104 protein-coding genes, 4 tRNA genes and 1 other RNA gene (2 of these 109 running past the window's edge) are annotated in these 113849 nt (G+C 67.5%); 38 read left to right on the top strand and 71 right to left on the bottom strand.

Features of this window, described 5'->3' with window-relative positions; translation table 11 throughout:
• The 14 genes from ACLKOY_RS02595 to ACLKOY_RS02530 form a co-directional block, all read right to left on the bottom strand.
• Nucleotides 1-451: the start of an SNF2-related protein gene (locus ACLKOY_RS02595; protein WP_436452300.1), read on the bottom strand. Its footprint begins 2849 nt before the window's first position; 451 of the gene's 3300 nt are visible here — the first part of the coding sequence; its start codon is at nucleotides 449-451; the stop codon falls past the left edge of the window.
• Between the two features lie 56 nt (nucleotides 452-507).
• On the bottom strand, nucleotides 508-918 hold the full coding sequence (nusB, locus tag ACLKOY_RS02590) for a transcription antitermination factor NusB (RefSeq protein ID WP_042536620.1): 411 nt from the start codon (nucleotides 916-918) through the stop codon (nucleotides 508-510).
• A 3-nt stretch (nucleotides 919-921) separates the two neighbouring features.
• On the bottom strand, nucleotides 922-1482 hold the full coding sequence (gene efp / locus ACLKOY_RS02585) for an elongation factor P (RefSeq protein ID WP_140037127.1): 561 nt from the start codon (nucleotides 1480-1482) through the stop codon (nucleotides 922-924).
• Nucleotides 1483-1557: 75 nt separating this feature from the next.
• Nucleotides 1558-1995: a type II 3-dehydroquinate dehydratase gene (gene aroQ, locus ACLKOY_RS02580; RefSeq protein WP_436452299.1), complete on the bottom strand. Its 438-nt coding sequence runs from the start codon at nucleotides 1993-1995 to the stop codon at nucleotides 1558-1560.
• A complete protein-coding gene (aroB, locus tag ACLKOY_RS02575) occupies nucleotides 1992-3080 on the bottom strand; it encodes a 3-dehydroquinate synthase (RefSeq protein ID WP_436452298.1) in 1089 nt (362 codons plus the stop codon). Before aroB ends, aroQ begins: the two co-directional genes overlap by 4 nt.
• Entirely contained in the window at nucleotides 3077-3595 is a 519-nt protein-coding gene (locus ACLKOY_RS02570; protein WP_436452297.1) for a shikimate kinase, read from the bottom strand. Before ACLKOY_RS02570 ends, aroB begins: the two co-directional genes overlap by 4 nt.
• A complete protein-coding gene (aroC, locus tag ACLKOY_RS02565; protein ID WP_436452296.1) occupies nucleotides 3579-4808 on the bottom strand; it encodes a chorismate synthase in 1230 nt (409 codons plus the stop codon). Before aroC ends, ACLKOY_RS02570 begins: the two co-directional genes overlap by 17 nt.
• A 54-nt stretch (nucleotides 4809-4862) precedes the next feature.
• Nucleotides 4863-5675, bottom strand: coding sequence for a shikimate dehydrogenase (locus ACLKOY_RS02560; protein ID WP_436452295.1), 813 nt, complete (start codon nucleotides 5673-5675; stop codon nucleotides 4863-4865).
• A complete protein-coding gene (gene mltG / locus ACLKOY_RS02555; RefSeq protein WP_436452294.1) occupies nucleotides 5672-7207 on the bottom strand; it encodes an endolytic transglycosylase MltG in 1536 nt (511 codons plus the stop codon). The genes ACLKOY_RS02560 and mltG overlap by 4 nt, the downstream gene beginning before the upstream one ends.
• Nucleotides 7207-7683, bottom strand: coding sequence for a Holliday junction resolvase RuvX (ruvX, locus tag ACLKOY_RS02550; protein ID WP_140037133.1), 477 nt, complete (start codon nucleotides 7681-7683; stop codon nucleotides 7207-7209). The genes mltG and ruvX overlap by 1 nt, the downstream gene beginning before the upstream one ends.
• Nucleotides 7680-10340, bottom strand: a complete 2661-nt coding sequence (gene alaS, locus ACLKOY_RS02545) for an alanine--tRNA ligase (RefSeq protein ID WP_436452293.1) — start codon at nucleotides 10338-10340, stop codon at nucleotides 7680-7682. The genes ruvX and alaS overlap by 4 nt, the downstream gene beginning before the upstream one ends.
• An 80-nt stretch (nucleotides 10341-10420) precedes the next feature.
• Complete coding sequence (locus ACLKOY_RS02540) at nucleotides 10421-10609, bottom strand: hypothetical protein (protein WP_140037135.1); 189 nt, start codon at nucleotides 10607-10609, stop codon at nucleotides 10421-10423.
• 105 nt (nucleotides 10610-10714) lie between these two features.
• Nucleotides 10715-11344, bottom strand: coding sequence for a 30S ribosomal protein S4 (gene rpsD / locus ACLKOY_RS02535; RefSeq protein WP_052677824.1), 630 nt, complete (start codon nucleotides 11342-11344; stop codon nucleotides 10715-10717).
• Nucleotides 11345-11505: 161 nt separating this feature from the next.
• Nucleotides 11506-12837, bottom strand: a complete 1332-nt coding sequence (locus tag ACLKOY_RS02530) for a replication-associated recombination protein A (protein WP_436452292.1) — start codon at nucleotides 12835-12837, stop codon at nucleotides 11506-11508.
• A 111-nt stretch (nucleotides 12838-12948) separates the two neighbouring features.
• Between ACLKOY_RS02530 and ACLKOY_RS02525 the strand changes: the two genes are divergently transcribed.
• Entirely contained in the window at nucleotides 12949-13248 is a 300-nt protein-coding gene (locus ACLKOY_RS02525) for a hypothetical protein (protein WP_436452291.1), read from the top strand.
• 78 nt (nucleotides 13249-13326) lie between these two features.
• On the opposite strand, the gene ACLKOY_RS02520 is transcribed toward ACLKOY_RS02525, so the two are convergent.
• The gene (locus tag ACLKOY_RS02520; protein WP_436452290.1) at nucleotides 13327-14049 is read right to left on the bottom strand and encodes a winged helix-turn-helix domain-containing protein; all 723 of its coding nucleotides are present in this window, start codon (nucleotides 14047-14049) and stop codon (nucleotides 13327-13329) included.
• A 31-nt stretch (nucleotides 14050-14080) separates the two neighbouring features.
• Nucleotides 14081-15151: an NAD(P)/FAD-dependent oxidoreductase gene (locus ACLKOY_RS02515; protein WP_436452289.1), complete on the bottom strand. Its 1071-nt coding sequence runs from the start codon at nucleotides 15149-15151 to the stop codon at nucleotides 14081-14083.
• Between the two features lie 214 nt (nucleotides 15152-15365).
• Between ACLKOY_RS02515 and ACLKOY_RS02510 the strand changes: the two genes are divergently transcribed.
• Both ACLKOY_RS02510 and ACLKOY_RS02505 read left to right on the top strand, forming a co-directional pair.
• Nucleotides 15366-16727, top strand: coding sequence for a DUF349 domain-containing protein (locus ACLKOY_RS02510; RefSeq protein WP_436452288.1), 1362 nt, complete (start codon nucleotides 15366-15368; stop codon nucleotides 16725-16727).
• A 61-nt stretch (nucleotides 16728-16788) separates the two neighbouring features.
• Nucleotides 16789-17340, top strand: coding sequence for a type IV toxin-antitoxin system AbiEi family antitoxin (locus ACLKOY_RS02505; RefSeq protein WP_436452287.1), 552 nt, complete (start codon nucleotides 16789-16791; stop codon nucleotides 17338-17340).
• Here the strand turns inward: ACLKOY_RS02505 and ACLKOY_RS02500 are convergent.
• The 8 genes from ACLKOY_RS02500 to ACLKOY_RS02465 form a co-directional block, all read right to left on the bottom strand.
• Nucleotides 17327-19576 (bottom strand): RelA/SpoT family protein, encoded by a 2250-nt coding sequence (locus ACLKOY_RS02500; protein ID WP_436452286.1) that lies wholly within the window; start codon nucleotides 19574-19576, stop codon nucleotides 17327-17329. The genes ACLKOY_RS02505 and ACLKOY_RS02500 overlap by 14 nt on opposite strands.
• 68 nt (nucleotides 19577-19644) lie before the next feature.
• Complete coding sequence (gene secF / locus ACLKOY_RS02495; protein ID WP_363570394.1) at nucleotides 19645-20634, bottom strand: protein translocase subunit SecF; 990 nt, start codon at nucleotides 20632-20634, stop codon at nucleotides 19645-19647.
• Complete coding sequence (gene secD, locus ACLKOY_RS02490; protein WP_436452285.1) at nucleotides 20634-22382, bottom strand: protein translocase subunit SecD; 1749 nt, start codon at nucleotides 22380-22382, stop codon at nucleotides 20634-20636. Before secD ends, secF begins: the two co-directional genes overlap by 1 nt.
• A gap of 52 nt (nucleotides 22383-22434) precedes the next feature.
• The gene (locus ACLKOY_RS02485; RefSeq protein ID WP_436452284.1) at nucleotides 22435-22842 is read right to left on the bottom strand and encodes a preprotein translocase subunit YajC; all 408 of its coding nucleotides are present in this window, start codon (nucleotides 22840-22842) and stop codon (nucleotides 22435-22437) included.
• A 74-nt stretch (nucleotides 22843-22916) separates the two neighbouring features.
• Complete coding sequence (gene ruvB, locus ACLKOY_RS02480) at nucleotides 22917-23942, bottom strand: Holliday junction branch migration DNA helicase RuvB (protein WP_436452283.1); 1026 nt, start codon at nucleotides 23940-23942, stop codon at nucleotides 22917-22919.
• The gene (gene ruvA / locus ACLKOY_RS02475) at nucleotides 23935-24540 is read right to left on the bottom strand and encodes a Holliday junction branch migration protein RuvA (RefSeq protein WP_363570388.1); all 606 of its coding nucleotides are present in this window, start codon (nucleotides 24538-24540) and stop codon (nucleotides 23935-23937) included. The genes ruvB and ruvA overlap by 8 nt, the downstream gene beginning before the upstream one ends.
• Before the next feature lie 9 nt (nucleotides 24541-24549).
• Nucleotides 24550-25134 carry a crossover junction endodeoxyribonuclease RuvC gene (ruvC, locus tag ACLKOY_RS02470; protein WP_363570386.1) on the bottom strand — a complete coding sequence of 195 codons (585 nt, stop codon included), beginning with the start codon at nucleotides 25132-25134 and terminating at the stop codon, nucleotides 24550-24552.
• Nucleotides 25135-25179: 45 nt separating this feature from the next.
• Entirely contained in the window at nucleotides 25180-25941 is a 762-nt protein-coding gene (locus tag ACLKOY_RS02465; protein ID WP_363570384.1) for a YebC/PmpR family DNA-binding transcriptional regulator, read from the bottom strand.
• A 176-nt stretch (nucleotides 25942-26117) separates the two neighbouring features.
• Here ACLKOY_RS02465 and ACLKOY_RS02460 point away from each other — a divergent pair, with 176 nt between their 5' ends.
• Nucleotides 26118-27497: a pyridoxal phosphate-dependent decarboxylase family protein gene (locus tag ACLKOY_RS02460; RefSeq protein WP_436452282.1), complete on the top strand. Its 1380-nt coding sequence runs from the start codon at nucleotides 26118-26120 to the stop codon at nucleotides 27495-27497.
• A gap of 15 nt (nucleotides 27498-27512) precedes the next feature.
• Here ACLKOY_RS02460 and ACLKOY_RS02455 read toward each other — a convergent pair whose 3' ends face one another.
• The 5 genes from ACLKOY_RS02455 to pdxS all read right to left on the bottom strand — a co-directional run bounded on the left by ACLKOY_RS02455 (nucleotide 27513) and on the right by pdxS (nucleotide 34544).
• Entirely contained in the window at nucleotides 27513-30872 is a 3360-nt protein-coding gene (locus ACLKOY_RS02455; protein WP_436454077.1) for an ATP-binding protein, read from the bottom strand.
• On the bottom strand, nucleotides 30869-31528 hold the full coding sequence (locus ACLKOY_RS02450) for a DUF4194 domain-containing protein (RefSeq protein WP_140037149.1): 660 nt from the start codon (nucleotides 31526-31528) through the stop codon (nucleotides 30869-30871). Before ACLKOY_RS02450 ends, ACLKOY_RS02455 begins: the two co-directional genes overlap by 4 nt.
• Entirely contained in the window at nucleotides 31521-32984 is a 1464-nt protein-coding gene (locus ACLKOY_RS02445; RefSeq protein WP_436452280.1) for a DUF3375 domain-containing protein, read from the bottom strand. Before ACLKOY_RS02445 ends, ACLKOY_RS02450 begins: the two co-directional genes overlap by 8 nt.
• A gap of 74 nt (nucleotides 32985-33058) precedes the next feature.
• Complete coding sequence (gene pdxT / locus ACLKOY_RS02440; RefSeq protein ID WP_436452278.1) at nucleotides 33059-33661, bottom strand: pyridoxal 5'-phosphate synthase glutaminase subunit PdxT; 603 nt, start codon at nucleotides 33659-33661, stop codon at nucleotides 33059-33061.
• Nucleotides 33651-34544: a pyridoxal 5'-phosphate synthase lyase subunit PdxS gene (gene pdxS / locus ACLKOY_RS02435; RefSeq protein WP_140037152.1), complete on the bottom strand. Its 894-nt coding sequence runs from the start codon at nucleotides 34542-34544 to the stop codon at nucleotides 33651-33653. Before pdxS ends, pdxT begins: the two co-directional genes overlap by 11 nt.
• Before the next feature lie 112 nt (nucleotides 34545-34656).
• On the opposite strand from pdxS, the gene ACLKOY_RS02430 reads away from it, so the two are divergent.
• Both ACLKOY_RS02430 and pdxY read left to right on the top strand, forming a co-directional pair.
• Nucleotides 34657-35964: an aminotransferase class I/II-fold pyridoxal phosphate-dependent enzyme gene (locus ACLKOY_RS02430; RefSeq protein WP_436452277.1), complete on the top strand. Its 1308-nt coding sequence runs from the start codon at nucleotides 34657-34659 to the stop codon at nucleotides 35962-35964.
• A 46-nt stretch (nucleotides 35965-36010) separates the two neighbouring features.
• Nucleotides 36011-36862 (top strand): pyridoxal kinase PdxY, encoded by an 852-nt coding sequence (gene pdxY, locus ACLKOY_RS02425; RefSeq protein ID WP_436452276.1) that lies wholly within the window; start codon nucleotides 36011-36013, stop codon nucleotides 36860-36862.
• Nucleotides 36863-36868: 6 nt separating this feature from the next.
• On the opposite strand, the gene ACLKOY_RS02420 is transcribed toward pdxY, so the two are convergent.
• Genes ACLKOY_RS02420 through ACLKOY_RS02400 form a run of 5 tightly spaced genes read right to left on the bottom strand, consistent with a single transcriptional unit; the run spans nucleotide 36869 to nucleotide 41688 of the window.
• Nucleotides 36869-37417 (bottom strand): HIT family protein, encoded by a 549-nt coding sequence (locus ACLKOY_RS02420; RefSeq protein ID WP_436452275.1) that lies wholly within the window; start codon nucleotides 37415-37417, stop codon nucleotides 36869-36871.
• Entirely contained in the window at nucleotides 37414-39414 is a 2001-nt protein-coding gene (gene thrS / locus ACLKOY_RS02415; RefSeq protein ID WP_436452274.1) for a threonine--tRNA ligase, read from the bottom strand. The genes ACLKOY_RS02420 and thrS overlap by 4 nt, the downstream gene beginning before the upstream one ends.
• A gap of 45 nt (nucleotides 39415-39459) precedes the next feature.
• Nucleotides 39460-39819: a YnfA family protein gene (locus ACLKOY_RS02410; RefSeq protein ID WP_436452272.1), complete on the bottom strand. Its 360-nt coding sequence runs from the start codon at nucleotides 39817-39819 to the stop codon at nucleotides 39460-39462.
• Between the two features lie 43 nt (nucleotides 39820-39862).
• Nucleotides 39863-40534 carry a response regulator gene (locus tag ACLKOY_RS02405; protein WP_436452271.1) on the bottom strand — a complete coding sequence of 224 codons (672 nt, stop codon included), beginning with the start codon at nucleotides 40532-40534 and terminating at the stop codon, nucleotides 39863-39865.
• Complete coding sequence (locus ACLKOY_RS02400; protein WP_436452270.1) at nucleotides 40531-41688, bottom strand: sensor histidine kinase; 1158 nt, start codon at nucleotides 41686-41688, stop codon at nucleotides 40531-40533. The genes ACLKOY_RS02405 and ACLKOY_RS02400 overlap by 4 nt, the downstream gene beginning before the upstream one ends.
• 206 nt (nucleotides 41689-41894) lie before the next feature.
• On the opposite strand from ACLKOY_RS02400, the gene ACLKOY_RS02395 reads away from it, so the two are divergent.
• From ACLKOY_RS02395 to ACLKOY_RS02385, 3 genes are all read left to right on the top strand, one after another.
• Nucleotides 41895-42815, top strand: a complete 921-nt coding sequence (locus ACLKOY_RS02395; protein WP_436452269.1) for an alpha/beta fold hydrolase — start codon at nucleotides 41895-41897, stop codon at nucleotides 42813-42815.
• Between the two features lie 62 nt (nucleotides 42816-42877).
• Nucleotides 42878-43297 (top strand): DoxX family protein, encoded by a 420-nt coding sequence (locus ACLKOY_RS02390; protein ID WP_436452267.1) that lies wholly within the window; start codon nucleotides 42878-42880, stop codon nucleotides 43295-43297.
• 56 nt (nucleotides 43298-43353) lie between these two features.
• Nucleotides 43354-44700 (top strand): cryptochrome/photolyase family protein, encoded by a 1347-nt coding sequence (locus tag ACLKOY_RS02385; RefSeq protein ID WP_436452266.1) that lies wholly within the window; start codon nucleotides 43354-43356, stop codon nucleotides 44698-44700.
• Between the two features lie 83 nt (nucleotides 44701-44783).
• Here the strand turns inward: ACLKOY_RS02385 and ACLKOY_RS02380 are convergent.
• From ACLKOY_RS02380 to ACLKOY_RS02370, 3 genes are all read right to left on the bottom strand, one after another.
• Nucleotides 44784-44855 (bottom strand) — tRNA-Val (locus ACLKOY_RS02380).
• Nucleotides 44856-44878: 23 nt separating this feature from the next.
• A tRNA-Cys gene (locus ACLKOY_RS02375) sits at nucleotides 44879-44949 on the bottom strand.
• 53 nt (nucleotides 44950-45002) lie between these two features.
• Nucleotides 45003-45075: transfer RNA gene (locus tag ACLKOY_RS02370), tRNA-Gly, on the bottom strand.
• A 152-nt stretch (nucleotides 45076-45227) separates the two neighbouring features.
• Here ACLKOY_RS02370 and ACLKOY_RS02365 point away from each other — a divergent pair.
• Both ACLKOY_RS02365 and ACLKOY_RS02360 read left to right on the top strand, forming a co-directional pair.
• Nucleotides 45228-45303 (top strand) — tRNA-Val (locus ACLKOY_RS02365).
• Nucleotides 45304-45518: 215 nt separating this feature from the next.
• Nucleotides 45519-46382, top strand: coding sequence for a hypothetical protein (locus ACLKOY_RS02360; RefSeq protein ID WP_436452265.1), 864 nt, complete (start codon nucleotides 45519-45521; stop codon nucleotides 46380-46382).
• A gap of 50 nt (nucleotides 46383-46432) precedes the next feature.
• Here ACLKOY_RS02360 and ACLKOY_RS02355 read toward each other — a convergent pair whose 3' ends face one another.
• Nucleotides 46433-46816: an SPW repeat domain-containing protein gene (locus ACLKOY_RS02355; protein ID WP_436452264.1), complete on the bottom strand. Its 384-nt coding sequence runs from the start codon at nucleotides 46814-46816 to the stop codon at nucleotides 46433-46435.
• A gap of 96 nt (nucleotides 46817-46912) precedes the next feature.
• Here ACLKOY_RS02355 and ACLKOY_RS02350 point away from each other — a divergent pair, with 96 nt between their 5' ends.
• On the top strand, nucleotides 46913-47611 hold the full coding sequence (locus tag ACLKOY_RS02350) for a Pr6Pr family membrane protein (RefSeq protein WP_436452263.1): 699 nt from the start codon (nucleotides 46913-46915) through the stop codon (nucleotides 47609-47611).
• Here ACLKOY_RS02350 and ACLKOY_RS02345 read toward each other — a convergent pair.
• From ACLKOY_RS02345 to zapE, 3 genes are all read right to left on the bottom strand, one after another.
• A complete protein-coding gene (locus ACLKOY_RS02345; protein WP_436452262.1) occupies nucleotides 47557-48132 on the bottom strand; it encodes a type II toxin-antitoxin system PemK/MazF family toxin in 576 nt (191 codons plus the stop codon). The genes ACLKOY_RS02350 and ACLKOY_RS02345 overlap by 55 nt on opposite strands.
• A 20-nt stretch (nucleotides 48133-48152) precedes the next feature.
• Nucleotides 48153-49391 (bottom strand): ammonium transporter, encoded by a 1239-nt coding sequence (locus ACLKOY_RS02340; RefSeq protein ID WP_290160611.1) that lies wholly within the window; start codon nucleotides 49389-49391, stop codon nucleotides 48153-48155.
• A gap of 115 nt (nucleotides 49392-49506) precedes the next feature.
• A complete protein-coding gene (gene zapE / locus ACLKOY_RS02335; RefSeq protein ID WP_436452261.1) occupies nucleotides 49507-50559 on the bottom strand; it encodes a cell division protein ZapE in 1053 nt (350 codons plus the stop codon).
• 148 nt (nucleotides 50560-50707) lie between these two features.
• Here zapE and ACLKOY_RS02330 point away from each other — a divergent pair, with 148 nt between their 5' ends.
• Nucleotides 50708-51601, top strand: coding sequence for a sulfurtransferase (locus ACLKOY_RS02330; protein WP_436452260.1), 894 nt, complete (start codon nucleotides 50708-50710; stop codon nucleotides 51599-51601).
• A gap of 19 nt (nucleotides 51602-51620) precedes the next feature.
• A complete protein-coding gene (locus tag ACLKOY_RS02325; protein ID WP_363570331.1) occupies nucleotides 51621-52052 on the top strand; it encodes a SufE family protein in 432 nt (143 codons plus the stop codon).
• Here the strand turns inward: ACLKOY_RS02325 and ACLKOY_RS02320 are convergent.
• Entirely contained in the window at nucleotides 52036-53190 is a 1155-nt protein-coding gene (locus ACLKOY_RS02320) for an alpha/beta hydrolase (protein ID WP_436452259.1), read from the bottom strand. The genes ACLKOY_RS02325 and ACLKOY_RS02320 overlap by 17 nt on opposite strands.
• 25 nt (nucleotides 53191-53215) lie before the next feature.
• On the opposite strand from ACLKOY_RS02320, the gene ACLKOY_RS02315 reads away from it, so the two are divergent.
• The 4 genes from ACLKOY_RS02315 (at nucleotide 53216) to ACLKOY_RS02300 (ending at nucleotide 58428) form a co-directional block, all read left to right on the top strand.
• Nucleotides 53216-53797 carry a DUF3000 domain-containing protein gene (locus ACLKOY_RS02315; RefSeq protein ID WP_140037174.1) on the top strand — a complete coding sequence of 194 codons (582 nt, stop codon included), beginning with the start codon at nucleotides 53216-53218 and terminating at the stop codon, nucleotides 53795-53797.
• Nucleotides 53790-54983: a ribonuclease D gene (locus ACLKOY_RS02310; RefSeq protein WP_436452258.1), complete on the top strand. Its 1194-nt coding sequence runs from the start codon at nucleotides 53790-53792 to the stop codon at nucleotides 54981-54983. Before ACLKOY_RS02315 ends, ACLKOY_RS02310 begins: the two co-directional genes overlap by 8 nt.
• A 73-nt stretch (nucleotides 54984-55056) precedes the next feature.
• Nucleotides 55057-56262 (top strand): thiolase family protein, encoded by a 1206-nt coding sequence (locus tag ACLKOY_RS02305; RefSeq protein WP_140037176.1) that lies wholly within the window; start codon nucleotides 55057-55059, stop codon nucleotides 56260-56262.
• A gap of 6 nt (nucleotides 56263-56268) precedes the next feature.
• Nucleotides 56269-58428: a 3-hydroxyacyl-CoA dehydrogenase NAD-binding domain-containing protein gene (locus ACLKOY_RS02300; protein ID WP_436452257.1), complete on the top strand. Its 2160-nt coding sequence runs from the start codon at nucleotides 56269-56271 to the stop codon at nucleotides 58426-58428.
• Between the two features lie 47 nt (nucleotides 58429-58475).
• Here ACLKOY_RS02300 and ACLKOY_RS02295 read toward each other — a convergent pair whose 3' ends face one another.
• Genes ACLKOY_RS02295 through ACLKOY_RS02285 form a run of 3 tightly spaced genes read right to left on the bottom strand, consistent with a single transcriptional unit; the run spans nucleotide 58476 to nucleotide 62660 of the window.
• Complete coding sequence (locus ACLKOY_RS02295) at nucleotides 58476-60128, bottom strand: GMC oxidoreductase (protein WP_436452256.1); 1653 nt, start codon at nucleotides 60126-60128, stop codon at nucleotides 58476-58478.
• Nucleotides 60125-61036, bottom strand: coding sequence for a YegS/Rv2252/BmrU family lipid kinase (locus tag ACLKOY_RS02290; RefSeq protein WP_436452255.1), 912 nt, complete (start codon nucleotides 61034-61036; stop codon nucleotides 60125-60127). The genes ACLKOY_RS02295 and ACLKOY_RS02290 overlap by 4 nt, the downstream gene beginning before the upstream one ends.
• On the bottom strand, nucleotides 61029-62660 hold the full coding sequence (locus ACLKOY_RS02285) for an FAD-binding oxidoreductase (protein WP_436452254.1): 1632 nt from the start codon (nucleotides 62658-62660) through the stop codon (nucleotides 61029-61031). Before ACLKOY_RS02285 ends, ACLKOY_RS02290 begins: the two co-directional genes overlap by 8 nt.
• 20 nt (nucleotides 62661-62680) lie before the next feature.
• Here ACLKOY_RS02285 and ACLKOY_RS02280 point away from each other — a divergent pair, with 20 nt between their 5' ends.
• The 3 genes from ACLKOY_RS02280 (at nucleotide 62681) to ACLKOY_RS02270 (ending at nucleotide 65567) form a co-directional block, all read left to right on the top strand.
• Entirely contained in the window at nucleotides 62681-63289 is a 609-nt protein-coding gene (locus tag ACLKOY_RS02280; protein WP_436452253.1) for a TetR/AcrR family transcriptional regulator, read from the top strand.
• A complete protein-coding gene (locus ACLKOY_RS02275; RefSeq protein ID WP_436452251.1) occupies nucleotides 63286-64731 on the top strand; it encodes a glycerol-3-phosphate dehydrogenase/oxidase in 1446 nt (481 codons plus the stop codon). Before ACLKOY_RS02280 ends, ACLKOY_RS02275 begins: the two co-directional genes overlap by 4 nt.
• Nucleotides 64732-64871: 140 nt before the next feature.
• A complete protein-coding gene (locus tag ACLKOY_RS02270) occupies nucleotides 64872-65567 on the top strand; it encodes an SPFH domain-containing protein (RefSeq protein WP_436452250.1) in 696 nt (231 codons plus the stop codon).
• Nucleotides 65568-65622: 55 nt separating this feature from the next.
• On the opposite strand, the gene dxs is transcribed toward ACLKOY_RS02270, so the two are convergent.
• The 5 genes from dxs to dut form a co-directional block, all read right to left on the bottom strand.
• On the bottom strand, nucleotides 65623-67563 hold the full coding sequence (gene dxs, locus ACLKOY_RS02265) for a 1-deoxy-D-xylulose-5-phosphate synthase (RefSeq protein WP_436452249.1): 1941 nt from the start codon (nucleotides 67561-67563) through the stop codon (nucleotides 65623-65625).
• Between the two features lie 169 nt (nucleotides 67564-67732).
• Nucleotides 67733-70570: an aconitate hydratase gene (locus tag ACLKOY_RS02260; RefSeq protein WP_436452248.1), complete on the bottom strand. Its 2838-nt coding sequence runs from the start codon at nucleotides 70568-70570 to the stop codon at nucleotides 67733-67735.
• A 153-nt stretch (nucleotides 70571-70723) separates the two neighbouring features.
• Nucleotides 70724-71458 carry a DUF3159 domain-containing protein gene (locus tag ACLKOY_RS02255; RefSeq protein WP_140037185.1) on the bottom strand — a complete coding sequence of 245 codons (735 nt, stop codon included), beginning with the start codon at nucleotides 71456-71458 and terminating at the stop codon, nucleotides 70724-70726.
• Nucleotides 71455-72042 carry a DUF3710 domain-containing protein gene (locus ACLKOY_RS02250; RefSeq protein WP_140037186.1) on the bottom strand — a complete coding sequence of 196 codons (588 nt, stop codon included), beginning with the start codon at nucleotides 72040-72042 and terminating at the stop codon, nucleotides 71455-71457. The genes ACLKOY_RS02255 and ACLKOY_RS02250 overlap by 4 nt, the downstream gene beginning before the upstream one ends.
• Nucleotides 72035-72508 carry a dUTP diphosphatase gene (dut, locus tag ACLKOY_RS02245; protein WP_140037187.1) on the bottom strand — a complete coding sequence of 158 codons (474 nt, stop codon included), beginning with the start codon at nucleotides 72506-72508 and terminating at the stop codon, nucleotides 72035-72037. Before dut ends, ACLKOY_RS02250 begins: the two co-directional genes overlap by 8 nt.
• Nucleotides 72509-72520: 12 nt before the next feature.
• Here dut and ACLKOY_RS02240 point away from each other — a divergent pair, with 12 nt between their 5' ends.
• Entirely contained in the window at nucleotides 72521-72985 is a 465-nt protein-coding gene (locus tag ACLKOY_RS02240; protein ID WP_436452247.1) for a DUF3093 family protein, read from the top strand.
• A gap of 69 nt (nucleotides 72986-73054) precedes the next feature.
• Here ACLKOY_RS02240 and ACLKOY_RS02235 read toward each other — a convergent pair whose 3' ends face one another.
• A complete protein-coding gene (locus ACLKOY_RS02235; protein WP_042540214.1) occupies nucleotides 73055-73348 on the bottom strand; it encodes a DUF4193 domain-containing protein in 294 nt (97 codons plus the stop codon).
• Nucleotides 73349-73544: 196 nt separating this feature from the next.
• Here ACLKOY_RS02235 and sepH point away from each other — a divergent pair, with 196 nt between their 5' ends.
• A complete protein-coding gene (gene sepH / locus ACLKOY_RS02230; RefSeq protein ID WP_436452246.1) occupies nucleotides 73545-74579 on the top strand; it encodes a septation protein SepH in 1035 nt (344 codons plus the stop codon).
• Nucleotides 74580-74594: 15 nt separating this feature from the next.
• On the opposite strand, the gene ACLKOY_RS02225 is transcribed toward sepH, so the two are convergent.
• Nucleotides 74595-75716 (bottom strand): alkaline phosphatase family protein, encoded by a 1122-nt coding sequence (locus ACLKOY_RS02225; RefSeq protein WP_436452245.1) that lies wholly within the window; start codon nucleotides 75714-75716, stop codon nucleotides 74595-74597.
• Nucleotides 75717-75775: 59 nt separating this feature from the next.
• Here ACLKOY_RS02225 and ACLKOY_RS02220 point away from each other — a divergent pair, with 59 nt between their 5' ends.
• Nucleotides 75776-78217 carry a DNA gyrase/topoisomerase IV subunit A gene (locus ACLKOY_RS02220; RefSeq protein ID WP_436452244.1) on the top strand — a complete coding sequence of 814 codons (2442 nt, stop codon included), beginning with the start codon at nucleotides 75776-75778 and terminating at the stop codon, nucleotides 78215-78217.
• 56 nt (nucleotides 78218-78273) lie between these two features.
• On the opposite strand, the gene ACLKOY_RS02215 is transcribed toward ACLKOY_RS02220, so the two are convergent.
• Genes ACLKOY_RS02215 through ACLKOY_RS02200 form a run of 4 tightly spaced genes read right to left on the bottom strand, consistent with a single transcriptional unit; the run spans nucleotide 78274 to nucleotide 82278 of the window.
• Nucleotides 78274-79209, bottom strand: coding sequence for a 3-oxoacyl-ACP synthase III family protein (locus ACLKOY_RS02215; RefSeq protein ID WP_436452243.1), 936 nt, complete (start codon nucleotides 79207-79209; stop codon nucleotides 78274-78276).
• The gene (locus ACLKOY_RS02210) at nucleotides 79203-80495 is read right to left on the bottom strand and encodes a F390 synthetase-related protein (protein ID WP_436452242.1); all 1293 of its coding nucleotides are present in this window, start codon (nucleotides 80493-80495) and stop codon (nucleotides 79203-79205) included. Before ACLKOY_RS02210 ends, ACLKOY_RS02215 begins: the two co-directional genes overlap by 7 nt.
• A complete protein-coding gene (locus ACLKOY_RS02205; RefSeq protein WP_436452241.1) occupies nucleotides 80495-81292 on the bottom strand; it encodes an MBL fold metallo-hydrolase in 798 nt (265 codons plus the stop codon). Before ACLKOY_RS02205 ends, ACLKOY_RS02210 begins: the two co-directional genes overlap by 1 nt.
• A complete protein-coding gene (locus ACLKOY_RS02200; protein ID WP_436452240.1) occupies nucleotides 81289-82278 on the bottom strand; it encodes an NAD-dependent epimerase/dehydratase family protein in 990 nt (329 codons plus the stop codon). The genes ACLKOY_RS02205 and ACLKOY_RS02200 overlap by 4 nt, the downstream gene beginning before the upstream one ends.
• A 32-nt stretch (nucleotides 82279-82310) precedes the next feature.
• Here ACLKOY_RS02200 and ACLKOY_RS02195 point away from each other — a divergent pair, with 32 nt between their 5' ends.
• Complete coding sequence (locus ACLKOY_RS02195; protein WP_436452239.1) at nucleotides 82311-83528, top strand: glycosyltransferase; 1218 nt, start codon at nucleotides 82311-82313, stop codon at nucleotides 83526-83528.
• Between the two features lie 3 nt (nucleotides 83529-83531).
• Here the strand turns inward: ACLKOY_RS02195 and ACLKOY_RS02190 are convergent, their stop codons facing one another.
• Nucleotides 83532-85634 carry a DNA gyrase/topoisomerase IV subunit B gene (locus ACLKOY_RS02190; protein WP_436452238.1) on the bottom strand — a complete coding sequence of 701 codons (2103 nt, stop codon included), beginning with the start codon at nucleotides 85632-85634 and terminating at the stop codon, nucleotides 83532-83534.
• 182 nt (nucleotides 85635-85816) lie between these two features.
• Between ACLKOY_RS02190 and ACLKOY_RS02185 the strand changes: the two genes are divergently transcribed.
• The gene (locus ACLKOY_RS02185) at nucleotides 85817-86029 is read left to right on the top strand and encodes a DUF7455 domain-containing protein (RefSeq protein ID WP_042540282.1); all 213 of its coding nucleotides are present in this window, start codon (nucleotides 85817-85819) and stop codon (nucleotides 86027-86029) included.
• A gap of 54 nt (nucleotides 86030-86083) precedes the next feature.
• Here the strand turns inward: ACLKOY_RS02185 and ACLKOY_RS02180 are convergent, their stop codons facing one another.
• Together ACLKOY_RS02180 and ACLKOY_RS02175 are read right to left on the bottom strand one after the other, a co-directional pair.
• Nucleotides 86084-87124 (bottom strand): alanine racemase, encoded by a 1041-nt coding sequence (locus tag ACLKOY_RS02180; RefSeq protein ID WP_436452237.1) that lies wholly within the window; start codon nucleotides 87122-87124, stop codon nucleotides 86084-86086.
• Nucleotides 87121-87828, bottom strand: a complete 708-nt coding sequence (locus ACLKOY_RS02175; RefSeq protein WP_436452236.1) for an alanine racemase — start codon at nucleotides 87826-87828, stop codon at nucleotides 87121-87123. The genes ACLKOY_RS02180 and ACLKOY_RS02175 overlap by 4 nt, the downstream gene beginning before the upstream one ends.
• 79 nt (nucleotides 87829-87907) lie before the next feature.
• On the opposite strand from ACLKOY_RS02175, the gene ACLKOY_RS02170 reads away from it, so the two are divergent.
• A complete protein-coding gene (locus tag ACLKOY_RS02170; protein WP_363570279.1) occupies nucleotides 87908-88924 on the top strand; it encodes a sugar-transfer associated ATP-grasp domain-containing protein in 1017 nt (338 codons plus the stop codon).
• A 102-nt stretch (nucleotides 88925-89026) separates the two neighbouring features.
• On the opposite strand, the gene ACLKOY_RS02165 is transcribed toward ACLKOY_RS02170, so the two are convergent.
• From ACLKOY_RS02165 to ACLKOY_RS02155, 3 genes are all read right to left on the bottom strand, one after another.
• The gene (locus ACLKOY_RS02165; protein ID WP_363570277.1) at nucleotides 89027-89719 is read right to left on the bottom strand and encodes a coenzyme F420-0:L-glutamate ligase; all 693 of its coding nucleotides are present in this window, start codon (nucleotides 89717-89719) and stop codon (nucleotides 89027-89029) included.
• Nucleotides 89719-90951: an RNA polymerase sigma factor gene (locus ACLKOY_RS02160; protein ID WP_042540194.1), complete on the bottom strand. Its 1233-nt coding sequence runs from the start codon at nucleotides 90949-90951 to the stop codon at nucleotides 89719-89721. The genes ACLKOY_RS02165 and ACLKOY_RS02160 overlap by 1 nt, the downstream gene beginning before the upstream one ends.
• A gap of 167 nt (nucleotides 90952-91118) precedes the next feature.
• A complete protein-coding gene (locus ACLKOY_RS02155) occupies nucleotides 91119-92060 on the bottom strand; it encodes a proteasome assembly chaperone family protein (protein WP_290160577.1) in 942 nt (313 codons plus the stop codon).
• A gap of 103 nt (nucleotides 92061-92163) precedes the next feature.
• Between ACLKOY_RS02155 and ACLKOY_RS02150 the strand changes: the two genes are divergently transcribed.
• The 3 genes from ACLKOY_RS02150 (at nucleotide 92164) to sucB (ending at nucleotide 96864) form a co-directional block, all read left to right on the top strand.
• Nucleotides 92164-93639, top strand: a complete 1476-nt coding sequence (locus tag ACLKOY_RS02150) for a leucyl aminopeptidase (protein WP_436452235.1) — start codon at nucleotides 92164-92166, stop codon at nucleotides 93637-93639.
• A 2-nt stretch (nucleotides 93640-93641) separates the two neighbouring features.
• Nucleotides 93642-95015 carry a dihydrolipoyl dehydrogenase gene (gene lpdA / locus ACLKOY_RS02145; RefSeq protein ID WP_436452234.1) on the top strand — a complete coding sequence of 458 codons (1374 nt, stop codon included), beginning with the start codon at nucleotides 93642-93644 and terminating at the stop codon, nucleotides 95013-95015.
• 67 nt (nucleotides 95016-95082) lie between these two features.
• On the top strand, nucleotides 95083-96864 hold the full coding sequence (gene sucB / locus ACLKOY_RS02140; RefSeq protein ID WP_436452233.1) for a 2-oxoglutarate dehydrogenase, E2 component, dihydrolipoamide succinyltransferase: 1782 nt from the start codon (nucleotides 95083-95085) through the stop codon (nucleotides 96862-96864).
• 8 nt (nucleotides 96865-96872) lie between these two features.
• Here sucB and ACLKOY_RS02135 read toward each other — a convergent pair whose 3' ends face one another.
• Nucleotides 96873-98387: a hypothetical protein gene (locus tag ACLKOY_RS02135; protein WP_436452232.1), complete on the bottom strand. Its 1515-nt coding sequence runs from the start codon at nucleotides 98385-98387 to the stop codon at nucleotides 96873-96875.
• A gap of 161 nt (nucleotides 98388-98548) precedes the next feature.
• Between ACLKOY_RS02135 and ACLKOY_RS02130 the strand changes: the two genes are divergently transcribed.
• Complete coding sequence (locus tag ACLKOY_RS02130) at nucleotides 98549-99259, top strand: DUF4191 family protein (RefSeq protein ID WP_436452231.1); 711 nt, start codon at nucleotides 98549-98551, stop codon at nucleotides 99257-99259.
• 65 nt (nucleotides 99260-99324) lie between these two features.
• Here ACLKOY_RS02130 and ACLKOY_RS02125 read toward each other — a convergent pair whose 3' ends face one another.
• Complete coding sequence (locus ACLKOY_RS02125) at nucleotides 99325-100512, bottom strand: RimK family alpha-L-glutamate ligase (RefSeq protein WP_363570265.1); 1188 nt, start codon at nucleotides 100510-100512, stop codon at nucleotides 99325-99327.
• A 26-nt stretch (nucleotides 100513-100538) separates the two neighbouring features.
• Here ACLKOY_RS02125 and ACLKOY_RS02120 point away from each other — a divergent pair, with 26 nt between their 5' ends.
• Complete coding sequence (locus tag ACLKOY_RS02120; RefSeq protein WP_436452230.1) at nucleotides 100539-101018, top strand: ATP-dependent zinc protease family protein; 480 nt, start codon at nucleotides 100539-100541, stop codon at nucleotides 101016-101018.
• Between the two features lie 6 nt (nucleotides 101019-101024).
• On the opposite strand, the gene ACLKOY_RS02115 is transcribed toward ACLKOY_RS02120, so the two are convergent.
• On the bottom strand, nucleotides 101025-101411 hold the full coding sequence (locus ACLKOY_RS02115) for an RDD family protein (RefSeq protein WP_140038711.1): 387 nt from the start codon (nucleotides 101409-101411) through the stop codon (nucleotides 101025-101027).
• 160 nt (nucleotides 101412-101571) lie between these two features.
• Between ACLKOY_RS02115 and glnA (ACLKOY_RS02110) the strand changes: the two genes are divergently transcribed.
• The gene (gene glnA / locus ACLKOY_RS02110) at nucleotides 101572-102996 is read left to right on the top strand and encodes a type I glutamate--ammonia ligase (protein ID WP_140037208.1); all 1425 of its coding nucleotides are present in this window, start codon (nucleotides 101572-101574) and stop codon (nucleotides 102994-102996) included.
• Between the two features lie 132 nt (nucleotides 102997-103128).
• On the top strand, nucleotides 103129-103347 hold the full coding sequence (locus tag ACLKOY_RS02105) for a hypothetical protein (protein WP_436452229.1): 219 nt from the start codon (nucleotides 103129-103131) through the stop codon (nucleotides 103345-103347).
• Nucleotides 103348-103365: 18 nt separating this feature from the next.
• Here the strand turns inward: ACLKOY_RS02105 and ACLKOY_RS02100 are convergent, their stop codons facing one another.
• Nucleotides 103366-103866: a GNAT family N-acetyltransferase gene (locus ACLKOY_RS02100; RefSeq protein ID WP_436452228.1), complete on the bottom strand. Its 501-nt coding sequence runs from the start codon at nucleotides 103864-103866 to the stop codon at nucleotides 103366-103368.
• Nucleotides 103867-103998: 132 nt separating this feature from the next.
• On the opposite strand from ACLKOY_RS02100, the gene ACLKOY_RS02095 reads away from it, so the two are divergent.
• Nucleotides 103999-105153, top strand: a complete 1155-nt coding sequence (locus ACLKOY_RS02095) for an AI-2E family transporter (RefSeq protein ID WP_436452227.1) — start codon at nucleotides 103999-104001, stop codon at nucleotides 105151-105153.
• Here the strand turns inward: ACLKOY_RS02095 and ACLKOY_RS02090 are convergent.
• From ACLKOY_RS02090 to ACLKOY_RS02075, 4 genes are read right to left on the bottom strand one after another with little or no spacing between them, the layout of a single operon-like run.
• Nucleotides 105140-106069 (bottom strand): diacylglycerol/lipid kinase family protein, encoded by a 930-nt coding sequence (locus ACLKOY_RS02090; protein WP_436452226.1) that lies wholly within the window; start codon nucleotides 106067-106069, stop codon nucleotides 105140-105142. The genes ACLKOY_RS02095 and ACLKOY_RS02090 overlap by 14 nt on opposite strands.
• Nucleotides 106070-106078: 9 nt before the next feature.
• Nucleotides 106079-109054 carry a bifunctional [glutamine synthetase] adenylyltransferase/[glutamine synthetase]-adenylyl-L-tyrosine phosphorylase gene (locus ACLKOY_RS02085; protein ID WP_436452225.1) on the bottom strand — a complete coding sequence of 992 codons (2976 nt, stop codon included), beginning with the start codon at nucleotides 109052-109054 and terminating at the stop codon, nucleotides 106079-106081.
• A gap of 9 nt (nucleotides 109055-109063) precedes the next feature.
• A complete protein-coding gene (gene glnA, locus ACLKOY_RS02080; RefSeq protein ID WP_042541155.1) occupies nucleotides 109064-110401 on the bottom strand; it encodes a type I glutamate--ammonia ligase in 1338 nt (445 codons plus the stop codon).
• Between the two features lie 2 nt (nucleotides 110402-110403).
• On the bottom strand, nucleotides 110404-110619 hold the full coding sequence (locus ACLKOY_RS02075; protein WP_436452224.1) for an SPOR domain-containing protein: 216 nt from the start codon (nucleotides 110617-110619) through the stop codon (nucleotides 110404-110406).
• A 70-nt stretch (nucleotides 110620-110689) separates the two neighbouring features.
• On the opposite strand from ACLKOY_RS02075, the gene ppgK reads away from it, so the two are divergent.
• The 3 genes from ppgK (at nucleotide 110690) to ACLKOY_RS02060 (ending at nucleotide 113544) form a co-directional block, all read left to right on the top strand.
• Entirely contained in the window at nucleotides 110690-111436 is a 747-nt protein-coding gene (gene ppgK, locus ACLKOY_RS02070) for a polyphosphate--glucose phosphotransferase (RefSeq protein ID WP_436452223.1), read from the top strand.
• A 212-nt stretch (nucleotides 111437-111648) separates the two neighbouring features.
• The gene (locus ACLKOY_RS02065; RefSeq protein WP_436452222.1) at nucleotides 111649-113133 is read left to right on the top strand and encodes an amino acid permease; all 1485 of its coding nucleotides are present in this window, start codon (nucleotides 111649-111651) and stop codon (nucleotides 113131-113133) included.
• 9 nt (nucleotides 113134-113142) lie between these two features.
• The gene (locus ACLKOY_RS02060; RefSeq protein WP_436452221.1) at nucleotides 113143-113544 is read left to right on the top strand and encodes a hypothetical protein; all 402 of its coding nucleotides are present in this window, start codon (nucleotides 113143-113145) and stop codon (nucleotides 113542-113544) included.
• Nucleotides 113545-113591: 47 nt separating this feature from the next.
• Here the strand turns inward: ACLKOY_RS02060 and rnpB are convergent.
• Nucleotides 113592-113849, bottom strand: an RNA gene (gene rnpB, locus ACLKOY_RS02055) — RNase P RNA component class A; it runs 99 nt beyond the window's last position.

The raw sequence follows: 113849 nt of genomic DNA, 5'->3' as shown, positions 1-113849 counted from the left end.
GGTGTCGCAGCTCGATTCCCAGCGCGAGGCGCTGCGGATGCCGGGCCACAGACGGGGCGAGCAAGCTGCGCCACGACGGTGCGGCACTGCTGCGAGGCGCGGCCGACTCCGGCTGGACTTCGGGCTGCCGCTGAAGGGCAGCAGCCTGCTGCGAGTACTCGTGCACGTTGGAGGCGAGCAGCGTGGCGACGACGTGCTTGCACCCGCTGCGCACCGGGCACGAGCAGCGGGTCGTCCGCGGGCGCCTCGTGCCGTTCGACGAGTGGAAGAGAATCTCGGTCACATACTGCGCGTCCGAGCTGCCGCGCACATGCCCCTCGATCTCGAGGAGATCCTCATGCCAGACCACGTCGAGCACGTTGCCCGCGCGGAAGTAGGCGAGACCGCGTTGATAGCCACCCGCATCGGTGATCTGCATGAGATCTCGAAGATCGACGTGCGGCGCGGGCATGACCCCATCCTTCCGGCGGCCTCCGACATCTCGGAGACCGCGTCCTGAGTCGTCGCTCAGGCCGCGCGAGATACGCGGGCGAGCACACCGTGCACGAACGCGCCCGAGTCGTCGGTGGAGAACTCCTTGGCGAGCTCGACCGCCTCATCGATGGCGACGGCCGTCGGCACCTCTGCGTTGAAAAGGATCTCCCAGACGCCGATGCGCAACAGTGCACGGTCGACCGCGGGCATCCGCTCGAGCTTCCAGTCGCGGCTGTGCGTCGTGATGAGCTCGTCGATCTCGTCACGGTGGTCGATGATGCCGTCCACGACCTCGCGGGCGTACAGCCAGGAGGCCTCACGGGCGGGTTCGCTCGCGGCTCGCTTCGCCTCTGCGGCAAGAGCCACGGCGACCTCGTCGCCACGGACGTCGGCGGAGAACAGGATGTCGAGTGCGCGCTTGCGCGCCTTCGTACGGGCGCTCACGCCTTACTTCTCGCGACCGAGGTAGTCGCCTGTGCGCGTGTCGACCTTGACCTTGGTGCCGGTCTCGACGAACAGCGGCACCTGGATCTCGTAGCCGGTCTCGAGCGTGGCCGGCTTGGTGCCCGCCGACGAACGGTCGCCCTGCACGCCGGGCTCGGAGTAGGTGATCTCGAGGATCACGGATGCCGGCAGATCGATGTACAGAGGGTTGCCGTTGTTGAGCGCGATCGTGACCTGCTGGTTCTCGAGCAGGAAGTTCTTCGCGTCACCGACGGTCGCAGCGGGGACCGTGATCTGGTCGTAGTCGGTCTGGTCCATGAACACGTATCCGTCACCGTCGGTGTAGAGGTACGTGTAGTCACGGCGATCGACGTTCTCGATCTCGATCTTCGCGCCGGCGTTGAAGGTCTTGTCGACGACCTTGCCGCTCATGACGTTCTTGAGCTTGGTGCGGACGAACGCGCCGCCCTTGCCGGGCTTGACGTGCTGGAACTCGACGACGCTCCAGAGCTGCCGCTCGATGCTGAGGACGACGCCGTTCTTGATGTCTGCGGTAGATGCCATGAGCTGGACTTTCCGTTTCTAGAGTCTGGGGGCCGCTCGCGTCCGAGGTGGACTGGGGTGGGCCGAGAGTCGATTCTACGCGATGAGCGCTGCGAGCTGCCGCACAGCGCTCGCGTAGCCGTCGACGCCCTCGCCGATCACGCGCACCGCTGCGACGTCGTGGAGGTAGGAATGGTGCCGGAAGTCCTCGCGCGCGTACACATCGGAGATGTGCACCTCGGCGAATGGAAGAGCGACGCCGGTCAGGGCGTCACGCAGCGACACGCTCGTGTGCGTGAGCCCGCCCGGGTTGATGATGATCGCCGCGCAGTCCTCCCTGGCGGCGTGGATGGCATCGATCAGCACCCCCTCGTGGTTGCTCTGCAGCGCCCTGATCTCGAACCCCGCGGCCTCGGCAGCCGCAGCGGTGAGCTTCTCGACATCGGCCAGCGTCGCGGTGCCGTAGACCTCGGGCTCGCGGCTGCCGAGCAGGTTGAGGTTCGGTCCGTTGACGAGCAGGATGCGACGGGTCACTCGCCGATCTCCTGGTACGCGGCGAAGAGCAGCGACTCGTCCGGGGCCTGCAGCACCGTGGGCTTGGCGATGTCGTCGAGGAGGATGAATCGCAGCATGCCGCCACGGCTCTTCTTGTCGCGCTGCATCGTCGCGAGCAGCTGCGGCCATGCGCCGGCACGATATCCCGTCGGCAGTCCGAGAGAGTCGAGGATCGTGCGGTGACGCTCGGCGGCGGAGTCCGACAGCCGCCCGGCGAGTCGCGACAGCTCCGCCGCGTACAGCATGCCGATCGAGACCGCCGCCCCGTGGCGCCACCGGTAGCGCTCGGCGTGCTCGATCGCATGGCCGAGGGTGTGACCGTAGTTGAGGATCTCGCGCTGTCCGGCCTCGCGGAAGTCGTCGGAGACGACCTGGGCCTTCATGTCGATCGCGAGTTCGATCGCCCGGCGGAACTCGGGTGTCGTCGAATCGACGGCGCGCGCGGGGTCCGCCTCGATGATGTCGAGGATCTCGGGAGCCCAGATGAATCCGGCCTTCACGACCTCGGCGAAGCCCGCGGTCGCCTCGTTGGGGCTGAGGCTGGCGAGCTCGTCGAGGTCGCCGATCACCGCACGAGGCGCCCAGAAGGCGCCGACGAGGTTCTTGCCCTCGGCGGTGTTGATCCCGGTCTTGCCGCCCACCGATGCGTCGACGAGGCCGAGCACGGTGGTCGGCACCTGGACGAGCTGGACTCCCCGCAGCCAGGTCGCCGCGACGAAGCCGGCGAGATCGGTCACCGCGCCGCCGCCGTATCCGACCACTGCGTCCGAGCGGGTGAAGTCGGCCTGCCCCATGACCTGCCAGCAGAAGGCGGCCACCTCGATGCGCTTGCCCTGCTCGGCATCCGGCACCTCGGCGAGCAGAACCTCCCGCTGACCGTTCTCGACGTCGGCGAGCAGCCGATCCCGCAGCTCCGCCGCGCGTGCGGCGAGCGTGGGCGGGTGGACGACGAGCACCTTGCGCACTCCGGCGTCGAGGGCCGCTGACACCCGATCGAGGATGCCGCGTCCGATGGCGATGTCGTAAGGGTTCTCCCCCGTCACGCTGATGGTTGTCGTACTCATCCCAGTTCTCTCCTCCATGCCACGATGTCGTCGGCGATGCGCTGCATGGGGCGTCGCGACGTGTCGAACGTCACGGATGCCACCTCGTCATACCAGTCTCGACGTTCTTCGAAGATCTTCGTCCATCGCCCGACGGGGTCATCGCCCGCAAGCAGGGGGCGCCCGCCGCTGTGGATGCGATCGGCCACCGCCGCAGGAGTGACGGTCAGGAACACGACCGGGTGCTCGAGCAGCAATGTTCGGGTGCCCGCGTCGGTCACGGCCCCTCCACCGAGGGAGATCACACCGCCCGCGCGCAGCGCCTCTGCGACTTCCGCGCGCTCGAGCGAGCGGAAGTGCGCCTCTCCGTGCTCCTCGAAGATCTGGGGGATGGGGCCGTGCGCTGCGACCACCCGTTTGTCGGTGTCCACGAACGGCACGTTGAGCTTGCGTGCGACACGACGCCCGACGCTGGTCTTGCCGGCGGCCATCGGACCGACCAGCACCAGCGTCAGCCGATCAGTCTCGCTCGTCATGCGCGATGAGCGCCGCCTCGGACGCCGGCGTCGTGCGCAGCTCGGCCGGAATCGCCGCGAGGTAGCCGTCGAGGTTGCGGCGTGTCTCACCGATGCTGTCGCCTCCGAACTTCTCGAGCACGGCGTTGGCGAGTTCGACGGCGACCATGGCTTCGGCCACGACCCCGGCAGCCGGCACGGCACACACGTCGGATCGCTGATGATGTGCCGTGGCATCCTCGCCGGATGCGACGTCGATCGTTCGGAGAGCGTGCGGCACGGTGGCGATCGGCTTCATCCCCGCGCGCACTCGGAGCACGGTTCCCGTCGACATGCCGCCTTCGGTGCCTCCCGCGCGGTCCGAGCCGCGAGAGATCCCCTCGGCGGTCGCGAACAGCTCGTCATGGGCGGCGGAACCGCGTCGGCGCGTGGTCTCGAAGCCGTCGCCGACCTCGACGCCCTTGATCGCCTGGATGCTCATGAGGGCCTGTGCGAGACGCGCGTCGAGACGGCGATCCCAGTGAACGTGCGACCCGAGCCCGGGCGGAAGACCGTAGGCGAGCACCTCGACGATTCCACCGAGGGTGTCGCCGTCCTTCTTCGCGTCATCGACCTCGGCCACCATGAGCGCGGAGGTCGCCGCGTCGAAGCAGCGCAGCGGATCGGCGTCGAGCCGGTCGACGTCGTCGGGGGTCGGGAGTGCGGCGTCGGCCGGCACGCGGACCGGACCGATCGACAGCGTGTGGCTGACGAGGCGGATGCCCAGTTCGCCGAGGAACGAGCGAGCGATGGCGCCGAGGGCGACTCTGGCCGCCGTCTCTCGCGCGCTGGCACGCTCGAGGATGGGGCGCGCCTCATCGAAGTCGTACTTCTGCATGCCCACGAGATCGGCGTGCCCCGGCCGCGGGCGGGTCAGCGGTGCGCTCCGGCCACGCGATCTGTCGGTCAGCTCGACGGGTTCGGGGTTCATGACCTCGATCCACTTCGGCCACTCCGTGTTGCCGATGCGCAGAGCGATGGGGCTGCCGAGGGTCTTGCCGTGGCGGACGCCACCTGAGATCGTCAGCTCGTCCTGCTCGAACTTCATGCGCGAGCCGCGCCCATAGCCGAGCTTGCGACGTGCGAGATCGGCCTGGATCGCCTCGGAGGACACCGGGACGCCCGAGGGCAGACCCTCCATGACGGCAATGAGTTCTGGGCCGTGCGATTCGCCGGCAGTGAGCACGCGGAGCATTGGTCTAGTCTCCCACGCGTTTCGACTCGGATCGTGCCGCGTGACGACCGATGACTACAGAGCGGCCTTCATCGCGTCGACCACGGCCTCTTCCGAAGGAAGCGGAACAGTCTGGTCACCGTGCACGAAGACCCTGACCTGGCGGACGGCCTGACGCAGCAGCATCCCCTCACCGGAGACGGCTCGGTCGTCTCTCCACGCGGATGCGAGCGCCGACGGCCACGGGGAGTAGGCGACATCGAACAGTACTCCCCCGCTGGCACCCAGGCGCGCAGCTGTCAGAGCGTCGAGAGCGGTGCCACCGGGCAGCGTCGCCACGGTGAGGCCGACGTCCTCGGCGTCTGCATCGAACGGCGAGACCGAGACGGAGACGCCGAGCCGCTGTCCCAGGGCCACGAGGTCGACGGCGCGTTCAGGTCGGCGAGCACGCACATCGATCGAGCGGGCTCCTGCCTCGACGCACGCCACCAGAGCGGATGAGGCCGTCGCCCCGGCGCCGAGGATACGAACCCTCTCGATATCGAGCAGACCCTGCTCGCCCAGGGCGTCGACGATGCCGCCGACGTCCGTGTTGAATCCGTGGATGCCGTCGGTCAGCAGCAGCGTGTTGGCAGCTCCCGTGAGGTCCGCGTAGCGATCGCGCGTGCTCGCGACGCGGTGCGCCGTCTCTTTGAGGGGCATCGTGAGCGAGAGACCCCGCCACGATTCATCGAGAGCACCCAGAGCGTCGGCGAACGCCCGCTCGTCGACCTGGCGGCGGGTGTACTCCCAGTCGAGGCCGAGAGCTGCGTATGCCGCGGCGTGCAGCTGGGGGGACTTGGAGTGCGCGATCGGGTCTCCCCACACCGCGAGGCGCCGCCGGGTCATCCGGCCGAGCATCCCCCGTCTGGGTTCTCCTGGCACCATTGATCCCACTTCTCCACTCCCTGCAGGTGCTCCTCGTAGGTCTCCGAGAACTGGGTCTCTCCGGTGGCGAGGTTCGTCGTCACGAAATAGAGCCACGGCCCGTCAGCGGGGTGCATCGCGGCGTCGATCGCCGCGTAGCTCGGGCTGGCGATCGGAGTGACAGGCAGACCGGTGTGCACGTAGGTGTTCCACGGGTTGTCGTCCTCGAGGGCCTCGGCCGAGCTCGAGACGACGCCCTCGTGAAGCGAGCCGTAGCCGTACTGCGCCGTCGAGTCCATCTGCAGCTTCATGTCGATGTCGAGTCGGTTCTCGATCACGCGGGACACCTTGGGGAAGTCAGCAGTGAGGCCCTCGCGCTGGATGATCGACGCGATCGTCAGCACGCGCTGCGCATCCTCTGCGGGCACCCCGGCATCTGTCAGCGCTTCGTTCGTGCGATCGACCATGCGCTGGATGACCTGCGTGGCGGTCACCTCCGGATCGAACGTGTAGACGGCTGGGAAGAGCCACCCCTCGAGGTTCTGCGCGGTCACACCGTAGGTCGCAGGATCCGCATCGACCGCCGCCTGGAGCTCCTCGATCGGCATCCCGAGCGACTCGGCCATGCCGGGCAGCGAGGATTCGATCGTCGCGCCCTCGCCGACACTGGCGGAGTTCTCGCGCTTGTTCTCGGGGTTCTGAAGCGCCTCGAGAGCTGCTTCAGCCGTCATCTTCTCCTGCAGCGAATAGATGCCCGGATAGAAGGTGACGGCGATATTCTCGGTGACCAGGTAGTCGTAGAAGACATCCTCCGTGCGGGTGACGCCGGCTTCGTAGAGGGCCGTCGACACCGGTGCGCCCGTGTCGCCCTCCGAGATCGTGACGAGCACCTCACCGGTGGCCAGCCCCGGCTCCCAGTCCTCGGGCTCGCCCCAGCCGAGGGCGTTGCTGATCTTGTCGCCGTAGGCGTTCCATGCCCAGACACCGGCGCCGACGATGCCGCCGATCACCGCGAGGACGATGACGAGGGCGACCAGGCACCCTGTGCGACGCTTCTTCTTCGCCGGCGGTCGAGGGCCGCTGGGCTCCTCCGGGTGTCCGTGGAAGAGGTCCTCGAGGCGGCCGCCTGCTGCGGAGCCACCGGCGGCCCCGGTCGAGGCCGCGTGGCCCGTGGACTCGGCCGATGTGGTGCCGGAGGCACGTTCTGCAGAGGTCCCCGCATCAGCTGTCGGAGTGGGGGCGGCCGAGGGCCGGTCGCCCGCGTCGCCCGTGGCGGCTGTCGGCATCGCGCGGGTCGTCACGTCCTCACCCGTCGACGTGTCCGCGGACTCGCGTTCCGGATCGCCGGACGACCTCACGGCTGCCGCTTCGCGAGCAGCTCTACGGGACCCGGGCGCGGGTGGCGTGTTGTCGACCGTTGGGATCTGCTGCGACGGGTCGGGAAGGTTCTCGAACAGGTCACCCAGGCGGGCGTCCGGATCGTGCTGGGGCGAAGCACTCTCACGTTCGGGCATTATCGGGGGGACTCCTCGTCGAGCGGAATCGTGGCACCGGTCGGGTTTCCGGTGCTCTTCTCCGTGTCGATCGCCTGCTGCAGCAGGACCACCGCGGCGATCTGATCAACAATGCTACGAGACTTCTTCTGTGATCTGCCCGAAGAACGCAACGCGGCGTGTGCAGTGACGGTACTGAGCCGCTCGTCGACGAGCCGGACCGGAGTTCCGGTGCGAGCGTGCAGGGCGGCCGCGAACTCTCGGGAATCCGTCGTCGATGCCGTGTCAGCCCCCATCAGGTTGACGGGCAGTCCGACCACGAACTCGAGCACGTCGAAGTCCGCCGCGATCGCAGCGATCCGGTCGATCGCCTGATCATCCCGCTGCACGGTCTCGACAGGCACCGCGAGCATGCCATCCGGATCGCATCGAGCGACGCCGACTCGCGCTCGCCCGACGTCGACGCCGATGCGCACGCCGCGGCGAAAGCCGCTCACGCTGACTGCAGCTCCTGCGTCACGGCCTCGAGGGCCGACTGCAGGGCTGAGACATCTGTGCCACCGCCCTGAGCGACGTCGTCACGACCGCCGCCTCCTCCTCCGAGCACCGAAGCCGCACGCTTCGCGAGCGCTCCGGCCTTGGCGCCAGCCGCACGCGCCGCGTCGTTCGTCGCGACGACCACCACCGGGCGACCGTTGACCGAGGCCCCGAGAGCGACGACCGCCGCGTCGGAACCCAGGCGGTCCCGGACACCGAGGACGAGCTCTCGCACATCGTCTGCCGAAGCCACCTCGCCGAGCGACTGCGCAGCGACGCGGAAGGCGCCCACGCGGCTGGCCGCATCGGCGATGGCGGGAACACGCCCCGCGCGCTCCTTGGATTCGAACTGCGCGATGCGCTTCTCAGCAGCCTTGAGGCTCGCGGACAGATCGGCGATCCGCTCGGCGAGCTGGTCGCGCGGGGTCTTGAGCGAGGTCGTCAGCTGCGACACGAGCGCGCGCTCTGCCGCGAGCTCGCGGAACGCATCCTGACCGACCAGCGCCTCGATGCGGCGGTTCGATGCGCCGACGGACGATTCGCCGACCACGCTGACGAGACCGATCTCGGCGCTCGTGCTGACGTGGGTTCCCGCGCACAGCTCGCGCGACCACGGCCCTCCGATGTCGACCATGCGCACGACATCGCCGTACTTCTCGCCGAACAGCGCCATGGCTCCGGCGTCCTTCGCCTCGTCGAGCGTGACGATGCGGGTCGTGACCTCGAGAGCGTCGTTGACGGCCCGGTTGGTGATCTCCTCGATCTCGGCGCGCGTGTCGGCGGAGAGCGCCTGCGACCACGAGAAGTCGAATCGCATGTAGCCCGCACGGTTGAGCGACCCGGCCTGCGTCGCGGTGGGGCCGAGCGTGTCGCGGAGCGCGGCGTGCACGAGGTGCGTCGCAGAGTGCGCCTGGCGCGCAGCACGGCGATTCGCCGCATCGACGATGGACGTGGCCGCGTCGTCGATGGCGACGACTCCGCGAGTGACCTCGACGGTGTGACTGATGAGTCCGGGCACCGGGCGCTGCACGTCGAGCACCTCGAGTTCATACCCCGGGCCGACGATCACACCCTTGTCGGCGACCTGACCACCGGATTCGGCATACAGCGTGGTCTCGGCGAGCACGACCTCGGCGATCTGCCCCTCCGCAGCACTGCGAACCGTCTGACCGTCGACGAGGATCCCGAGGATTCGCGAGTCGACCTCGAGCTCGGAGTATCCGTCGAAGCCCGTCTCGCCCAGAGCGCGGAGATCACGGTACACAGAGACATCAGCGAGCTGACGCTTGCGATTGCGCGCGTCGGCCTTGGCGCGCGAGCGCTGCTCCTGCATCAGGCTGTCGAACGCCTCGCGGTCGACGGCCAGGCCCGCTTCCTCTGCGACCTCGAGAGTGAGATCGATCGGGAAGCCGTAGGTGTCGTGCAGCAGGAACGCCTCGGAGCCGCTCAGCGAGGCTCCCCCGCCCTTCTTCGTCTCATCCAGAGCGAGGTCGAGGATCGTCGATCCCGATGCCAGCGTGCGTCGGAAGGTCTCCTCCTCCGCGATCGCAGAGGCCGAGAGCGTCGACCACTCCTTCTCGAGCACCGGGTAGGCCGACTTCATCGCATCGCGCGAGGTGGCGAAGAGCTCGGGGAACACCGGCTCGTCGACACCGAGCAGGCGCATCGAGCGCACCGTGCGACGCATGAGGCGTCGGAGGATGTAGCCGCGGCCCTCGTTGGACGGGCGGACGCCGTCTGACAGCAGCATGAGCGACGAGCGCACGTGGTCGGCGACCACCCGGAAGCGGACGTCGTCTTCGTGCACCGCGCCATAGCGGCGGCCGGAGAGCTCGACAGCGCGGTCGAGCACCGGTCGCACCTGGTCGGTCTCGTACATGTTCTCGACGCCCTGCTTGAGGAACGCGACACGCTCGAGTCCCATGCCGGTGTCGATGTTCTTCTGGGGAAGCTCCCCCACGATGTCGAACTCGGTCTTGCCCCGGATGTTCTCGATGAAGTCCTGCATGAACACGAGGTTCCAGATCTCCAGGAACCTCGAGTCGTCGACGGCCGGACCGCCGTCTCTGCCGTGTGCGGGGCCCCGATCGAAGAAGATCTCGGAGTCAGGTCCACCGGGGCCGGGCTGGCCGGTGTTCCAGTAGTTGTCTGCGCGCCCCAGACGCTGGATGCGCTCGGGCTTGAGGCCGATGATGTCGCGCCAGATGGCCTCAGCCTCGTCATCCGTCTCGTACACGGTGACCCAGAGGTCCTTCTCATCGAAACCGAGGCCGCCATCGGCCTCGGAGCTCGTGAGCAGCTCCCACGCATAGCGGATAGCGCCCTCTTTGAAGTAGTCCCCGAACGACCAGTTGCCCATCATCTGGAAGAAGGTGCCGTGACGGGCGGTCTTGCCGACCTCTTCGATGTCGTTCGTGCGGATGCACTTCTGCAGGTCGGCGATGCGCGGATGCGGTGCCGGAACGACCCCGGTGAGGTACGGGATCATCGGCACCATTCCGGCGACCGTGAACAGCAGCGACGGGTCGTCACTGACCAGCGAGGCCGAAGGGACGATGAGGTGGTCGTTCTTCTCGAAGAAGTCGAGATACCGCTCCGCGATCTCCGCAGTTTTCATAGGGGTGCCAGGTGTCCTTGCGTACAGGTGTGGAAGGGCGTGCCGACTGACGTGACGTCGCGGCGAGGGTGCCGTGACGGTCAGTCGCCAGCGGGGTCTGTGAGACGAGCCTGCTCCTCGCGGAAGGCGTCGCCGACGATTCCCGTGAACTCGTTGAAGCGGGCGTCGACCTCGGCGAGGATTTCATGACCGCGCGGGTCGTTGTTCATGAGATGCGCCGCGATGAAGCCGCCGATCACACCGATCAGGAACCACTGCACGTTCTTCATGTCGCCATCCTTGCCTCTGGCCCGCGTGGGCGCGGTGCTTCCATCGTATGCGGAAACGACAGAAGGCGTCGGGTGACCCCGACGCCTTCTGCGGAAAAGCTGAACTCAGCGAGCTGCGTAGTACTCGACGACGAGCTGCACTTCACAGGTCACAGGGACCTCGGCGCGCTTCGGGCGACGAACCAGGCGAGCCTGGAGCTTGTCGAGCTCGACCTCGAGGTAGCCGGGAACGGGAGGCAGGACCTCGGCGTGACCGCCGGCTGCTGCGACCTGGAAGGGCTCGGTGCCCTCGCTCTTGGCCTTGACGTGGATGAGCTGACCCGGCTTCACGCGGAAGGACGGGCGGTCGACGAGCTGGCCGTCGACGAGGATGTGACGGTGCACGACGAGCTGACGAGCCTGTGCGGTGGTGCGGGCGAAGCCCGAACGCACGACGAGGGCGTCGAGACGCATCTCGAGCAGCTCGACCAGGTTCTCACCGGTCAGGCCGTCCTGACGGCGAGCCTCGTTGAACGTGTTGCGCATCTGCTTCTCACGGATGCCGTACTGCTCGCGCAGACGCTGCTTCTCGCGCAGACGGACGGCGTAGTCGCTGTCAGCCTTGCGCTTGGTGCGGCCGTGCTCACCCGGAGCGTAGGGACGCTTCTCGAGGTAGCGGGCGGCCTTCGGGGTGAGCGGGATGCCGAGTGCGCGGCTGAGGCGCACCTTGCGGCGGTCCTGGGACTTCGTGGTCACGAAGTTATCCTTCCGATGACGTGGTCGCGTCTTTCACGACTCACGGACGTATCGTCCGCGTTCTGCCTTGGAGCGCACGCCGGGGCGCCAGCAAGGTGGGGTGTGAACGAGGAGATGCCCGAAAACACGGTTTCGAGCCGATCCAGTCTAACAGATCCGCGTCAGCGCCCGTCGAGGATGCGGCGGATGCGCTCGAGGCGAGCCGAGATGTCACGCTCGGCGCCGAGGTTCTTGGGCTCGTAGTACCGCTTGCCCCTCAGTTCGTCGGGCAGATACTGCTGCGGAAGGATGCCGAACTCGCTGTCGTGGGGGTAGACGTAGCCTCGACCGTGGCCGAGCCGCTTGGCACCCGGATAGTGCGCATCGCGAAGATGCAACGGCACCCGCCCGAAGCCTCCGGATCGGATGTCGGCGATCGCCTGGTCGATGCCCACATAGGCGGCGTTCGACTTGGCGGTCGTGGCGAGGTAGACGGTCGCCTCGGCGAGCGGTATCCGCCCCTCCGGCATGCCGATGAACGCGACCGCATCGGCAGCGGCCACCGCGATCGACAGCGCCTGGGGGTCGGCGAGTCCCACGTCCTCGGAAGCCGAGATCACCAGACGTCGTGCGATGAAACGGGGGTCCTCCCCCGCTTCGATCATCCTGGCGAGGTAGTGCAGCGCGGCGTCCGGGTCGGATCCGCGGATCGACTTGATGAACGCGCTGATGACGTCGTAGTGCTCGTCGCCCTGCCGGTCGTACCGCAGCAGCGCCTTGTCGACGGCCTGAGCGACGTCGTCGGCGGTCGCGGCCGGCACCGTGCCATCTTCGCCCTTCGACAGTGCGACGGCAGCGGCCGCCTCGAGTCCCGTGAGCGCACGCCGCGCATCGCCGGAAGCCAGTCGGATCAGGGCGGCGCGCGCGTCATCGGCCAAGGTGACGGCGCCGTTGAGTCCGCGCGCGTCAGTCACCGCCCGATCGACGAGCAGTCCGATGTCGTCGTCCGTCAGCGGCTGGAGGGTGAGGAGCAGCGACCGCGACATCAACGGCGAGATCACCGAGAACGAGGGGTTCTCGGTGGTCGCGGCGATCAGCAGGACCCATCCGTTCTCGACGCCGGGCAGCAGCGCGTCCTGTTGGGCCTTGGTGAATCGATGGATCTCGTCGAGGAACAGGATCGTGGTCTGGCCGTACAGGTCGCGCTGGGTGATGGCCTCCTGCATGACCTCGCGCACGTCCTTGACACCGGCGGTGATCGCCGAGAGCTCGACGAATCTGCGACCGGATGATCGTGCGATCGCCTGCGCGAGGGTGGTCTTGCCGGTTCCCGGCGGCCCCCACAGGATGATCGAGACCGCGCCCGGCGAGGTGGCAGCGGGGTCGGCCAGGGCGACGATCGGGGAGCCGGCGCGCAGCAGGTGCTTCTGACCGGCCACCTCAGCGAGCGACACGGGGCGCATGCGCACGGCGAGGGGCGTCTGCCCGGAGAGCAGTGCGGCTGCGGAGGTCATCGCACCAGGCTAACGCGGGGCACCGACACTTCGGGCGCGCCAGCACAGCGCGATCACGACGGTAGGCTCTCAGGCGACGTTGCACATTCACGTCCAGTAAGGGAGCACGCAATGGCCGGACGCGGGAAGAGCACGCAGCAGTCGCGCACCGAGGCGGAGCGCGCACGCCTGCACACCGCCCGCAAGACGTGGCACGAGGGGCAGATCCGACGCCGCGTCCGTGACAACGCGGTGGCCTCCGTCGTCGCCGCACTGGTCATCGCCGGCTCGATCACCAGCCAGGTCGTGCTCGCGCAGACGAGGCCCCCGGAAGAACCCGCTCCCACGCCCACGGTCGAGCCGACAGTCGCACCGGTGCCGACAGAGACTCCGCTGCCCGAGCCTCTCCCGTCCGACGCTCCGACCGAATGACTCTCAGTCCCGTGTCGAGCCGGCGCCGTCCGCGCTGCCGCACTCGTATGGAACTCACCAGCGCTGCTCCGCGCTCGGTCAGGTCTCGGTGACGGCGAGTCGGTAGCCGCGCTTGACCACCGTGTGCACGAGCACCCTCTGCCCGAGCGCCTCACGGAGACGCGCCACCGCCGCCTCCACCGCATGCGGTGTGCGCTGCGGTCCGGGAAGCGCTGCGCCGAGTTCCGCCCTTGAGATGACGCGACCCCCTGCGGTGGCCAGGGCGTCGATCAGCGCGACGGCAGACCGCGAGAGCGGGACGAACACTCCGTCGACGACGACGCCGCCGCTGCGGACCTCGACCGGTCCGGCATCGGTGGGGAGAGACAGTGCACCACCTCGCCCGAAATGCTCGATCACCCGGTCGACCGACGACGTGGGGTGTTCGTGCTCTGAGACGGCGGTCCGGAGCTCGGCGTCACGCAGCCTGTCCGCAACCCCGGCCCCCACGGATACGAGGAGCAGACGGCCCGAACCGGCACGGCGCCGGATGCTCTCGAGCGCATCTGCCCGATCTGCTGCGTCGATCCAGGAACCCGCTGCCGACGCGGAGACGATGATCACCGCGTCCACTTCACCGCGAGCGGCGCGGATCGCGGCAGGGCCCAGCTCGTGCGCCGCGCCCTGGCGCGGAACGACCGCACGCCGAACGGTCGCTCCCCTACTGCTCAGCATCGCGTCGAGGTCGCCTGCGGAGCAGTCGTCCGCGATGACGATCGCGCATCCCGCCAGCGTCGAATCGAGAGTTCGTGCGGGCGTCATGGCCGCACCCTGCGCATCGTCACGACCGACATCAGACAGCCTGGAGTGCACGCGCTCGTCGTGATCCTGCGGCTGCAGGCGCGCTCGGCCGCTGTGACCCCCTCGCCGCCGCGAGGGCGTCTCGCGGTGCACTCATCGCGCTGACATCGAGGATCCGGGCTGCCGTGACTTCCGCCATGGCGTAGCCGCGAGTGAGTGCTTCGGCACGTCGGCCCTCGAAGCTCGCGACATCGCCGATCGCGAAGACACGCGGGTCGGAGGTCGTGCATCGTTCGTCGACCACGATGCCGCCCCGAGGGCCGACACCTATCGACGCGTTGCGGGCGAGCTCGTCCCGAGGGCGCACGCCGACTGCGAGAACGACCAGATCGACGGGCTCGACGCCGTCCCCGAGTTCGACGGCACCCACGGCACCCGACGAGTCGCCGGCCAGACGCACGACGTGCGACTCAGTGCGGACGGCAACGCCTCTCGCCCCGAGGAGACCTGCGAACGAGAAGCCTCGAGCCTCCGAGACCAGCGTCGAGGAGGTCAGGAGACCGGAGTGCTGCACGACGACGGGCGCGACATCCAAGAGCTGGAGAGCGCCGGCGGCGTCGATCGCGAGCGATCCGTCGCCGATGACAGCACCGCGGAGCGGACGACCGAGCTCATTCCTGCGGCGATACGCGAAGCGCTCGAGACGCTGCACGTCTTCGAGAGTGCGATAGCCGAAGCATCCGCGCAGGTCCGAGCCGGCGATGTCGCCGCTCGCGGCATGCGAACCGGTCGCGAGCACGAGCGAGTCGTAACGGACGATCCGACGTGATCGGGTCATCACGGTCCGCGCGCCGCGGTCGATGCGAAGCACCCTGTCGTCTGCCATGAAACGCACGCGGAAGTCGTCGAAGACCGAGTGGTCCAGCTCGAGAGTCTCGGGTGTCGCTCCGGAGAACAGTCCGGAGATACCCGTCCGGTCGTAGGGGCGTCGAGCCTCGTCGCCGATCACGGTGACGTGGATCGGCGTCTCGGCGGTGCTGATCAGATTCTCGACGAATCGGTGCGCGACCATGCCGGCTCCGACCACCACGATCTCCGCGGGGGTGAGGACGGCCTCGCTCATACTGCTCCAATCGCCGGGGACGTCGTGAAGGCGACGATAGGAGCACGATGTTTCTCGCATATGACGCGCGATGTTTCGTGCGTCGAACGATTCGCTCACAGATCGGTAACGGCCATTGTGAGCAATGGCGACCACATTGCAACCTCGCTCTCGTACTAGGCTGAAGCTCGTCCTTTCCGCCTCCCGCGGGCCCTACCGCGCAAGGAGAATCACCGTGTCTGCCACAGAGCCGTCGAAGCCGACTCCCCCCGTTCCCGCTCCCCCCGCCGCGCCCCTGCCGCGAAAGGTGCCGACGCCCGCTGCTGTCGCTCCGGCGGCCGCAGCTACCGCAGCCGGCACCGCGTCGTCCGACGCCGCGAAGTGGGGTCGCGTCGCCGATGACGGCACCGTGGAGGTTCGCGAGGGTGAGGAATGGCGCGTCGTCGGTCAATACCCTGACGGCACCCCCGACGAAGCACTCGCCTACTTCGTGCGCAAGTACGACGACATCGCCTTCAAGGTGCGCACGCTCGAACAGCGTCACCAGGCCGGTGGCGCCTCGGCCGGTGACCTCGTCAAGCAGGCGGGCCACCTTCTCGCCGAGGCGACGGATGCAGCCGCCGTCGGCGACCTCGCCGGACTGCGTGAACGACTGAACACTCTGACCTCCTCGCTCTCCGAGGCGACGGCTCAGGAGGCCCAGCAGGCGAAGGAACTGGTCGACAAGGCCATCGCCGAGCGCACGGCCCTCGTCGAGCGCGCCGAGGAGATCGCCGCCCGCGACCTGTCGAAGGTGCAGTGGAAGCAGGTGACTGCGGAACTCGGCGAGCTCTTCGATGCCTGGCAGGCACAGCAGCAGAACGGACCGCGCCTGTCGAAGGGTGTCTCGCAGCAGCTCTGGAAGCGGTTCCGCGACGCACGCGGCACGGTCGACAAGGCACGTCGCGCCTTCTACTCCGAGCTCGACGACACGCACAAGAGCGCCCGCGATGCGAAGACCCGTCTGGTCGAGCGCGCCGAGGCCCTCGCACCTCGCGGCGTCGACGGCATCCCGGCGTATCGCACCCTGCTCGACGAGTGGAAGGCTGCCGGCCGCGCCGGCCGCAAGGCCGACGATGCGCTGTGGGCGCGGTTCAAGGCGGCCGGTGACGCACTGTACTCGGCACGTGCCGAGCAGTCGGCTGCCGAAGAGGCGGACTCCGCTCCGAAGATCGAGGCTCGCCAGGCCCTGCTCGAAGAGGCGAAGGCCGTGGCCGACGAACCCAACATCAAGCGCGCCCGCGCACTGCTCACCGGCATCCAGCGTCAGTGGGACGAGATCGGTCGCATCTTCCCCCGAGACAAGGAGCGCGCGCTCGACGATCGCCTGCGCGTGATCGAGCAGGCGCTCAAGGCCCGCGAAGAGGTCGACTGGAAGAAGAACAACCCCGAGACCAAGGCGCGCGCCAACGACATGAGCTCGCAGCTCCTCGAGGCCATCGAGAAGCTCGAGGCCGAGCTCGCCGCCGCAGAGAAGTCAGGCGACAAGAAGGCCGCCAAGGCTGCAGCCGATGCTCTCGAAGCGCGACGCACCTGGCTCAGCGCACTCGGCGGCTGACCTTCTCCACAGATCTCCGGAACGACTCGGAACGCGGGATGCTCCGCGCCAGACTGGCGTGATGCATCCCGCGTTCCTGTATCTGCCCGGTGACCGACTCACCGTCCCCGAGCTCAGCGCGGCGAGGATCGACGGGCTTGTGGTCGATCTCGGCGAGGGGTACATCCCGGCCGATCTCGTCGAGAGCCCGAGTGCCAGGGCGGCCGCGATCGCGTCTCTCGTGCCCGTCGACACCGCGGCCTCAGGGCCATCCGCCGCGTGGATCCATGGGGCCGGCGACGCTCCACCGGCCCGCCACCACGTCCGGCGAGCGGTCAGTCATCGCATTCGACCCGCACTGCCCTCTCGGGTGATCCTGCACGACACTGCGCTGCCTCGAGCGCACGTCGTGATGATCGGCGGGGTGCCGGTCATGACGCCCGAGCGCACGATGGTCGATCTCGCCCTCGGCCTGCACCGCGACGAGTCGCTGCGGCGATGGATGCTGCTCCTGGCGCACGCCGAGCCGAGGCTCGTCCCAGCCGCGCTTGTCGCACTCGGCACCATGATCCGCGTGCCGGGCAAGCGCGCCGGACGAGGTGCTCTCGAGAGGCTGCTCGTCAGGACGAGGTGACGCGGTAGACGTCGTACACCGCGTCGATGCGACGCACGGCGTTCAGCACGCGGTCGAGGTGGACGGCGTCGCCCATCTCGAAGACGAAGCGGCTGATCGCGAGACGCTCGTCCGTGGTGCTGACCGTCGCCGACAGGATGTTGACGTGGTGCTCGCTCAGCACACGGGTGACATCCGAGAGGAGCCCCGAGCGGTCGAGAGCCTCGACCTGGATCTGCACTCGGAACACGCTCTTCGTCGTCGGCGCCCAGGACACCTCGACGAACCGGTCTTCGTCGCTCTGGAGAGCCTTGACGTTCGGGCAGTCCGTGCGGTGCACCGAGACGCCGCTGCCGCGGGTGACGAATCCGACGATCGCATCGCCGGGCACGGGGGTGCAGCACTTCGCGACCTTGACCAGGATGTCGGATGCACCACGCACCAGCACCCCGGAATCGCCGGAGCGGGGCTCTCGCGAGGGCATGCTGCCGGGAAGCTCGATCGGACCGGTGGCGGGATCGGTCGCTGCGACCAGCGCAGTGACCTTCTCGAGCACCGACTGCGTCGACACATGACCCTCGCCCACGGCGGCGTACAGCGCGGAAACGTCTTCGTACCGGAGCTGATGGGCGACCTCGGCGAACGAGTCCTGGCTCATCAGCCGCTGCAACGGCATGTTCTGGCGGCGCATCGCGCGGGCGATGGCCTCCTTGCCCTGCTCGATGGCCTCTTCGCGACGTTCCTTCGTGAACCAACCGCGGATCTTGTTGCGTGCTCTGGTGCTCTTGACGAAACCGAGCCAATCCTGGCTGGGGCCCGCGTCGGGGTTCTTCGAGGTGAAGACCTCGACCACATCGCCGCTCTTGAGCTCGGACTCCAACGGCACGAGACGCCCGTTGACCTTCGACCCCATGGTGCGATGGCCGATCTCGGTGTGCACGGCGTACGCGAAGTCGACGGGAGTCGCCCCCGCCGGGAGCCCGACGACACGCCCCTTGGGAGTGAAGACGTAGACCTCCTTGGCGCCGATCTCGAAGCGGAGGGAGTCGAGGAACTCCCCCGGGTCGGCCGTCTCGGCCTGCCAGTCCGAGATATGCGCGAGCCAGGCCATATCGCTGTCGGAGGCACGGACTTCGGCCTTGCCGCCGTTCATCCGCTCCTTGTACATCCAGTGGGCGGCGACACCGTACTCCGCCTGCTGGTGCATCTCATGCGTGCGGATCTGGATCTCGACCGTGCGCCCGGACGGACCGATCACGGTGGTGTGCAGCGACTGATAGAGATTGAACTTCGGGGTCGCGATGTAGTCCTTGAAGCGACCAGGAAGCGGGGTCCACCGAGCGTGGATCGCCCCGAGCACCGCATAGCAGTCACGAACCGAGGCGACGAGCACTCGGATGCCGATCAGGTCGTAGATGTCGTCGAACTCGCGACCTCGCACCACCATCTTCTGGTACACCGAGTAGAGCTGCTTCGGGCGTCCGACGACCTTGCCGCGGATGCGCAGATCGCGCAGATCCTCATCGATCTCTTCGACCACCTGCGCGAGGTACTTCTCGCGTTGCGGGGTGCGCTGCGCGATGAGGTTGTGGATCTCGTTGTAGATCTTCGGATGCAGCACGGCGAACGAGAGGTCTTCGAGCTCCGACTTGATCGCCTGAATACCGAGGCGGTTGGCCAGAGGCGCGTAGATCTCGAGCGTCTCCTTCGCCTTCTTCGCGGCTTTCTCGGGCGGCACGAAGCCCCAGGTGCGGGCATTGTGCAGCCGATCGGCGAGCTTGATCAGCAGCACGCGGATGTCCTTCGACATCGCGACGATCATCTTGCGGACGGTCTCGGCCTGCGCGCTCTCGCCGTACTTGACCTTGTCGAGCTTGGTGACGCCGTCGACGAGCATCGCGACCTCGTCGCCGAACTCGGCCGTGAGATCGGTGAGGGCGTAACCGGTGTCCTCGACGGTGTCGTGCAGCAGAGCCGCGGCGATCGCACGAGGGCCGAGGCCCATCTCGGCGAGGATCTGCGCGACGGCGAGCGGGTGCGTGATGTACGGCTCACCGCTCTGACGCTGCTGCCCCGCGTGCTTGTCCTTCGCGACGGCGTAGGCGCGTTCGATGACAGCGAAATCGCCCTTGGGATGATTCGCACGCACCGTGCGGATCAGATTGTCGAGGTCGTTGATCCTGGGCGCGCGGGAGAAGATGCGGGGAACCAGTCGTCTCAGGCTGGATCCCTGCGACGCCGTCTGCGGTTCCGCCATCCGCTCACCTCCGAATCACAACAGCTTACGCGTGCTCTGCGGGGTGCGGCCCCGCAGAGCGGGGACTATCAGGCCTCTGCGGCTGCGAGGCTTCGCGCCTCGCGGATCTTCGCGTCTCGCGCGGCGATCTGCGGCTCGTTCTCGCGGAAGAACGAGTACAGCGGAGCCGCCACGAACAGGGTCGAATACGTCGCGACCAGGATGCCGACGAAGATCGAGAGCGAGATGTCGGTCAGAGACTCCGCGCCGAGCCAGAAGGCACCGATGAAGAGCACAGCTCCGACGGGCAGAGCGGCCACGACCGAGGTGTTGATCGATCGGATGAGCGTCTGGTTGACCGCGAGGTTGACCGATTCGCCGAACGTCCGAGAGGAGTTCTCGCCGTCTTCGGTCGTGTTCTCCCTGATCTTGTCGAACACCACCGTGGTGTCGTACAGCGAGTAGGCGAGGATCGTCAGGAAACCGATCACCGCCGGAGGCGAGATCTCGAAACCGGCAAGCGCGTAGACGCCGACCGTGATCACGAGCACGTCGAGAAGGCCGACGATCGCAGCGGCCGACATCTTCCAGGTGCGGAAGTAGATGGCGAGGATGAGGAAGGTCAGTGCGAGGAAGATCGCAAGGCCCCACAACGACTGCTTGGTGACGTTCTCGCCCCAGGCCGGGCCGATGAACGACGACGTCACACTGTCGGGTTCCACTCCGAACGCATCGGCCAGGGCATTGGAGACCTGCTGGGTCTCGTCTGCGCCCATCTGGTCGGTCTGCACGCGGATGTCGCTGCCGTTGATGACGACGACTTTGGTCGCCGCACCCGGCACGACGGACTGCACGGCGTCGGTCGCGGTCTGCTGGTCGGTGCTGTCAGGCGCCTGCACGGTGAACTGCGACCCACCGGTGAACTCGATCGAGAACTGGATCGGGCGGAAGAGGGGCACCAGCGCCGAGCCGACGACCAGCACGATCGCGATGATGAACCACAGGCGACGCTTGGCGACGAACGGGAAGGACGTCTTTCCCGTGTAGAGGTTGTTGCCGAACTCATTCATGGAAGCCATCAGGCGTCCCCCTCGCTTCCGGTGCGGCTGGATCTGTCACCGGCTAGTGCTTCGGCGCGCTTGCGCTCTGCGATGGTCTGACGGCGCTCGGCTTCGCCCTTGGCCCTGGAGTTCTTCGCGCCTCGGCCCGCCGTCACGGTCGACACCTGACGGAACTGCGATCGGCTGCGGTACACCGCTCCCAACGATTCGGGGTCGAGACCCGAGAGCTTGTGCCCGCCGCCGAAGAACTTCGTGCGGGCGAGCAGCTGCATCACCGGGTGGGTGAAGATCACGAAGATGAACACGTCGATGAGGGTCGTCAGCCCCAGCGTGAACGCGAAGCCCTTCACCGTGGAGTCCGCGAGGATGTACAGCACGACGGCGGCAAGGATGTTGATGGACTTCGAGATGTAGATGGTCCGCTTGGCTCTGCCCCAGCCGTCTTCGACAGCCGAGGTGATCGACTTGCCGTCGCGGAGCTCGTCTCGAATTCTCTCGAAGTAGACGATGAACGAGTCGGCGGTGAAGCCGATCGAGACGATGAGACCTGCGACACCGGCGAGCGACAGGCGGAACCCGAGACGCCACGCCAGGATGCAGATGATGACGTAGGTCAGCACCGCCATCACGGCGATGGATGCGATGATCACGGTTCCGAGTGCTCGATACACGATCAGCGAGTAGATGGCGACGAGGGCGAGACCGATGAGTCCCGCGATGAGGCCGATCTGGAGCTGCTGGGTACCCAGGGTCGCCGAGATCGTGTCGGAGCTCTGCACCTCGAAGCTCAGCGGCAGCGCGCCGAACTTCAGCTGGTCGGCCAGGGCGGTCGCCGACTCCTGATCGAAGTCGCCCGAGATGCTGGGGCGACCGTCGAGGATCTGCCCGTTCATCCGCGGTGCGCTGATGACGGACCCGTCGAGGACGAAGGCGAACTGATCACGCGGCGAGAGCTCGGCCAGGCGGTTCTGGTTGAGACGAGTGCTGACCTCGCCGAACGCCTCGGCTCCGTCGCCGTTCATCGTGAGCTGCACGTTCCACGCGCCGGACTGCGGATCGCGGCCCGCGGTGGCGTCGGTGATCGCGTCGCCGGTCAGCTCGGTCGGGCCGAGCAGGTACTTCGCCTGGCCGGTGGGATCGCACGCGATCAGAGGCTCGTCCTGGGGCGCGTTCGAAGGGTCGTTCTCGGGGTTCGCGCAGTCGTAGGCCTGGAACTCCGCGGCCAGCCGGTCTGTCACCCACGCGAGGTCGCTCGCGTCGGTCGGCTCGACCGTCGGCGTCGCGTTCAGCGAGTCGTCCGGGGTCGGGTACGGTGTCTCATTGCCATCTTCACCGACGTACTGATTCGTCCCGGCGGTGGTGGCGAGCACCGGACGGAACTCGAGCTGCGCGCTCGACTGGATGCGCGCACGCGTCTGCTCGTCGGCCACACCCGGGATCTGCACCACGATGTTGCGGCCACCCTCGGTGGTGATGTCGGCCTCGGCCACGCCCGACGCATCGACGCGCTGGCGGATGATCGACGCCGCCTGGTCGAGCTGCTCCGACGAGGGTGCAGCTCCGTCTTCGGTCTCCGCGCTCAGCACGATCTGCGTGCCGCCCTGCAGGTCGAGTGCGAGCTCAGGACTCCACGAGCTTGCCGCCTCCCCGTTGCTGTCCTTGAAGACGTGGACACCGAGGGCGTTGATGCCGAAGAGGACGCCCGTCACCAGGAGCAGGCCCATGAGGACCCGCCAGGCATGACGGACCGGGGAAGAAGTGGCCACGTGTGATCAGCTTTCTAAGTTGCCGGAGTGCCGAAGTGGTGCAGCGCGAAGGCTACTTGTCGTCGGCGTCGCGCTCGAGACGACGACGGGTCTCCTCGGTGGTCTCGATGCCAGGAGCATCGTCGACGATGGGAGCCTCATCGATCACGACGACCGAGTCGTCAGCATCCTCGAGGACGGCGTCCTTGGGCTCCACGATGCGCAGAATCGCCTGGCTGTGCACCTCGATGACCGTGCCGGGCGCGATCTCGACGAGCGCGGGCGAGTCGAGGTCGTCATGGTCGTAGGCCACGATCGTGCCGTAGATGCCGCCCTGCATGAGCACCTTGACGCCGGGAACGGTCTTGGACGCCTTCTCCTCCTGCTCCGCCTTCATCTGCTTCTGGCGCTTGCGTCCGTTGACGAACATGAAGACGACGAGCACGGCGAGAAGGCCGAAGAGGAGGATTTCCATGGGCATGGTGGCGAAGGGCCTTTCTCAGGTACGCGCACGAAAAACGGGCGCGCAGTTCTATCGGGGGAAGTCTTCAGTGATTATAGGTCATCAAGACGAAGCGCCCCGTCGGGGTGCGCGATGCCGAGGTGGGCGTAGGCCTCCGGCATGGCCACCCGACCACGCGGTGTGCGGCCGAGGAATCCGATGCGCACGAGGTACGGCTCGACCACGCTCTCGACGGTCTCGGCCTCTTCGCCGACCGCGACGGCGAGCGTGCTGAGTCCGACAGGACCGCCGCGGAAGCGACGCACGAGTGCCTCGAGCACGGCCCGGTCGAGGCGGTCGAGGCCGATCGGGTCGACGTCGTAGAGTTCGAGCGCGGCCTGGACGCCGTGCAGCGAGGCCTCCCCGCCGCCATGGACGAGCGCATAGTCGCGCACTCGTCGGAGCAGGCGGTTCGCGATTCGAGGTGTACCCCGCGATCTGCGGGCGATCTCAGAGAGCGAGTCGTGTGGCAGATCGACGCGCAGCATCAGAGCGGAGCGAGCGATGACGCGCTCGAGCTCCGGCTCGTCGTAGAACTCGAGGTGGCCGGTGAAGCCGAAGCGGTCTCGGAGCGGGTTCGGGAGCAGGCCGGAGCGAGTGGTCGCGCCGACGAGCGTGAACGGGGCCAGGTCCAGCGGGATGCTGGTCGCACCCGCGCCCTTGCCGACCATGATGTCGATGCGGAAGTCCTCCATCGCGAGGTACAGCATCTCCTCCGCCGACCGTGCCATGCGATGGATCTCGTCGATGAAAAGCACCTCACCCGGCACGAGACTCGAGAGCAGCGCGGCGAGGTCGCCCGCGTGCTGGATCGCCGGTCCGCTCGAGAGTCGCAGAGGGCGTTCGCTCTCGTGCGCCACGATCATCGCCAGCGTGGTCTTGCCGAGTCCTGGAGGACCCGCGAGCAGAATGTGGTCGGGTGGGCGGTTCTGGATGCGAGCGGCATCGAGCAGAAGCTGGAGCTGGCCACGCACTTTCTGCTGACCGACGAACTCGCCCAGGCTCGTGGGGCGTAGAGCGCCCTCGATGGCGAGCTCTGTGTCGTCCGACGGTTCGCCGGCGTCGCGGACGTCAGACACGTGCAGGCCCCAGGAGAGCGAGGGTGCGGCGCAGCAGCGGCGCTACGGCCGCTCGCTCTGCCTCCGAGGCCTCGGCGGCCGTCTGCGCGGCGGCATCGGCGGCGACCTTCTCCGACCAGCCGAGCCCCACGAGCGCGGCGGTGACCTGATCGACGACATCGACCGGCCCGGCCTTCGTCGGCTTCGACCCGGCGCCGACAGGGTGCACCTTGCCTGCGAGCTGGAGGACGATGAGCTTGGCCGTCTTCGGTCCGATCCCGGAGACACGTCGGAACGGCGCGTCGTCCTCACCGGTCACAGCCTCCGCGATCTGGTCGACAGTGAGGTGCGAGAGCACACCGAGCGCCGACTTCGGCCCGACGCCGGTGACGCTGATGAGCAGTCCGAAGATCTCGAGCTCGCTGCGATCGGCGAAGCCGAACAGCGACAGGGAGTCTTCGCGGACGATCAGGCTCGTGTGCAGCAGCAGCTTCTCGCCGACGGTCGCAGTGTGTGCGACGTCGGCCGGGACGGCGACCGAGAATCCGACGCCGCCGACGTCGATGATGACCTGATCGGCGGTCGAGTGGAGGACAGCGCCGTGCAGCGAGGAGATCATCCGACCAGCCTACGCACCGGATCGTAGATATGTTCGAGCGACACGCTCCGCGTCAGCCCACGCCTTCTGTGCCGGCGTCAGCGCGTCCTGCCCTGGCGCGCCGGCGGCTCCGCGTCGCCATGCGTGGCACAGCGCGATCGCCAGGGCGTCGGCGGCATCGGGCGGTTGGGGAGGCGCGTCCAGCCGCAGGATGCGCGCGATCATCGCCTGCACCTGGCGCTTGTCGGCGGAGCCGTAGCCGGTCACGGCCGCCTTCACCTCGCTCGGAGTGTGCGTCGCCGCAGGAAGACCGGCCTCGGCCGCGAGCAGGAGCGCCACCCCGCTCGCCTGTGCGGTGCCCATGACGGTGTGGGTGTTCTGCTGTGCGAACACACGCTCGACCGCGACGGCATCCGGGCGATGGGTCTCGATCACCTCGCGGATGCCGGCGGCGACCAGCGCGAGCCTCTCACCGATCGGCAGATCGGGCGCAGAGCGGATGACTCCGACGTGCACCAGCGTGCCGCGACGGGCTCGATCCACGTCGACCACACCGACGCCGCATCGGGTGAGACCCGGGTCGATGCCGAGCACGCGAAGCGAGGAGGAGGTCACTCCCCCAGGCTAAGCGTCGCATCGAAGGGTGAGCAGTCGGCGCGCCTAGGCGTCGTCGTTCTCGAGCTCGGCCTGCACCTCGGCGGTGAGGTCGAAGTTCGTGAAGACGTTCTGGACGTCCTCGCTGTCTTCGAGCGCATCGATGAGGCGGAAGATCTTGCGTGCGGTGTCGGCGTCGATCTCGACCTTCAGGTTCGGAACGAACTCGACGTCGGCGGACTCGTAGTCGATTCCCGCCTCCTGAAGGGCGGTGCGCACGGTGACGAGATCGGTGGCCTCGGTGATGATCTCGAAGCCTTCGGCGTGCGGCTCGATCTCCTCTGCGCCCGCCTCGAGAGCGGCCATCATCACGTCGTCTTCGGTGGTGCCCTCCGAGCCGACCACGATGACGCCCTTGCGGCTGAAGTTGTATGCGACGCTGCCGGGGTCTGCCAGCGTTCCACCGTTGCGGCTGAGTGCGGTGCGCACCTCAGCCGCTGCCCGGTTCTTGTTGTCGGTCAGACACTCGATCATCATGGCGACGCCGTTGGGGCCGTAGCCCTCGTACATGATCGAGGTGTACTCGACAGCCTCGCCACCGATGCCCGCTCCGCGCTTCACCGCGCGGTCGATGTTGTCCTTCGGGACCGAGGTCTTCTTCGCCTTCTGAACGGCGTCGAAGAGGGTCGGGTTGCCCTGCAGGTCGGCTCCGCCGAGCTTGGCGGCGACCTCGATGTTCTTGATGAGCTTGGCCCAGGACTTCGCGCGCCTGGAGTCGATGATGGCCTTCTTGTGCTTCGTGGTGGCCCACTTGGAATGCCCGGACATAATTCTCCGCTCGTCGTATCCGCCGTGGGCACTGCCCAGGGCATCGTCCATTCTATCGAACCACGCCCTCGCCGCGTGGCTGCACAAGCGCCGACGGGCTCCAGTCGCCCACTCGTGGCGTCGCGCCGCACGGCATCCCTCTGGTGTGAGGACAGGCGCGGGTGTAGTCCTGACTCATGGACCACAGTGTCGACGATGACAGGATCCGCGGATTGGACGCCGCCCACCGCGCGGCACTCGAGTTCCTCGGAACGCTCGAAGAGAGACCGGTATGGCCGCGCGCGACCCTCGCCGACATGCTCGATGCGTTCGGCGGGCCGTTGCCCGCAGAGGGCATGGACGCGGAGGATGTCATCGACGAGATCGTCTCGCGCGCCGATCCGGGTCTCGTCGCGATCCCCGGCGGGCGCTTCTTCGGGTTCGTGATCGGCGGCACGCACCCCGCCGCCCTCGCCGCCGACTGGCTCGTATCGGCGTGGGACCAGAACTCCGGTTCTGCTCTGCTCACTCCGACGACCGTCGCGTTGGAGCGCATAGCCGGACGATGGATGCTCGACGTTCTCGGCCTGCCCGAATCCGCGAGCGTCGGATTCGTCACGGGCGGTCAGATGGCGAACTTCACCTGCCTCGCGACCGCACGCAACGCCGTGCTCGCCCGAGCCGACTGGGACCTCAGCGAAAAGGGTCTTCGCGGGTCTCCTCCGCTCCGCTTCGTCGTGGGCGCCGACCGTCACGGGTCGATCGATCGAGCAGCACGCTTCCTCGGAATCGGCCGCAGCGAGATCACCGTCGTCGAATCCGACGGGCAGGGCCGCATGCGCCCCGAAGAGTTGAGCAGAGCCCTCGCGGACGGCGCAGGACCGACCGTCGTCTGTCTTCAAGCCGGTGAAGTGCACACCGGAGCGTTCGACGATTTCGCCTCACTCGTGCCGATCGCTCACGAACACGGCGCCTGGGTGCACATCGACGGGGCGTTCGGGCTGTGGGCCGCGGCCTCCGAATCGCTGCGACCGCTCACGGCGGGCATGTCCGGTGCCGACTCCTGGGCGACCGATGCGCACAAGACCCTCAACGTGCCGTACGACTGCGGCATGGCGATCGTCCGCGACCCGGCCGACTCGATCGCCGCGTTCCGCACCGGGGGCGACTATCTCATCTACACGAGCCTGGATCCGTGGGATGTCACCCCCGAGCTGTCACGTCGAGCGCGCGGTGTTCCCGCCTGGGCGGCGATGCGCAGCCTCGGGCGAGACGGCATCGCGCGTCTGCTCGACGGACTGCACGAGAACGCGGTGGCGATGGCCGAGGGGCTCGCCTCGATCGACGGCATCCGCATCCTCAACGACGTCGACTACACGCAGGTCATGTTCCGGCTCGAACAGGACGATGCGACGCGGGCGCTGGGTGACGCCGTGCTCGCCGAGGGGACAGCCGCTCTGACCGGCGCCGAGTGGCGAGGTCGCGCTGCGCTGCGCTGTTCGATGTCGTCGTGGGCTACCACCCGCGACGACATCGACCGCACTGTCGGCGCGATCCGAACGCTCGTGTCGGGCTGATCGGCCTCGCCCCGATCACTCGCCCCCGGTCGGGAGCCCCACTTTCGGCCGGGCCCATGAGCGACCGCGGGTGTCCTTCAGGATGTCGTACTCCACATCGACGTGCGGTTCGATCGCGCTGTACTTGTCGTTCGGCGCACCGATCACGAGCTGGAACCCGAGACCCCGCCACGCTCCGATCGCACGCTTCGTGAAATGCGCGTCCGCCTTGATCAGTGCCTCGTCCATGAAGACCGGCGCGTACCGCGGACGCTCCGCGCCCGCATCGCCGAGCTGATATCGCAGCGCCGCACCCACGATGAACGCGACGAGCTCCTGCGACTCTCCACCCGACTTCTCGCCGATGTGATCGTAGAGCGCGACGTGCTCGCGCGTCGTGGCATGGATCCGCTCCGCACTCACCCGCACATGGTTGCGCACGTCGATGAGCTCGGCGAAGTCCGGCGCCGTCCGCCGCATCCGACCGATGAGGCGGCTCATCCTCCGGTAGACGCTCTCGCGATCGGCGTCCGTCTCGGCGGCGTCGATGAGGCTGCGCACCTCGCGCAGCTCCTTGCGGAATCGCCTGCGCGCTTCCGACTGGTTCTCGCGTGGCGTGATCTGAAGGCGGTGTTCATCGTCGTAGAACGGCAGCTCCTCCATGATCCTGTTGATCGGGTCGATGCGGTTCTTGATCTCGCGCAGCGAGCGGCCGAGCGTCGAGTCCAGACTCGTCAGATCGTTTCCGGAGAGCTTGAGAAGGCTGTCCCGCCACTCGGACTCCAGCTCGTGCAGGCCGTTGGTCTCCAGCGCATCGAGAATCCCCTCGAACTCGGCGACCGACTCGTCGGGGTCGGGCAGGATCGTGAGGGTGTCCCAGCGCTCGAGGAACCCGGTCATCAGGCGTCGCATCTGCTCGCGCTGATCCGCGTGCGCCGTGGCCGCCGACGTGCGGTCCTCGAGCAGCCTGGTCGCCGCGGTGCGCAATGCGGAGTCGAGGTGGGCGAGCCGTTCTGACGCGGTGACGCTGACGGCCGCGTCGGCACCGAGGAAGCGCGCGTCGAGGAACGAACGATGCCGCTCCTCGAGTGCGATCTCCGCCGCCTCGGCCGCATCGACGATCCTCTGACAGTCGTCGACCTGGTCGGTCACCTCCACCCAACGGTCCTGGGCGAGCGTGAGGTCGCCCCCGAGACGGGAGCTCTCGTCCCGCAGACGGCTCGCTCGCTTCCTCAGCTCGTCAGCCTGAGAACGCAGTTCGGCGATCTTCGGGTTCTCCTCGGTGACCTCCGCCTCGACCGCGAGCCATCGTTCGCGCTCCGCCGAGACGGCCTCGACATCGATCTGCTCCCAGGTGAGGTCCTCGATCTTCGCATGCGCCTTCGCGGTGGCCTCGATGCGGTCCAGGGCCGACTCCGCTGACTCGGCCACCGCGGCCGCCGCATCCCGTCGCATCTCGAGCTCGGCGATTTGCTCGTCGAGCTCCCGCAGACGGCGCGCGTTCGAGAATCCGAGCATGTTCGCGCGGCCATGCCCGCCGTGGGACCCACGGTCTCCCTGCGACACCTGCCCGGTGAGCGTCAGAGCGCGGGGATGCTCGGCGAGCTCGGCCGTCGAGTCGACGCACACGTACTCGAACCGCTCGCGGAGTCGCTGCTGAAGCCATCCGGTGAACGGCGTCGACCTGTGATCGAGACGACCGGGAAGAGTTCGAGGGTCGGCCGTCCGAGACTCGGCGAGACCGGTGTGCACACCCTCGTAGCTGATCCGCTCCGCGGTGCGCACCGAGTCGATGGCGGTGCGGAACCGAGGGAGGTTCGAGACGTCGATCAGCAACGTACGCGCGAACCCGCCGAGTGCCAGGTTGAACGCGTCCCGCCACGGCTCGAACTCGGTGCGCACCTCGATCAGCTCCCCGACGAAGGGCAGATCCGTCGGGGCGAGCCCGGCGGCCTGCGCGAGCAGGGCTCTCGACTCGTGCAGATGTGCGGGGATGCTCCCCCGCAGGTCTCGGGTGCGGTCGCGCTCGACACGCACCTGCGCGAGTTCGGTCTCCGCCGCTCTGCGTGCGGACTCGGCGTCGGCGAAGTCGGCGCGGGCGCCTCGGATCCCGGCCTGCGGCAGTTCCTGACCGATACGGGTGAGCAGGCTCTCAAACGCGGCCGCGTCGTGCACCTCGGCGCCGAGCTCGCCGGCGACCGCGTCGAAACGTGCCCGCTCGCGCTGAACGTCTTCGAGGCGGCGCTCGACGCCCCGCAGCTCTCGCTGAGCGGTCTCGAGACGATCGCCTCCGGACTGTCGCAGGACATCGAGAAGCCCTTCGCGCTCGACCTCCGCGGCGGTGATGAGGGCGTTCTTCTCGCGCACGGCCAGCCGGAGCGCCTGGGTCCGGTCGCGCAGTTCCGTCTCCACCTCACGCAGCAGGTCGAGACGACGCTCGGCGCTCCACAGCGCCGCGAGCGAGGTCGGCTCGGAGAAGACTCCGACCTCATCCACGACCCGCATCCGCTCCGACGCCTCTTCGATCCGCTGCGAGATCCCGCGGATCGGCTCGAGAGCCACCACCTGCTGCTTGGCGACCAGCATCCGCGTGCGCGTGCTCTCCAGCTCGTCGAAGTGAGCGACCACCGCGTCCGCGGTCGCCATCGTCTCGGGCTCTTCGAGCACGAGCTTCTTGTACAAGTCATCCACCGTGGTGATCTGCTGACCCGCCTGAATGCGGGCGAGAAGACTGATCGCCTTCGCCCCTGAGCCGGCGGCGCCGATGCCGAGCACGGCGTGCAGCCGTGCCGAGAACTCGCGATCGGTCGCGACCGGATCCAACCCGACGGCGCGCACCGACGTGTCGCTGAGGCGGTGAACCGCAGCGCGCTCGAGCTGCGACAGGTCGAACGCGCCGTCGACCGTCGCTCGCAGTCTCGTCGTGTCCTCGAGCGTTCGGGCATCCGCAGGGATGTACCACCCGCGCACCGCCGTGAAGCGCGATCCGTCGTGGTCCAACCAGGTCATCGAGACGGCGCTCCACGTGTCCTCGCCGTCGCCGCGCAGCACACGGAGCTTCGTGCCCTCGTCGGTGCGGGACTCGTCGATCTTGCCGCGCCCGTACGACAGGATGTTCCGCTGCTCCTCCCCGCGCGGACGCCCGGTGACGCCGCCGTTGGAGGCACCGTTGAACGGAGTGGTGTGCGGCATCATCAGGGCGATGTAGCCGTCCATCAGCGTCGACTTGCCCGAGCCCGATCCGCCGCACAGCAGGGTGGCATCCGGTGAGAACCGCACGCGGTGCGGCCCGCCGTCGTATCCGCCCCAGTTGATGAGCTGCAGCTCCTCGGCGACCCACTGCTGGCCGCGAGAGCTCGCGGGGATCATCCCGAAGAGCGTGTCCATCATCGTCATCGCGCCACCGCCGACTGGGCTCGCAGCCACTCCCGCAGCTCCTTGAGGGTCTCGGCGCTGAGCACCACCTCGACGAGCGCGGTGATCCGATACCGTCCGCTGGTCTCCTCCTGCACGATGCCCTCTCTGTCCAGCCTGTCCAATGCGCTGCGAATCGCCCTCTGCTGCTTCGCGGTTCCCCCGTCGGCATCGGCGAAGTAGCTCAGGACGGTCTGCTCGACGTCCTCGATGTCGATCCGCACCGAGCCCTCGCCGGATGCGGACTCGCGCTGGTAGACGGTTCGCAGGTGCACCAGCACGAGCGTCTCGGCACGCGAGTACGGCGAGTCCTTCAGCAGCACGGGCATCTCGACCTCGTCGGAGCGCAGCTGCTGCTTGTACGCGAACCCTCGTGCGTGATCGATGATCAGCCGCAGGTAGATGTCATTGAGCCGCGACTCGATGACGTGCTGGTGCTCGATCAGCAGCGTCCATTCGCGCCGGTTGCGCTCCATCGAGATGAAGCGTCGCTGGAGGAGGTGCACGAGCACACGCCTGATCTCCGGGTCGAGCGTGCCGCGGTCGCCGGGGAAGTGCGCCTCGAGGTCGTCCTCCATCGCGGTGGGGGCGATGAAGCCCTCGTCAGCGACGGCCGTCGTGAGGTCGTCGTCACTCATCTGCATCCTCTTTCGTGCTGCGGGCGGTCACGGCGCCGAAGGCGAAACGGCGAGTCGTCCCGTCAGGCCTCAGCGCTTCGACCGTCGAGATGCCGTCGCCGTCGGTGAGACCGTTGCGGTGCGCGATCTCGAGCAGGCCGAGGAGGTCGACCGGGCGTCGGGCCGCGTCAGGGACAGCCCTGAATGCCTCGGCGAGATCGAACTCCGCACCGAGCCCGGCGACGTACTCCTCGAGCTCGGCGTACCTCGGACCACCCCAGGCACGCGTGTCGTGGTCGAGGAAGTCGACGTCGTCGGCATCCGTGAGCGGGGCGGGAGCTCGCGGCGGGCGGATGTCGCTGGTCGTCTGACGGAGATGCCCGAAGTCGACGAGCGGCATGCTGCGCACCGGGTCGACGACCGTGGCCGGCCCCGACCAGCCGTGGAGCCCTGCGATGACGTCTCGCAGAAGGTCGTCGATCTGACGATCCCGCAGCGGATCGTGGGTCTTCACCTGTCCGGTGATCACGTGCGAGGCGCGGCGCTGAGCGGCCAGCACCTCTTCCACTCCCAGTTCGACGCGGCGGGCGATCGCATCGAGCTCGGCACGCTGCGAGCCGTCGAGCATGCGCGCGAAAGGCTGGTCGAGGAGCTCACGAAGCTGCTCCGTGAGGGCGTCGATGCGCTCGGGGTCGCCGATCAGGCGCAGGGCTCCTGCGAAGGCACGCCCCTCCGGGGTCGACTGCATCACGTCCTGGGCGCGTTGGAGATACTCGCGCAGCACCTCGCTCGTCGGCCGCTCATCCCTCCGAAGGTGGGCGACCACATCGCGTTGCATGGCCCGGAGCGATTCCGCCACTCGGGTGAAATCGGCCGGCAGCTCGCGCGCCAGATGAAGGACGTTCTCCGCCTCCTCGAGGAGCTCTTCGTCATCTACCGGCTCCGCGCGGCCGGATACCTGGATTCGCGCGATCTCGGCGTCGATGATGTCGCGCTCCGCCTGCAGCCGGGAGAGGCGACGAACCGGATCGACCTCCGCACTGACCGAGAGATGCTCCACCGCTTCCAGCAGAGTGCGCACACGGGAATTCGACACCCGCGTTCGCCCGCCGCCGGTGCGGCCCGATATCTCGAGCGCGGCGACGGCGTGCGCCGACAGCCGATAGACCTCGACGTCGTCGTCGATCTGCTGAATCAGCCACCCGAGCCGCACCCAGCTGCGGCATACGTCGCGTCCACTGCCGGATGGCAGCCGCCTGTCGTCCTCGTCGTACCCCGCCGCGCGGAGCTCGTCGAGCACCTCGGCCATTTCGGCGTGCGCATCCGCCACCGCCACCGACGCCCGGTCGGCGTTGAACAGAAGGGTGAGCGACGCCACGACGAACGGGGCGAATCGGCCGTGCAGAAGATCGAGGGTCGGGGTGCTGAATGCGGTGATGGCACGCGCGTACGCGGCCTCAGCCCTGGATCCAGTCACTCGAAAGAGAATAGTCCGACCCGGGACCCCGGTTCGTCATGCTCCGGTGCATGGCGGGTCGCCCTGGATAGACGTCATCGACCGCTGCGGTCTCCGACACGCTGGAGGAACATCTCATGGAAGCGCGTCTCGCCGTCGACCTCGGGGTGGAAGCTGGTTCCGAGGAGCGCCCCGTGCCGCACTGCGACGATCCCGCCGTCGGGCAGCGTCGCGAGCACCTCGACGTCGGGACCGACCCGCTCGACGATCGGAGCGCGGATGAACGTCGCGTGCACAGGGAGCTCGCCCAGCGCCGGAACGTCGAGCGGAATCTCGAAGGACTCCGTCTGACGCCCGAAGGCATTGCGGCGCACCGCGATGTCCATGCCGCCGAACGACTGCTGGCCCTCAATGCCGTCGAGGACCTCGTCCGCGAGCAGGATCAGCCCGGCGCACGTGCCGTACACCGGAAGCCCCGCGGCGATCGCGGCACGGATCGGCTCCTGCATCCCGAAGGTGCGAGACAGCTTGTCGATCACGCTGGACTCGCCGCCGGGGATCACGAGCCCGTCGACGACCGCGAGCTCTTCGGGGCGACGCACCAGCACCGTCTCGGCGCCGAGCCCGGCCAGCAGGGCGGCGTGCTCGCGCACATCGCCCTGCAGCGCGAGCACCCCGACCCGTGGACTACCAGCCACGCTCGGCCAGGCGGTGCGGTGCGGGGAGGTCGGAGACGTTGATGCCCACCATCGCCTCGCCGAGACCGCGTGAGACCTCGGCGATGACCTTCGCGTCATCGAAGAACGTGGTCGCCTTGACGATCGCCTTGGCGCGCTCTGCAGGGTTTCCAGACTTGAAGATGCCGGATCCGACGAACACGCCGTCCGCACCGAGCTGCATCATCATGGCGGCATCCGCCGGCGTGGCAACACCGCCGGCGACGAACAGCACGACGGGCAGCTTGCCGGTCTCGGCGATCTCGGCCACGAGCTCGTAGGGTGCCTGCAGCTCCTTCGCAGCGACGAACAGCTCATCCTTCGGCAGCGCGGTGAGCGCTGCGATCTCGCCGCGGATCTTGCGGATGTGCTTCATCGCCTCGGAGACATCGCCGGTGCCGGCCTCGCCCTTGGAACGGATCATGGCCGCACCCTCGTTGATCCGGCGGAGCGCCTCACCGAGGTTCGTCGCACCGCAGACGAACGGCACGTTGAAGCCCTGCTTGTCGATGTGGTTCACGTAGTCGGCGGGCGACAGCACCTCGGACTCGTCGATGTAGTCGACACCGAGCTCCTGCAGCACCTGCGCCTCGACGAAGTGGCCGATGCGCGCCTTGGCCATCACAGGAATCGACACCGAGGCGATGATGCTGTCGATCATGTCTGGGTCGCTCATTCGCGAGACGCCGCCCTGGGCGCGGATGTCAGCAGGAACCCGTTCGAGGGCCATCACGGCGACAGCGCCGGCATCCTCGGCGATCTTCGCCTGGTCGGCGGTGACGACGTCCATGATCACCCCGCCCTTGAGCATCTCGGCGAGACCGCGCTTGACGCGCGAGGATCCGGTGGTGGTCTGTTCGGTCATGAGAGCTCCTGTCGGGAAGCACGATGTGCATGGCTGTCGAAACGATGTCTCGTTTGATCTAGGCCAAACAGTAGCACTGTCCGGGACGACCTAGAATCGGAGGTGAGGACTCATGAGCGACCAGATCACCGGAACGACCGCAGCGGACATCGCCGACAGCGTGCGAGGGCTGCGGGATCGCGGAGTCCTGCGCGCAGGGAGCCCTCTTCCGCCTGTTCGTGAGCTCGCCGCGACGCTCGGTGTGAATCGCAACACCGCCGTCGCCGCCTACCGGCAGCTCGCCCAGGCGGGCATCGTCATCTCGCGCGGTCGTGCGGGCACCGTCATCACGGGTCTCGAGGCCGTCGCCCAGGAGGGCTACGCGTCCGACACGGTGCTGCGCGACGTCGGCACCGGCAATCCCGACCCCCGGCTGATCCCCGATCCGTCACAGGCGCTCGCCACGGTCGCCGGGCGACCCGTGCTCTACGGGGAACCCGTGATCGACCGCGGGCTCGAGCAGTGGGCGCAGCAGTGGATCGCGAACGACATCGGACACCTCGACTTCCGCATCACCGTGACCAGCGGCGCAGTCGATGCGGTCGAGCGTCTTCTCGCGCAGGCCCTGATGCGCGACGACGCCGTCGCGCTCGAAGACCCCTGCTTCCTGGCCAGCATCCACACAGTGCGTCTCGGCGGGTACCGCGCAGTGCCCGTGCCCGTCGACGACGAGGGCATGACGGTTCAGGGCCTCCGCGAGGCGTTGGATGCCGGCATCCGCGCCGTGATCTGCACCCCGCGCGCCCAGAATCCGACCGGCGCGAGCCTCACTGCCACGCGCGCTGCCGAGCTGCGCGCCGTGCTCGCCGACCACCCCTACGTCCTGATCATCGAGGACGACCACTTCTCTATGCTGTCCCATCGGCCGTACGAGTCGCTGATCGGCCCGGAGCACCGACGGTTCGCCCTCGTGCGCTCGGTCTCGAAGTTCCTCGGACCCGACATGTGCCTCGCGATCGCCGCGACGGACGCGACCACGGCCGAGCGCCTCGCGATGCGGCTCAGTCCCGGCACCACCTGGGTCAGCCACCTGCTGCAGCGCCTCACTCTGACCCAGCTGACCGATGATTCGGTCGTCTCACGGATCGCCGAGGCCCGCGAGCACTACGCCGCGAGGAACACCGCGTTCGCCACCCGTCTGCGTGAGGAGGGACTCGACTCCCCCGCCACCGACGGGCTCAGCCTGTGGGTGCAGCTTCCGAAACCGGCGAGGGTCGTCGCCGAACGACTGATGCGACGCGGATGGCTGGCGCGCACGGGAGACGATTTCGCCCTCGACGAGCGGGCCGAACCCTCACACCACCTGCGCCTCACCGTGCACGACCTGTCGGACGACGACGCGGAGACGCTCGTCGCCGACCTCGTCGCGGCCGTGCGATGATCACCCGCCGCGGGATCCTTCCCGCCCTCACTGAAAGGATCGGAGAATGAAGATCCTCTCCATCCAGTCCGCCGTCGCGTACGGCCATGTCGGAAACTCCGCCGCAGTCTTCCCGCTGCAGCGCATCGGCGTCGAGGTTCTCCCGGTCTACACGGTGAACTTCTCGAACCACACCGGCTACGGCGCCTGGCGCGGACCGCTGATCGATCCGAACGACGTGCGTGAGGTCATCACGGGCATCGAGGAGCGCGGCGTCTTCGGCGAGATCGACGCGGTGCTCAGCGGCTATCAGGGCGGCGAGGGCATCGGCGACGTGATCATCGATGCCGTCGCACGGGTCAAAGCGGCCAACCCCGAAGCCGTGTACGCGTGCGACCCGGTGATGGGCAACGCGAAGTCCGGATGCTTCGTCGCACCGGCCATCCCGGTCCTCCTGCGCGAGAAGGTCGTGCCGGCCGCCGACATCATCACTCCGAACCAGTTCGAGCTCGGCTTCCTCACCGACACCGAGCCCGACACGCTCGAGTCCACGCTGGCTTCGGTCGACCTCGCGATGGCGATGGGACCGCGCACGGTGCTCGTCACGAGTGTCGAGCGCCCCGACCGCGAAGAGGGCACCATCGAGATGCTCGTCGCCGACCCGAACGGCGCTTGGATCGTGCAGACGCCGCGCCTGCCGATGAAGGCCAACGGCTCGGGTGACGTCACCGCGGCCCTCTTCACGGCGCACTATGTCGAGACGGGCGACGCCAAGACGGCGCTCGAGCGCACGGCATCCAGCGTCTTCGATCTGCTGGCGGCGACCCTCGAGTCCGGTGCACGCGAACTGCAGCTCGTCGAGGCGCAGGAGTTCTACGCGAACCCGCGCATGCAGTTCACCGCACGCCAGGTGCGCTGACCCGCGCTAGGCCTTCGGCCACGCGTTCGCCACAGCCTCGCGGACCTCGCCGAGCAGCTGCGGCAGCGCTTTGGTCTTCGCGATGATCGGGAAGAAGTTGGCGTCCGACGTCCACCTCGGCACGATGTGCTGGTGCAGGTGGCCGTCGACGCCCGCTCCCGCGACGGCGCCCTGGTTCATCCCGAGGTTGAAGCCGTCACAGCGCGACACCTCCCGGAGCACCCGCATGCCGATCTGGGTCAGCTCACCGATCTCGGCGACCTCTTCAGGCGTCGCCTGGTCGTAGGTCGCGATGTGGCGATACGGGCAGACCAGCAGATGTCCCGAGTTGTAGGGGAACAGGTTGAGCAGCACGTAAGCCGTCTCGCCCCGCGCGACGATAAGTCGCTCGGCATCCGGGAACTTCGGAGCCTCGCAGAACGGGCACTCCTCGCGCAACGGCTCCGGCCCGGCCTGGATATAGGCCATGCGGTGCGGGGTCCACAGACGCTGGAACTCGTCGGGGACGCCGGCGAACTCGCCGGCGTCCTCCCACGGCTCGGAGGGCGTCGTCACGCCAGGTCCCCTGCTGTCTGCACGAGCGTGTGCGCATCGATCGCGGCGCGGATGCGAGAGAGGGCGTCGGTGATCGGCACGCCGTTCTCCTGCGTGCCGTCGCGGTAGCGGAACGAGACGGTGCCTGCATCGCGGTCCTTCTCCCCCGCGATCAGCAGCAGCGGAACCTTGCCGGTCGTGTGGGTGCGGATCTTCTTCTGCATCCGGTCGTCCGAGGAATCGAGCTCGGCGCGCACACCCGAGTCACGCAGCGTGGTGATGACGTCGCCGAGGTAGTCGGCGAATTCGTCTGCGACGGGGATGCCGACGACCTGCACCGGCGACAGCCACACCGGGAAGTCCCCGGCGTAGTGCTCGAGCAGGATCGCGAAGAACCGCTCGATCGAGCCGAACAGCGCACGGTGGATCATGATCGGACGCTTCTTCTGGCCGTCCTTGTCCATGTACTCGAGTTCGAAGCGCTCAGGAAGGTTCGGGTCGACCTGCACCGTCGACAGCTGCCAGGTGCGGCCAATCGCGTCGCGCGTCTTCAGGTCGATCTTGGGGCCGTAGAACGCAGCCTCGCCCGGCACCTCGGTGAGCTTGAGGCCGGATGCCACGGCGACGCGCCGCAGAGCATCGGTCGAGGACTCCCAGAACTCGTCGGATCCGATCCACTTCGACTTCTCGTCGTCCTTCATCGACAGCTCGAGCTCGAAGTCGGTCAGGCCGAAGTCGCGCAGCATCGACAGGATGAACTCGAGGACCTTGGAGACCTCGCCCTCGAGCTGATCGGGCGTCACGAAGAGGTGCGAGTCGTCCTGCGTGAAGCCGCGCACGCGAGTGAGACCGTGCAGCGCTCCGGACAGCTCGTTGCGGTACACGGTGCCGTTCTCGGCGAAGCGCAACGGCAGGTCGCGGTAGCTGCGTGCACGCTCCTTGTAGATCAGGATGTGCATCGGGCAGTTCATGGGCTTCAGGTAGTAGTCCTGACCCTGCTTGGTGATGTTGCCCTCGTCGTCGCGCTCCTCGTCCATGACGATCGGCGGGTACATGCCCTCCTTGTACGTGACGAGGTGGTTCGAGGTGAGGAAGAGGTCTTCTTTCGAGATGTGCGGGGTGTAGACGTAGGTGTAGCCGCCCTCGATGTGGCGCTTGCGCGCGTGCTGCTCCATCTCGCCGCGCACGATGCCGCCGCGGGGGTGCCAGACAGAGAGACCCGAGCCGATCTCCTCGGGGAACGAGAACAGATCGAGTTCCTTGCCCAGTCGACGGTGGTCGCGCTTGGCGGCCTCCTCGAGGCGGTGCTGGTACTCGCGCAGCTCGTCCTTCGACGGCCATGCCGTGCCGTAGATGCGCTGCAGCTGCGGGTTCTTCTCGCTGCCTCGCCAGTAGGCGGCGGCGATGCGGGTGAGATCCCAGCCGTTGCCGATCATGCGCGTGTTGGGCAGGTGCGGCCCGCGGCAGAGGTCCTTCCAGACCACCTCACCGTCGCGGGTCGTGTTGTCGTAGATCGTGAGTTCGCCCTCGCCGACCTCGACCGATGCACCCTCGGCTGCTTCCTTACCGCCCTTGAGACCGATGAGCTCGAGCTTGAACGGCTCGTCGGCGAGCTCAGCTCGTGCCTCGTCGTCGGTGACGACGCGGCGCACGAAGCGCTGGCCCTCACGCACGATGCGCTGCATCTCTTTCGTGATGGCCTTGATGTCTTCCGGGGTGAACGGCGTCTCGACACCGAAGTCGTAGTAGAAGCCGTCGGTGATGGGGGGGCCGATGCCGAGGTTCGCCTGCGGGTTGATACGCTGCACCGCCTGCGCGAGCACGTGCGCAGCCGAGTGGCGGAGGATGTTCAGCCCGTCGGGGCTGTCGATCGTCACCGGCTCGACCTCGTCGGCATCCGTCACTGTCGCGGCGAGGTCCTTGAGGGTTCCGTTGACGCGCATCGCGACGACTGAACGGTCAGAGAACAGGGCGAAGCCGTCTTTCGGCTGGGCATTTTCAGGCACTGCACACTCCATCTGGTCTGGATCTAGGCTACTCGCATGCCCGGGGGCGATTGACCGCTACAGCGTCGCCTCCGACGCCGTGTTCGCCGCCGTCGGAGCGAGGATGATGATCGCGGCTCCGACCAGTGCGATCGCCGAGCCGACCCAGTCCCACACCGTCGGCTTGAAGCCGTCGACGATGATCCCCCAGGCCAGGGAACCCGCGATGAAGACGCCGCCGTACGAGGCCAGCACGCGACCGAAGTTCGCGTCGGGTTGCAGCGCCGCGAGGAATCCGTATGCCCCCAGGGCCATGACTCCGAGGACCGCGAACACCCAGCCCCTGTTCTCTTTGACGGCCTGCCAGATGAGCCAGGCCCCGCCGATCTCGGCGACGGCGGCGAGCACGAACAGGATGCTGATGCGCACGACGGTCATGGTGTCCAGTGTGGCGCAGGACCGGCGCTCCTGACGGCCCGGATCAGGCTCCGGCCACGACCAGCCCCGTCTCGTAGGCGAGGATCACGAGCTGTGCCCTGTCGCGGGCACCGACCTTCGCCATGATCCGGTTGACATGTGTCTTCGCGGTGTGCGGCGAGATCGTGAGTCCCGCGGCGATCTCCGCGTTGGCGAACCCCTCGGCGACGAGAACCAGCACCTCGCGCTCGCGCGGAGTCAGGAGAGCGAGGGCGCTGGTCCACCGCGCGGCGGGGTCTGATCCACCGCGACGGATCGAACGCTCGATCAGTGCGCGCGTCGCCGTCGATGAGAGCAGAGCTTCTCCGCTGTGGATGGTGCGCACCGCGCGGACGATCTCGTCGGGTTCTGCACCTTTGCCGATGAACCCGCTGGCACCCGCGCGTAGCGCCGCGACGACGTTCTCGTCCTCTTCGAAGGTGGTCAGGATGAGCACTCGCGGCTGAGCGGCTGAGTCGTTCGGAGCACAGATGAGCGCGGTGGCGGCGATTCCGTCGAGCTCCGGCATCCTGAGGTCCATCAAGACGACGTCTGGTTCGGCTGTCTTCGCCAGTCTCACCGCGTCGAGTCCGTTCGCCGCCTCCCCTGCGACCGTGAGCCCACCGGCGATGAGGATGTCCCGCACAGCGTGTCGCACGAGCGGCTGGTCGTCGACCACGAGCACCGAGACGGTCATGGCGTATCGACGCCGTCTACGGGAATCCAGGCCTCGAGCGAGAACACCCCTCGGTCGCTGCCGAAATGCACAGCCCCACGCACGGCTCCGAGTCGCTCCTGTATGCCGCGGAGCCCGTTGCCGGGGCTCGGCGACGCAGGTGAGACGTTTCTGGTCGGATTCACGATCGTCAGGTGCAGTGCCGCGCTCTCGATGCGCAGCGCCACCGTCACGGTGCCTCCGAGACCGTGCTTGTGGGCGTTGGTGAGCGCCTCCTGCAGCACGAGATACGCGACGTGGTCACTCGCCGGTGAGAGTGCGAATCCGTCATCGTTCCGACGCAGATCGACGCGGAGCCCACCTCGACGGAACCCGTCGACCAGAGCGTCAAGCTGTGCCAGCCCGTTCTGCGGTCGCAGTTCGTCGTGGTCGTCGAGAGCGTCGGAGCGGAGCAGCGACATGAGGCCACCGATATCACTGAGCACCGAGCGAGATGCGCTGCGCACTGTGGTCAGTGCCGCTCTGGCGCGCTCCGGCCTGTCGTCGAGCGCCGAGGAGGCGACGCCCGCATTCAGGCTGATCACTGCGATCTGGTGTGCCACGACATCGTGAAGGTCTCGGGCGATGCGCACCCTGTCTTCGGCGACGCGTCTGCGCGCCTCGTCATCGCGATTCCGCTCGGCGCGCTCTGCGCGCTCGATCATCGCCGCGGCGAACTCACGACGTGATCTGGCGGCGTCTCCGAGTGCACCGCCGAGTACGACGAAGAGGACGAACTGCAGCGCGGTCGAGTCGAGAAAGTCCCCCGCGAGTGCCCAGCCGTTCGAGAAGAACACCACGACGCCTGCGACTCCGACCGCGATCAGTCCGATGCCGCGACCACGTCGATCGACCACCGAGTAGCAGCCGAAAGCCGCGGCGAGGAGCGCGCTCGGAGAGATCGTGCCCGCCGCCGCAGCTGCGACGGCGCAGAGCAGACTGATCCCCAGTGCCACGAGCGGCCAGCGACGACGGAAGGGCATGGCCGCCGCAGGGAGGAGCGCCGGCACCAGGAGAAGCCCCCGCGCGCGGAAGATCTCGTCGGGGAAAGGCAGCACCGCGAAGATCACGATCAGTGCGACGATGACGACATCGTTCATCCGAACCCCGTCACGGGGTTCCCTGGTCGCCGACATGTTTCCAGTATTTCGCGTCTTCGCGTCGCCCGGATCCTCCCGCCGGATGACATCCCTGTACCGCGGACGCGGTATGCGGGTGTCTGCCGAGGACTGACGCGCGGCCGCCCCGCGTTCGTCAGGCTGAAGAGCAGGCGCGCTCCCCTCCCGATCTCACGCGCGCCGGGAAGGCCACTGTGCGCAGATCAATCAAGAGGAGCCTCGTCGTGCTGACTGCGATCGGCGGCGTTCTCGCGGTCGGCCTCACGAGCACGACGATCGTGAACGCGGTCGCCACCGCCACCGAGCAGGAGCGGATCGAGCCCTACGGTCAGACGGTGTCGGTCGACGACCGGGAGATGAACGTCCTCATCGCAGGTGAGGGTGCGACGGACATCGTGCTGCTTCCGGGCTTCGGCACGGCGTCTCCCGCGCTCGACTTCGAGCCGCTGGTGTCGGATCTCGCGCAGGATCACCGGGTGATCGTCGTGGAGCCCTTCGGCTACGGCCTGAGCGACGGCACCGACAGCGAGAGGACCACCGCGAACATCGTGGAGGAGATCCATGAGGCGCTCCAGGTGCTCGAGGTCGACAGATACGTGCTGATGGGGCACTCGATCGCCGGGCTCTACGCGATCGCGTATGCCGACCGATATCCGGAGGAGGTGGCGGCGTTCGTCGGCATCGACACCAGCGTGCCAGGGCAGCCGAGCATGGACACGGAGTTCCCCACCGGCCTGATGAGCGCGGCGAAGAGCCTGGGACTGGTCCGACTCATCACCAGCCTGACGGGCGATCACCTCGACGGCCTCGACTATGACGACGACGCACGTGAGCAGATGGTGCTGCTCAGCTATCGGAACTCGCTCTCCCCCACCTATCTCGACGAGATGACGCACATCAGGACCAACTTCGCAGATGCCGGGGGCACCGGCTTTCCCGAGGGGCTCCCCCTCCTGCTGTTCGTGGTCGCCGACAACCCGGTCACCCCGGAATGGATCGACCTGCACGAGCGCCAGGCCGCAGACGTGAATGACGGAACCGTCATCCCGATCGACGGCGAGCACTATCTGCATCACACACACGCACCCGAGATCGCCGACGCGTTTCGAGAGTGGGAGGCTGACCGCGCACTCGGTTTCGAGTGACCCGGCGCGACGCGCTCCGGCCAACCGCAGGCCCTCCGGAGCCGTCGGGGTAGCGTGAGCAGATGATCAGAGCACTGGCGCGTTGGATCCTCGCACTCGCCCTCGGGGCGATCGGCATCGTCCACTTCGTGAGCACCCGTGGCTTCCGGGTCGTCGTACCGGACTGGGCCACGAAGGCCACGCGCCTCGACAAGGACGCGATCGTGATCGCCTCGGGAGCCGCTGAGGTCGCTCTCGCGGTCGGGCTGCTCGCCCTTCCGAAGGAGAGAGGCCGCATGGGCGTCGCGACCGCCGCGTTCTTCGTCGCCGTGTTCCCCGGGAACGTGCACCAGTGGCGCACTCACCAGTCGACGCCGGGGCTCGACACCGAGGCCCGTCGTTTCGGACGCCTCTTCCTCCAGCCGCTCCTGGTGCTGTGGGCTCTGTGGTCGACCGCCGAGCCCGCTCCCGTGCGGAGGCGACCCGGGCGCCGTACCCGCTGAGCTCCCAGGCGCGCAACCCCGCCCACCAGTTCGATCACTCGGGCGAGAATGGAGCCATGGCCTCTCCTTCACTCGTCTGGCTCCGTGACGACCTTCGGCTCGCCGACAACCCGGCGCTGAGGGCGGCGATCGATCGCGGCGAGCCTCTGGTCGTGCTGTACGTCCTCGACGAGGAGTCCCCCGGCATCCGGCCGCTGGGCGGTGCTGCGCGCTGGTGGCTGCACCATTCCCTCGCATCGTTGAGCGACGCGTTGGATGAGCGAGGTGCGACCTTGACGCTGCGGCGTGGTCCCGCCGAGCGCGTCGTGCGCGAGACGGTCAGCGACACCGGAGCGACAGCCGTGTTCTGGAACCGGCGCTACGGCGGTGCCGAACGTGACATCGACACGAACCTGAAGACGTCATTGCGCGACGACGGACGCGAGGTGACGTCCTTCCAGGCATCGCTGCTGCACGAGCCGTGGACGGTGAGGACCGGAAGCGGCACCCACTTCTCGGTGTTCACCCCTTTCTGGCGCGCCTGCCTCGCGCTCCCCACGCCCCGCGCGCCACTCCCCACGCCGCGAAGCCTCGACGGAGTCGCTCGCCCGCCGGCCTCAGACGACCTCGACGACTGGAACCTGCTGCCGACTCGCCCTGACTGGGCCGGCGGACTGCGCGAGACCTGGGAGCCCGGCGAACCCGCAGCGCGCGCCCGGCTGCACTCTTTCCTGCACGACGACATCGGGTCGTACGACCGCGCCCGTGACGAGCCGTCGGCCGGTGCCACCTCTCTGCTCTCTCCTCGCCTCCGCTGGGGCGAGCTCAGCCCCTTCACCGTCTGGCATGAGGCGGTCGACGCCGACGGCGCGGCGGGGTTCCTCTCGGAGCTCGGCTGGCGAGAGTTCGCCTGGCACACGACGTTCCACTCCCCCGACGTGGCGACCGTGAATCTGCGTCGTCAGTTCGATGCGTTCCCGTGGCCGCCGCTCGATCCGGCGCAGCTCGACGCCTGGCAGCATGGCGACACTGGCGTGCCTCTCGTGGATGCCGGAATGCGCGAGCTCTGGCACACCGGCTTCATGCACAATCGGGTGCGCATGGTCACGGCGTCGTTCCTCGTCAAGAACCTCCTGATCGACTGGCGTCGCGGCGAGGAGTGGTTCTGGGACACGCTCGTCGACGCCGACGGCGCGAGCAATCCGTTCAACTGGCAATGGGTCGCCGGGTCCGGCGCTGACGCCGCACCGTACTTCCGCGTCTTCAACCCCGAACTGCAGGCGAAGAAGTTCGACCCGCGAGGTCTCTACATCTCGCAGTGGGCATCGGATGCTCCAACGGAGCCGATCGTCGATCTCGCCGCCACGCGCAAAGCGGCACTCGCGGCGTACGACGTCGTCAAGCGTTCGTCCACCACACCCTAGGCGTGCGGCGGCTGGCGATCATCGCCCGCCGCCGCACTCGCACCGGACAACAAAAAACCCCCGGAAAACCGGGGGTTTCTCTGTGCGCGATACTGGGATCGAACCAGTGACCTCTTCCGTGTCAGGGAAGCGCGCTACCGCTGCGCCAATCGCGCCCATGTGGGCTATTCAGTTACTGAGGTGGCGACGGGATTCGAACCCGTGTAAACGGCTTTGCAGGCCGGTGCCTAGCCGCTCGGCCACGCCACCGTGTGGATTGACCCCACGTGCGGAAGGCCTTCCGAAGAAGGCCCCTGCACTTGAGCGGATGACGAGACTCGAACTCGCGACCCCAACCTTGGCAAGGTTGTGCGCTACCAACTGCGCTACATCCGCGTTGTTCCCGGTTGTTGTCCCGGGCACTTATGAAACATTAGCCGATGATCGGCGACTGTCAAAACTGAAACCGAATCTCGCGCGTGTCTCCCAGAGTGGTCAACTTCGCCTCCGGCCGTCGGGTAGTATCGGTTGACGTACCCCAGAGGTCTGGGCGATTGGCGCAGTTGGTAGCGCGCTTCCTTCACACGGAAGAGGTCATCGGTTCGAGTCCGGTATCGCCCACCACAACCCCGCACCAGCTGCGCGGTTCGCGGATCACATGATCATGATGCGCGACGGCCGGATCGTGGCGTCCGGCGATCCGTCGTCGATCGTGACCTCGGAGCGCGTCGCGTAGGTCTTCGGGCTCGACTGCACCATCATCTCCGACCCGCACACGGGCACTCCGCTCGTCGTCCCCCGCTGAGGAGACGGCGACGCCGAGTTGTTAGCCTGGCGGGATGACCACGCTGCTCGACGACTTCCTCTCGGGTGACCGCAGCCGCGTGATGCCGGCGGTGTGGGAGACCATCCACTCCCGGGATCCCGAGACGCTCGACCCGCTCCTCGCAGCGCTTCCGAGACTCCGGCACGCTGCTGCGCAGCTCGACCTGGGCGGCGCGATCTATTCGAACAACGACCACCTCACGCACGCGCTCAGCAAACTCGAGCAGTATCGGGACGGGAACTGCTGGTGCGCCGCCTACCCCGGCCAGCTCACGCACGATCCGCGCAAGGAGGAGACGCGGGGCCACATCCTGATCCGAGTGCACCGTCTGCGGACAGCAGTTCGACATCGAGCAGGGCGACCACCACTTCACCTGGTGGAACTGGGTGCCCCGCGGCCTCAAGAGGCGTCGCGGCGAGGTCTGAAGTCGGTGACCGCCGGTAGCGTGCCAAGCGTGTCGGACATCCAGCTTCCCAGCCCCTGCTCGCTCTGCGGCCATGCAGATGCAGTGCGCGTGGCCGCGGCTCTGATCTGCGCATGGTGCGGGTGGCGATACGGGGATTCACCGGATCCTGATCTGCCGCGCCCCGTGATCGAGGTCGTCTACTACATCCGCTACGACCGCCGAGTGAAGATCGGAACCAGTCGTCGTCCTCGTCAGCGCCTCGCCAGCATCCGTCACGAAGAGCTCTTGGCCTTCGAGCGTGGCGGTCGGGATGTCGAGCAGGCGAGGCATCGCGAGTTCGCCGAAGCCCGCGAGGGAGGCGAGTGGTTCACGCTCACCCCGATTCTGTCCTCGCACATCGCGGGGCTGCGCGCTGAAGGCGAGCCGTGGCAGCTGTACGCACGTTGGGTGAGCTCGGCGCTGCAGAACTGAAGCCCCGCACGGGGCCGACGTTCCGTGCGGGGCTTCAGAGTACAGCGGGATCAGGCGCGCGCCGTGGCCTTGACGCTCGCAGGCTGCGGCTGCGAGAACAGGACGACGAGGATCACAGCGACACCCACGACCACGTGCGGGAGCCACACGTTGGGCGCCTCGGTCGAGAAGCCGAAGATCCACGGAGACAGCGCGAGGAACAGGCTCGCGACGATGTCGAAGACGAGGTGGACGGGCATCGGGATGAAGCCGAAGGGGCCCCATTCGTACTTCGTGAACAGGCTGTAGACGATGAGCCCGATGCCGAGCACGATCGGGATGATGACAGCGGGTCCGCCCACGCTCGCGAAACCGAACAGCCACGGAGCAGCGATCAGCGCCACGCCGACGACGTAGTCGAGGATGCCGTGGACCTTGGTGGGGATGAAACGCATGATGCCTCCTGTGATGTCGTCGCGGGCTGCGACTCACAGATGGTTCGCAGCGCTTCGCCGAACGGATTGCGGATCGGCGCCTCGTACCCTGAACGGATGACACCATCGCCGCCCTCATCTCCTGTGATCGGGATCCTCCGAGTGCTCGTGGGCGGAGGCGTGGTCGGCATCCTGATGTTCACGTACGTCATCGGAATTCCCCGTCAGGGAGCAAGCCTCGTCGACTACTTCGGCTACTTCACGAATCTGACCGGTCTGCTGACCTCCGGGATTCTGATCGCGACGGGGTTGATGTCTCTTCGCCGTCGCTCGACACCCGCACCACTCATCGTCGTCCGTGCGGTGGCCGTCGCATGCATGATCGTCGTGGGCGTCGTCTACAACGTCCTGGTGCCGGGAACCGGCAGCGCACCAGCCTGGGTGAGCGTCGTGCTCCACACCGTGTTCCCCGTCGTGGTCGTGCTCGACTGGGTGCTCATCGGCGATCGAGCAGCGGTCCCGTGGCGGCGCCTCTGGCTGGTGCTCCCCTACCCGACCATATGGCTGGGTGTCGTCCTGGTCCGGGGCCTCACGGACGGCTGGGTGCCCTATGGGTTCCTGCTGCCCGAGCGGGGTGTCACGTCTCTGGTGCTGCACATCGCAGGACTCGTCGCCGCTCTGGTCGCCTCCGGTTCACTGGTCTGGGCGGTCAGCAGAGTGCCCGCCCCCGTGGTGTCCAGACGATGGCGGGGGTCCGAGGATCAGGCGCTCGCCCAGCCGTACCGGCGGGCCAGCGCGGACGCGACGCGACCGTAGCGAGAACGGTCGAGCACAGCCGCCTCGCGGCGCAGCCCGCTCTCGTGCACGCTGTAGAGCTGCTCGATGTCGACCCACGACTCGCGCCCTTGCGAGTCCCAGTCGCCGGAACCGATCGACAGATAGTCGCGATCGCCGTCGTGCGCCTTGCTCGTCATCCGCACCGCGTACACGCGATCCGACGATTCACGACCGATCACGAGCACCGGACGGTCTTTGCCTCTTCCGTCGTTCTCCTCGTACGGCACCCAGGTCCAGATGATCTCGCCCGCGTCCGGCGCGCCATCCCGATCAGGCGCGTAGCCGATGCGGAGCTGCTTGATCCGGTCGGGATTCATGCGCACCGTCGCCGTTCCCCGCGCACCTCTCGCGCCGGATGCCGCTGAGTGCACCTCGTCAGAGGTGCGTACACGCGAGACCGGGCGTCTCGGACGATTGCTCGTCCGAGACGCCCGGTCAGATCCCAGTGCTGTGAAGAGGATCTCCGCGAGTCTTGCCAGGATGCCGTTCGAGTTGCTCACACGGTCACCCTAACGGCAGTTCAGGCGTCGGCCAGCGCGTAGCCCTCCTCGCCGTGCACGACCTGGTCGACACCGGCGATCTCGTCTTCGCTGGTGACGCGGAAGCCGATCGTCTTCTCGATCGCGAAGCCGATGATGAAGGCGACGACGAAGGAGTAGATCAGCACACCGAGGGCTGCGATCGCCTGGACGGCGAGCTGACGCGCGTCGCCACCGACGAAGAGACCGGTTCCGGTTGCGAAGAAGCCGAGGTAGAGCGTTCCGATCAGGCCACCGACGAGGTGGATGCCGACGACGTCGAGCGAGTCATCGAAACCGAGGCGGAACTTCATCTCCACTGCGAGTGCGCAGACGATACCGGCGACGGCACCGAGCAGCAGCGACCATCCGGGGGTGAGGTTGGCGCAGGCAGGGGTGATGGCGACGAGACCGGCGACGGCACCGGATGCTGCACCCACCGACGTGGGCTTTCCGTCCTTGATCTTCTCGATGAGGATCCATCCGAGGATCGCGGCCGCCGTGGCACCGAGGGTGTTCAGACCGATGAGTCCGACGCCGCCCATGTCCTCTGCGAGCCACTCGGCGCCGGCGTTGAAGCCGAACCAGCCGAACCACAGCAGCGCAGCACCCAGGAGGGTCAGCGGAACGTTGTGCGGCTTGAGGATGCCCTTCTGGAAGCCGATGCGCTTGCCGAGGACGATCGCGAGGGCGAGTGCGGCAGCACCGGCGTTGATGTGCACAGCGGTACCGCCGGCGTAGTCGATCACGCCGATGCCGCTGTCCTCGCCGAAGAGCGTGGTGCCGAGGTTCATGATCCAACCGCCGCCCCAGACCCATGCGGCGACCGGGAAGTAGCCGACCGTGGCGAAGACGCCGGCGAAGATCAGCCAGCTGCCGAACTTCGCGCGGTCGGCGATGGCGCCCGAGATGAGCGCGACGGTGATGATCGCGAAGGTCGCGCCGTAGGCGACTCCGAGAAGTGCGACGTTCGAGCCCTCACCGGCCGCGAGGCTGGAGAGTCCGATGTCGGCGAACGGGTTGCCTGCGAAGGCGGTGGGGCTGTCGACGGCACTCATCGAGAATCCGAAGAGGATCCAGAGCACCGCCACGAGACCGATCGAGCCGAAGCTCATCATCATCATGCTGACGACGCTCTTGGCCTTGACGAGACCGCCGTAGAAGAAGGCGACGCCTGGCGTCATGAGCAGTACGAGGGCGGTCGCGGTGATCGCCCAGGAGATGTTGCCTGGAGCATCCATAGTCAAACCTCACATTCGGGAAACTGAGAGCTTCAGTGTGAGGCCGCCCGATTTCCGGAATGCGTGAGGTTTGTTGCGGCGGCGTTACAGAGACGCCGCGTGTGTGAACATCGCGTTACGCGACACTGCGATCCGCGTGTGTAAGTGCATTGAGTCTGGAGATAGCACGCAGGTACTTCTTGCGGTATCCGCCGTTCAGCATCTCTTCCGCGAACACCTGATCGAGGCTCACACCGGTGGCGACGATCGGGATCTGCGCGTCGTACACGCGGTCGACGAACGCGACGAAGCGCAGAGCCTCCGACTGGTCCGTCAGCACGTGCACGTCTTGCAGACCGACGAGGTCGAGTCCAGAGATCACGCGGAGGTACCGCGAAGGGTGCACGCGGGCGAGATGACGGATGACGTCGGCGAAGGAATCGTCGGAGGCGACCCCGTCCGCCGACCCGGCCTGCACTGCAGCTGTGTAGGTGTCCGCGTCGCTCACCACAGCGTGCCCGTCGAGCGCGCGCTGACGGAAGTCGACTCCGTCGATGCGGATCGTCTGGAAGCTGTCGGACATCGCGTGGATCTCACGGAGGAAGTCCTGAGCCGCGAAGCGCCCTTCACCCAGCGCGTTCGGCGGCGTGTTCGAGGTCGCAGCGAGCTTGGTGCCGGTCGGCACGAGTTCGCCGATGAGGCGCGTCATGACCATGGTGTCACCCGGGTCGTCGAGCTCGAACTCGTCGATGCACAGCAGATCGGCGCCCTTGAGCAGGTCGACGGTGTTCTTGTATCCGAGCGCGCCGACCAGAGCCGTGTACTCGATGAACGACCCGAAGTACTTCCTGCGCGCGGGCATCGCGTGATAGATCGACGCCAGCAGGTGGGTCTTTCCGACGCCGAACCCGCCGTCGAGGTACACGCCCGGCTTGACCTCCGGCTCCTTCTTCGCACGGCTGAAGAAGCCGCCGCGCTTCGCCGGTGCCCCGCCGCGTCCGGCGAAGCGGATCAGGGTCTCCTTGGCCTCTTCCTGCGAGGGGTAGGAGGAATCCGCCCGATAGCTGTCGAAGGTCGCCCCGTCGAACTGCGGCGGCGGCACGAGGCTCGCGAGCATCTCAGGACCGGTGACGGTGGGCTGGCGATCGGTCAGGTGCACGATGCCCGTGCGGGTGGGCGTGTCGGTCATCACGGTCCTGTGTCGGGTGCGCACCTGTGTCGAAGTCTTACGAATCGGGTGCAGGGCGCACGGCGTGGATCTATCGTCGAAGTATCGGCTCCACATTACGCCGTCAACACTGTGCACCACCCGCCGCTCACCGTCTGAGGAGATCCCTGTGGCCATCGAGTTCGACACCACTTCGTCCAAGTTCGCCGAGTACGCCGAACCCGGCCGGCTCGTCACCACCGAGTGGCTGGCCGAGCGTCTCGGCACACCAGGACTGGTCGTGGTCGAATCCGACGAGGACGTTCTGCTCTACGAGACCGGCCACATCCCGGGTGCCGTGAAGGTCGACTGGCACACCGAGCTCAACGACCCGGTCGTTCGCGACTACGTCGACGGCGAGGGGTTCGCGAAACTGCTGAGCAGCAAGGGCATCAGCCGCGACGACACCGTCGTGATCTACGGAGACAAGAACAACTGGTGGGCCGCCTATGCACTCTGGGTCTTCTCGCTGTTCGGTCACGAAGACGTGCGGCTTCTCGACGGCGGTCGCGATCGCTGGATCGCGGAGGGCCGTGAGATCACCCGCGACGCACCTCAGATCACCCCGACGGAGTACCCCGTCGTCGAGCGCGACGACTCAGTCATCCGCGCCTACAAGGAGGACGTCCTCTCACACATCGGCAGCCCTCTGATCGATGTGCGCTCCCCCGAGGAGTACAGCGGTGAGCGCACCACCGCGCCGGCCTACCCCGACGAGGGAGCACTGCGCGCAGGACACATCCCGACGGCCCAGAGCGTGCCGTGGGCGAAGGCGGTCGCAGAAGACGGTGGCTTCAAGTCACGCTCCGAACTCGATGCGATCTACCGCGACGGCGCCGGTCTCGCAGACGGCGACGAGGTCGTCGCGTACTGCCGCATCGGTGAGCGCTCCAGCCACACCTGGTTCGTGCTCAAGCACCTGCTGGGATTCGAGAACGTCCGCAACTACGACGGCTCGTGGACCGAGTGGGGCAGCGCGGTTCGGGTCCCGATCGTCACCGGATCGGAGCCCGGATCCCTGTGATCGTGGAAGGATGGCAGGGATGAGCATGAGCGAACTTCCTGACACCCTCGCCGAGATCCGCGACGGATTCCTCGAGACCCCCGAGGCGGATCGCCTGCTGCTCCTGCTGGAGTACTCGGACGAGCTGCCCGAGGTCTCCGCAGAGGTCGCGAACCATCCGGAGATGTACGAACGCGTCGCGGAGTGCCAGTCCCCCGTCTACATCTACGTCGAGGTGAACGACGACGTGGTCACGATGCACGCGACGGCCCCGCCGGAGGCTCCGACCACGCGCGGATTCGCGAGCATCCTCGTACAGGGCATCACCGGCCTCACCGCCGATGAGGTCTTGGCGATCCCCGACGACTACCCCCAGTCGATCGGGCTCACCAGAGCCGTGTCGCCCCTGCGGATCGGCGGAATGACCGGAATGCTCATGCGCGCCAAGAACCAGGTCAGGCAGAAGCGTTGAAGCCCTGGGCGGCGAGCCATCCTGTGATGGCGTCGCTCCACCCGGTCTGGTCGTAGTTCCAGATCTTCGTGTGCCGCGCGCCGGAGAACGCCGGCATGGTGACGAGATCCGGGCGGGCCTCCTGCAGCGCGTGCGAAGCATCGGCCGGCACGAATCCGTCATCGTCGCTGTGCAGGATGAGCAGGGGCACCTTGAGCTCTTCGGCTCGCGCGACCATGTCGAGGCTGTCGAACGGGATCGCGTTCTCCGCGCCGCTGAGCCGTGCCGTGAACGGAACGGACAGCGCGCTCATCGCCAGATCAGGCAGCGGCGCCCGCATTCCCGCCGCCCGCGCCTGGAAGCGCAGCACGCTGCGCCAGTCGATCACGGGCGACTCGAGGATCAACCCCGCGATGCGGTCGCGGTTGCCCGAGTTCAGGGCGGTCTGCATCGCGACGGCACCACCCATCGACCACCCCATCAGGATCACGCGCTCTGCCCCGTGGCGCAGGGCGAAAGACACCGCGGCGTCCACATCACGCCACTCTGAGGCCCCCAGCGCGTAGGCACCACCTCTGCTGCGCGGAGCCTCGCCGTCGTTCCGGTAGGACACGACGAGGTTCGGGAAGCCGGCCGCATGCAGCACCGGGACTGCGCGCAAGCACTCGGCTCGGGTGACGCCGCGGCCGTGAACCTGTATCACCCACGTCGACGACTCGCCGGGGAAGAGCCATGCCGGGCACGGCCCTGCCGGCGATCCGATGAGCACGTTCTGCCAGGGCAGATGGAGCTCACTGGGTGTGGAGTAGTACCAGCCGCTGAACGCCGCAGTCCTGTCGACGCGAGCGCCGGGCTCGATCTGCGTGAGCAGCTTGCGCCGCACGGTTGTCGAGTCAGCGCTGAGCACAGCACCGAGCTTGACGTACCCGTACGTGCCGGAGGTGAAGAGACCGTATCGCCCCGGCAGCTCGGTGTCTCGTGTTCGCGTGAGCTCGATCGTCTGGGCACCGGTGTCGACAGCGAGGATCTCGACGTCAGCCGGGCGTTTCTTAGGAATCACGACCCGGCGGGCCACGCTGAAGACGAGCAGGGCCAGCGCCGTCCCGAGAGCGAGCAGTGCAGGGACAAGGAGCGCAACGGCGTGCCTGAGACTCTTCATCGCTTCCTGACTCTAGCCTGTTGCCGTGACCGCTCACCCCGATGCCGGGACGATCTTCGACGCCGCCGTGGCCGAACTGCGCGATATCGCCTTCCGCGCAGACATCACCATCCGCGAGATACCCACGCCGCAAGGCCTCGCTCCGCACGCCCTCGCGCTCGCCGCCGATGTCCGCCCGGACGACGGCGGAGAGTCCGCATACGGCACCGGACGCTTCGTGCTGCTGCATGACCCGGACAATCCGGCGGCGTGGGACGGCGACTGGCGCATCGTGATCTTCGCCCAGGCGCCGCTGGAGACGGAGATCGGCACCGATCCCCTGCTCGCTGACGTCACCTGGTCGTGGCTCGTCGACGCGCTCGACTCCCGAGGCGCCGGCTATCACTCCGCGTCCGGTACGTCGACCAAGACGCTGTCGAAGGGGTTCGGTGGCCTCGCGGCCGAAGGGGACGGCGCCCAGATAGAGTTGAGGGCGTCCTGGACACCCGAGGGCCCCTTCACACCCCATGTCGAGGCCTGGGTCGAACTGGTCGGGATGCTGGCGGGTCTTCCGCCGGGTTCCGAGGGCATCGCCGTTATCGGCGCGCGAAAGGCAGCACGTGACTGAATACTCCGTGATCTCCGACGTCTCGGAGTTCCATGCGGCATGCGCCGCACTGGCCGCAGGCACGGGTCCTGTCGCCGTCGACGTCGAGAGAGCATCCGGATTCCGCTACTCCCAGCGGGCGTATCTCGTGCAGGTCTTCCGCCGAGACGCGGGCGTCTTCCTCTTCGACCCTCCCCCGCTCGGCGACTTCAGCCCGCTGCAAGAGGCGATCGGCGATGCGCTCTGGGTCTTCCACGCAGCCAGCCAGGACCTCCCGTCGCTCCGCGAACTCGATCTGCTGCCTCGGGAGATCTTCGACACCGAGCTCGCATCACGTCTGCTGGGTCACGAGCGAGTAGGTCTCGCTGCGGTCGTGGAGAACACGCTCGGCATCACCCTCAAGAAGGAGCATTCGGCGGCGGACTGGTCGACCAGACCGCTCCCCGCTGCCTGGCTCGAGTACGCAGCGCTCGACGTGCTGCATCTCATCGACGTCTACGAGGCGCTGAAGGCGGAACTCGAGGAACAGGGCAAGACCGAGTACGCGGCAGAGGAGTTCGCCGCCACGCTCACCCGGCTTCCCAAGCCTCCGCGCGAAGACCCCTGGCGTCGTCTGAGCGGCCTCCACCAGGTGCGCGGTGCCCGGAACCTCGCCGTCGCGCGCTCGCTGTGGCAGGCTCGCGAGGCCTTCGCTCAGGATCAGGATGTCTCTCCGGGGCGTCTGGTGCCGGATCGCTCGCTGATCGCTGCGGTGCTCGCGAACCCGCAGAGCAAGCAGGCACTCGCAGGCATCAAGGATTTCCAAGGTCGGGCGAGCCGCACGCAGCTCGATCGCTGGTGGCAGGCCATGGTCGACGGCCGCGCGACAGAGGAGCTGCCGCGCGAGCGGGTTCCGAGCGACACTCTGCCTCCGCCGCGGGCGTGGTCCGACCGCAATCCCGAGGCCGACGCTCGTCTCAAGGCCGCCCGCCCCGTCGTCGAGGCCACGGCTGAAGAGCTCGGGATGCCCACGGAGAACCTGCTCACCCCCGATCACCTCCGCCGGGTGGCGTGGGATGTACCGGGAACGACGCCAGAAGCCATCGGAGAAGCTCTCGCGGAACTCGGTGCGCGCCCGTGGCAGATTGCACAGACCGCACAGAAGATCGCCGACGCCTTTGTAGAAGCCGCGCAAACCCCCGACGAGCCCCCGTCGGACGCTTCGTAGGTTCGATCCAACCGATTCCTCCGTGTTTCCGGCCCTCCATAGACTGAGGCCACCGCACAAACTTGGAGGCAGAGTGGCCGAAATATCGGACGTCTTCTTCGTCGATGGAGTGCGCACCCCCTTCGGGCGCGCCGGCGAAAAAGGCATGTACTGGAACACCCGCGCTGATGACCTCGCCGTCAAGGCGACCATCGGCCTCATGGAGCGGAACGCAGCCGTGCCGGCTGACCGCATCGACGACGTCGCCATCGCCGCGACCAGCCAGACCGGAGACCAGGGACTGACCCTCGGCCGCTCTGTCGCCATCCTCGCAGGGCTTCCGCAGACGGTGCCCGGACTTGCAGTCGAGCGCATGTGCGCCGGCGCGATGACCAGTGTCACGACCATGGGCGCGTCGATCGGCGTCGGCATGTACGACTTCGCTCTCGCCGGCGGTGTCGAGCACATGGGCCACCACCCGATCGGCGGCAACGCCGACCCCAACCCTCGTTTCGTCTCGGAGCGCATGGTCGACCCCGGCGCTCTCAACATGGGCGTCACGGCCGAGCGCATCTTCGACCGCTTCCCGCATCTGACCAAGGAGCGCTCCGACCGGTTCGGCATGCTCAGCCAGCACAAGGTGCAGGCAGCATACGACGCTGGGAAGATCCAGCCCGACCTCGTGTCGGTCGCGACCAAGGGCGCCGACGGCGCCTGGGGCCTCGCCACCGAAGATGAGGGGCGTCGTCCGCAGACCACGATGGAAGACCTCGCCGCGCTGAAGACCCCCTTCCGTCCGCACGGTCGTGTGACGGCGGGGACCTCGTCGCCGCTGACCGACGGCGCGACGATGTCGCTGCTCGCCGGGGGCGGAGCCGTGAAGGAGTTCGGTCTCGCGCCGAAGATGCGCATGGTGTCCTTCGCCTTCGCAGGTGTGCAGCCCGAGATCATGGGCATCGGGCCGATCCCGTCGACCGAGAAGGCTCTGAAGAAGGCCGGACTGACGATCGCCGACATCGGACTGTTCGAGCTGAACGAGGCCTTCGCGATCCAGGTCATCTCCCTGCTCGACCACTTCGGCATCGCCGATGACGACCCCCGCGTCAACCAGTGGGGCGGCGCCATCGCACTCGGCCACCCCCTCGCGGCATCCGGCGTGCGTCTGATGATCCAGCTCGCGGCGCAGTTCGCCGAGCGCCCTGACGTGCGCTACGGCCTGACGGCAATGTGCGTCGGTCTCGGACAGGGCGGCTCGGTCATCTGGGAGAACCCGCACTACGACGGCAAGAAGAGGAAGTAAGCCCCAATGGCCAACTCGATTTCCGAGCAGTACGCGAACGTCGACTTCTCCCCCATCCAGGCTCTCACCGACGGCGAGGTGATCACGCAGTCCCCCGTGCGCGACATCCGTCTCGCATCCGGCAAGGTGCTCGCGCTGATCACCCTCGACAACGGACGCGACCACACGCGCCCGAATACCTTGGGCCCCGCCACGCTCACCGCCCTCGGCGAGACGCTCGACGGACTCGCCGCACGCGCGGCGGCCGGAGAGATCCAGGCCGTCGGCATCACCGGCAAGCAGTACATCCTCGCCGCCGGCGCCGACCTCTCCGACATCAGCAAGGTCGGCTCGCGCGACAACGCACGTCTGATCGCGCAGCTCGGGCACAAGGTACTCGGCAAGCTGGGTGAGCTCGGCGTCCCGTCGTTCGCCTTCGTCAACGGCCTCGCGCTCGGCGGCGGTCTCGAGATCGCGCTGAACTCCAGCTACCGCACAGTCGACGCATCCGCAGCCGCGATCGCTCTCCCCGAGGTCTTCCTCGGGATCATCCCCGGATGGGGTGGGGCGTACCTGCTGCCCAACCTGATCGGGATCGAGAACGCGCTCGAGGTCGTCATCTCGAACCCGCTCAAGCAGAACCGGATGCTGAAGCCGCAGCAGGCCTTCGATCTGGGCATCGTCGACGCGATCTTCCCCGCGGCCAACTACCTCGAGAACTCGCTCGCCTGGGCGGACGCCGTCCTCGGGGGCAAGAAGGTCGAGCGCAAGAACGAGCCGGGCAAGATCGAGCGTCTCACCAAGTGGCCGATCGCCATCAAGATGGCGCGCGGCATGCTCGAGTCGAAGATCGGCACTGTTCCGAAGTCTCCGTACGCCGCTCTCGACCTGCTCGACAAGGCGAAGAGCGGGACCAAGGCCGAGGGGTTCGCCCGCGAAGACGAGGCGCTCGCCGATCTCGTCACGGGTGATCAGTTCGCCGCCTCGATGTACGCCTTCGATCTCGTGCAGAAGCGCGCGAAGCGCCCGGTCGGAGCCCCCGACAAGACTCTGGCCAAGAAGGTCACCAAGGTCGGCATCATCGGCGCCGGCCTCATGGCCAGCCAGTTCGCGCTGCTGTTCGTGCGCAAGCTGCAGGTGCCCGTGCTGATCACCGACCTCGACCAGGCGCGCGTCGACAAGGGCGTCGCGTACATCCATGAGGAGATCGGCAAGCTCGAGACGAAGGGCCGCCTCGACGCGGACTCCGCCAACAAGCTCCGAGCGCTCGTGACCGGCACCACCGACAAGAGCCTCTACGCCGACTGCGACTTCGTCATCGAGGCCGTCTTCGAAGAGGTCGGAGTCAAGCAGCAGGTGTTCGGCGAGATCGAGAAGGTCATCGCCGAAGACGCGATCCTCGCGACGAACACCTCGTCGCTGTCCGTCGAGGAGATCGGTGCGAAGCTCGCTCACCCCGAGCGTCTCGTCGGGTTCCACTTCTTCAACCCGGTCGCGGTCATGCCGCTGATCGAGATCGTGAAGACGCCCGGCACCTCCGAGGCCGCGCTCTCGACAGCTTTCGTGGTCGCCAAGAACCTCGGCAAGAACGCGGTGCTCACCGCCGACGCTCCGGGCTTCGTCGTGAACCGTCTGCTCGCGAAGGTCATGGGCGAAGCAGCTCGTGCGGTCTACGAGGGCACCCCGATCACGGATGTCGAGAAGGCCTTCGCACCGCTCGGACTGCCGATGGGTCCCTTCCAGCTGATCGACCTGGTCGGATGGAAGGTCGCCGCTCACGTGCAGGACACGATGGCGCATGCGTTCCCCGACCGTTTCTACTCGAACGAGAACTTCCACGCTCTCGCAGAGCTCGATGCGGTCGTCGAGAAGGACAAGGGCGGTCGCGTCACCGGCTGGACGAAGCAGGCCGAGAAGCTGCTGAAGCCGGCCGTCGGCAAGACGCCGGCATCGGCGGAGACGATCCTGAAGCGGGTGCAGGACGGCCTCGCGAGCGAGATCAAGCTGATGCTCGACGAGGGCGTCGTGCCCGAGGTCGAAGACATCGATCTGTGCCTCATCCTCGGCGCGGGCTGGCCGTTCATCGATGGCGGCGCATCGCCGTACCTCGACCGAGAGGGCGCGTCGCAGCGGGCGTTCGGTGGCGATTTCCACAGCCCGCAGATCCGCGGCATCGAGAACCGCTGATCTGAACATCGGAGGGGGTCGCCATGAGGCGGCCCCCTCCTTCGTGTCTACGGCGTCGGACGCTCGTCGACCTCGCCGCTGCGTGGCCAGTGCGAGAGCGCTCGCTCAGCGAGCGCGGTGATCGTCAGCGACGGGTTCACCCCGGGATTTGCCGGCACAGCGGCGCCGTCGACCACGTGCAGTCCCGGATGCCCCCACACTCGGTGGTAGAGATCGATCACGCCGGTCTCGGGGGTGGATGAGATGACGGCACCGCCGAGGAAATGAGCGGTCAGCGGGATGCCGAAGACCTCGGGCCATGATCCCCTGGCCGCCGCCGGGACGCCACCCTCCTTCTCGACACGCGCCGCGATCGTCGCGGCCGCGCGGTGCGCCTGCGGCAGGTGGCTCGGGTTCGGCTCGCCGTGCCCCTGCCTGCTCGTCATCACCAGCCGCCCGAGACGTCGACGCAGCGACAGCGTGAGCGAGTTGTCGACGGTCTGCATCACGAGCACGATGATGCCGCGTTCGCTCCAGCGTCGGAGCGATCCCAGACGCAGCTGACGGATCGGCGCTCGCACGAGCTGACGCATCATGCTCGCCAGTCGTCGTCCGAGTCCCCGGTCGCCTGGCACCATGACCGACGCGAGCGCGCCCATGAGATTCGATCCGGGCCCGTACCGCACATTCTCGACGTGCGTGTTCGCGTCGATGTGGAACGACGTGGTGATCGCGACGCCTCGGGCGAGCTCGAAAGAGGCCGGAACCGCGACGGCCACGGCGCCGTCGAGAGCCTCCGAGTTGGTTCGTGTGAGACGGCCGACAGCATCGGACACTCGCGGAAGCGCCCCGGCGCGTCTCATCCGATGCAGCAGCTGCTGCGTGCCCCAGGTCCCCGCAGCCAGCACCACCTGGCGTGCGCGGACGGTGCGACGGTCGCGCCGGAACCATGCCCCGCTTCGCTCCGTCGTCACCGCGAAGCCTCCGCCCGCAAGTTCGCGCACCTCAGTCACGGTGCGCAGTGCTTCGACGACGGCGCCGCGCTTCTCGGCCAGGGCGAGATAGTTCTTCATCAGTGTGTTCTTGGCGCCGACGCGGCATCCAACCATGCAGTTTCCGCAGAGCGTGCAGCCTGTGCGATCAGGGCCCTCCCCGCCGAAGAAGGGGTCGGATGTGCGCTCGCCGGGCTTGCCGAACCAGACCCCGACCGGTGCGTGCCGGAACGTGCTGCCCACTCCCAGGTCGTCGGCTGCGCCTGCCATGATGCGCTCGACGGGGCCGGTGTGCGGATAGCGTTCGATCACTCCGAGCATCCGCTTCGCCGTCGCATAGTGCGGCGCGAGTTCGGTCTCCCAATCAGCGAGAGCACTCCACTGCGGGTCGTCGAAGAACGCGCCGCTGGGCTGATACAGCGTATTGGCGTAGTTGAGAGACCCCCCGCCCACCCCGGCACCCGCGAGGATCATGACGTGCGGCAGCCGATGGATGCGCTGGATGCCGAAACAGCCGAGCTTCGGTGCCCACAGGTAGCGGCGGACGTTCCAGTTGGTCTTCGGGAAGTCCGCGTCCTCGAAGCGACGACCCGCCTCGTACACACGGACGCGATAGCCCTTCTCCACCAGACGCAGCGCGGCCACCGAGCCGCCGAACCCCGAGCCGATGACGACGACATCCTCGTCGAACGCACGACCGTGCTGGCGATCGCGCGAGGCGTCGCTCATCGCTGCACCTCCTGAGCTGCGGGCACGAGGATCGTCAGAGCAGAGCGGCGGATGCCGATGGTGCACTCGTTCTCAGCGATGCGCTCCCCGTCGGCGTAGACCACGAGCCCCGGAGCACTCACCGTCACGGAACGAGCGTGACGATGGGTCACCTCGGATCTCGTCAGGTGCGCTCCACGCAGCAGCAGGGGGAACAGCCGCAGCAGTCGAAGTCGTGTCAGAGGCGCGACCTGCACGATGTCCAGCAGCCCGTCGTCTGCTTCTGCCCCGACGCACAGGGGCATCCCCCCTCCGTAGCTCTCGGTGTTGCCCACCGCGACGAGTGTTCCCGGCGCCTGGAACGGCGGCTCGCCGTCGACCGACACAGTGAACTCCATCGGCCGGAGACGCACGAGCTCGACGACCAGGGCGAGGTAGTAGCGCAGCACGCCGTGCGGCCAGCGCAGTCGGTTGGTGCGATCGCTGACCTTCGCATCGAATCCGAGGGCGGCGATCGTCAGGAACGAGTCGATCCGCCCCGCGGCACGCACCTCGCCGACATCGATCGCGCGCGGCACGCCGGTCAGAGCGACCTCGGCCGCGGCGACCGGGTCGCGGCGGGGCAGACCGAGGGCCCGAGCGAGGTCGTTGCCGGTGCCGGCCGGCACCAGCACGACGGGGATGCCTGCCGCACACACGGCGTCGAGGATGCCGGACAGCGTGCCGTCGCCTCCGACGACGACGAGCACCCGAGGGCGCTCATCGAGTGCCTGTGCCACCAGCATCCGGCTGGACGCCGCCGACTCTCCCGTGTACACCCGCACGTCGAGGCCCCGGGTGCGCAGATGAGCGAGCGCGACCTCGGCCTCGTGCGCTCCGCGCCCCTTGCCTGCGAACGGATTCGACAGCAGCGCGATGTGCTCAGCCACGTCGGTCCGACCGCTCCGACGTGATGACGGCCCCGGGGTTGAGGATCCATGTCGGGTCGAGCTCTCGCTTGATCGCCGCCAGTATCCGCACCCCCGTGGCTCCGATCTCCTGCTCGAGCCATGGGGCATGATCGCGACCGACCGCGTGGTGATGACTGATGGTGCCGCCCGCCGAGATGATCGAATCGTTCACCTGGCGCTTGATTCCCGCCCACGCTTCCAGGGGGTCGGATCGGACGTTCGCGAGCACCGTGAAATACAAGGAGGCTCCGGTGGGATAGACGTGCGAGACATGGCACATCACATACGACTTCGCGCCGGCATCAGCGAATCCTTCGCGAAGAGCGGCCGTGACCTCTGCTCTGAGTCGCTGCAGGTTCGACCAGGTGGCCGCTGTCTCCAATGTCTCGCAGAACACCCCCGCATCCAGCAGGGAATCGCGGAGATACGGGCCGTCGAATCGACCGTCGAGCCACCCCTCCGCACCGCCCTCACCTGATGACGCTCCGCCCGCTGCCGTCAGGATCTCCGACGTACGCGCTCGACGCTCGGCGATGCCCTCGCCCTCGTACACCGTGACGATGCTCGCACCCTTCGCGAGTGCCTTCCCTATCCGGCCCACCTGGGCGAGGCTGACGGCGGTCTCGGCCTCGTCGGAGAGACGGATGACGGTAGGGCCGCCACCGCTCTGGGCCACCTGCCGCAGACCGTCGACGCCGTGCGAGAAGTCCGCGAAGCTCCACGCCTCGAGGACGCGTTCTCGTGGCACCGGATGGACGCGGACACAGACCTCGGTGATCACTCCGAAGATGCCCTCCGATCCGAGAAAGACCCTGATGAGATCGGGCCCGGCTGCGGAACCCGGTGATCGACCGAGATCGACGTCTCCGGTCGGGGTCGCGACTCTCAGGCCGGTGACCATCGAATCGAACCGCCCATGCCCTGCCGAGTTCTGACCCGACGAGCGCGCAGCGGCGAACCCGCCGATCGTGGCATACCGGAAGCTCTGCGGGTAGTGCCCGAGTTCGAATCCCCGGGCAGCCAGCAGCGCCTCGGCATCCGGACCCGTGGTGCCTGCGGCGATCCGGGCTTCGCCGCTCACCTCATCGAGACGGATGAGGCCGGAGAGCCGCCGCAGATCCAGGCTGATCACCGCGCGGTGCGCGCCGCGCTCGGGGTCGAGAGCGCCGACCACACTCGTCCCTCCGCCGAACGGGATCACCGCGATCCCCCGGTCAGCGCACAGCCGGAGCACGGCCCCGACCTCGTCGTGGTTCGCGGGAAGAACGATCGCATCCGGAGCAGCTTGCTGCCGCTTCCGTCGTCTGAGCAGGTCAGGTGTCGAGCGACCACCTGCATGGCGGATCCTCGACTCGTCCGTCGTGTCGACGTGCTCGGCTCCGACCACCACCGCGAACTCCTGCAGGTCGTCCCCGAGAAGCGACGATGGCTCGAGCTGCACATCGGCGAGGTCCACTGCCGTTGCGGGCTTCTGCACGCGTCCCAGCAGCAACGGCAGAAGCATCCGCACCGCACGCGGCAGATCCGATGCCCGCGCCGGATCGCCCCAGCCGTTCCAGCGCATCTCCGACCGCACGGCGACCCTGCCGTTCTCTCGACTCATGCGTTACAGTGTGACACATCATGGAAGAACGTCAAGCGCTTATCGACGCAACAGACAGCCGTGCACCGGACTGGGATCCGACCCAATCCCGCATCCTCGACGCAGCCGACGGGCTGATCGCTCGCCGAGGTGTGCACGGCGTGACGATCGCGGAGCTCGCTCGGCGTGCCGGACACAGCCGGCCCACCATCTACCGAAGCTGGAGCGACGCCGACGATGTCGTGCGCGCAGCTCTCCTCCGCAGGGTCGCCGCGATCCTCGAGCACTTCCAGACTCATGCCACCACCCGACGCGAGCTCGTCGACGACGTTCTCCGCTTCTCCGCGCTCTTCCGCGCCGACGCCGTGTACGGGCGACTTCTCGCGGAAGAGCCCGAAGCATTCACCCGATACACGTTGCAGCGGGTGGGATCGAGCCAGCGCCTGATCCTGGGCTGGCTGGCCACGGCGATCGGCGCGGCGCAGCGTGGCGGATCGGTTCGCGCCGGAGATCCTGGCGAGATCGCGGTCATGCTGCTGCTCATCGCCCAGTCGGCAGTGCTCTCGCACGGAACGGTCTCGGAGCTCATCTCCGAGGAATCGTGGGAGCGCGAGCTGCGAGCCGCACTCGACGGGTTGCTCCGGCCATGACCTCACACTCCCCCGACCTCAACGTCGCGCGTCGGGCCGCAGAACTGCGTCGCGCCGGCGACGAGACGGTCGATATCCTCGTGATCGGCGGTGGCATCACCGGGGTCGGTGTCGCGCTCGATGCTGCAGCACGGGGTCTGCGCGTCACTCTTCTCGAGGCGGAGGACCTCGCGTTCGGCACCAGCCGGTTCAGCTCGAAACTCGTGCACGGCGGGCTTCGCTACCTCGCCACAGGTGACGTCGCCACTGCGAAGGAGAGCGCCTTCGAGCGCCACCTGCTGATGACACGGATCGCGCCGCATCTCATCCGTCCGCTCGGTCAGCTCCTGCCCTTCACGACCGGAGTGACGGCGCGCCAGCGCGTCGCCGGGGCGATCGGGATGGCGATGGGAGACCTGCTCCGAATGCGAGCGCGTACGCCTCGTCGCTCCCTGCCTTCGCCGCGCCTCGTCTCGTCTCGAACGGCGCAGCGTCTCGTGCCTTCACTCGCCCACGCGGGCCTGCGGGGCGGGATGCTCTCATATGACGGTCAGCTCGTCGACGATGCCCGACTGGTCGTGACGGTCGCCAGGACCGCAGCAGGTCTCGGGGCGCGCATCCTCACCCGGGTGCGCGCTCTCGAGTTGCGTCGCGACGGCGCGACAGCGGAAGACGCGCTGACGGGCGAGCGTCTCGATGTGCGGGCGCGGACGGTCGTGAATGCCACCGGCGTCTGGGCCGGGAGCCTCGATGAGTCGATCACGGTACGTCCCAGCCGTGGGACCCATATCGTGCTCGATGCCGCCGATCTCGGCGACCCCGCGGCCGCGCTGACGATTCCGCACGAGGGGTCGATCAGTCGCTACGTGTTCGCCCTGCCGCAGGAGCACGGACGGGTGATCGTCGGGCTCACCGACGAAGACTCTCCGGGACCGGTGCCCCGCGTGCCCATGGCGACCGAGGGCGACATCGCCTTCCTGCTCACGAATCTCAACCGAGTGCTGTCCGCTCCGATCGCGCGGGATCAGGTCCGCGGATCATTCGCGGGGCTGCGCCCGCTGGTCGACACCGGCGCGACTTCGACGGCGGACATCTCCCGTCGCCATCTCGTCGCCATCTCAGGGACGGGCTTCGTCAACGTGCTCGGCGGCAAGCTGACCACCTACCGGCGGATGGCCGAGGACGCCGTCGATCTCGCCGTGGATGTCGCGGGGCTCGACGCGGGTCCCAGCAGCACGGCGTCCTTGCGGCTCACCGACACTGCCGTCGCTGTTGCGCCCGGCTGGGACCGCGGGCACGTGTCGCGCGCCACCATCGAGTTCGCCGTGCGTTCCGAGGGCGCGATGACCGCCGATGACGTGCTCGACCGACGCACGCGCGTCGGACTCGTCGACGAGGATCGGAAGCGCCAGCGGGCGGCCGTCGAATCCGTCGTCGCCGAGATCCTCTCGACGCTCGCCTGACGGCGCCGCACCACCGCAATCGGCGCCCCCGTATCCGCCTCGCGGCAGGCCGGGTAACGAGCGCGGAACAGCGCATGAACACCTTCGCGTGCGGGTCGAAGATGGCGAACTGCGCGCGCTCGAGAAGGCACAGTGGTGGCATGGACATGCTCCTCTCGATGCTGGGCGGCAAGGGAATGTCGGGCCTCTTCAAGACCGGCACGGCGATCCTCACGATCCTGCTGGTCGTGCCGGCGCTGTTGAAGATCTTCGTCGTCACGGTCGACGAGGGATGGGCGGCGATCCGCACGCGGAACGGAAAGCCGATCATCCGCAACCGACCGCAGCGTCGCCCCACGTCGCGCGGCGGTGCGGTGGGCGAAGTCGTCGTGCTCGACCCTGGGTCCCACGGAGCGTTCCCGCTGTTCTACTGGTACCGGCTCATCGATGTGCGCTGCCGCGCCACCGATCTGCCTGCGCGCGAGATGACCGGCGCGAACGGGCATCAGCACCGCGTGCATGCGTCGTTCGAGTGGCGTCCGATCCCGACCGGACGAGATCTCCGGGTCTTCGAACTCGACGTCGTCAACGTCAAGGAACGCGCCTCGAACATCGTCGGCGCGGCGCTGAGAGACGTCATCCGAGGACTCGACGGCGCGGAGCTGCCGCACAACGACGAGATCAACACCCGCGTGATCGCGGCCAGCGCCGAGGAGGTGCGCCGTGCGTGCGGAGTCGAGCTGGTGCGTGTGATGGTCACCGGCGACGCACTGACCGACGGCTATCTGCTCTCCACCGCACTCCGCGACTCCGACCGTGGAGCTCAGGCCGTCGCCGCCCTCCACGCGCTCAACTGATCTCCGGTTTCGCTGCTTTCCCGGTCAGCGCCTGATGCGCAGCACGTGACGTCGCTCAGCGACGTTCGTGGAGTGGCAGGTCCATCGTGCCGTTCGCACGAGCGTCCCGTGCGACCGGGATTCGCGTTCCGAGCACCTGAGAGACGACGTCCTGCGCGATCTTCGACGCGGTCAGGCCCGCGTCATCGAGGATCTGGTCGCGCGACGCGTGATCGATGAACTCGTCGGGGAGCCCCAGCTCGTCGACGGCCGTGTCGATGCCCGCCTCGCGAAGCACCTGACGAACGCGAGTGCCGATGCCACCGACGCGGATGCCGTCTTCGATGGTGATCACGAGACGATGCCGTGCGGCCATGCTCACGATCGAGGGCTGTACGGGGATCGCCCACCGAGGGTCGATCACCGTCGCGCCGATGCCCTGCGCGCGGAGCCGTTCGGCCACATCCATCGCGAGAGCCGCGAACGGGCCGATGGCGACCAGCAGGACATCCTCGGATTCTCCTCTGGCCAGCACGTCCACACCGTCGTGCAGCCGCTCGATCGCCGGCAGCTCGGGCGAGACATCGCCCTTGGGGAAGCGGATCACCGTGGGGGCGTCGTCCACCAGGACGGCCTCGTCGAGGGCCTCCGTCAGGCGCGCCGCGTCTCGCGGTGCGGCGATGCGGATGTGCGGGACGATCTGCAGCATCGCGAGGTCCCACATGCCGTGGTGGCTGGGCCCGTCGGGCCCGGTGACACCCGCACGGTCGAGGACGAAGGTGACGCCCGCGCGATGCAGCGCGACGTCCATCAGCACCTGGTCGAACGCGCGGTTCATGAAGGTCGCATACAGGGCCACGACGGGGTGCAGCCCGCCGAACGCGAGACCTGCGGCGGACGCCACAGCATGCTGCTCGGCGATGCCCACATCGTAGACACGGTCGGGGAAGCGCTCGGCGAAGGGAGCCAACCCCGTCGGACGCAGCATCGCTGCCGTCATGGCGATGACGTCATCACGACGTTCGCCGACCGAGACCAGCGCATCCGAGAAGACCTCCGTCCAGCCGGTGCCGCCTGACGAGAGCGTCTCGCCCGTGGTCGGATCGATGCGCCCGACAGCATGGAACTGATCGGCCTCGTCGTCGCGGGCGGGCTGGTAACCGCGCCCCTTCTCCGTGATGGCGTGCACGATGACCGGAGCGCCATAGGATTTCGCGAGTTCGAGGGTCTCGAGGAGTGCCGGGAGGTCGTGTCCGTCGACCGGTCCGAGGTACTTGATGTCGAGATTGGAATACAGCGCCTCGTTGTTCGTGAAGCGCGACAAGAATCCGTGCGTGCCGCCCCGTACACCGCGGAAGACCGCTCGGCCCACGGGCCCGAACGCCCGGAAGAGCCGATCGGACTTGTGGTGCAGCTCCTTGTAGGTCGCGGCGGTGCGCACCCGGTTCAGGTAACGCGACATCCCGCCGATCGTCGGAGCGTAGGAGCGCCCGTTGTCGTTGACGACGATCACCAGGTTGCGGTCGTTGTCGTCGGAGATGTTGTTGAGGGCCTCCCAGGTCATGCCGCCTGTGAGAGCGCCATCGCCGACCACTGCGACCACGTGACGATCGCCGCGACCGGTCGCGGTCAGCGCACGCGACACGCCGTCTGCCCAGCTAAGAGAGCTCGAGGCGTGGGAGGACTCGACCACATCGTGCGCGCTCTCGCCGCGCTGGGGATAGCCTGCGAGGCCACCGCGGACACGGAGCGACGAGAAGTCCTGCCGCCCCGTGAGCAGCTTGTGCACGTAGGACTGGTGGCCGGTGTCGAAGATGAACGGATCGTCGGGCGACGAGAAGGTCCGGTGCAGAGCGATCGTGAGTTCGACCACTCCGAGGTTGGGGCCCAGATGGCCGCCGGTTCGCGACACGTTCTCGACGAGGAACTCGCGGACCTCGCCGGCGAGTTCGATGAGCTGCTCCTCAGAGAGGGAGTCGAGATCACGGGGTCCTGAGATGCTCGGAAGAATGGGCATCTGCACCTCCTCATAGGCACCGTTGGCGGCATCCGATTCCGGTTCGAAAGCCTGATCGATCCTACCGCGGCCATCCGTGAAAGCTCGGAGAACGCCTCGCCCCTTGACAGGGACTTCCGCACACGCGAAAGGGCCCGGTTCCGAAGAACCGGGCCCTTTCGTCGTTGGATCAGACCAGCGAGCGCAACACGTACTGCAGGATTCCGCCGTTGCGGTAGTAGTCCGCCTCACCGGGGGTGTCGATACGCACCACTGCGTCGAACTCCACGACCTGCTTGCCCTCGGGCGAATCCTCCGTCGGCGTCGCGGTCACGCGCACCGTCTTCGGCGTCACACCGTTGTTGAGCTCTTCGAGGCCAGAGATCGAGACGACCTCGGTGCCGTCGAGACCGAGCGATTCCCAGCTCTCGCCGGCGGGGAACTGCAGCGGGACGACACCCATGCCGATGAGGTTCGAGCGGTGGATGCGCTCGAAGCTCTCGGTGATGACGGCCTTGACGCCCAGCAGGCTCGTGCCCTTGGCCGCCCAGTCTCGCGACGAGCCCGAGCCGTACTCCTTGCCACCGAAGATGACGAGGGGCGTGCCCTGCTCCTGGTAGTTCATGCTCGCGTCGTAGATGTACGACTGCGGTCCGCCCGGCTTCGTGAAGTCACGGGTGTACCCGCCCTCGACGACCTGACCGTCGTTGACAGCCGAGACCATGAGGTTCTTCAGGCGGATGTTCGCGAACGTGCCGCGGATCATGACCTCGTGGTTGCCACGACGCGATCCGAAGGAGTTGAAGTCCTTGCGGTCGACACCGTGCTCGGTGAGGTACTGCGCCGCAGGCGTGCCGGGCTTGATGTTGCCGGCGGGCGAGATGTGGTCGGTCGTGACCGAGTCGCCCAGGGTCGCCATGACGCGGGCGCCCTCGATGTCGCGCACCGGGGTGAGCTCCATCGTCATGCCGTCGAAGTAGGGCGCCTTGCGCACGTACGTCGAGTTCTCGTCCCACTGGAAGATGTCGTCGTCCGGGGTGGGCAGGCTGCGCCAGCGCTCGTCACCGTCGAAGACGGTCGAGTACTGCTTGATGAACTGCTCGCGCGAGATCGACGAGTCGACGAGCTCCTGGACCTCGGCCGGGGTGGGCCAGATGTCCCTCAGGAAGACGTCTTCGCCATCGGTTCCCTTGCCGAGCGCGTCGTTCTCGAAGTCGAAGTGCATCGACCCGGCGAGAGCGTAAGCGATCACCAGCGGAGGGCTGGCGAGGTAGTTCATCTTCACGTCGGGGCTGATGCGTCCCTCGAAGTTGCGGTTTCCCGAGAGAACCGCTGTCACGGCCAGGTCGTGATCGTTGATGGCCGCGGAGACCTCCTCGATCAGCGGGCCCGAGTTTCCGATGCAGATGGTGCAGCCGTAGCCGACGGTGTAGAAGCCGAGACCCTCGAGGTCCTTGTCGAGACCGGACTTCTCGTAGTAGTCGGTGACGACCTTCGAGCCGGGGCCGAGCGTGGTCTTGACCCACGGCTTCTGCTTGAGCCCCTTCTCGAGCGCCTTGCGGGCGACGAGACCGGCGGCGATCATCACCGAGGGGTTCGAGGTGTTGGTGCACGAGGTGATCGCCGCGAGGGTGACCGCACCGTTGTCGAGGATGTACTTCTCGCCGGACGGGGTCGTGACCGGCACGGGCTTCGACGCGTGCGCCGGAGCACCGCTGTTGATGTGCACAGGGCGAGTCGTGGCGGGCTCCTCCTCGCCGGGCACCGAACCGGGGTCGGATGCCGGGAAGGAGTGCTTCGACTCGAGATCGACGACGGAGTCCGAGGTCGATGCCGAGGCGTACGCGACGATGTCCTGCTCGAACTGCGACTTCGCCTCGGAGAGGAGGATGCGGTCCTGCGGGCGCTTCGGGCCGGCGATCGACGGCACCACGGTGCCGAGGTCGAGCTCGAGGTACTCGCTGAAGACGGGCTCCTTCGAGGCGTCGTGCCAGAGCGTCTGCTCCTTGGCGTAGGCCTCGACCAGCGCGACGGCCTCTTCGCTGCGACCGGTCAGGCGCAGGTAGTCGAGGGTGACGTCATCGATCGGGAAGATCGCGGCGGTCGAACCGAACTCGGGCGACATGTTGCCGATGGTGGCGCGGTTCGCGAGCGGCACGGAGGCGACGCCCTCGCCGTAGAACTCCACGAACTTGCCGACGACCCCGTGCTTGCGAAGCAGGTCGGTGATCGTGAGGACGACGTCGGTCGCCGTCACGCCAGCGGGGATCTCGCCCGAGAGCTTGAAGCCGACGACGCGCGGGATGAGCATCGACACGGGCTGTCCCAGCATCGCGGCCTCGGCCTCGATGCCGCCGACGCCCCAGCCGAGCACGCCCAGACCGTTGACCATGGTGGTGTGCGAGTCGGTGCCGACGCAGGTGTCGGGGTAGGCGCGAAGAACGCCGTCGACGTCGCGGTCGTAGATGACCTTGGCGAGGTGCTCGATGTTCACCTGGTGCACGATGCCGGTCCCCGGGGGAACGACCTTGAAGTCGCTGAAGGCCGTCTGGCCCCAGCGCAGGAACTGGTAGCGCTCGCCGTTGCGCTCGTACTCGATCTCGACGTTGCGCTCGAGAGCGTTCTCCGAGCCGAAGAGGTCGGCGATCACCGAGTGGTCGATGACCATCTCGGCGGGCGAGAGCGGGTTGATCTTGTTCGCGTCGCCGCCCAGCGCCGTGACGGCCTCGCGCATGGTGGCGAGGTCGACGATGCAGGGAACACCGGTGAAGTCCTGCATGACCACACGGGCCGGCGTGAACTGGATCTCGGTGCTCGGATCAGCCGCGGCATCCCACGAACCCAGGGCTTCGATCTGCGCCTTCGTCACGTTCGCGCCGTCCTCGGTGCGAAGCAGGTTCTCGAGGAGGACCTTGAGACTGAAAGGGAGCTTGTCGAAACCGGGCACCGTGTCGATGCGGAAGATCTCGTAGTCGGTGCTGCCGACCGTCAGGGTGCTCTTGGCACCGAAGCTGTTCACCGTGGACACGATTCCGTCTCCTTCTATTCGGATGGGAGCGACAGGCGCCTCCATCTTGCTCGCCAGCGAGCCCCTGCGGCTAGCAAGGCAGACCTAACCAGTCTGCTCTGCTCGGCCTCCGGGCGAAAGCCTGCAATTTATCTTGATGTCAAGATAAATCTATCACGACCGCCGCGTCGTGTCGGCATCGGCGGGGCGCGGATACAGCGCACGCACGACGAGCCAGGTGACAGCGATCAGCGGAGCGAACAGCGGCAGCCCCATGATGAGCTTCAGCGTGCCGAGCGCCGTGACGTCTCCGGCCAGGTACAGCGGCAGCTGCACCGCGAGACGCGCGAAGAACAGAGCAGCCCAGGCGATCCCGAGCCACAGGAACGCGCGACGCTTTCGGCGGTCACGCCTCCACGCGGTGCCCTCGCCCATCAGGAAGCCGACGGCGAGACCGATCAGCGACCAGCCGATCAGGGCCGAGACCAGCATGCCGGTGCCGTAGACGGCGTTGGTGATGAGCCCGGGGACGAAGTTGTCCTCGCCTCGCCCGGTCCACAGCGCGAGGGCAGCGGCCGCCGCCGCGGCCACGAGGCCTCCGATGGCAGCTGATGGCGGCGACTTCTGGATCAGCCTGACGACGGTGAACACCGCCGCGAGGCCGACCGACACTCCCAGCGGCAGGATCAGGGGTTCCGGGCGGATCGTGAAGAGGATGACGAACGCGAGGCTCGGCAGCACCGATTCGAGGATGCCACGCCATCCGCCCATCGCGGACCACACCACCTTGTGCGTCGCGTCGCTCTCGGTCGGGTCGAGACCCGCGCGTCGCGCTGCGCCGCCGAGCGCAGCCCCGACGATGTCGGATGCGCTCTGCTCGCGCTCGGGATCGGGAGCCGGGGTGGTCACGCGGAGCCGGGAGTCGCGGGCATCTTCAGCGGGATCAGGTCGCGCGGAGGCATCGGAGCTCCCCCTCGGACGACCACGATCGACCGGAAGAGATCCTCCACCTTGGCTGCGGCCTCGAGGTCCGACGCCGCAGCTCCGCCGATGACGCCACGAAGGAACCATCGGGGACCGTCGATGCCGATGAACCGGGCGAGCCGAAGCCCCGAACCCTCGTTGGCAGCCGCGGGGACCTCGGCGAGCAGCTCCTTGCCGAGCGGCCCCTCGCGCTCCTCGACCCGACCGCCCTGGGTGCGGACCTGATCGCGCAACTGCACGCGGGTCTCGTCCCACAGTCCGCCGGATCGCGGCGCTGCGAACGGCTGCACCTGGAGAGAGGAATCGGCGTAGTCGAGTCCGACGGCGACGATGCGCTTGGACTGCTCCTCGACCTCGAGTCGGAGGTTCAGTCCCTCGCGCGGCAGGATCTTGATGCCGCCGAGGTCGATGTACGGACGAACCGGGTTCGCCTCGGAGTCGTCGAAGGGACCCTGCGTCGCCCGGTCGTCCGGTGCCGACTTCGAGGGTGTCGCGTTGTTGTCAGTCATTGATCTGTCCTGCCGAAGATGAATGGAGTCCTGCCTGGTAGCCGGTCGAGCCGAAGCCGCCCTCGCCGCGGACGCTGTCCGGCAGCTCCTCGACCGGAATGAAGACAGCACGGGTCACGGGCATCACGATCAGCTGCGCGATGCGATCGCCGACGGCGACATCGTACGCCGTGTGGATGTCGGTGTTGATCAGACTCACCTTGATCTCACCGCGGTATCCGGCATCCACCGTCCCCGGCGAGTTCACGATCGAGATCCCGTGCTTGGCCGCGAGACCGCTGCGGGGAACGACGAACGCCGCGTAGCCCTCGGGAAGCGCGATGCGCACGCCGGTCGCGACGAGTGCCCGCTCCCCCGGTGCCAGATGAACGGCCTCGGCTGCCACCAGATCGGCTCCGGCATCGCCGGGGTGGGCGTAGCCGGGCACGACAGAGGCGATAATGGGGACATCAACGGATTCAGTCACCCCCCGAGGCTAATGCAGAACATCGCTCCTGACACGCGGACCCGCTACCGCGAGAGACTGTCCCCCAGCCTGTGGCTGCTGGTGACGGTCGCTCTGGCGGGCCCCATGGTGGCGCTCATCTTCGTGCCCATCGGCTCGACCGTCGCCCTGATCGTCGGGGCCGCCGTCTCGGCTGTGCTCGTGGTCGCCTTCATCGGCCTCGCCCCGGTCGTATCGGTCGACGGCGACGTGCTTCGGGCCGGTCGAGCGCACATCGAGGTCCGGCACCTCGGCACGCCCACAGCGCTGAGCGCCGAGGAGGCGCGCCAGGCGCGCGGACCCGGCCTTCCGGCACGAGGCTGGCATCTCATCCGCGGTGGTGTCGACGGTATCGTCGTCGTTCCGAACGACGACCCTGACGACCCCGTGGACACGTGGACCATCTCGACGCGCACTCCCGATCGGCTTGCGGCCGCGATCACCGCGGCACAGCGCTGACCCGACCACAAGACGACGCGCCCCTGACCGTGAGGTCGGGGGCGCGTGGGATCTTGTTCTCAGGTGCGCTCAGGCAGCGCACTCCTTGCAGATGGGGCCGGAAGCGCCCTCGTGGTCGAGCTGCGAACGGTGCTTCACGAGGAAGCAGTTCATGCAGGTGAACTCGTCCTGCTGCGCGGGCAGCACGACGACATCAAGTTCGAGGTCGGAAAGATCGGCTCCAGGGAGATCGAAGCTGGACGGGTTGTCCGCGTCCTCGTCGCCTGAGGAGCCGGAGAGCTTGTCCGGCACACGCTCCTTGAGGGCTTCGATCGACTCGGAGTCGTCTTCACTCTTGCGGGGAGCGTCGTAGTCGGTTGCCATGTGGTGAATCTCCACTTTCATGCGAGTGGGTGGTGCGCCGTCGGGGTAATCGGCGGCCATAGTTTGCATGACCGCGGAGGAATAAGCAAATGCCCGCGGCTGCGACAGACCAAACTCACGGCACGCCCAGAGTATTCCCGGTTCTGAGCAGCCTCGCGTGACACCATGAACGCACACCCATCAGAGGGGCATTCGCATGGAAAACGTCACCATCGTCGGCACAGAAGCAGGACTGCTCGTACTCGCGACCGAGTCGGGCGAGCGGTTCGCGCTGCCCATCGACGACGTCCTGCACCGCGAGATCCGGCGGGCGACGCGACAGAGCGAGCCCACCGCCCAGCGGCTCGCCGCGAGTCCGCGCGACATCCAGGCGCAGATCCGCGCCGGCCTCACGGCTCCCGAGGTCGCCGCACTCCTCGGCATCGGCGTCGACGACGTCATCCGCTTCGAAGGACCGGTTCTCGCCGAGCGCGAGCACGTCATCGGCCAGGCGCTCGCCGTGCCGGTGCTGATCGGCAGCGACGTGGAGCCCGACGCTCAGCCCACTTTCGGCACCGCGATCCGCGCCAAGCTGGCAGAGGTCGAGGCCTCAGCCGAGCGCTGGGCGAGCTGGAAGGACGACACCGGCTGGATCATCAAGCTCGAGTTCACCGCCAACGAGGTCGAGCACGACGCTCGGTGGAGCTTCGACCCCCGACGCAGCGCACTGGCGCCGCTCAACGCCGACGCCACCCAGCTGTCACGCCAGGGGTCGCTGCCCGACGGTCTCATCCCGCGCTTGCGCGCCGTCGAGGCCGAACGGCAGGCATCGCCCTACAAGGACGACAGCCGTTTCGACTCCGGCGCGTTCGGCCCCCGTCTGCTCCCGGCACCCGAGGCTGATGACGATGACAGCGTCGCGCCCGAGCGATCGGCGGCCGCTGTGCAGGATGCAGCCATCAAGCGTGCGCCCGAGTCGGCGACGACGAGCCCGGAGACCGCTGACCTGCTCGAGGCGCTGCGACGTCGGCGGGGTCAGCGCGAGACCGCGCCGATCCTCGACAACGCAGACGACGACGAGACGGACCAGAATCCGATCGCGTTGTTCGACGCCTTCGAGAACGACCAGCCCGACGACGACGAGCCGAAGGCCGCACCCGAGCCGTCGAGCGAGGGCAACGGCCGTCGCCGCCGCCGCAACGCGATGCCGTCATGGGACGAGATCGTGTTCGGAGCACGCACCGACGAATAGGCCGGGTGCCGGCGGTCAGCGGGCGAAGGCGCCGAACCTGAGCAGCGGGACCTGGCGCTCTTCCGGAGTCAGACCACCGTGCTGACCGATCATGCCTCGACTGCGTTGATCTGCCGCGGTGCCGTCGTAGACGGCCCCGTTGCCCCTGGCCACGACGAGAACGTCGCCGATCCGCGATGCTGCAGCCTGCGTCACCTCAGGGCCGAAGAAACCGGATGCGATCGTCTGCTCCCGGGTGCCGACGTCGGCGAGGCCCTCGAGGTCGCGACGCCACCGCTCGGCGACCTCCGCCGCATCGGCGTCCGGTTCGACGTAGACGTGCAGCATCCGGGGCTCTCCACCGATGTGCCCCACCCCGACGAGATGCTCGGCTGCGAGCACGATCTGCCGGTGTGCCGGCACGTCGAGCATGCCGTGGTCCGAGGTCACGAGGACGCCGACGCCGGGCGGCACGCGTCGCGACAGCGCGGCGTCGATCTCTTCGAGCGCCGACACCCACTGCACAGAGTCGAGGCCGTACCTGTGCCCGGCCTTGTCGGCTTCGGGCAGATAGCAGTAGATCAGTGAACCCGGGTGGCGCTCGGCGAGGTCGTAGGCCACCTCGACGCGCTCTGCGGGCGTCTGGGCGGCGACGAAATCGGCCCCGCGCAGCGTGGCTCGGGTGAACCCGCTCGCCGCGTAGGCGGCGACGCCCACGGCATAGGTCGGACGCCCCTCTGCGCGGGCGCGTTCGAAGACGGTCGGAGCAGCCTGCCAGGTCGCCGGATCCAGCCCTTCCGACTCCCAGCCGGTGAGCTGGTTGACCAGGATGCCCCGCGCGGGGTCGAGAACCCGGTAGCCGACCAATCCGTGCTGCCCCGGCCACACCCCGGTCAGAATGCTCGTGAGGGCGGCTGCGGTGGTCGACGGGAAGACCGAGTGCGCGACATCCTTCTTCGCCATCCCGGACGTGAGCGCCCTGGCATGGCCCGCATGGGCGCGCAGGCTGATGGCGCCGAGGCCGTCGATGAGCACGAGAACGACGGATTCGGCCCGCGGCAGGCTCGCCGATTCGCCGCGCAGAGCGGCGAACACGTCGTCCGCCACCCCGACGACGCTGCGGGCTGCGAGCGACTCGGACGGTAGAATGAGGGACATCCGAGCCAGTCTGACACAGGCTCCCGTACGCCCTCAGCCTCGCACCATTCAGGATGCCCATGCCGAAGACCCCGCCTGCCGAGCTCGCCCCCGAGCGAATCCAGGACATCGATCTCGAAACAGAGATGCAGGGCTCGTTCCTCGAATACGCCTACTCGGTGATCTACTCGCGGGCTCTGCCCGACGCTCGCGACGGCCTGAAGCCCGTGCAGCGTCGCATCCTCTATCAGATGGCCGAGATGGGGCTCCGTCCCGACCGCGGTCATGTCAAGAGCGCCCGCGTCGTGGGCGAGGTCATGGGAAAGCTGCACCCGCACGGCGACTCGGCGATCTACGACGCCCTCGTGCGCCTCGCCCAGGAATGGGCGCTGCGTGTGCCGCTGATCGACGGCCACGGCAACTTCGGCTCGCTCGACGACGGACCCGCAGCCGCTCGCTACACCGAGGCACGGCTGGCCTCCCCCGCGATGGCTCTCACCGAGAACCTCGACGAGGACGTCGTCGACTTCATCCCGAACTACGACGGTCAGTTCCAGCAGCCCTCCGTGCTCCCTGCCGCGTTCCCGAACCTCCTGGTCAACGGCGCGAGCGGCATCGCGGTCGGCATGGCGACCAACATGGCGCCGCACAACCTGATCGAGGTCGTCGCCGCAGCCACCCATCTGCTCGAGAACCCCGACGCCACCACCGAAGAGCTCATGGAGTTCGTGCCCGGCCCCGACTTCCCGTCGGGCGGCATCCTGATGGGGCTGGACGGCGTCAGAGACGCGTACGCCACCGGACGCGGCGCCCTGAAGGTGCGCGGCAAGGTGTCGGTCGAGCCGCTCGGACCGCGGCGCACCGGCATCATCGTGTCCGAGCTGCCCTACATGGTCGGCCCCGAGCGACTGATCGAGAAGATCCGTGACGCTGTGCAGTCCAAGAAGCTGCAGGGCATCAGCGACGTGACCGATCTCACCGACCGCAACCACGGGTTGCGCGTCGCGATCGGCATCAAGACCGGCTTCGACCCCAACGCCGTGCTCGAGCAGCTCTACCGACTCACTCCGCTCGAGGACTCCTTCAGCATCAACAACGTCGCCCTGGTCGACGGGCAGCCGCGCACGCTCGGGCTCAAGGAGATGCTGCGCGTCTACGTCGCGCACCGCATCGAGGTCATCACCCGTCGCAGTCGATATCGCCTCGCCCGCCGGGAAGAGCGCCTGCACCTGGTGGAGGGTCTGCTCATCGCGATCCTCGACATCGACGAGGTCATCCAGGTCATCCGCTCGTCCGACGACTCCGAGCAGGCACGTGCGCGCCTGCGCTCGGTGTTCGATCTCAGCGAGCTTCAGGCCGAGTACATCCTCGAGCTTCGCCTGCGACGCCTGACGAAGTTCTCGCGCATCGAGCTCGAGACCGAGCGCGACGCCCTGCTCGCCGAGATCGCCACGCTGCTCGAGCTGCTCGGGAGTGACGTGCTGCTTCGAGCGGTGGTCGCCCAAGAGCTGGATGCCGCGGCCGACGCATACGGCACCCCTCGCCGCACACTGCTGATGAACGCCGCGCCCCCGAAGCCGCGCGCCACGAAGGGTGCGGTCGACCTGCAGATCGCCGATGCTCCGACCGTGCTCGTGCTGTCGACGACGGGCCGTGCCGTGCGGGTCGACCTCGCCGAGGGTCAGGAGCTGACGCTTCCGGCGCGACGGAGCAAGCACGACGCGATCCTGACGACGGTCGAGACGACGGTTCGCGCCGAGATCGGTGCGCTGACCACCGAAGGCCGTGTGCTGCGTTTCTCCCCCGTGGATCTGCCGTCCGTACCGTCGTCCTCCGTGCAGCTCGCCGCGGGCGCCCCACTGCGCGACTATCTCGGCATCACCACTCGCGGAGAGCGGATCCTCGGTTTCGTGCGCTTCGACAGCGAGGTCCCGATCGCCCTGGGCACGGCACAGGGAACGGTCAAGCGCATCGTCCCGTCGACGCTGCCCGTGCGTCCCGATCTGGAGGTCATCGGCATGAAGCCCGGCGACACCGTCGTCGGAGCCGTGGAAGCTCAGGACGACGCAGACCTCGTGTTCGTGACGACCGACGCGCAGCTGCTGCGGTTCTCCGCATCCGCCGTGCGACCCCAGGGCGCTCCCGCCGGTGGAATGGCCGGCATCAAGCTGGGCTCCGGATCATCCGTGCTGTTCTTCGGCGCGGTGACGCCCGACGCGGATGCGGTCGTCGCCACCGTCTCGGGGTCGGACAGCATCCTGCCCGGCACCGAGCCGGGTCGCGCCAAGGTCACGCCCTTCTCGGAGTACCCGTCGAAGGGCCGAGCGACCGGCGGCGTGCGCGCACACTCGTTCCTGAAGGGCGAGGACCGTCTGACGGTCGCCTGGGTCGGGCCGAGCCCCGCGCAGGCGGTCGACCCGACGGGCGCGGTGCGCAAGCTCCCCGAGCCCGGCGCACGACGCGACGCATCGGGTCAGCCGATCGACGGCGTGATCGGGAGCATCGGCCGCACCCTGGTCTGAGACCTCGAGAGGGTTCAGCCTCCCTCTGCGGCGCCTGACTCGAGGGCGGCGCCTGCTCAGAGCCGGAGCGCGAGAACGTTGGCCGTGAGGCCTGCAGCAGTGCCGCACAGGATCACGGTGTCTCCGGCTCCGACTCGGCCGCTCTCGAGCGCGCGGGCGAGCATGAAGGGCACGGACGACGAGACCATGTTGCCGAACTCCCGCACCTCGTCGACCCGGCGTTCGACCGGGATTCCGAGGCGGTCGAGCATCGGCCCGAGCGCCGCCGACGCCTGGTGGGGCACCCAGAGCGCGACCTCGTCGTACGAGACGCCTGACGACCGATGGAACGTGTCGAAGAACTCGGGAAGCACGCGCATCATCCCCAGCAGCGCCCGTCGCCCGTTCATGTCGAAGAGGTAGTCGGCGGGGTCTCCGGCGGCATAGGCCTGCGCGGGCGATCCCGACAGTCCTCCCCTGATCTCGGTGTCGTGCGCATACGCGGGCCACGTGCGCTGAGCGCTGGCGATCACCCCCCGGTCGGCGTCGGCGGAGCGGCGCAGCACGACCGCGGCGCCCGCGTCGCTGAAGAGTTCGAAGCTCTCCCGCTGCTCCGGGTTGAGGAACCGCGTTCCGACGTCGCCCGCGAACACGAGGATCGTCTCGTGGTCACCGGCATCGAGGTACCGCGAGGCGATGTCGAGAGCCGTGATGAAGCTCGTGCAGGTCGAGTTCACGTCGAAGGCCGCCGCGTGCCCGGTGAGCGTGAGCCTCTCCAGCACGAGTGCGGCCGTGCACGGGATCGGCTGGATCCCCGCGGCCGACGCGCCGAGCACGAGGTCGACGTCGTTCGCCGGGATGTCCGCGTGCGCGAGTGCCCGCTCGCACGCCTCCGCCAGCATGTCGAGATGAGACACGTCGTCGTCGATGCGATATCGCGTCTCCTCCCCGAACCGGACGACGCGCGAAGGCAGAGACGACCCCCAGCCCACGATCTCGCAGTTCCTCACCATCTCCGGTCCCCCCATTCCTGCACCACGCGCCGCAGCTTCGCAGACCCGTCGCGCACATAGTCGATGAAAGTGATGTCCGGTCGCTCGCAGCCCAGCCGGTCGGCCAGCGCATGCACTTCGTCTTCGACGAGACGCCGAGATCGATCGTCGAGGGTGTCGAGCGCGATCTGCAGCCTCGACTCGCCGATCTGGGTGATGCGATACTCGTCGAAGCCGTCGGCGAAGAGCAGCGCGCGCGTGATCACATCGGCGAAGACGGGCAGATCGCGGCCGTCGAGCGACCGGAAGAGCAGCGTGTCGCCCTCTCGTCCCTCGATGCGCTCGATAGCCGTGAGCGCGCTGCCGCAGGGGCATGGACTCGTCCGCTCGCGCAGCACATCGCCGAGCCGATACCGCACGATCGGCTGCGCGCGGCGGCGCAGGTCCGTCACGATCGGCGTGAACCGTTCGGCATCCAGGGCCTCGCGCTCGACCAGGATGTTGTCCTCGTTCAGATGGATCACACCGTGCTCGCAGGTGTGCGCGAGGAAGCCCTCGGTGCACTGGTAGAGCTGGTGCAGAACGCTCTTACCGAGCGAGGCCGTGATGCGCTGCTCGTCGGAGATCTCGAGCACCTCGGCCACCGAGTACACGCGCTGCGGCACGACGTCGAAACCACCGGCATCGGCCGCACGCGCGATCAGCCTCAGCACCGATGGCGGAGCGACGAGGATCGTCGGTCGGTACTCCCGCAGCCGGGCGATGTTGGCGTCCATGTCGGCGTACACGTCGAAGTACCGGAAGGAGACCGCCCGCGAGCCGACCGATTCATACAGAGTGTTGTCCGCCCTGAGGAACAGCGCTATCCGATGTCCGAAGAGCGTGCCCCGAGGCAGAGTGCGGGCGAGCACGGTTCCCACCCAGGCATCGCGCTCAGCGCTGCTCACCACGAAGAGGCCGCGGTGGCCGCTGGTGCCGCTCGACAGCCCGACCGAGTTCGAGCCCAGGTCAGCGTCGAAGTCTCGGGAGCGCTCGTTCGCGATCGCCAGTGCGAGCGCCTCGTCCTTCCCGACGCCGACCGTGTTGATCTCGTCGAAGCGACTCATCATGACGCTCTTGTCCATGAGCGGCAGATCCGAGAACGAGCGCGTCGCCAGAAGGTCGCGGAAGTAGGGCGACCGCCGTCGCAGGAACCTCAGGTGAGAGCGCAGCAGACGCCGCTGACGCCGCTCGATCGCAGCCGGAGTGCGCAACGGACGAAACCACCGCACCGCGACGAACTCACGCAGGATCCGGAGCTTCGACATCAGCTCAACAGCTCCTTCGCCTCGAGCGGATCATGACTGCAGACCACGCGGATGCCGGAGGCCGCGAGCTCGCCGAGACTCCGTGCCGTGACGGCGTAGAGGTCCGTATCGTGCTGGACGGCGCGGGGCAGGGCTCTCAGATTCCCGGAGGCGTGGATCAGATCGCTCCCCCACGCCGCATCGCCGGCGAGCAGCACGCGGTCATCGATCAGCGCGCCGAGGTGCCCATCGGCATGGCCGGGCAGATCGACCACGAGGTACGAGCCGTCGCCGAGAAGATCGTGAGCGCGCAGTGCGGTGCCCCCGACCTCGACGGTGGAGAACGCCTCGTCGTCGAGCACGATCCGCTCGGCATCCGAGAACCAGGTCGGGAACAGGCCGGTGAGCACCCCTGCGCGCAGACGTGGAGCCGACAGCGTCCGCTCGTGCCCCGCGCTCAGCACGAAGGTGGCATGCGGGAAGCGACGGGCTCCCCCGACGTGGTCCGGGTGCAGGTGAGACAGCACGACGTGAGAGACGGATGCCGGGTCGACGCCGTCTGCGAGAAGGCGGGCGGCCACATCGTCGGCGTCGCGGACAGTCGGCGGAAGCAGACGGCGATAGATGGCACCGCGCCAGCCGGTGTGCCACTCACCCGTCGCGTAGCCGGTGTCGAACAGCACGCGTCGGCCGCCCGCGGCGTCGTACAGGAACACGCCGGAGGGGAACTCGCGGACGCCACGCGGTGCTCCGCGGAACATCGCGCCGACGTCATGCGAGGTGCTGCCGCAGACGTAGTGGCGGAGGCGACCGGTCACGCGTTCTCCCTCAGGTGCGCCGCCACTCCGGCCAGTGCGTCATCGAGCGACACCTCGGGGCGGTATCCCAGCTCCGTCTTCGCACGCGTGATGTCGAGGGTCTGCGAGTAGGCGATCGTGCTGAGCGTGTACCGGGTGAGCGGCGGCTCCGGCCGCGAAGGCAGCAGTGAGGAGACCCTCTCCAGAGAGGATGCCAGGGCCCACGCCGCTCGCCGATTCATCGGGCGGAATCGCGGGGTCTCCCCCATCCGCTCGAGCAGGATCGTGAGCAGCTCGCGGAATCGCCGCGGGTCGTCGTTGGTGATGTTGTACACCCCGCCCGCGGCGTCGCCCCGAGTCAACGCGAGCCGCAGCGACGAGGCCACGTTCTCGACCGCCGTGACGTCGATGAGGTTCTCGCCGCCGTCGAACACCGGCACGCCGATGCGCGCGTGAACGTCGAGGAGACGGGGCACGAGGCTCGGATCGCCCACGCCGATCAGGCCGCGAGGACGCACGATCACGAGCTCCGAGATCGTCCGGCTGTCCAGCGCCTCGAGAAGCAGATCCTCTGCGGCGATCTTCGAGCGGATGTACCCGTTCAGCCGATTGGAGCGGTCCACATCGGATTCTCTGATGTCGATGCGGTTCCGAGGGGCGGCGTACACGCTGGGCGACGACACATGCACGACACGGCGCACCCGGTTACGACGGGCGAACTCGATGACGTGACCGGTGCCTTCGATGTTCGCCTCGCGGAAGTGCCTCCAGTGCCCCCAGGGCGTCGACAGCGCAGCGCAGTGGATCACGGCGTCCACCGGGAGGTCCCGCGAGCGGAGCGAAGCCAGGTCGCCGAGCACGCGGTGCTCGTCATCGGCCACCCGCACGAGTGCCTGCTCGTTGCGACCGGCGGCGAACACCTCGTATCCGTGTCTCTGCAGCTCGGGCACGACGTAGCCGCCGAGGAACCCGCTCGCCCCCGTCACCAGCACACGGGCTCCGGACATGCTCATCACGATAGTCGTCCTATTGTGGTCGAGTGCGCATCGCCATGGTCACCGACTACTACCTGCCCACGCTCGGCGGCGTGCAGACCGTCATCAAGGCGCACCGAGAGGCACTCGAGCATGCCGGACACGAGGTCTTCGTGTTCGCGCCCCTGGCCGAGTCCGGCGATGACCCGCACGTCGTGCGCCTTCCGACCGCTCGTGGCTTCGCGCCTGACGGGTACCCGTTCGCCTGGCCCCCCGCAGCGGTCGCGACGGCGCTCACCGACGGCCTGCGCTCGCGCGGCGTCGAGCTCGTCCACGTGCACACCGAGATGTTCGCGGCGCTGGGCGGTTTCCAGGCGGCGGACACTCTGGGCCTGCCGGTGGTGCAGACCATGCACGGGCGCATCGACGTCTACACCCGCTCCGTGCTGCCGCTGCCCTCGATCACCACGGCGCTGCTTGCCGGCATGCACCGCCGCCGCCTGAGCCACGACGGCGTGACTGTCGACGGCAACGCGCCCTACGCGAAGACGCCAGCGGCACGGCGCATGTGGCGACTCATGGTCAGCCAGGCGAACCACGCCGATCAGGTCATCGTGCCCTCAGCCCACTTCGCGGCGAAGCTGTCGGCTCAGGGTGTGCGAACGCCGCTCACCGTGCTCTCGAACGGTCTGGAGGCGACGGTGCTCGACAAGGTCGGCACTCCCCCGCCGCGCACCCTCGACCCCGGAGAGCCGCTTCGTGTCGTGTGGTGCGGCAGGCTCTCCCCCGAGAAGCGTCCTGAGGTCTTCGTCGACGCGGTGAAGCAGATCTCCGGCATCCGAGCCGAGATGTTCGGCGACGGTGTGGCCAGACGTCGCGTCGCCGCGGCATCGGCCGGCATGCCGCCCGGCCGACTCACGGTGCACGGCGGCGTCGCCCAGTCACGCGTGCTCGAGGCGATGCGGGACGCTCACGTCCTGGTGTCGAGTTCTCACGACTTCGACAACCAGCCGATGGTGATCCTCGAGGGGATCGCCGCCGGTCTGCCGGTGATCGTCACTGATCCCGACCTCGTCGAGATGCTGCCCGACGGCGGCGGTGTCATCACCCGCACACCGGATGCCGAGGGCCTGGCGGCCGCGATCCGAGAGTTGCGCGACGATCCGGCACGGATCACACGGATGAGCGCAGCGGCGATCGCTCATCGCGAGAGAGTCGCTCAGGACACACACCGCGACGCACTGCTGGACGTCTACCGAGCCGCTCTGGCTCCGCAGCGCTGACGATCAGGCGTCGATCGACTCGCGCGACAGACGGTCGGACGAGTCGATGATGAACTCGCGACGGGGTGCGACCTCGTTGCCCATCAGCAGCTCGAACACCCGACCGGCGGCCTCGGCATCCTCCATGCGCACGCGGCGCAGCAGGCGTCCGCCACGCTCCATCGTGGTGTTGGCGAGCTGCTCCGCATCCATCTCACCGAGCCCCTTGTAGCGCTGGATCGGCTCGTGCCACCGCTTGCCCGACTTGCGGAGCTTTGCGAGCAGCGCGTGCATCTCCTGCTCGCTGTACGTGTAGATCGTCTCGTTGGGCTTGGAACCCGGATTCATCACGATCACACGGTGCAGCGGGGGCACAGCGGCGAACACACGACCGTGCTCGATGAGCGGACGCATGTACCGGTAGAAGAGCGTGAGCAGCAGCGTGCGGATGTGCGCGCCGTCGACATCGGCGTCGCTCATCAGGATCACCTTGCCGTACCGTGCAGCGTCGATGTCGAAGCTGCGCCCGGAGCCCGCGCCGATCACCTGGATGATCGAGGCACACTCGGCGTTCGAGAGCATGTCGCCCACCGACGCCTTCTGCACGTTGAGGATCTTGCCGCGGATCGGCAGCAGCGCCTGGAACTCGCTGTTGCGCGCGTTCTTGGCGGTGCCGAGAGCAGAGTCGCCCTCGACGATGAACAGCTCACTGCGCTCGACCTCGTTGGTGCGGCAGTCGACCAGCTTGGTCGGCAGTGTCGACGACTCGAGGGCGTTCTTGCGCCGCTGGGTCTCTTTGTGGGCTCGAGCAGAGACTCGAGCCTTCATCTCGGCGACGACCTTGTCGAGCAGCTGCGTCGCCTGGCTCTTGTCGTCGCGCTTGGTCGAGCTGAACCGGGCAGCGAGGTCCTTGCGAAGCACCTGCGCGACGATCTGACGCACAGCCGGTGTGCCGAGGATCTCCTTCGTCTGGCCCTCGAACTGCGGCTCGGGAACGTTCACGGTGAGCACCGCGGTGAGCCCGGCGAGGACGTCGTCCTTCTCGAGCTTGTCGTTGCTGCCGACCTTCAGCCGGCGCGCGTTCTGATCGACCTGAGCCCTGAGCACCTTGAGCAGCTCCTGCTCGAAGCCCTGGTTGTGCGTGCCGCCCTTGGGCGTGGCGATGATGTTCACGAACGAACGGGTCGTCGTGTCGTAGCCGGTGCCCCACCGCATCGCGATGTCGACAGCGCAGACCCGCTCGACCTCGGTCGCGATCATGTGACCGTCGGCCTGCAGAACCGGAACGGTCTCCTTGAAGGTTCCTTCACCCTGGATGCGCCAGGTGTCGGTGACGGGTGCATCGTTCGCGAGGTATTCGACGAACTCCGAGATGCCTCCGTCGTAGCGGTAGGAGGTCTCGGTGGGCTGCCCCTCGACCTCGGAGCCGTTGGCCGCGCGCTCATCGCGGATCACGAGCTCCAGTCCCGGCACGAGGAAGGCCGTCTGACGCGCACGGGTCACCAGGTCGTTGAGCTGGAACGCGGCGTCCTTGGTGAAGATCTGGTGGTCCGCCCAGTAGCGGATGCGGGTGCCGCTCGTACCTCGGGGGGCCTTGCCGACCACGCGCAGCTCGCTCTTGTCCTGGAACGGCGTGAACGGGGCGTCCGGCCGCTTCTCCCCCTTGTCGGCGAAGAGTCCTGGCTCGCCGCGGTGGAACGACATGGCGTAGGTCTTGCCGCCTCGGTCGACCTCGACGTCGAGTCGCTCGGAGAGTGCGTTGACCACAGACGCGCCGACACCGTGCAGACCGCCGGATGCCGCGTACGACCCGCCGCCGAACTTGCCGCCGGCATGCAGCTTCGTGAAGACGACCTCGACGCCGGTGAGGCCGGTGCGAGGCTCGACGTCGACGGGGATGCCTCGGCCACGGTCGTGCACCTCGACGCTGCCGTCCTCGTGCAGGATGATGTCGATCTTCGAGCCGTTGCCCGCGACGGCCTCGTCGACGGCGTTGTCGATGATCTCCCAGAGGCAGTGCATCAGGCCCGGCGATCCGTTCGAACCGATGTACATACCGGGACGCTTGCGGACGGCCTCGAGCCCTTCGAGCACCTGGAGATGATGGGCGGAATACTCGGCGGTCACAATCTCCGAGTCTATTCGCGATGCCCCTGATCGAGCCGCAGACACTCCCCGCGAACGCCCAGGACGGGTGCTGTGCGTACGCGCTGAGCGAAACACGCCGCAAACCGGGCATGCGTACAGCGTCAGCGTGGTTGTATTGAACACGCCCAACCAGCGAACCCGACACTCAAGGAGGCACCATGATGAACGCAACGACCGAACGTGAGACCTCCGCCGTCGAGTTCCGCCTGACCGCCATGGATCGCTGTGATTCGTGTGGTGCTCAGGCCTACATCGCCGCCGAGGTTAACGGCTCCGAGCTCCTCTTCTGCGCACACCACGGGCGCAAGTACGAAGAGAAGCTCCGCAGCATCGCAACGAGCTGGCACGACGAGACCGCTCGCCTGATCGACTGATCAGCTGCGGTTCGATCCGCCTCGGAGCCCGTCATCTGACGGGCTCCGCTTTCGTTAAGGCGTGCTCACCCGTCGGACGCGAGCGGTGAGGCGGGTCAGGATCTCCTCGCCGACGGTGTCGATGCGCTCGGCGAGGCTTGTCGCGCTCGACTCGCCGTGCTCGCCTGCACCGAAGATCCAGACCGAGTCATCGAGCTGCATGCCGGGCCACCCCTCGACCACCGAAGTCGTCGAGTCGATGCGTAGAAGTTCGCAAGCCCCCGCGGGCGTGCCGACTCGGGCCCCTGCCAGCGTCGACGGAATGCCGTCGAATGCGCCGATGCCCACCACGGCGTTCCCGTCGACGATGTCGACGACCGTCGCGGTGAGCTCCGCCACCGGTGTCACCCCCGCGAGGTCAGGGCCATCAGCCGAGCGGACGCCGTAGCAGAACGCTCCGATCCGTGACACCGAGCCGCGAAGCTCAGGACGCCACCATGAGGCGGCGGATGCCGTCAGGTGCAGTGCCTCGGGAGTCGTGCCCGACTGCTCCGCCACTCGCACAGCATCGAGGAACACACCCTGAGCCTCGTCGTCCTCGCCATCGCTCGCCTCGGCGAGATGGCTCCAGATGCCCACGAGCTGCAGATGCCCTGCGGCCTCACCTGCGCGCACGTCGTCGATGGCGCGGTCCCACTCATCCGGCAGCAGACCGTTGCGATGCAGCCCGGTATCGATCTTCAGGTGGATCCGCGCCCGCACTCCCAATCGCTCCGCCACGGCCGTGATGCGCGCCAGGTACTCCGCCGATCCGACTCCCAGGTCGATGCGTGCGCGCAGCGCCTCGTCGACCTCGTCATCGGTCGAGGTGGCCCAGGCGAAGATCCGTCCGGTGTCGCCCAGCACGCGCCTGGTCTCGACTCCGCTGCGGACGTCGTACGCGCCGTACCACTCGACGCCCCTTCCCTTCGCGGCCTCCACGGCCCAGCGCAGACCGTGGCCGTAGGCGTCGTCCTTCAGCACGATCATGAGCTCCGACGGATCGATGCGATCGCGCACTGCGCGGATGTTCGATCTGAAACGGTCTGTGTCGACGCGCAGCTCCGGACGGCTCATGCCTCCCACCCCCGCTCCGCATGGAAGCCCGCGACGGTGACAAGTTCGGCGATCGTGAGCCCTGTCACCGCCTCCCACCTGGCGAGGCCGGGAGCGGCAGGTCCGTGTCCTCCGAAGTACGTGGCGTCGGCTCCGGGGGCGACTCCGGCCGACCCCTGCAGATCGATCACGCAGACGTCCATCGCGACACGCCCGATGATCGGACGCTGCACTCCCTCGATCTCGACATGGGCGGCATTGCCCAGAGCACGAACGATCCCCTGCGCGTATCCGCCGGTCACCAGTGCGGCGGTCGTATCGCGCGCAGCTCGATGCGTATAGCCGTACGAGACCGCGTCTCCGGCTGCGAGCGGCTTAGTTGAGAGCACCCGACCCACCAGACGCATCACCGGCCTCGTCCGCAGCGTTCCGTCAGAGTCAGGCAGTCCGTAGAGCAGGGACGGATCGATGTCGGCAGCGCCGTCCGTCACCGCGTCGATCCCCTCCAACGCCAGCGCCTCCACCTCTGCCGTGCAGTCCACCCGCACGGCAGACGCGCCGGCCGCGACGACGGCGTGCGCGACAGCGAGCAGGCCGTGTCCCCACGCATCCCGGCGAAGGTCGGCCACGGTGCCCCCGGCATCGACCGCTGCAGCCGATGCGGCGGCCAGCGCCGACCGCGAGATCATCGCGCGCGGACGGGAGCTCGATGTCTTCTCACACACGTTTCCAGCCTAGCTCCGCCTTCTCAGGATGCCCTGCGCACCCACCGTAGACTGGAGGCGACCCCGACCTTGGAGATCCATGTCACGCTTTTCCCTCGCGCCCCGCGTCCGCTATCTGCTGGCGCGTGCCCGCCGCATCGACGTCGCCTCGGTCATCGAGAGGGCCAAAGAGGCGTCGTCCCAGCATGGCAAGGCCGTGCCGCTCGTGGTCGTCGACATGCTGTGGTCTGCCGGCCGTCACAACGTCGGGTTCCAGGACTACATCGACTACGACTTCGCGATCCTCAACAGGGCGGAGCGCGACACGTTCATGACCCACCCGGTGTCGAACGAGATCTCCCAGAAGTACGACCACCCGGACTACCGTCACCTCTTCCATGACAAGGCGGAGTTCAACGCCGTGTTCGACGCCTTCCTCAAGCGCGAGTGGATGCTCATCACCGACGGCAACGCAGACGAACTGCGCGACTTCACCGAGCGCCAGGGCACGATCGTCGTCAAGGAGACCCACGGCCAGGCCGGCACCGGTGTGCACCGCTACCACGCCGCCGACGTCACCGATTGGGATGCGTTCCACGCCGAGCTCCTCTCGAAGAAGCAGGTGCTCGTCGAAGAGGTCATCCGCCAGCACGCCGACCTCGCAGCCGTCTGCCCCGGCACCGTCAACACCACGCGCATCACCGCCTTCTTCGACGGCGAGAAGACGCACATCCTCGCGATGGCGCAGAAGTTCGGGCGCGGTGCGGTGAGCGACCAGATGAGCTTCGGCGGCTTCTACACGATGCTCGACGAGAACGGTCACTCTGTCGGCTCCGGGTACGACTCGCACGGCCACGTACACGTCACGCACCCGGACTCCGGCTTCCCGATCGCCGATTTCCAGCTGCCCATGATGGATGAGGTCCGCGAGTTCGTGGATCAGGTCGCTCGCGTCGTGCCGCAGATCCAGTACGTCGGCTGGGATGTCGTCGTCACCCCCGACGGTCCCGTTCTGGTCGAGGGCAACTGGGGTGCAGGCGTGTACGAGAACAAGCCGAGCGTCACCGGGATCCGCACCGGACACAAGCCGCGCTACCAGGCCGCGATCGGCTTCTGACCCCGCGCAAGACACGAAGAAGGCCCGGATGCCGAGCATCCGGGCCTTCTTGCTGTCTGGGTCCCTGAACCCGAGTCCCTGAGCCTGTCGACGGGTGGAGGGTCAGACCTCGCGAACGATACCCATCGGGGTCGACTGCGTCGCCTGTCCGAGCGGGTTGTCGCCGAGGATCTCGACGAGCCGACGCTCGCCCGCCTTGTCGAGCGTCGAACCGAGGATGTTGCCGCCGATGTCGTTGATGTCGACGACGGCCACTTCGAGGTTTCCGCCGAGCATCTTCTTCAGGCGCTCCGCGACGCCGCGGGGGTCCTTCGGGCCGAGCACGACCGCCTGGTTGTACGGCGGGATCGTGTTCTTGGTCGGACCGTCGATCGCACGCGCCTTGTCGCCGGCGATGCGATAGAAGTCTCCGCGACGGCCGAAGGCTTTGGTGATGACCGAGACGCCCGCGGCGAACAGGATCCGCAGCGTGCCGCACTCGCGCAGTGCCATCTCCATGGTCTCGGGCATTCCGAGACCGATGCCGTAGGAGGTGCGGACGACGTATCGCGAGAGGAAGCGCGCGAGAGGGCGCGGCGAGATCTCATCGAGTCGGTACGACCGGCCCTGCGTGATCGCGACGATCTTCTCGGTCACGAACAGCAGGTCGCCCGGCTGCACCGCATCCTTCGCGTACTCCATGACGACCGAGTCGAGATCATCGTTCGGCATGACCACGCGCGTCCGCAGCGGGATGCGCGCGTAGCTCTTGCCGTCGACGCTCGCCTCGAGCGCTTTGCCCTCGTTCGCCTGCATCACTCGAGGTAGTCCCGCAGCGACTGCGAGCGGCTCGGGTGGCGGAGCTTCGCCATCGTCTTCGACTCGATCTGACGGATGCGCTCACGCGTCACGCCGAACGTGTCACCGATCTGATCGAGGGTCTTGGGCTGACCGTCACCGAGTCCGAAGCGCATCCGGATGACACCGGCCTCGCGCTCGGACAGCGAGTCGAGCAGCTGCTCGAGCTGACGCTGCAGCATCGTGAAGCCCACGGCGTCGGCAGGGACCACGGCCTCGGTGTCCTCGATGAGGTCACCGAACTCGCTGTCGCCGTCTTCGCCGAGCGGCGTGTGCAGCGAGATGGGCTCGCGGCCGTACTTCTGCACCTCGACGACCTTCTCGGGCGTCATGTCGAGTTCGCGGCTGAGCTCTTCAGGCGTGGGCTCGCGACCCAGGTCCTGCAGCATCTGGCGCTGCACGCGGGCCAGCTTGTTGATGACCTCGACCATGTGCACCGGAATGCGGATGGTGCGGGCCTGATCGGCCATGGCGCGGGTGATCGCCTGACGGATCCACCAGGTGGCGTACGTCGAGAACTTGAAGCCCTTGGTGTAGTCGAACTTCTCGACCGCGCGGATCAGACCGAGGTTGCCCTCCTGGATCAGATCCAGGAACTGCATGCCGCGACCGGTGTACCGCTTGGCGAGAGAGACGACGAGACGCAGGTTCGCACCGAGCAGGTGGCTCTTCGCGCGCTGGCCGTCACGGGCGACCCACTGCAGGTCGAGTCCGAGCTGGCTGGCCTTCTCGGCCGCAGTCATCGTGGAGAGCTTCTCCTCGGCGAACAGTCCGGCCTCGATGCGCATCGCGAGCTCGACCTCTTCGGCCGCGTTCAGCAGGGCGACCTTTCCGATCTGCTTCAGGTAGTCCTTGACAGGGTCGGCGGTCGCGCCGGTGATCTGCGTCGAGTAGACGGGCACGTCTTCGTCGTCGTTCGACGAGATGACGATGGCGCCGGTCGGCAGAGGCTCGGTGAACTTCGGCTTCGAGTCCTCGTCGTCCTCGTCGGGCTCTGCGGCGGGAGGAGTCTCGTCGTCTTCGACGATGTCTTCGGCCTTCTTCTTCTTCGCAGGCGCGCGCTTGGCGGCGGCCCGCTGCGCAGCCGTCTTGGGGGCCGGCTTCTCGGCCGCCTCCTCGACGGGAGCGTCGACCTCAGGAGCGTCGGCGGTCTTCTTCGTCCGGGTCTTCTTCGTCGTGGCAGGAGTCACGTTTCGCCTTTCACGGGGCCGCTCGCAGGCCCCGGAGCATTTCGGACACTAGTAAGACCCTTGTCAAGTCCGATCTCCGGAAAGATCGATTGACAACGGGTCAGACTCCTAGTATCGCACACGTGTGGGCATGCAGGTGCAATCCGCCGAAGTTCGCGCCTTCGGTGTCAGCCCCGACCCGGCTTGTCCTCGTCGCCACTGGGACGTGAGGCGAGATACCGCTCGAGCTCGGCGGCCAGTTCGTCAGCGCTCGGCAGGTCGCGCTCGCTGAAACCCCCCTCGTCGTACGACCCGTCCTCGGGGTCACGACCAGCCATGTATGCGTCGTAACGGCGCTCGAGCCCCTGTACCATCTGCTGCAGCTCGTCGTTGCCGAGCACCTGCTCGTCGACGCGGGTGAGGTAGTCCTCTCGGCGTTCCTGCACCTCGTCGAGCAGGATCACCAGGCCGGTCGCCGCCATCAGCTTCTCGGCAGCTGCAATCACGGCATCAGGGTTCTCGGTCTCGGCGAGATAGTGCGGGACCAGCAGGACGAAGCCGACGACGCGATCGCCATGCTCGGCGAAACGGAACTCGAGGAGGTGGCCCGCGGTCGCCGGCACCTGAGTGCGCGGACGCCAGACCGAGTGCGCCACCGTGAGCTCACGTCTGTTTCCGCTCACCGTCGTGCCGATGGGGCGGGTGTGCGGAACAGGCATCGCGATCGAGTGCACCCAGTTGAGACCGGACACCTCGAACTCATCGGCGAGGTCGAGCACGGTGCGTGCGAACTCGTTCCATGCGAAGTCCGGCTCGTAGCCGGCGAGGAGAAGGAACTTCTGGCCGAGCGCATCTGTCGCGAGCGACAGCTCGAGCCGTGCGGGGCGGAACTCGGTCAGGTGATCCTGATCGAACGAGATCACCGGGCGACGCGCACGGTAGTCGAGCAGCACGTCGTTGTCGAAGACCGCGACGGGCTGAGGAGAAGTCGTCTCTCGAAGGTGCTCGATGAGCCCCGAGACCGCGTTGCCCGCGTCGGTGAAACCCGTGAGGAGCAGGACAAGGGGCAGTCCGCGCGGCACGACCGGCGCGTTCGCTACACGTTCATGGATCTCTCCGGAGAAGGGCATGAGTCAATGCTACGAGCAGCGTCGGACGGCCGGGCGGTGACCTTCAAGCTGAGAGCGAACACCCGCTCGGCGACCAGGCGCGCGACCAACCTAGGATGGAGTCATGACGCTTCCCGCGCTCTCGCGCACCTCAGATCATTTCCCCGGAAGCGCTGCAGACGCCGCAGTGCTCGTCATCCCCGAGATCTCGGACTCCACGGAGTCACTGAACGGCTATCCCGGTCTCGCCGAATCGCTGCAGGGCATCGGCTTCACGGGTTCGTCATCAGCCTTCACCCGTGCCTACGCACCCGAGGTCACGACACTGCCGTTCGCCGTCGTCGGCGTCGGGCGCGCCCCGGACGCCCAGGCCGTGCGCAATGCAGTCGGTACGGCGCTCCGCTCGTTGACCGGGTTCGAGACGGTGTCCGTGGCGCTGACTCCGGGTCTCGAAGACTTCGCAGCCGCCGCCGCAGAGGGCGCAGTGCTCGGCGGATACCGCTTCGACGGCTACCGCAGAGAACCGGGCAAGAGCCGTGCATCGTCGGTGCTGCTGCACGCAGACCTCGATGACGCCGCCATCTCGAAGTCGATCGCCGTCGGCGAAGCCGTTGCCCTGATCAAGGACCTCGTATTCGTCCCCGCCGAATGGCAGAGTCCCGCCCAGCTCGCCCAGAGCGCGGCAGACAGCGTCGCGGGCCTGGCCGACGTCACCGTCGAGATCCTCGACGAGGACGCGCTCGCAGAGCAGGGCTTCGGCGGCATCCTCGGCGTCGCGCAGGGCTCCGACAGGCCGCCACGCCTCGTGCGACTCGACTACGCACCTGCGAACGCCACACGCCACATCGCCCTCGTCGGCAAGGGCATCACGTTCGACACAGGCGGGCTCTCGCTCAAGCCGGCCGCCTCGATGGTGGGCATGAAGTTCGACATGGCGGGCGCCGCGACGAGCGCCGCCGCCGTACGAGCGATCGCCGCGCTCGGCCTGCCCGTGCACGTCACCGCGTGGCTCTGCATCACCGACAACATGCCTTCAGGGCGAGCGCTGCGCCCGGGCGACGTGATCCGCATCCTCGACGGCACGACCGTCGAGGTGCCGAACACGGATGCCGAGGGCCGCCTGGTCATGGCCGACGGCCTCGTGGCCGCGAGCCGCGAGAACCCCGACGTCATCATCGACGTCGCGACCCTCACCGGGGCGATCGTGATGGCCCTGGGCCACCGCCACACCGGCGTGTTCGGTGACGACGACGCGGTCGCAGAGTTCCTCGCGGCGACCGACGCAGCCGACGAACTGGCGTGGCACATGCCGCTCCCGGCCTACATGGAGGACTCGCTCGACTCCCCCATCGCCGACATGCAGAACGCCAACATGAGCGATCGCATGGGCGGAGCCTCGTACGCCGGGCTGTTCCTGCGCCGATTCATCGGCCGCGTCTCCGACGAGAAGGACGCGCCCCGCATCCCCTGGGTGCATCTCGACATCGCCGGTTCCGGCGAGCACAACGGTGCGCCGTACGGCTTCACCGACAAGGGCCCCACAGGAGCGATGGTCCGATCGATCATCGCGTTCGCCGAAGCATCCCACAAGGAGGCATGACCATGACCACGCACACCTTCGACATCGTCGTCCTGGGCGGAGGCAGCGGCGGGTACGCCGCAGCCCTGCGTGCGAGCGAGCTCGGCAAGTCCGTCGCCCTCATCGAGAAGGACAAGGTCGGCGGCACGTGCCTGCACCGCGGCTGCATCCCGACGAAGGCGCTGCTGCACGCGGCAGAGGTCGCTGAGCACGTGCGGGATGCTGCGCATGTCGGCATCTCGGCCACCCTGAACAGCATCGATCCGGCAGGCGTCCGGGCTTACCGCGAGGGAATCGTCGCGAAGAAGTACAAGGGTCTCGAGGGGTTGGTGAAGGCCCGAGGCATCACCACCGTCTCCGGCTTCGGCCGCCTCAACGCCGACCGCTCGGTGAGCGTGGGCGACGACGTGTACGTCGGCGCAGATGTGGTGCTCGCCACCGGCTCCTACAGTCGTACTCTCCCCGGACTCGAGATCGGCGGCCGCATCCTCACGAGCGAGCAGGCGCTGTCGCTCGACGTGATCCCCGAGCGCGTGCTGGTGCTCGGCGGTGGTGTGATCGGCGTGGAGTTCGCCAGTGTGTGGCGGTCGTTCGGCACCGAGGTCACCATCATCGAGGCGCTGCCCCACCTCGTCCCGAATGAGGACATCGCCATGAGCAAGGGGCTCGAGCGGGCGTTCCGCCGCCGCGGAATCCAGTACTCCCTCGGCATCCGCTACCAGAGCGCGACTCAGGACGACAGCTCCGTCACCGTCACGCTCGAGGACGGCAAGGAGTTCACTGCGGACTACCTGCTCGTCGCCGTCGGTCGCGGACCCGTCACGGCCGACCTCGGCTTCGAAGAGGCGGGCGTGACGCTCGACCGCGGCTTCGTCACGGTCGATCAGGACCTCCGGACCGGCGTACCCGGATTGTGGGCAGTGGGCGACATCACTCCCGGACTGCAGCTCGCGCACCGCGGATTCCAGCAGGGCATCGCGGTCGCAGAACGCATCGCAGGGCTCTCACCGGTGAACGTCCCCGACATCCAGATCCCGAAGGTCACCTACTCGAGCCCAGAGGTCGCCTCCGTCGGCGTCACGGAAGAAGCCGCCGTCGCAGAACACGGCACGGACGCCGTGGTGGCATACGAGTACAACCTCGCCGGAAACGGCAAGAGCGAGATCATCGGCACCGGCGGGCTCGTGAAGGTCGTTCGGCTCAAGGACGGCCCCGTCATCGGCGTCCACCTGCTGGGCGATCGCGTGGGCGAGCTCATCACCGAAGGCCAGCTGGCCGTCGCGTGGGAAGCCCACCCCGAGGACATCGCCCCCCTGATCCACGCGCATCCCACGCAGAGCGAGGCACTCGGAGAAGCCTTCCTCGCCCTCGCGGGAAAGCCGCTGCACGCCCTCTGAACACCAACCGGTGAACAGTTCACTAAGCTAGACACGCGTCATTTAACTTCTTGAAGGAGACTCAGTCATGAGCACATCCGTCGTCCTCCCCCCTCTCGGCGAGAGCGTCACAGAGGGCACCGTCACCCGCTGGCTCAAGCAGGTGGGAGACACTGTTCAGGCGGATGAGGGCCTGCTCGAGATCTCGACCGACAAGGTCGACACCGAGATCCCCTCGCCTGTCACCGGTGTCATCGAGGAGATCCTCGTCGCCGAGGACGAGACCATCGAGGTCGGCGCGCTGCTCGCGCGCATCGGCGACGGCAGCGCAGCTGCTCCGGCAGAGGACGCTCCTGCGGCCGCCGCCCCCGCTGCGGAGGAGGCCGCTGAGGCCGCGCCGCAGGCTGAGGCTCCTGCTGAGCCTGAAGCCGCCGCGCCCGCTGCTGCCGAGGCAGCTCCCGCAGCCGCACCTGCCGGCGACGCCACCGACATCGTTCTCCCCGAGCTCGGCGAGAGCGTCACCGAAGGCACCGTCACGCGCTGGCTCAAGCAGATCGGCGACACCGTCGAGGTCGACGAGGCTCTGCTCGAGATCTCGACCGACAAGGTCGACACCGAGATCCCGTCTCCTGTCGCCGGTGTGCTGCAGGAGATCGTCGCAGGCGAAGACGAGACCGTCGAGGTGGGCGCTGTGCTCGCTCGCGTCGGCTCCGGTGCCGCTCCGACCGCTCCCGCCCCAGAGGCACCGGCTCCTGCCGCGCAGCCGGCTGCCGCCGAGGCGCCCGAGGCGAAGGAATCGGTCTCGGAGGCACCCGTCGACAAGCCCGCAGAGCGACCTGCTGCTGAGGCGCCTGTGGCGGCCCCCGCACAGGCTGCTCCCGAGCAGGCCACCGGCGGCGCCGCGGCTGCTCCGGCTCCGGCTCCGGCTCCGGCCGAGCAGAAGCTCTCTCTCCCCACTGAGAGTGACAACCTGTATGTGACCCCGCTCGTGCGCCGTCTGGCTTCGCAGCAGGGTGTAGACCTCGCCAGCGTCACCGGCACCGGTGTCGGAGGACGCATCCGCAAGGAGGACGTCCTCAAGGCTGCCGAGAGCGCATCGTCCGCACCGGTTGCGGCCGCAGCTCCTGCTGCCCCCGCTCCGCTCGAGGTCTCGCCGCTGCGCGGCACCACCCAGCCGATGTCGCGCCTGCGCAAGGTTCTCGCCAAGCGCGCCGTCGAGTCGATGCAGCAGACGGCTCAGCTCACGACGGTCGTCGAGGTCGATGTGACCGCTCTTGCGGAGTACCGCGACAGCGTCAAGGGCTCGTTCCTCGAGAAGACCGGCGACAAGCTGTCGTTCCTGCCGTTCTTCGCTCTGGCCGCCGCGGAGGCGCTGCGCGCGTTCCCGATCGTGAACGCCACGGTCGACGGAGAGAACATCGTCTACCCGGAGTCCGAGAACGTGTCGATCGCGGTCGACACCGAGCGTGGCCTGCTCACGCCGGTGCTGCGCGACGCTGCGTCGAAGAACATCGCCGAGATCGCGCACGAGATCGCTGACCTCGCGGCACGTACGCGCGACAACAAGCTGAAGCCCGACGAGCTCGCCGGCGGCACGTTCACGCTGACCAACACTGGTTCGCGTGGCGCGCTGTTCGACACTCCGGTCGTGTTCCTTCCGCAGTCGGCCATCCTCGGCACCGGAACGGTCGTCAAGCGCCCCGGTCTGGTCAAGGTCGGCGGCGCGGATGCCATCGCCGTCCGCTCGTACGTGTACCTCGCGCTCTCGTACGACCACCGCATCATCGACGGAGCTGACGCCGCCCGCTTCCTCGGCGCAGTGAAGGCCCGCCTCGAGGCGGCGCAGTTCGCCGCTCAGCTCGGAGCCTGACCTCAGCATCATCCTGGCTGGTCCGCGACGTCGTACACGTCGCGGACCAGCCATTTCTCTGCCACCCGGACGAGCACGACCATCCTCTCCCCGTCATCGGACGCCGCCTCATCGCCGTCGCCCTGCGCCGTGGACACCCGGATCACAGCGACATCTCCGTACTCATCCACCGGTTCGACCTGCAGCGCTCCCTCGCTGCCGCCGCTCAGCGCGTCCACGACGCCGACAGACCCCTGAGCAACAGCACCCTCGCAGACCTTGTCGCCGTTCGCGCCGCAGTTGCTGATCGCGCTGATGAGCATCCGTGCCGCCTCGACGGGTTGCAAGACGCCGGCTCCGTCGCGCGGCGATCGCTCCGGCGTCACCGGATCCTGCGCCGCATCCGGCTCTGCTGAAGGTGGTGAGGGGGTGGGCGACGGATCGGCGGAGACGGGGTCGACATCCGTCGCGCGGGGAGTGCTCTTCGGGACGGCGGTGGCACCTCCCCCGCCAGGCTCCCCCGTCGCTCCGCCGGGCCAGAGAAGTCCGCCTGCGAGCACCACGGCCGCAGCCGCCGCAGCGACGATCGTTCGCCGACCACGTCTCGCGGCGACGCGGCCGTCCGGGGCGGCGCCCCCATCTGCCGCCTTCCCCCGATGGACGGATCCCCCGTCAGGGCCGCGCCCGGTTCGGCGCGAGATCCGGCGGTCGAGCGCGGCTCGCCAGGCGTAGAGGCGATCCACGAGCGCTGTGCCGATGCGCGACGACAACGCGCCGAGTCTGCTGGCCTCTCGCGGAAGCGACGCCCGGCTTCGCAGCCGACTCCGCGCGTCGGGCCGTACGACGACCGCGCGGCTCGCCGCATCAGCATCCCTCGCCAGCTCCGGCGCATGCACGTCCCGTCTCAGCGGTTTCGGAGCCGCTGTGTCGAACAGCTCAGCCTCCCACTTCTCGAGCTGCCGCACCGGCATCCCCGGTCTCGCGGTCTCTGCACCCAGCCCCTCCTCGACCACGACGAGCAGGCGAGTGAGTGCGCGATCCGCGCAGTCACTCCGCAGCCGAGCCACGAGACCCGCGGCCGCCGCTCGTGCAGTCTCGCCCGCGCCGATCACGAACGTCGGTCGCCCGTCGTCCGTGAGCCACCACTCGCCTGTCTCCTCCTGCCCCTCGGCTCTCGTGAGTTCGCCCAGACCGCGCAGAATGCTCGCAACGAGAGTCGTCGTCTCTCCGGAGGTGAGCGCGGCGTCGGCTGCGGCCCGGCGGCCGACGAACGACGAGACCCGCTCGGTGCACCACGGCAGAAGCACGTCGTGCCCGTCGGATCGCCGCACGATGTCGAGCGGCGCCGCGACGTGATCATCGCCGGCGTGCTCCCACGCTGCCCAGCCGCTGATCGCCTCAGCGTCGACCTGCACCGCCACCGACCCGCCTCGGGTGACAAGCGTGCCCGCATACGGTCCTTCGCCGGCGTCGATCCTCCTGATCACCCGATGCACACCGGGCACGAGCGTCGTCCCGCGTGGTCGCGCTTCTGTGTCTGCCATCACCCCATGTCAGCGCATCGCACAGATCGATTGTGGACGGGAGGCGCGATGTGGACGCATCCGAGGGATTCGGCGACCTGTGCAGAGAAAGATGAGCACCCGGAATCCGCCTGACGCGAACGACGCCATGAGCGCCGCGCGGAGTCGGTATTCTTATGCACATGGCAAACCGCACGTCCGCGCCCGAGAAGCGTCCGGGGTTCTTCTCCCAGATCAAGTCCCTCTTCAAGTTCACGAGGGAGATCTACCCCTGGCTGCCCTGGGCCCAGATCGCGCTGCTGGTCATCGGCGTGCTCGTCGGCCTCATCGTCGGCTACCTCATCCCGCCGTTCCAGGTGTGGACCCTCATCCTCTGGGGCATCTCGGGCCTGATGCTCGGTCTGCTCGGCGCGATGTTCCTGATGACGCGTATGTCGACCTCTGCGATGTACCAGAAGATCGACGGGATGCCCGGTGCCACGGGCCACGTGCTCAGCACCAGCCTCGGGCGTAACTGGCAGGGTTCCGAGACCCCCGTGGGAATCAACCCCAAGACGCAGGACGCCGTCTATCGCACGGTCGGACGCGGCGGCGTGGTCGTCGTCGGAGAGGGCTCACGCGGACGCCTGACCCGCCTCGTCAACGACGAGCGCAGCAAGGCCGCCCGCGTCGCGCACGGCGTGCCTGTCACCGTGCTCTACGTCGGCCACGGAGATGACGACGTCGCCATCGCCGACCTCGCCAAGACGATCAAGAAGCTTCCGAAGGTCATCGACAAGGCCACCATGGGCGCTGTCATCCGACGCATCGAGTCGGTGTCGCAGTCGATCTCCTCGCTGCCGATCCCGAAGGGCATCGACCCCACCAAGGTGAGGGCACAGCGCCCGCGTTGATCTGACGCCCGCATACGACGAAGCGCGGCCGCACCTCTTGCGAGAGGCGGCCGCGCTTCGTCGTCTCACTCCGAGAGCGGCTGACGCGGGAGGCGGCGGACCTTGGCGCGGCGGCGACGACGCTCGGGCACCATCGATCGCATCTCGTCGAGCTTGCCGAAGCAGAACAGCCGATCATCGGCCTCGAGCACGACGTGTTTGCGCGGGTTCGGGATGACCGAAACACCGCGGTGCAGCGTGAGCACTGTGATGTCGCGCTCCCAGAGCCCGGCCTCACCGAGCGTCTTGCCGACGAGGTCGACCGCGCCGTGCACCATCAGCTCGGCGACGCCATACCCTGTCGAGACCGTCAAGCGCTGGCGCACATCGATCTCGGGGAACGCCACCTGCCCTGCGATGTAGTCGATGATCGCTCCGGCGACGTCGAGCTTGGTGGCCGTCTCGATGCCCTGGAGTCCCGGCGAGGAGTTGACCTCCATGACCAGCGGGCCGTCGTCTCCCTCGAGCATGTCGACTCCGGCGACACGAAGGCCCATGATCTGAGCCGAGCGAACGGCCGCGCGTTCGTAGATGGGGTCGAGCTCGACGGCTTCGACGGAGCCGCCGCGGTGCACGTTCGAGCGGAACTCGTCGCCGGCTGCCGAACGCCGCATCGCCGCCACCACGCGGTCGCCCACCACGAGGGCGCGGATGTCGCGTCCGCGGCTCTCGGAGATGAATTTCTGGATGAGCACGTTCTGGTTGGTGGAGTGGAGGGTCTCGATGATCGCCTCTGCCACCTTCACCTGCGGTGCGAGGATCACGCCGATACCCTGCGTGCCCTCGAGGAGCTTGATGACGACGGGAGCGCCGCCGACCCTCTCGATCGCCGGCCGGACGTCCGCGCGATTGCGCACGAAGGCCGTGGGCGGCATGGCGATGTTGTGGCGCGAGAGGATCTGATTCGCGCGGAGCTTGTCGCGCGCACTCGAGATCCCGTTCGCCGTGTTCGGCGTGTACACGTCCATCTGCTCGAACTGTCGGACCACCGCAGTGCCGAAGTAGGTGATCGAGTTGCCGATACGGGGCAGGATCGCGTCATAGTCGCTGAGCTGCCGACCGCGGTAGTGCAGGTCCGGCTCATCGGCCGTGAGATCGATCGCGAATCGCAGCGTGTTGAGCACCTTGACGTTGTGACCTCGCTGGAGCGCGGCGGCGCGCAGCCTTTGGGTCGAGTACGCCTGCGGCGCGCGGGAGAGCACTGCGATCTTCACGGGGGTTTTCCTGCCAGGATGGTCGGGTGAGTAAGTCATCCCATTCAAACACCCTTATCGGGTGGCGAGAATGGGTGAGCCTGCCCGATCTCGGCGTGGACTGGCTCAAAGCCAAGATCGACACGGGTGCCCGGACCTCTTCGCTGCACGCATTTCAGATCCAGGAGTTCGAGCGAGACGGCGTGTCGTGGGTTCGGTTCCGGGTGAAGCCCTGGCAGGACAGCCAGGAGGACGCCGTGATCGTCGAATCCCCCGTGCACGACCGCCGCGCCGTGCGCAGCTCTTCGGGCCACGCGCAGCAGCGACTCGTCGTCGAGATGCTCATTCGTCTGCATGACCGAGAGGTGCTCGCGGAGGTGACGCTGAGCAACCGCGATGAGATGGGTTTCCGGATGCTGATCGGACGCGAGGCACTGCGGCAGGGCTATGTCGTCGACCCCGCGCGCTCGTTCCTCGGCGGTCGCGCACCGCGCGAGGCGAGACGCCGCAACCGCGGCAAGGAGTGATCCGCGTCAGGCGCGGATGAGAACCAGCCCGGTCACCTTGTCGTGAATGCCGCGCTGGTCGGCATCCCAGATGACCGCCGGGATGACGACGACGATGAGCAGCGTGCGCACGATCGGTCGCCACACCCCCACCCAGCCGCCGCCGAGCCGCACGACGCGCATGCCGAGGATGCGGTGTCCGGGGCTGCCGCCCGCCGTCGGGATGAACAGGATCTGCAGCAGAGCGAACACGGCCATCGGCGCGAACATCGTCAGGCCCGCCTCCCCGGGCAATGCGAACTGGTCGTACCCGAGAAAGCCCGTGGCGATGATCGTCGCAGCAACATAGTCGATGAGGAGAGCCCCGATCCGCCGTCCAGGGCGGGCGATGCTGCCCGTCCCCGTCTGCGGCATTCCGAGTCGTTCTCCGGGGTACGTGTTCACAGCATCCGTCACGTATCCAGCCTACCGGCGCGTAACATGCCGGAAACAAAGCGGATACCGTGGGGTAACGCCCCGCACGTACTGTGCACAATGGCCGTGAAGCCATCGATCCGCAATCCAGGAGTCGTACATGTTCAAAGATTCGTCCGAGGTGCTGACCTACATCAAGGAGAACGACGTCAAGTTCCTTGACATCCGATTCACTGATCTCCCTGGTGTCCAGCAGCACTTCAACATCCCGGCGTCCACTGTCGACGAGGACTTCTTCGTCAACGGCCAGCTGTTCGACGGCTCCTCGATCCGTGGCTTCGCCAGCATCCACGAGTCCGACATGCAGCTCATCCCGGACGTGACCACGGCCTACGTCGATCCCTTCCGCGAGGCGAGCACCCTGGTCATGGTGTTCGACATCTACAACCCGCGCACGGGTGAGATCTACTCGAAGGACCCGCGTCAGGTCGCCAAGAAGGCCGAGAAGTACCTCGCGTCGACCGGCATCGCCGACACCGCTGTCTTCGCCCCCGAGGCCGAGTTCTACATCTTCGACGACGTGCGCTACTCGGTCACCGCCGGCGAGAGCTTCTACAAGGTCGACTCCGAAGAGGCCGCGTGGAACACCGGTCGTGAGGAAGAGGGCGGGAACCTCGCCAACAAGACCCCGTACAAGGGCGGCTACTTCCCCGTCAGCCCGGTCGACAAGACCGCTGACCTGCGCGACGACATCACCCTCAAGCTGATCGACGCCGGGTTCATCCTCGAGCGCTCGCACCACGAGGTCGGCACCGCCGGCCAGCAGGAGATCAACTACCGCTTCGACACCATGGTGCACTCGGCGGACGACATCCTGAAGTTCAAGTACATCGTCAAGAACACCGCCGAAGAGTGGGGCAAGGTCGCCACCTTCATGCCGAAGCCCCTCTACGGCGACAACGGCTCGGGAATGCACACGCACCAGTCGCTGTGGAACGACGGCAAGCCGCTGTTCTACGACGAGGCCGGCTACGGCCAGCTCAGCGACATCGCTCGCTGGTACATCGGCGGTCTGCTCGCGCACGCTCCGGCTGTGCTCGCGTTCACCAACCCGACCCTGAACAGCTACCACCGTCTGGTCAAGGGCTTCGAGGCGCCGGTCAACCTGGTCTACTCGGCCGGAAACCGCTCGGCTGCCATCCGCATCCCGATCACGGGCTCCAACCCGAAGGCCAAGCGCATCGAGTTCCGCGCACCGGATGCCTCGGGCAACCCGTACCTCGCGTTCGCCGCGCAGCTCATGGCCGGACTCGACGGCATCAAGAACCGCATCGAGCCGCACGAGCCCGTCGACAAGGACCTCTACGAGCTTCCTCCTGAGGAGGCCAAGAACATCCCCCAGGTTCCGAACTCCCTGCTGGACTCGCTCGAGGCGCTGAAGGCCGACCACCAGTTCCTCCTCGAGGGCGGCGTGTTCACCGAGGAGCTCATCGAGACCTGGATCTCGTACAAGTACGAGAACGAGATCCTGCCGATGGCTCAGCGCCCGCACCCGTTCGAGTACGAGCTGTACTTCGGAGTCTGATCCGAAGACCCACTGAGAACGCCCCCGAGCTGCGGCTCGGGGGCGTTTTCGTCTTCCCGCGTCGCCGCAGCCTGTACCGTATCCGTCGTGCGGGGGATGTGGGCGATCGATCGCGTGGGTATCGTCCTGAACATGACCGAATCAGACGAGAACTCCGAGCCGGCCGAGAACTCCATGAAGAAGCCGGGTCTCGGCATCGCGCTCGGGATCGCGATGGGTCTGCCGATCGGTGCGGGTGCAGGGATGCTGCTGTTCGAAAACATCGGCGCGGGGGCTGCGTTGGGCCTCGCGTTGGGTGTCGCGTTGGGCGCAGGCTTCGAGTCGTCGCGGAAGGCCGAGAAGTCCGAGTAGGGCACGGCCTGCGCGCACTCAGTCGGTGAGGTCGAAGACCCACTCGTTCATCGTCAGGGCCGCACCACGGAACTCATCGGTGACGGTGCCGACCATCTCGAATCCGGCGCGTCGACAGACGCCGTTCGAGCCCGCGTTCTCGGCGGACGGGAATGCCGTCAGAAACCTCCGCCCGGAGCGGCGGTCGCGCGCATCGTCGAGCAGCAGACCGAGAGCTCGAGATGCCACGCCTCTCCCCTGCGCCACCGGAAGAACGAACCACCCCGTCTCCCACGCAGGCTCGCCACGCCACTCGACGTTCCAGAAGCCGATCGATCCTAGGGGCGCTCCCTCAGCGTCTTCGATGACGAACATCCTGGCCTCTCCCGTCTCCCACAGTCGCAGGTAGCGGGCATGGCGGTCCAGCAGCTGCTGCTCGCTCTCGACGCCGTTCAGATGGGCCGTCATCTCCGGAGTGTTCGCCAGACGCAGCAGCTCGAGATCACCCGCGGACCAGGGTCTGAGTGTCAGCGCATCCATGCGTGAACCATCGCACAGGCATCCGACATCCACCCGCTATACACCACAACGAGCGTGACCGTGTCGTGCTTGCTTTCCCCCGCACCGACTGGTCAACTGAGGGGTCCGAACGAACACAAGCGAGGGGCCATCATGCGCCGCAAGAACGACAGGCTGCAGCCGAAGAAGGTCCACACGACCGAGACTCCCCCGGCTCAGCCCAAGACCGCGGCGGCAGCGATCGCCCGGATCAACCCCTTCATGTTCGGCCTGCTCGGTGCGCTCGGCGTGCTGGTCGCACTGCTGCTGGGCGGAATCATCAATCAGCTCGCGACCGTGCTGGTCTACATCGGAGTCGCGCTCTTCCTGGCCCTCGGCCTCGACCCGATCGTGTCGTTCATCGAGCGCAGGCTCCCCCGACCGGCCGCAGTCGCGATCGTGGTCTCCGTCGTGATCCTGGCCTTCGCCGGAATCATCCTCGCGATCGTCCCGCTCCTCGTCGAACAGGTGACCAATCTGATCCAGGACGGCCCCCAGATGGTCGAGGACTTCATGGCCAGCGCCTGGTTCAAGGACGTGAGCGAGCAGTTCGGCTCCGCCTTCGACGACGCGGCACAGGGCGTGCTGAGCTTCATTCAGGATCCGGGCAACATCCTGAACATCAGCGGCGGCGTCTTCGCGGTCGGCGCCGGCATCGCCGGCGGATTCACCGGTATCACGATCGTGCTCATCCTGACCCTGTACTTCATGGCCTCGCTGCGCAGCATGAAGCGCGTCGCGGTGCGGTTCGTCCCCTCGTACCAGCGCGAGACCTTCGGAGGACTCCTCGAGGACGTCTCGGGCGCCGTCGGTCGTTACGTGATGGGACAGGCGAGCCTCGCTCTGATCAACGGCATCCTGAGCCTGATCGTGCTGAGCATCATCGGGGCACCGGTGCCTGCGCTGCTCGCGCTGCTCGCCTTCATCGGTTCATTGATCCCGCTCGTCGGAACCCTGAGCGCATCGATCATCAACTCGCTGATCTGCCTCATCGCGAGCCCGATCACCGCGCTCATCGCGTTCGGCTACTACCTCGTCTACATGCAGATCGAGGCCTACGTGCTCTCGCCGCGGATCATGAACAAGGCGGTTGCCGTTCCCGGTTCCCTCGTCGTGATCGCGGCGATCGCCGGCGGCGCGCTCGGCGGGATCCTGGGCGCGCTTGTCGCGATCCCGGTCGCGGCCAGCGTGATCATCATCGTGCAGAAGGTCGTCTTCCCGACGCAGGACAGCAAGGTGGTCCCGCCGGGCACTCTCAGCGAACGGTGAGGGCTGCGGGCTGAACCCGCACGGTGAAGCCGGAGACCGCTCCGACCTCTTCGCCATCGATCTCGAACGTCTGCGGTGACGCGAGCTCGACCCGAATGCGTTCAGCTGAGATGTGGGTCGTGGAGTCGGTGCTCACAGCGGTGTCGACGTTGCCCATCATGCGACGGATGCCGTTCTCCCAGACGAAGGCGCGGACCGTGTCGAGCCACTGCAGGGGCCCATCGGCGCTCACGAGCAGCATGTCGAGCAGCCCGTCATCGAGCACCGCGTCGGGCAGGAGACGGATGCCGCCCTGCACCATGCCGCAGTTGCCGATCAGCATCGTATGACCGCGAAGCCCCTGCGGCTCCTGATCGTCGAGCGTGAGAGTGATGTCGGTCATCTCGGTGCCGGCGAGGGCACGCCCCATCGCTTCTACGTAGGCGATCCATCCGGCCCGGTTCTTCAGGTCCTCGTCGGTCTCCACCAGCATCTGCGCGTCGATGCCGAAGCCGACCATCACCACGAAGGCATGCTCGGTGCCGTCGTGGTCGACCCAGCCCATGTCGATCCGCTGCGGCTCGCCGTCGCGGACCCGCGCCAGCGCGGCGGGGATGTCGTTCAAGGGGATCTCGAGGTTGCGAGCGAGCAGGTTGCCGGTGCCCTGCGGCACGATGCCGAGCGCGGAGTCCGTGCCCGCCAACGATTCCGCGACTGCCCGGACGGTGCCGTCTCCACCGACCGCGACCACCACGTCGCAGCCTGCGTCCACGGCCTCAGCGGCCATGCCGCGACCCGGGTCCTCGATGCTGGTCTCCCACCACTCGACGGGCGTCTCGACGCCGTCGGAGACGAAGGTCGCGGCAACGGCTTCGCGTAGCGAATCCCCGTCAACCTTGGAGGGGTTCCAGATCACACCGAGCTTCGAGATCGTCATGAAGCCAGGCTAGCCGTAGAAGAGCTGCTCGAATGCCCTGCGCGCACGCCTCGTGACTCCCAGGTAGTCGTCGTCGAGCACGCTCGCCGAGCGGTCGGGGTATCCGAGCAGCCGACCGATCGCATCGAGGTCGCGCGGATCCGTCGGCAGCACATCGCTCGTCTTGCCGGTGTAGAGGGTGATAGCGGAGCGCAGGCGACTCGACAGCAGCCATGCGGCGCGGAGGAGATCGGCGGCATCGGCCGGCACGAATCCCGCGTCGACCGCAGCCCCGAGGGCCGTGAGGGTCGACGTGGTCCGCAGCTCCGGGACGTCGTGGGCGTGCTGCAATTGCAACAGCTGCACCAGCCACTCGACGTCGCTGAGCGTGCCTGGACCGAGTTTCAGATGACGACGCGGATCCACTCCCTGCGGCAGCCGCTCCCCTTCGACCCGTGCCTTGATCCGCTTGATCTCGCGGGTGCCCTGCAGATCGATCTCCGCGGGATACCGGATGCTGTCGGCGAGGTCCGTGAACTTCGCAATGAGAGTGGTGCTTCCCGCCACTCCCCTTGCCCGTAGCAGCGCCTGCGCCTCCCATGAGAGCGACCAGCGTCGGTAGTACTCCGCATAGGCCTCGATCGACCGCACCACGGGGCCGTTGCGACCCTCCGGTCGGAGGTCGGCATCGAGATCGAGCGGCACTCGATGATCGGTCAGGTGTTCCCGGAGTCCCGCGACGATGCGCGTGGCGAGCGACTGCGCCCGCTGAGGATCGACGCCGTTCGCGTCGTACACATAGAGGATGTCGGCGTCGGAACCGAAGCCGAGCTCCGCTCCCCCGAACCGCCCCATGCCGATCACCGCGAAGTCGAGCGCCTCATCCTCGGCGGGGACGATCTCACGCCGAACCGCGCGCAGCGCCGCCTGGATCGTGGCGTCGGTGATCTCGGTGAGCGAGGTCGCGATCTGCTCGATCGAGAGCACGTCGAGGACGCCGCCCATCGCCGTGCGCAGGAGCTCTCGACGTCGCAGCGCTCGCACCGCCTGCAACGCGTCACCCACGTTCTTGTGACGTGTCTGGATCGCCCTGGCCTCCTCGTCGAGCGCGGCCCCGCTTCGCGGACGCAGCAGCTCGCTGCTGTCGAGCCAGGCGACCGACTCGGGGATCCACTCCATGAGCTCGCCGACGTAGCGCGACGACGACAGCAGCCTTGTGAGGCTCTCGGCGGCGCCGGACGAATCCCGCAGCATCCGGAGGAACCAGGGGGTGTCGCCGAGGCGCTCACTGATGCGGCGGAACGCGATCAGCGCGTAGTCCGGGTCGCTGCCGTCGGCGAACCAGCGGACCATCACAGGCATGAGGTGGCGCTGGATGGTCGCCTTGCGACTCAACCCCGTCGTGAGCGCGCCGATGTGCCGCAGAGCACCTGCGGGGTCGCGGAAGCCGATCGCCATGAGCCGATCGTGCGCCTGCGCGGTCGACAGGGTGCGCTCTTCTTCGGGCAGTGAGGCCACGGCACTCAGAAGAGGGCGGTAGAACAGCCGGGTGTGGATGTCGCGCACCTCACGCCGAACGCTCTCCCATCGAGCCCAGATCGCCTCGCCGGATTCTCCGAGACCGGTGCTGCGAGCCAGCACGCGCAGGCCGGCGGGCGTCCGAGGCATCAGGTGGGTGCGGCTGAGCTCCTTGAGCTGCAGTCTGTGCTCCATCAGCCGCAGCACGCAGTAGTCGTCAGCGAACGACGCAGCCTCAGCCCGGCCGATGTAGCCGCCTTCGACGAGCGCGTCGAGGCTCTCCAGCGTGCCGCGCGTACGCAGACTCGGGTCGGTGAGGCCGTGCACGAGCTGCAGGAGCTGCACAGTGAACTCGATGTCCCGCAGGCCACCGGATCCCAGTTTCAGCTGGTACGGCGCATCCTCCGGGTCGATGTGCTCCATGACCCGCTCGCGCATGCGCTGCACGCTGTCGACGAAGTTCTCTCGCGCGGCGCTCGAGAAGACCTTGGGCTGCACCGCGGCGATGTACGCGGCGCCGAGCTCGGGATCGCCCGCGAGAGGTCGCGCCTTCAGCAGCGCCTGGAACTCCCAGCTCTTGGCCCAGCGGTCGTAATACGCCAGGTGCGAGCCGAGTGATCGAACCAGCGCGCCCTGTTTGCCCTCTGGACGGAGCGCAGCATCGACCTCCCAGAGCGGCGGCTCGACCTCGATGCCGCTCAGACCGCGCATCGTCTCCCTGGCGAGGCGCGTCGCGATGTCGATCGCCTTCGATTCGGAGACGACCTCTTCGTCTGCCGTTCCCCCCACGAAGATCACGTCGACGTCGCTGACGTAGTTCAACTCGCGTGCGCCGGCCTTGCCCATGCCGATGATCGCGAGCTGTGTGGCGGCGACCTGTTCGTGGCTCATCGTGTCGGCGAGCCGTCGTCGGGCCACCGCGAGGGCTGCCTCGAGCGCCGCGCCGGCGACGTCGGCCAACGCTGCGGCGACGTCGCCGACGATGCGAACCGGGCTGTGCGACGTGAGGTCGAACGCGGCGATCGCCGCGAGGTTGCGCCGGTAGGCGACTCGAAGCGTCACCACCGCCGCATCGTCTCCGGACTCGGCGAAGCCATCGCGGGCGCGGACGGCATCCAGCATCCGCTCGCGCAGTTGATCTGCCGACGGCAACTCGGGCATCGACTCGCCCAGCACCGTGATCTCACGAGGGTGTCGCAGGAAGAAATCCGCGAACCCCTGCGACGCGCCGAACAACCGCCACACGCGTCTGCGCGCCTGTGCGTCGGCGAACAGTGCCGCAAGCGGTGCCGGGTCACGCCGCGCCACGCGCAGCATCCCCTCGACCGCCGCATCGGGGTCGGCCCCGTCGGCTTCACCGAGCAGGAGGGACCGCTCGACGCCGATCAGCGTCGCGAGCTCGGTGAGGTTCGCCGCCGCCTCGCTGAGCTCGGCGAACCCCAGCCTGGCCAGCGCGGAGAGAGAGACGGAGTCGTCCGAACGGGCCATGGGCGACGCTCAGAGAAGCTCGAGGTTGTTCTTCAGCTCCAGCGGCGTGACCTGGCCGCGGTAGGCCTCCCACTCCTTGCGCTTGTTGAGCAGCACGTAGTTGAAGACCGACTCGCCGAGGGTCTCGGCGACGAGCTCGGAGCTCTCCATGTACTCGAGTGCGTGGTCGAGGCTCGCAGGCAGCGCGGAGTAGCCCAGCGCACGGCGCTCGGCGTCACTCAGCGACCACACGTTGTCCTCGGCCTCCGGCGGCAGCTCGTACTCCTCCTCGATGCCCTTGAGGCCCGCTGCGAGCATGAGGGCGTAGGCGAGGTAGGGGTTCGCTGCAGAGTCGAGCGCACGGTACTCGACGCGCGACGATCCGCCCTTGTTGGGCTTGTACATCGGCACTCGGACGAGCGCGGAGCGGTTGTTGTGGCCCCACGTGACGAAGCTCGGAGCCTCGTCGCCGCCCCAGAGGCGCTTGTACGAGTTGACGAACTGGTTCGTCACCGCCGCCATCTCGTTGGCGTGCCGCAGGAGACCGGCGATGAAGTGGCGACCGGTCTTCGACAGCTGGTACTTCGCGCCCTCTTCGTAGAACGCGTTGCGCTCGCCCTCGAAGAGCGACATGTGCGTGTGCATGCCGCTGCCGGGGTGGCCGCTCAGAGGCTTCGGCATGAACGTCGCATAGACGCCCTGCTCGATCGCGACCTCTTTGATTACCGTGCGGAACGTCATCACGTTGTCGGCCATGGTCAGCGCGTCCGCGTAGCGGAGGTCGATCTCGTTCTGCCCGGGCCCGCCCTCGTGGTGGCTGAACTCGACGGAGATCCCGAGGTCCTCGAGCATCCGCACCGACCGGCGGCGGAAATCATGCGCCGTGCCGCCGGGGACGTTGTCGAAGTACCCGGCCGAGTCGACCGGAACCGGCCCCTCAGGACCGAACGACGAGGACTTGAGCAGGTAGAACTCGATCTCGGGGTGCGTGTAGAAGGTGAACCCGGCATCGGCGGCCTTGGCCAGAGTGCGCTTGAGCACGTGCCGCGGATCGGACACGGCAGGTCGCCCGTCCGGCGTGGTGATGTCGCAGAACATGCGCGCGGTGGGGTCGATCTCACCGCGCCACGGCAGCGTCTGGAAAGTGGTGGGGTCGGGCTGCGCGAGCAGGTCGGACTCGTAGCTGCGGGTCAGGCCCTCGATGGCAGAGCCGTCGAAGCCGATCCCCTCGGCGAACGCGCCCTCGACCTCGGCCGGCGCGATGGCGACGGACTTGAGGGTGCCGATGACATCGGTGAACCACAGGCGGACGAACTTGACGCCGCGCTCTTCGATCGTCCGGAGGACGAAATCTCTCTGCTTGTCCACGGTCACTCAGCGCTCTTGCCGATGCCGGCGTCCCAGCCGCTCTCGGCTGCTTCCTCCTCGGCCCAGGCCCGCGAGCGCTCCTTGAGCTTCTCCGGAGCCAGAGACGCCTCAGCTTCGGTATCGAAGGGACCGACGCGGTCAGCGGATGCGGAGATCATGCCGAACTCCACCTGACCGGTCTCCAGGTTGTACCAGTACTTCTCATCGCCGTTCGACATGGCCGATCCCCTTCTTCACGTGGTGTCATCGATCCTATCGGCGCTGACGTCGGTCGCTAAGCTATCGACCATGGCAAAAGCGATCGGCGTCGACATCGGCGGCACGGGAATCAAGGCAGGTCTCGTCGACCTGGAGCACGGCACCATGGCCTCGGACAGGGTGCGCGTGCCCACTCCTGAGGGCGCATCTCCGGAGGATGTCCTGCAGGCGGTGCAGACAGTGCTGAAGACCCTCGACGTCCACGACCCGACTCTCCCGCTCGGCGTGGCGTTCCCCGCCATCGTGAAGCGCGGCAAGACCCTGTCGGCCGCCAACGTCTCGAAGGAGTGGGTGGACTTCGATGCGGAGAAGTTCTTCCGCGACGGTCTCGGACGCAACATCGTCTTCGTGAACGACGCGGATGCCGCCGGCGTCGCCGAGGCACGCCACGGTGCGGCCCGCGACGTGCGCGGCTTCACACTGCTCACGACCCTCGGCACCGGCATCGGCTCGGCGTTCCTCTACGACGGCGTGCTGCTGCCGAACACCGAGCTCGGTCACCTGAACTTCGGCGAGTACGAGTCCGTCGAGACCTACGCCGCGACATCCGCGCGCGAGCGTGAAGGACTCAGCTGGTCGGAGTGGGCCGAGCGTCTGCAGAAGTTCTACTCGCACATCGAGTTCCTCTTCAGCCCTGACCTGTTCGTGGTCGGCGGCGGTGTGTCGAAGAACGCCGGAGACTTCCTGCCGCTGCTCGATCTCAAGACCCCGATCGTCCCGGCGATCCACCGCAACAACTCGGGCATCATCGGCGCGGCGTCTCTCGCCGGCGACTGACCCCACGACCATCGACAGCAGAAGGCCCCGCCGATCCGGTGGGGCCTTCTGCATCGCCGGGCTGAGCACCCTCGCAGTCCGCAGAGAATACTGCGCGGCGTGACGGCGCCGTGGCAACATGGCATCTCCTCCGTGTCCTTCTCGGTCGACGAGATACGCCTGATGGACGGCCTCGACGTCAAGGCCGCACCGCAACGAAAGGCAGCTTCGAGATGAACGAACCGTCAGAATCGTCCTGGAACAAGCCGGTGTCGCCGTCGACGTCAGCCGGTTTCGCACCCGTCGAGAGACCCAAGGCGAAGAAGCTGCGGTCACGCCATGTCACGATGATCACCCTCGGCGGGATCATCGGCGCGAGCCTCTTCGTCGGATCGGGCAATGTCATCCGCGCTGTCGGGCCGGCCGCAGTGCTCTCGTATCTCATCGGCGGGCTGCTCGTGTTCCTCGCCATGCGGATGCTCGGCGAGATGGCGGCATCGCGCCCAGCCATCGGCTCGTTCATGGAGTACGCACGAGTGGGCCTCGGCAACTGGGCGGCCTATCTCGTCGGGTGGCTGTACTGGTACTTCTGGGTCGGTGTGCTCGCCTATGAGGCCGTGCTGGGCGGCGAGACCATGGCGAGCTGGTTCCCCGCTGTCCCGTCATGGGCCTGGTCGCTGATCCTGATCGGGATCTTCGTCGGCACGAACATCATCTCCGTCCGCGCCTTCGGCGAAGTCGAGTTCTGGCTCGCCAGCGTCAAGGTGCTCGCGATCGTCGTCTTCCTCGGCGCCGGTCTGCTGTTCGCCTTCGGCCTGTGGCCGAACTCCGAGGTCTCGATCGGGAACCTGTGGGAGCACGGCGGCTTCGCTCCGAACGGCTTCGGCGTCGCCTTCACAGGGGTCGCATTGGTGATCTTCTCGTACTTCGGCACCGAGATCGCCGTGATGGCGTCGGCGGAGTCAGAGGATCCGGCGAAGGGCATCCGGCAGGCGACGAGCACGATCATCTGGCGCATCCTGCTGTTCTTCGTCGGCTCGGTGCTGATCATCGTCACTGTCGTGCCGTGGAACGAATTGCCGGTTCCGACCGACGTGGCCAACGCGCCGTTCACCTACGCTCTCGAACAGTTCGGCATCCCCGGGGCGAGCATCATCATGCAGCTCGTCATCTTCACCGCGGTCATATCGGTGCTGAACTCGGGTCTCTACTCGGCATCGCGCATGTTCGCAGCGCTCGCCGAGCAGGGCTTCGCACCGAAGATCGTGGCGAAGAGGTCGAAGAACGGCGTGCCGGTGATGGCGCTGCTGGCCTCGACGAGCGGCGGACTCATCGCCACGCTGGTGAACTTCCTGACGCCGGGGTCAGGCATCTTCGACTTCATCATGAACTCGGCCGGCCTCGTCGCCCTGCTCGTCTACGTCTTCATCGCCCTCACGCAATGGCGACTCCGCCAGAAGATGACGCCCGACGAGGTCGCGAACCTCAAGCTCAAGATGTGGCTGCACCCCTGGCTCAACATCCTGCTGATCGCCTGCATCGCGGCGGTGATCGTCGTGATGATGTTCAGCGAGGCAGGCCGCACGCAGGTCTGGACGAGCCTCATCGCCACCGGCGTGCTCGTGCTGTTCTGGCCGCTCGTGCGCCGCAACCTCGCGCGCCGGAAGGCTTCGGATGCTGCGGGAAGCGGCCCGGAGACTCTCAGCGGCCTTCCGTAGACTCGCTGTGTGAACGGCTCGCGACTCAAAGCAACTCTCGTCGGTACGACGCTGGCGCTGATCCTCACCGGATGCGCCGCGCCAGTTGCGGCTCCGGCTCCGTCGCCGACAGCGACGTCGCTGCCCACTCCGGCGGCGACGCAGACTCGACCTCCAGCAGCACCGCCGGCTCCGTCAGAGCCCGCCACCGATCCATCGGCCGGAGCGCAGGCTGATGCGATGCAGGGCCTCTGGGACCAGGCGACCCCCGAGCAACGAGACGACGCACTTCGTGTGCTCGGTATCGATCCGGAGAACCCGCAGCCCACCGACGACGCCGCCGCGACCCTCGTCTCGAAAGCGGCCGAGTACGGATACGACGTGTCGGAGGATGCGGCGCGTGCTTTCCTCGAGCAGATCGCGCAGCAGTAGCCTCCGACGCAACAGGCTCGAACCCGACCTGGTCACGCTGTTCAGTGCGAATGGGCCGACCTGTACGCCGGGTTCTGTTCCGGGGTTCTTCGCCCCTTCGACGGCCATCTCTCTCGGCGACACGTTGCCGTGGCACTCTAGCGGTCTACCCGAGGACTCGGCGAGCCGCGTCAACATCCTCTGTCTGACCTTGCTCCGGACGAGGTTTACCTGGCGGGCCATGTCACCATGGCCCCCGGTGGTCTCTTACACCACCCTTTCACCCTTACCCCTTGCGGGGCGGTCTGCTCTCTGTGGCACTTTCT

Origin of the sequence: Microbacterium sp. K2 (assembly GCF_051365005.1) — a bacterium.
Taxonomy (GTDB): domain Bacteria; phylum Actinomycetota; class Actinomycetes; order Actinomycetales; family Microbacteriaceae; genus Microbacterium; species Microbacterium foliorum_B.
Note: the sequence above shows the minus strand (reverse complement) of the source record. Positions and strands in the feature narration are given on the sequence as shown.

Coding starts and splice junctions, on each gene's coding strand:
- pdxS (WP_140037152.1), bottom strand. CDS start 34,544: ATGACCGAACAGACCACCACCGGATCCTCGCGCGTCAAGCGCGGTCTC.
- ACLKOY_RS02225 (WP_436452245.1), bottom strand. CDS start 75,716: ATGTCCCTCATTCTACCGTCCGAGTCGCTCGCAGCCCGCAGCGTCGTC.
- sucB (WP_436452233.1), top strand. CDS start 95,083: ATGAGCACATCCGTCGTCCTCCCCCCTCTCGGCGAGAGCGTCACAGAG.
- ACLKOY_RS02320 (WP_436452259.1), bottom strand. CDS start 53,190: ATGAAGAGTCTCAGGCACGCCGTTGCGCTCCTTGTCCCTGCACTGCTC.
- ACLKOY_RS02135 (WP_436452232.1), bottom strand. CDS start 98,387: ATGGCAGACACAGAAGCGCGACCACGCGGGACGACGCTCGTGCCCGGT.
- ACLKOY_RS02130 (WP_436452231.1), top strand. CDS start 98,549: ATGGCAAACCGCACGTCCGCGCCCGAGAAGCGTCCGGGGTTCTTCTCC.
- ACLKOY_RS02560 (WP_436452295.1), bottom strand. CDS start 5,675: ATGACCCGGCGGCGCCTCGCGGTGTGGGGAGACCCGATCGCGCACTCC.
- ACLKOY_RS02150 (WP_436452235.1), top strand. CDS start 92,164: ATGACGCTTCCCGCGCTCTCGCGCACCTCAGATCATTTCCCCGGAAGC.
- aroB (WP_436452298.1), bottom strand. CDS start 3,080: ATGAGTACGACAACCATCAGCGTGACGGGGGAGAACCCTTACGACATC.
- pdxY (WP_436452276.1), top strand. CDS start 36,011: ATGAAGATCCTCTCCATCCAGTCCGCCGTCGCGTACGGCCATGTCGGA.
- ACLKOY_RS02270 (WP_436452250.1), top strand. CDS start 64,872: ATGGACATGCTCCTCTCGATGCTGGGCGGCAAGGGAATGTCGGGCCTC.
- ACLKOY_RS02250 (WP_140037186.1), bottom strand. CDS start 72,042: ATGACTGACAACAACGCGACACCCTCGAAGTCGGCACCGGACGACCGG.
- ACLKOY_RS02200 (WP_436452240.1), bottom strand. CDS start 82,278: ATGTCCGGAGCCCGTGTGCTGGTGACGGGGGCGAGCGGGTTCCTCGGC.
- ACLKOY_RS02520 (WP_436452290.1), bottom strand. CDS start 14,049: ATGACGCCCGCACGAACTCTCGATTCGACGCTGGCGGGATGCGCGATC.
- dxs (WP_436452249.1), bottom strand. CDS start 67,563: ATGCCCATTCTTCCGAGCATCTCAGGACCCCGTGATCTCGACTCCCTC.
- ACLKOY_RS02115 (WP_140038711.1), bottom strand. CDS start 101,411: ATGCCGCAGACGGGGACGGGCAGCATCGCCCGCCCTGGACGGCGGATC.
- ACLKOY_RS02525 (WP_436452291.1), top strand. CDS start 12,949: ATGGCCGGACGCGGGAAGAGCACGCAGCAGTCGCGCACCGAGGCGGAG.
- secF (WP_363570394.1), bottom strand. CDS start 20,634: ATGGCTTCCATGAATGAGTTCGGCAACAACCTCTACACGGGAAAGACG.
- ACLKOY_RS02300 (WP_436452257.1), top strand. CDS start 56,269: ATGGCCAACTCGATTTCCGAGCAGTACGCGAACGTCGACTTCTCCCCC.
- ACLKOY_RS02350 (WP_436452263.1), top strand. CDS start 46,913: ATGACACCATCGCCGCCCTCATCTCCTGTGATCGGGATCCTCCGAGTG.
- ACLKOY_RS02085 (WP_436452225.1), bottom strand. CDS start 109,054: ATGGCCCGTTCGGACGACTCCGTCTCTCTCTCCGCGCTGGCCAGGCTG.
- efp (WP_140037127.1), bottom strand. CDS start 1,482: ATGGCATCTACCGCAGACATCAAGAACGGCGTCGTCCTCAGCATCGAG.
- ACLKOY_RS02090 (WP_436452226.1), bottom strand. CDS start 106,069: ATGACGATCTCGAAGCTCGGTGTGATCTGGAACCCCTCCAAGGTTGAC.
- ACLKOY_RS02105 (WP_436452229.1), top strand. CDS start 103,129: ATGACCGAATCAGACGAGAACTCCGAGCCGGCCGAGAACTCCATGAAG.
- ACLKOY_RS02430 (WP_436452277.1), top strand. CDS start 34,657: ATGAGCGACCAGATCACCGGAACGACCGCAGCGGACATCGCCGACAGC.
- ACLKOY_RS02065 (WP_436452222.1), top strand. CDS start 111,649: ATGAACGAACCGTCAGAATCGTCCTGGAACAAGCCGGTGTCGCCGTCG.
- ACLKOY_RS02460 (WP_436452282.1), top strand. CDS start 26,118: ATGGACCACAGTGTCGACGATGACAGGATCCGCGGATTGGACGCCGCC.
- ACLKOY_RS02155 (WP_290160577.1), bottom strand. CDS start 92,060: ATGCCCTTCTCCGGAGAGATCCATGAACGTGTAGCGAACGCGCCGGTC.
- ACLKOY_RS02410 (WP_436452272.1), bottom strand. CDS start 39,819: ATGACCGTCGTGCGCATCAGCATCCTGTTCGTGCTCGCCGCCGTCGCC.
- ACLKOY_RS02385 (WP_436452266.1), top strand. CDS start 43,354: ATGGCCTCTCCTTCACTCGTCTGGCTCCGTGACGACCTTCGGCTCGCC.
- ACLKOY_RS02280 (WP_436452253.1), top strand. CDS start 62,681: ATGGAAGAACGTCAAGCGCTTATCGACGCAACAGACAGCCGTGCACCG.
- ACLKOY_RS02485 (WP_436452284.1), bottom strand. CDS start 22,842: ATGCCCATGGAAATCCTCCTCTTCGGCCTTCTCGCCGTGCTCGTCGTC.
- ACLKOY_RS02240 (WP_436452247.1), top strand. CDS start 72,521: ATGCAGAACATCGCTCCTGACACGCGGACCCGCTACCGCGAGAGACTG.
- ACLKOY_RS02530 (WP_436452292.1), bottom strand. CDS start 12,837: ATGACCTCCGCAGCCGCACTGCTCTCCGGGCAGACGCCCCTCGCCGTG.
- ACLKOY_RS02400 (WP_436452270.1), bottom strand. CDS start 41,688: ATGTCGGCGACCAGGGAACCCCGTGACGGGGTTCGGATGAACGATGTC.
- ACLKOY_RS02275 (WP_436452251.1), top strand. CDS start 63,286: ATGACCTCACACTCCCCCGACCTCAACGTCGCGCGTCGGGCCGCAGAA.
- ACLKOY_RS02355 (WP_436452264.1), bottom strand. CDS start 46,816: ATGCGTTTCATCCCCACCAAGGTCCACGGCATCCTCGACTACGTCGTC.
- ACLKOY_RS02295 (WP_436452256.1), bottom strand. CDS start 60,128: ATGAGCGACGCCTCGCGCGATCGCCAGCACGGTCGTGCGTTCGACGAG.
- lpdA (WP_436452234.1), top strand. CDS start 93,642: ATGACCACGCACACCTTCGACATCGTCGTCCTGGGCGGAGGCAGCGGC.
- ACLKOY_RS02405 (WP_436452271.1), bottom strand. CDS start 40,534: ATGACCGTCTCGGTGCTCGTGGTCGACGACCAGCCGCTCGTGCGACAC.
- zapE (WP_436452261.1), bottom strand. CDS start 50,559: ATGACCGACACGCCCACCCGCACGGGCATCGTGCACCTGACCGATCGC.
- ACLKOY_RS02500 (WP_436452286.1), bottom strand. CDS start 19,576: ATGGCGGAACCGCAGACGGCGTCGCAGGGATCCAGCCTGAGACGACTG.
- ACLKOY_RS02220 (WP_436452244.1), top strand. CDS start 75,776: ATGCCGAAGACCCCGCCTGCCGAGCTCGCCCCCGAGCGAATCCAGGAC.
- ACLKOY_RS02325 (WP_363570331.1), top strand. CDS start 51,621: ATGAGCATGAGCGAACTTCCTGACACCCTCGCCGAGATCCGCGACGGA.
- ACLKOY_RS02360 (WP_436452265.1), top strand. CDS start 45,519: ATGACCACGCTGCTCGACGACTTCCTCTCGGGTGACCGCAGCCGCGTG.
- ACLKOY_RS02210 (WP_436452242.1), bottom strand. CDS start 80,495: ATGTCGAAGCTCCGGATCCTGCGTGAGTTCGTCGCGGTGCGGTGGTTT.
- sepH (WP_436452246.1), top strand. CDS start 73,545: ATGGAAAACGTCACCATCGTCGGCACAGAAGCAGGACTGCTCGTACTC.
- ACLKOY_RS02185 (WP_042540282.1), top strand. CDS start 85,817: ATGAACGCAACGACCGAACGTGAGACCTCCGCCGTCGAGTTCCGCCTG.
- ACLKOY_RS02165 (WP_363570277.1), bottom strand. CDS start 89,719: ATGCAGGCGAACGAGGGCAAAGCGCTCGAGGCGAGCGTCGACGGCAAG.
- ruvA (WP_363570388.1), bottom strand. CDS start 24,540: ATGATCTCCTCGCTGCACGGCGCTGTCCTCCACTCGACCGCCGATCAG.
- ACLKOY_RS02505 (WP_436452287.1), top strand. CDS start 16,789: ATGCATCCCGCGTTCCTGTATCTGCCCGGTGACCGACTCACCGTCCCC.
- ACLKOY_RS02455 (WP_436454077.1), bottom strand. CDS start 30,872: ATGACGATGATGGACACGCTCTTCGGGATGATCCCCGCGAGCTCTCGC.
- ACLKOY_RS02180 (WP_436452237.1), bottom strand. CDS start 87,124: ATGAGCCGTCCGGAGCTGCGCGTCGACACAGACCGTTTCAGATCGAAC.
- mltG (WP_436452294.1), bottom strand. CDS start 7,207: ATGCCCGAACGTGAGAGTGCTTCGCCCCAGCACGATCCGGACGCCCGC.
- ACLKOY_RS02235 (WP_042540214.1), bottom strand. CDS start 73,348: ATGGCAACCGACTACGACGCTCCCCGCAAGAGTGAAGACGACTCCGAG.
- glnA (WP_140037208.1), top strand. CDS start 101,572: ATGTTCAAAGATTCGTCCGAGGTGCTGACCTACATCAAGGAGAACGAC.
- ACLKOY_RS02450 (WP_140037149.1), bottom strand. CDS start 31,528: ATGAGTGACGACGACCTCACGACGGCCGTCGCTGACGAGGGCTTCATC.
- aroC (WP_436452296.1), bottom strand. CDS start 4,808: ATGCTCCGCGTGCTCACTGCCGGCGAATCGCACGGCCCAGAACTCATT.
- ACLKOY_RS02215 (WP_436452243.1), bottom strand. CDS start 79,209: ATGGTGAGGAACTGCGAGATCGTGGGCTGGGGGTCGTCTCTGCCTTCG.
- ACLKOY_RS02540 (WP_140037135.1), bottom strand. CDS start 10,609: ATGAAGAACGTGCAGTGGTTCCTGATCGGTGTGATCGGCGGCTTCATC.
- alaS (WP_436452293.1), bottom strand. CDS start 10,340: ATGAAAACTGCGGAGATCGCGGAGCGGTATCTCGACTTCTTCGAGAAG.
- thrS (WP_436452274.1), bottom strand. CDS start 39,414: ATGGAGTGTGCAGTGCCTGAAAATGCCCAGCCGAAAGACGGCTTCGCC.
- ACLKOY_RS02570 (WP_436452297.1), bottom strand. CDS start 3,595: ATGACGAGCGAGACTGATCGGCTGACGCTGGTGCTGGTCGGTCCGATG.
- ACLKOY_RS02340 (WP_290160611.1), bottom strand. CDS start 49,391: ATGGATGCTCCAGGCAACATCTCCTGGGCGATCACCGCGACCGCCCTC.
- ACLKOY_RS02075 (WP_436452224.1), bottom strand. CDS start 110,619: ATGTCGAACGGCGATGAGAAGTACTGGTACAACCTGGAGACCGGTCAG.
- ACLKOY_RS02465 (WP_363570384.1), bottom strand. CDS start 25,941: ATGTCCGGGCATTCCAAGTGGGCCACCACGAAGCACAAGAAGGCCATC.
- ppgK (WP_436452223.1), top strand. CDS start 110,690: ATGGCAAAAGCGATCGGCGTCGACATCGGCGGCACGGGAATCAAGGCA.
- ACLKOY_RS02170 (WP_363570279.1), top strand. CDS start 87,908: ATGTCACGCTTTTCCCTCGCGCCCCGCGTCCGCTATCTGCTGGCGCGT.
- ACLKOY_RS02100 (WP_436452228.1), bottom strand. CDS start 103,866: ATGGATGCGCTGACACTCAGACCCTGGTCCGCGGGTGATCTCGAGCTG.
- ACLKOY_RS02390 (WP_436452267.1), top strand. CDS start 42,878: ATGATCAGAGCACTGGCGCGTTGGATCCTCGCACTCGCCCTCGGGGCG.
- ACLKOY_RS02095 (WP_436452227.1), top strand. CDS start 103,999: ATGCGCCGCAAGAACGACAGGCTGCAGCCGAAGAAGGTCCACACGACC.
- ACLKOY_RS02285 (WP_436452254.1), bottom strand. CDS start 62,660: ATGAGTCGAGAGAACGGCAGGGTCGCCGTGCGGTCGGAGATGCGCTGG.
- ACLKOY_RS02515 (WP_436452289.1), bottom strand. CDS start 15,151: ATGAGCGAGGCCGTCCTCACCCCCGCGGAGATCGTGGTGGTCGGAGCC.